General features: G+C 64.3%; 107 protein-coding genes, 2 pseudogenes and 1 riboswitch (1 of these 110 running past the window's edge). Of the genes and pseudogenes, 66 read left to right on the top strand and 43 right to left on the bottom strand.

Annotated features, from left to right (window positions below; genetic code table 11):
- Together ACPFL9_RS20360 and ACPFL9_RS20355 are read left to right on the top strand one after the other, a co-directional pair.
- A protein-coding gene (locus ACPFL9_RS20360; protein ID WP_426004859.1) for a WD40/YVTN/BNR-like repeat-containing protein crosses the window boundary here: on the top strand, positions 1-863 show its 3' portion. The gene continues 382 nt to the left of window position 1, outside the view; only the last 863 of its 1245 coding nucleotides appear in the window; its start codon lies off the left edge, out of view; it ends in the stop codon at positions 861-863.
- A gap of 7 nt (positions 864-870) precedes the next feature.
- Positions 871-1158: a MoaD/ThiS family protein gene (locus tag ACPFL9_RS20355; RefSeq protein ID WP_387439476.1), complete on the top strand. Its 288-nt coding sequence runs from the start codon at positions 871-873 to the stop codon at positions 1156-1158.
- A 41-nt stretch (positions 1159-1199) separates the two neighbouring features.
- Here ACPFL9_RS20355 and ACPFL9_RS20350 read toward each other — a convergent pair whose 3' ends face one another.
- The gene (locus ACPFL9_RS20350) at positions 1200-1436 is read right to left on the bottom strand and encodes a hypothetical protein (protein ID WP_426004858.1); all 237 of its coding nucleotides are present in this window, start codon (positions 1434-1436) and stop codon (positions 1200-1202) included.
- Between the two features lie 251 nt (positions 1437-1687).
- Here ACPFL9_RS20350 and ACPFL9_RS20345 point away from each other — a divergent pair, with 251 nt between their 5' ends.
- Positions 1688-4420 carry an FG-GAP-like repeat-containing protein gene (locus ACPFL9_RS20345; RefSeq protein ID WP_426004857.1) on the top strand — a complete coding sequence of 911 codons (2733 nt, stop codon included), beginning with the start codon at positions 1688-1690 and terminating at the stop codon, positions 4418-4420.
- A 115-nt stretch (positions 4421-4535) separates the two neighbouring features.
- On the opposite strand, the gene ACPFL9_RS20340 is transcribed toward ACPFL9_RS20345, so the two are convergent.
- Positions 4536-5858, bottom strand: a complete 1323-nt coding sequence (locus tag ACPFL9_RS20340; protein ID WP_426004856.1) for an MFS transporter — start codon at positions 5856-5858, stop codon at positions 4536-4538.
- A gap of 201 nt (positions 5859-6059) precedes the next feature.
- On the opposite strand from ACPFL9_RS20340, the gene ACPFL9_RS20335 reads away from it, so the two are divergent.
- The 11 genes from ACPFL9_RS20335 (at position 6060) to ACPFL9_RS20285 (ending at position 16668) form a co-directional block, all read left to right on the top strand.
- Positions 6060-6830 (top strand): IclR family transcriptional regulator, encoded by a 771-nt coding sequence (locus tag ACPFL9_RS20335; protein ID WP_426004854.1) that lies wholly within the window; start codon positions 6060-6062, stop codon positions 6828-6830.
- Positions 6831-7040: 210 nt separating this feature from the next.
- Complete coding sequence (locus ACPFL9_RS20330) at positions 7041-7937, top strand: shikimate dehydrogenase (protein ID WP_426004853.1); 897 nt, start codon at positions 7041-7043, stop codon at positions 7935-7937.
- On the top strand, positions 7937-9808 hold the full coding sequence (locus ACPFL9_RS20325; RefSeq protein WP_426004852.1) for a bifunctional sugar phosphate isomerase/epimerase/4-hydroxyphenylpyruvate dioxygenase family protein: 1872 nt from the start codon (positions 7937-7939) through the stop codon (positions 9806-9808). The genes ACPFL9_RS20330 and ACPFL9_RS20325 overlap by 1 nt, the downstream gene beginning before the upstream one ends.
- A gap of 41 nt (positions 9809-9849) precedes the next feature.
- Positions 9850-10719 (top strand): protocatechuate 3,4-dioxygenase subunit beta, encoded by an 870-nt coding sequence (pcaH, locus tag ACPFL9_RS20320; protein WP_426004851.1) that lies wholly within the window; start codon positions 9850-9852, stop codon positions 10717-10719.
- Positions 10720-10723: 4 nt separating this feature from the next.
- A complete protein-coding gene (pcaG, locus tag ACPFL9_RS20315) occupies positions 10724-11314 on the top strand; it encodes a protocatechuate 3,4-dioxygenase subunit alpha (protein ID WP_426004849.1) in 591 nt (196 codons plus the stop codon).
- Entirely contained in the window at positions 11311-12729 is a 1419-nt protein-coding gene (locus ACPFL9_RS20310) for a lyase family protein (RefSeq protein WP_426004848.1), read from the top strand. The genes pcaG and ACPFL9_RS20310 overlap by 4 nt, the downstream gene beginning before the upstream one ends.
- Positions 12722-13537, top strand: a complete 816-nt coding sequence (locus ACPFL9_RS20305; protein ID WP_426004847.1) for an alpha/beta fold hydrolase — start codon at positions 12722-12724, stop codon at positions 13535-13537. The genes ACPFL9_RS20310 and ACPFL9_RS20305 overlap by 8 nt, the downstream gene beginning before the upstream one ends.
- Positions 13534-14001 carry a 4-carboxymuconolactone decarboxylase gene (pcaC, locus tag ACPFL9_RS20300; protein WP_426004846.1) on the top strand — a complete coding sequence of 156 codons (468 nt, stop codon included), beginning with the start codon at positions 13534-13536 and terminating at the stop codon, positions 13999-14001. The genes ACPFL9_RS20305 and pcaC overlap by 4 nt, the downstream gene beginning before the upstream one ends.
- 80 nt (positions 14002-14081) lie before the next feature.
- A complete protein-coding gene (locus ACPFL9_RS20295; protein ID WP_426004845.1) occupies positions 14082-15299 on the top strand; it encodes a thiolase family protein in 1218 nt (405 codons plus the stop codon).
- Positions 15300-15304: 5 nt separating this feature from the next.
- Positions 15305-15994 carry a 3-oxoacid CoA-transferase subunit A gene (locus tag ACPFL9_RS20290; RefSeq protein WP_426004844.1) on the top strand — a complete coding sequence of 230 codons (690 nt, stop codon included), beginning with the start codon at positions 15305-15307 and terminating at the stop codon, positions 15992-15994.
- Between the two features lie 2 nt (positions 15995-15996).
- A complete protein-coding gene (locus tag ACPFL9_RS20285) occupies positions 15997-16668 on the top strand; it encodes a 3-oxoacid CoA-transferase subunit B (RefSeq protein ID WP_426004843.1) in 672 nt (223 codons plus the stop codon).
- A gap of 58 nt (positions 16669-16726) precedes the next feature.
- Here the strand turns inward: ACPFL9_RS20285 and ACPFL9_RS20280 are convergent, their stop codons facing one another.
- The 7 genes from ACPFL9_RS20280 to ACPFL9_RS20250 form a co-directional block, all read right to left on the bottom strand.
- Positions 16727-17440 (bottom strand): flavin reductase family protein, encoded by a 714-nt coding sequence (locus ACPFL9_RS20280; protein ID WP_426004842.1) that lies wholly within the window; start codon positions 17438-17440, stop codon positions 16727-16729.
- Positions 17441-17560: 120 nt separating this feature from the next.
- On the bottom strand, positions 17561-18157 hold the full coding sequence (locus ACPFL9_RS20275; protein WP_426004841.1) for a CGNR zinc finger domain-containing protein: 597 nt from the start codon (positions 18155-18157) through the stop codon (positions 17561-17563).
- 45 nt (positions 18158-18202) lie between these two features.
- Positions 18203-19123, bottom strand: a complete 921-nt coding sequence (locus ACPFL9_RS20270) for an alpha/beta hydrolase (protein WP_426004839.1) — start codon at positions 19121-19123, stop codon at positions 18203-18205.
- On the bottom strand, positions 19116-19571 hold the full coding sequence (locus ACPFL9_RS20265; RefSeq protein ID WP_426004838.1) for a nuclear transport factor 2 family protein: 456 nt from the start codon (positions 19569-19571) through the stop codon (positions 19116-19118). Before ACPFL9_RS20265 ends, ACPFL9_RS20270 begins: the two co-directional genes overlap by 8 nt.
- Positions 19568-20941, bottom strand: a complete 1374-nt coding sequence (locus ACPFL9_RS20260; protein WP_426004837.1) for an MFS transporter — start codon at positions 20939-20941, stop codon at positions 19568-19570. Before ACPFL9_RS20260 ends, ACPFL9_RS20265 begins: the two co-directional genes overlap by 4 nt.
- A 1-nt stretch (position 20942) precedes the next feature.
- Positions 20943-21698 carry an alpha/beta fold hydrolase gene (locus ACPFL9_RS20255; protein WP_426004835.1) on the bottom strand — a complete coding sequence of 252 codons (756 nt, stop codon included), beginning with the start codon at positions 21696-21698 and terminating at the stop codon, positions 20943-20945.
- Positions 21699-21763: 65 nt separating this feature from the next.
- Positions 21764-22612 (bottom strand): MBL fold metallo-hydrolase, encoded by an 849-nt coding sequence (locus ACPFL9_RS20250; RefSeq protein WP_426004834.1) that lies wholly within the window; start codon positions 22610-22612, stop codon positions 21764-21766.
- A 123-nt stretch (positions 22613-22735) separates the two neighbouring features.
- Between ACPFL9_RS20250 and ACPFL9_RS20245 the strand changes: the two genes are divergently transcribed.
- The 3 genes from ACPFL9_RS20245 (at position 22736) to ACPFL9_RS20235 (ending at position 25265) form a co-directional block, all read left to right on the top strand.
- Positions 22736-23662, top strand: coding sequence for an MDR family oxidoreductase (locus tag ACPFL9_RS20245; protein ID WP_426004833.1), 927 nt, complete (start codon positions 22736-22738; stop codon positions 23660-23662).
- A gap of 77 nt (positions 23663-23739) precedes the next feature.
- The gene (locus tag ACPFL9_RS20240; protein ID WP_426004832.1) at positions 23740-24456 is read left to right on the top strand and encodes an SDR family oxidoreductase; all 717 of its coding nucleotides are present in this window, start codon (positions 23740-23742) and stop codon (positions 24454-24456) included.
- An 11-nt stretch (positions 24457-24467) separates the two neighbouring features.
- Positions 24468-25265: an IclR family transcriptional regulator domain-containing protein gene (locus tag ACPFL9_RS20235; RefSeq protein ID WP_426004831.1), complete on the top strand. Its 798-nt coding sequence runs from the start codon at positions 24468-24470 to the stop codon at positions 25263-25265.
- 77 nt (positions 25266-25342) lie between these two features.
- On the opposite strand, the gene ACPFL9_RS20230 is transcribed toward ACPFL9_RS20235, so the two are convergent.
- On the bottom strand, positions 25343-25687 hold the full coding sequence (locus ACPFL9_RS20230; protein ID WP_426004829.1) for an iron chaperone: 345 nt from the start codon (positions 25685-25687) through the stop codon (positions 25343-25345).
- Between the two features lie 40 nt (positions 25688-25727).
- Complete coding sequence (locus ACPFL9_RS20225) at positions 25728-26126, bottom strand: RidA family protein (RefSeq protein ID WP_216927234.1); 399 nt, start codon at positions 26124-26126, stop codon at positions 25728-25730.
- A gap of 137 nt (positions 26127-26263) precedes the next feature.
- Between ACPFL9_RS20225 and ACPFL9_RS20220 the strand changes: the two genes are divergently transcribed.
- From ACPFL9_RS20220 to ACPFL9_RS20180, 9 genes are all read left to right on the top strand, one after another.
- The gene (locus ACPFL9_RS20220; RefSeq protein ID WP_426004827.1) at positions 26264-27094 is read left to right on the top strand and encodes a fumarylacetoacetate hydrolase family protein; all 831 of its coding nucleotides are present in this window, start codon (positions 26264-26266) and stop codon (positions 27092-27094) included.
- Between the two features lie 29 nt (positions 27095-27123).
- On the top strand, positions 27124-27606 hold the full coding sequence (locus tag ACPFL9_RS20215; protein WP_144660639.1) for a cupin domain-containing protein: 483 nt from the start codon (positions 27124-27126) through the stop codon (positions 27604-27606).
- A 2-nt stretch (positions 27607-27608) separates the two neighbouring features.
- On the top strand, positions 27609-28475 hold the full coding sequence (locus ACPFL9_RS20210; protein WP_426004826.1) for an acyl-CoA thioesterase: 867 nt from the start codon (positions 27609-27611) through the stop codon (positions 28473-28475).
- Between the two features lie 46 nt (positions 28476-28521).
- The gene (locus tag ACPFL9_RS20205; protein ID WP_426004824.1) at positions 28522-30189 is read left to right on the top strand and encodes an AMP-binding protein; all 1668 of its coding nucleotides are present in this window, start codon (positions 28522-28524) and stop codon (positions 30187-30189) included.
- A gap of 23 nt (positions 30190-30212) precedes the next feature.
- Positions 30213-32612, top strand: coding sequence for a bifunctional salicylyl-CoA 5-hydroxylase/oxidoreductase (locus ACPFL9_RS20200; RefSeq protein ID WP_426004823.1), 2400 nt, complete (start codon positions 30213-30215; stop codon positions 32610-32612).
- Between the two features lie 2 nt (positions 32613-32614).
- Complete coding sequence (locus ACPFL9_RS20195; protein WP_426004821.1) at positions 32615-33985, top strand: MFS transporter; 1371 nt, start codon at positions 32615-32617, stop codon at positions 33983-33985.
- 13 nt (positions 33986-33998) lie between these two features.
- Entirely contained in the window at positions 33999-34478 is a 480-nt protein-coding gene (locus ACPFL9_RS20190; protein WP_426004820.1) for an acyl-CoA thioesterase, read from the top strand.
- Positions 34479-34627: 149 nt separating this feature from the next.
- Entirely contained in the window at positions 34628-35935 is a 1308-nt protein-coding gene (locus ACPFL9_RS20185) for an integrase core domain-containing protein (protein ID WP_426004819.1), read from the top strand.
- Between the two features lie 287 nt (positions 35936-36222).
- Positions 36223-37107, top strand: a complete 885-nt coding sequence (locus ACPFL9_RS20180; protein ID WP_426004818.1) for a PaaX family transcriptional regulator C-terminal domain-containing protein — start codon at positions 36223-36225, stop codon at positions 37105-37107.
- Here ACPFL9_RS20180 and ACPFL9_RS20175 read toward each other — a convergent pair.
- The 3 genes from ACPFL9_RS20175 to ACPFL9_RS20165 form a co-directional block, all read right to left on the bottom strand.
- A complete protein-coding gene (locus tag ACPFL9_RS20175; RefSeq protein WP_426004817.1) occupies positions 37104-37883 on the bottom strand; it encodes a VOC family protein in 780 nt (259 codons plus the stop codon). The two genes, ACPFL9_RS20180 and ACPFL9_RS20175, sit on opposite strands and share 4 nt — an antisense overlap.
- A 126-nt stretch (positions 37884-38009) precedes the next feature.
- Complete coding sequence (locus ACPFL9_RS20170) at positions 38010-39584, bottom strand: phytoene desaturase family protein (protein ID WP_426004816.1); 1575 nt, start codon at positions 39582-39584, stop codon at positions 38010-38012.
- A gap of 124 nt (positions 39585-39708) precedes the next feature.
- Complete coding sequence (locus ACPFL9_RS20165) at positions 39709-40350, bottom strand: NADPH-dependent F420 reductase (protein ID WP_426004815.1); 642 nt, start codon at positions 40348-40350, stop codon at positions 39709-39711.
- Positions 40351-40493: 143 nt separating this feature from the next.
- Between ACPFL9_RS20165 and ACPFL9_RS20160 the strand changes: the two genes are divergently transcribed.
- Positions 40494-40760: a hypothetical protein gene (locus ACPFL9_RS20160; RefSeq protein ID WP_426004814.1), complete on the top strand. Its 267-nt coding sequence runs from the start codon at positions 40494-40496 to the stop codon at positions 40758-40760.
- A gap of 2 nt (positions 40761-40762) precedes the next feature.
- The gene (locus tag ACPFL9_RS20155; protein WP_426004813.1) at positions 40763-41464 is read left to right on the top strand and encodes an HAD family hydrolase; all 702 of its coding nucleotides are present in this window, start codon (positions 40763-40765) and stop codon (positions 41462-41464) included.
- Here the strand turns inward: ACPFL9_RS20155 and ACPFL9_RS20150 are convergent.
- From ACPFL9_RS20150 to ACPFL9_RS20140, 3 genes and pseudogenes are all read right to left on the bottom strand, one after another.
- Complete coding sequence (locus tag ACPFL9_RS20150; RefSeq protein WP_426004812.1) at positions 41461-41853, bottom strand: hypothetical protein; 393 nt, start codon at positions 41851-41853, stop codon at positions 41461-41463. The genes ACPFL9_RS20155 and ACPFL9_RS20150 overlap by 4 nt on opposite strands.
- Positions 41854-41967: 114 nt before the next feature.
- Positions 41968-42579 carry an NADPH-dependent FMN reductase gene (locus ACPFL9_RS20145; RefSeq protein ID WP_426004811.1) on the bottom strand — a complete coding sequence of 204 codons (612 nt, stop codon included), beginning with the start codon at positions 42577-42579 and terminating at the stop codon, positions 41968-41970.
- Positions 42580-42767: 188 nt separating this feature from the next.
- Positions 42768-42968 (bottom strand): annotated as a pseudogene (locus tag ACPFL9_RS20140) (NAD(P)-dependent oxidoreductase); the annotation flags it as partial.
- A gap of 182 nt (positions 42969-43150) precedes the next feature.
- Between ACPFL9_RS20140 and ACPFL9_RS20135 the strand changes: the two are divergent.
- From ACPFL9_RS20135 to ACPFL9_RS20125, 3 genes are all read left to right on the top strand, one after another.
- Positions 43151-43774, top strand: coding sequence for a helix-turn-helix domain-containing protein (locus ACPFL9_RS20135; RefSeq protein ID WP_426004809.1), 624 nt, complete (start codon positions 43151-43153; stop codon positions 43772-43774).
- Complete coding sequence (locus ACPFL9_RS20130) at positions 43767-44570, top strand: hypothetical protein (protein ID WP_426004808.1); 804 nt, start codon at positions 43767-43769, stop codon at positions 44568-44570. Before ACPFL9_RS20135 ends, ACPFL9_RS20130 begins: the two co-directional genes overlap by 8 nt.
- Positions 44571-44651: 81 nt before the next feature.
- Entirely contained in the window at positions 44652-45002 is a 351-nt protein-coding gene (locus ACPFL9_RS20125; protein WP_426004807.1) for a hypothetical protein, read from the top strand.
- A gap of 263 nt (positions 45003-45265) precedes the next feature.
- On the opposite strand, the gene ACPFL9_RS20120 is transcribed toward ACPFL9_RS20125, so the two are convergent.
- Positions 45266-45466 carry a hypothetical protein gene (locus ACPFL9_RS20120; protein WP_426004806.1) on the bottom strand — a complete coding sequence of 67 codons (201 nt, stop codon included), beginning with the start codon at positions 45464-45466 and terminating at the stop codon, positions 45266-45268.
- 278 nt (positions 45467-45744) lie between these two features.
- Between ACPFL9_RS20120 and ACPFL9_RS20115 the strand changes: the two genes are divergently transcribed.
- The 4 genes from ACPFL9_RS20115 (at position 45745) to ACPFL9_RS20100 (ending at position 49329) form a co-directional block, all read left to right on the top strand.
- Positions 45745-46926: a Re/Si-specific NAD(P)(+) transhydrogenase subunit alpha gene (locus tag ACPFL9_RS20115; RefSeq protein WP_426007623.1), complete on the top strand. Its 1182-nt coding sequence runs from the start codon at positions 45745-45747 to the stop codon at positions 46924-46926.
- Positions 46926-47267: an NAD(P) transhydrogenase subunit alpha gene (locus tag ACPFL9_RS20110; protein WP_426004805.1), complete on the top strand. Its 342-nt coding sequence runs from the start codon at positions 46926-46928 to the stop codon at positions 47265-47267. Before ACPFL9_RS20115 ends, ACPFL9_RS20110 begins: the two co-directional genes overlap by 1 nt.
- Positions 47264-48637 carry an NAD(P)(+) transhydrogenase (Re/Si-specific) subunit beta gene (locus tag ACPFL9_RS20105; protein WP_426004804.1) on the top strand — a complete coding sequence of 458 codons (1374 nt, stop codon included), beginning with the start codon at positions 47264-47266 and terminating at the stop codon, positions 48635-48637. Before ACPFL9_RS20110 ends, ACPFL9_RS20105 begins: the two co-directional genes overlap by 4 nt.
- A 344-nt stretch (positions 48638-48981) precedes the next feature.
- Positions 48982-49329 carry a hypothetical protein gene (locus ACPFL9_RS20100; protein WP_426004803.1) on the top strand — a complete coding sequence of 116 codons (348 nt, stop codon included), beginning with the start codon at positions 48982-48984 and terminating at the stop codon, positions 49327-49329.
- A gap of 35 nt (positions 49330-49364) precedes the next feature.
- Here the strand turns inward: ACPFL9_RS20100 and mscL are convergent, their stop codons facing one another.
- The 5 genes from mscL to speB all read right to left on the bottom strand — a co-directional run bounded on the left by mscL (position 49365) and on the right by speB (position 55335).
- Entirely contained in the window at positions 49365-49823 is a 459-nt protein-coding gene (gene mscL / locus ACPFL9_RS20095; RefSeq protein WP_426004801.1) for a large conductance mechanosensitive channel protein MscL, read from the bottom strand.
- 197 nt (positions 49824-50020) lie between these two features.
- Complete coding sequence (locus tag ACPFL9_RS20090) at positions 50021-51313, bottom strand: D-arabinono-1,4-lactone oxidase (RefSeq protein WP_426004800.1); 1293 nt, start codon at positions 51311-51313, stop codon at positions 50021-50023.
- 42 nt (positions 51314-51355) lie between these two features.
- Positions 51356-52861 (bottom strand): aldehyde dehydrogenase family protein, encoded by a 1506-nt coding sequence (locus tag ACPFL9_RS20085; protein ID WP_426004798.1) that lies wholly within the window; start codon positions 52859-52861, stop codon positions 51356-51358.
- Positions 52862-52888: 27 nt separating this feature from the next.
- Positions 52889-54340: a purine-cytosine permease family protein gene (locus ACPFL9_RS20080; protein WP_426004797.1), complete on the bottom strand. Its 1452-nt coding sequence runs from the start codon at positions 54338-54340 to the stop codon at positions 52889-52891.
- Positions 54337-55335 carry an agmatinase gene (gene speB / locus ACPFL9_RS20075; RefSeq protein WP_426004795.1) on the bottom strand — a complete coding sequence of 333 codons (999 nt, stop codon included), beginning with the start codon at positions 55333-55335 and terminating at the stop codon, positions 54337-54339. The genes ACPFL9_RS20080 and speB overlap by 4 nt, the downstream gene beginning before the upstream one ends.
- A gap of 165 nt (positions 55336-55500) precedes the next feature.
- Between speB and ACPFL9_RS20070 the strand changes: the two genes are divergently transcribed.
- From ACPFL9_RS20070 to ACPFL9_RS19980, 19 genes are all read left to right on the top strand, one after another.
- A complete protein-coding gene (locus ACPFL9_RS20070) occupies positions 55501-56994 on the top strand; it encodes a PucR family transcriptional regulator (protein WP_426004793.1) in 1494 nt (497 codons plus the stop codon).
- 97 nt (positions 56995-57091) lie between these two features.
- Positions 57092-57191: riboswitch (glycine riboswitch) on the top strand.
- A gap of 158 nt (positions 57192-57349) precedes the next feature.
- Entirely contained in the window at positions 57350-60190 is a 2841-nt protein-coding gene (gcvP, locus tag ACPFL9_RS20065) for an aminomethyl-transferring glycine dehydrogenase (protein ID WP_426004792.1), read from the top strand.
- An 11-nt stretch (positions 60191-60201) separates the two neighbouring features.
- Positions 60202-61323 (top strand): glycine cleavage system aminomethyltransferase GcvT, encoded by a 1122-nt coding sequence (gene gcvT, locus ACPFL9_RS20060; protein WP_426004791.1) that lies wholly within the window; start codon positions 60202-60204, stop codon positions 61321-61323.
- Between the two features lie 20 nt (positions 61324-61343).
- Positions 61344-61727, top strand: coding sequence for a glycine cleavage system protein GcvH (gene gcvH / locus ACPFL9_RS20055; protein ID WP_426004790.1), 384 nt, complete (start codon positions 61344-61346; stop codon positions 61725-61727).
- Complete coding sequence (gene glyA / locus ACPFL9_RS20050; RefSeq protein ID WP_426004789.1) at positions 61724-63043, top strand: serine hydroxymethyltransferase; 1320 nt, start codon at positions 61724-61726, stop codon at positions 63041-63043. Before gcvH ends, glyA begins: the two co-directional genes overlap by 4 nt.
- Positions 63044-63461: 418 nt before the next feature.
- On the top strand, positions 63462-64862 hold the full coding sequence (locus ACPFL9_RS20045; protein WP_426004788.1) for an L-serine ammonia-lyase: 1401 nt from the start codon (positions 63462-63464) through the stop codon (positions 64860-64862).
- Positions 64863-64895: 33 nt separating this feature from the next.
- The gene (lipA, locus tag ACPFL9_RS20040; RefSeq protein ID WP_426004786.1) at positions 64896-65903 is read left to right on the top strand and encodes a lipoyl synthase; all 1008 of its coding nucleotides are present in this window, start codon (positions 64896-64898) and stop codon (positions 65901-65903) included.
- Between the two features lie 625 nt (positions 65904-66528).
- A complete protein-coding gene (locus tag ACPFL9_RS20035; RefSeq protein ID WP_426004785.1) occupies positions 66529-66984 on the top strand; it encodes a hypothetical protein in 456 nt (151 codons plus the stop codon).
- 81 nt (positions 66985-67065) lie between these two features.
- Positions 67066-67905, top strand: coding sequence for a hypothetical protein (locus tag ACPFL9_RS20030; RefSeq protein ID WP_426004784.1), 840 nt, complete (start codon positions 67066-67068; stop codon positions 67903-67905).
- 1 nt (position 67906) lies between these two features.
- Positions 67907-68428, top strand: a complete 522-nt coding sequence (locus ACPFL9_RS20025; RefSeq protein ID WP_426004783.1) for a hypothetical protein — start codon at positions 67907-67909, stop codon at positions 68426-68428.
- A complete protein-coding gene (locus tag ACPFL9_RS20020) occupies positions 68425-69672 on the top strand; it encodes a hypothetical protein (RefSeq protein ID WP_426004782.1) in 1248 nt (415 codons plus the stop codon). Before ACPFL9_RS20025 ends, ACPFL9_RS20020 begins: the two co-directional genes overlap by 4 nt.
- 176 nt (positions 69673-69848) lie before the next feature.
- Complete coding sequence (locus ACPFL9_RS20015; RefSeq protein WP_426007622.1) at positions 69849-70889, top strand: FUSC family protein; 1041 nt, start codon at positions 69849-69851, stop codon at positions 70887-70889.
- Between the two features lie 84 nt (positions 70890-70973).
- Positions 70974-71471: a MarR family winged helix-turn-helix transcriptional regulator gene (locus ACPFL9_RS20010; RefSeq protein WP_426004781.1), complete on the top strand. Its 498-nt coding sequence runs from the start codon at positions 70974-70976 to the stop codon at positions 71469-71471.
- Between the two features lie 84 nt (positions 71472-71555).
- The gene (locus ACPFL9_RS20005) at positions 71556-72230 is read left to right on the top strand and encodes a hypothetical protein (protein WP_426004780.1); all 675 of its coding nucleotides are present in this window, start codon (positions 71556-71558) and stop codon (positions 72228-72230) included.
- Entirely contained in the window at positions 72227-73090 is an 864-nt protein-coding gene (locus ACPFL9_RS20000; RefSeq protein WP_426004779.1) for a serine/threonine-protein kinase, read from the top strand. The genes ACPFL9_RS20005 and ACPFL9_RS20000 overlap by 4 nt, the downstream gene beginning before the upstream one ends.
- Before the next feature lie 101 nt (positions 73091-73191).
- The gene (locus tag ACPFL9_RS19995; protein WP_426004778.1) at positions 73192-74652 is read left to right on the top strand and encodes a hypothetical protein; all 1461 of its coding nucleotides are present in this window, start codon (positions 73192-73194) and stop codon (positions 74650-74652) included.
- A gap of 166 nt (positions 74653-74818) precedes the next feature.
- A complete protein-coding gene (locus ACPFL9_RS19990; protein ID WP_426004777.1) occupies positions 74819-75424 on the top strand; it encodes a TasA family protein in 606 nt (201 codons plus the stop codon).
- A 194-nt stretch (positions 75425-75618) separates the two neighbouring features.
- Complete coding sequence (locus ACPFL9_RS19985; protein WP_426004775.1) at positions 75619-76392, top strand: signal peptidase I; 774 nt, start codon at positions 75619-75621, stop codon at positions 76390-76392.
- Positions 76385-76870 carry an Hpt domain-containing protein gene (locus ACPFL9_RS19980; protein WP_426004774.1) on the top strand — a complete coding sequence of 162 codons (486 nt, stop codon included), beginning with the start codon at positions 76385-76387 and terminating at the stop codon, positions 76868-76870. Before ACPFL9_RS19985 ends, ACPFL9_RS19980 begins: the two co-directional genes overlap by 8 nt.
- Positions 76871-76910: 40 nt before the next feature.
- Here ACPFL9_RS19980 and ACPFL9_RS19975 read toward each other — a convergent pair whose 3' ends face one another.
- Entirely contained in the window at positions 76911-78188 is a 1278-nt protein-coding gene (locus ACPFL9_RS19975; RefSeq protein WP_426004773.1) for an MFS transporter, read from the bottom strand.
- A gap of 211 nt (positions 78189-78399) precedes the next feature.
- Here ACPFL9_RS19975 and ACPFL9_RS19970 point away from each other — a divergent pair, with 211 nt between their 5' ends.
- A complete protein-coding gene (locus tag ACPFL9_RS19970; RefSeq protein ID WP_426004771.1) occupies positions 78400-79140 on the top strand; it encodes an IclR family transcriptional regulator in 741 nt (246 codons plus the stop codon).
- Positions 79141-79247: 107 nt separating this feature from the next.
- Entirely contained in the window at positions 79248-80435 is a 1188-nt protein-coding gene (locus tag ACPFL9_RS19965) for a 4-hydroxybenzoate 3-monooxygenase (RefSeq protein WP_426004769.1), read from the top strand.
- Between the two features lie 315 nt (positions 80436-80750).
- Here the strand turns inward: ACPFL9_RS19965 and ACPFL9_RS19960 are convergent, their stop codons facing one another.
- A complete protein-coding gene (locus ACPFL9_RS19960; protein ID WP_426004768.1) occupies positions 80751-82847 on the bottom strand; it encodes a DUF222 domain-containing protein in 2097 nt (698 codons plus the stop codon).
- A gap of 571 nt (positions 82848-83418) precedes the next feature.
- On the opposite strand from ACPFL9_RS19960, the pseudogene ACPFL9_RS19955 reads away from it, so the two are divergent.
- Both ACPFL9_RS19955 and ACPFL9_RS19950 read left to right on the top strand, forming a co-directional pair.
- Positions 83419-83694, top strand: a pseudogene (locus ACPFL9_RS19955) (YsnF/AvaK domain-containing protein); the annotation flags it as partial.
- A gap of 177 nt (positions 83695-83871) precedes the next feature.
- Complete coding sequence (locus ACPFL9_RS19950) at positions 83872-84036, top strand: hypothetical protein (RefSeq protein ID WP_426004767.1); 165 nt, start codon at positions 83872-83874, stop codon at positions 84034-84036.
- 1 nt (position 84037) lies between these two features.
- Here the strand turns inward: ACPFL9_RS19950 and ACPFL9_RS19945 are convergent, their stop codons facing one another.
- Complete coding sequence (locus ACPFL9_RS19945; protein WP_426004766.1) at positions 84038-85939, bottom strand: glycoside hydrolase family 15 protein; 1902 nt, start codon at positions 85937-85939, stop codon at positions 84038-84040.
- Positions 85940-86143: 204 nt separating this feature from the next.
- Between ACPFL9_RS19945 and ACPFL9_RS19940 the strand changes: the two genes are divergently transcribed.
- Positions 86144-86380: a DUF6458 family protein gene (locus ACPFL9_RS19940; protein WP_426004765.1), complete on the top strand. Its 237-nt coding sequence runs from the start codon at positions 86144-86146 to the stop codon at positions 86378-86380.
- 100 nt (positions 86381-86480) lie between these two features.
- Here ACPFL9_RS19940 and ACPFL9_RS19935 read toward each other — a convergent pair whose 3' ends face one another.
- Positions 86481-87269: a ZIP family metal transporter gene (locus tag ACPFL9_RS19935; RefSeq protein ID WP_426007621.1), complete on the bottom strand. Its 789-nt coding sequence runs from the start codon at positions 87267-87269 to the stop codon at positions 86481-86483.
- A 77-nt stretch (positions 87270-87346) separates the two neighbouring features.
- Between ACPFL9_RS19935 and ACPFL9_RS19930 the strand changes: the two genes are divergently transcribed.
- Positions 87347-87631 carry a hypothetical protein gene (locus ACPFL9_RS19930; RefSeq protein ID WP_426004763.1) on the top strand — a complete coding sequence of 95 codons (285 nt, stop codon included), beginning with the start codon at positions 87347-87349 and terminating at the stop codon, positions 87629-87631.
- Positions 87632-87680: 49 nt separating this feature from the next.
- Here the strand turns inward: ACPFL9_RS19930 and ACPFL9_RS19925 are convergent, their stop codons facing one another.
- Both ACPFL9_RS19925 and ACPFL9_RS19920 read right to left on the bottom strand, forming a co-directional pair.
- A complete protein-coding gene (locus ACPFL9_RS19925; RefSeq protein WP_426004761.1) occupies positions 87681-87998 on the bottom strand; it encodes a hypothetical protein in 318 nt (105 codons plus the stop codon).
- Between the two features lie 402 nt (positions 87999-88400).
- On the bottom strand, positions 88401-88994 hold the full coding sequence (locus tag ACPFL9_RS19920) for a histidine phosphatase family protein (RefSeq protein ID WP_426004760.1): 594 nt from the start codon (positions 88992-88994) through the stop codon (positions 88401-88403).
- A 115-nt stretch (positions 88995-89109) separates the two neighbouring features.
- Between ACPFL9_RS19920 and ACPFL9_RS19915 the strand changes: the two genes are divergently transcribed.
- The 5 genes from ACPFL9_RS19915 to ACPFL9_RS19895 all read left to right on the top strand — a co-directional run bounded on the left by ACPFL9_RS19915 (position 89110) and on the right by ACPFL9_RS19895 (position 93181).
- The gene (locus ACPFL9_RS19915) at positions 89110-89445 is read left to right on the top strand and encodes a hypothetical protein (RefSeq protein ID WP_426004759.1); all 336 of its coding nucleotides are present in this window, start codon (positions 89110-89112) and stop codon (positions 89443-89445) included.
- 122 nt (positions 89446-89567) lie between these two features.
- On the top strand, positions 89568-90290 hold the full coding sequence (locus ACPFL9_RS19910) for a GAF and ANTAR domain-containing protein (RefSeq protein WP_426004757.1): 723 nt from the start codon (positions 89568-89570) through the stop codon (positions 90288-90290).
- Positions 90291-90304: 14 nt separating this feature from the next.
- Complete coding sequence (locus tag ACPFL9_RS19905; RefSeq protein WP_426004756.1) at positions 90305-90598, top strand: hypothetical protein; 294 nt, start codon at positions 90305-90307, stop codon at positions 90596-90598.
- Between the two features lie 54 nt (positions 90599-90652).
- Positions 90653-91396, top strand: coding sequence for a GAF and ANTAR domain-containing protein (locus ACPFL9_RS19900; RefSeq protein ID WP_426004755.1), 744 nt, complete (start codon positions 90653-90655; stop codon positions 91394-91396).
- Between the two features lie 318 nt (positions 91397-91714).
- Positions 91715-93181, top strand: coding sequence for a serine/threonine-protein kinase (locus ACPFL9_RS19895; RefSeq protein ID WP_426004754.1), 1467 nt, complete (start codon positions 91715-91717; stop codon positions 93179-93181).
- Between the two features lie 232 nt (positions 93182-93413).
- Here the strand turns inward: ACPFL9_RS19895 and ACPFL9_RS19890 are convergent, their stop codons facing one another.
- On the bottom strand, positions 93414-94643 hold the full coding sequence (locus tag ACPFL9_RS19890) for a GAF domain-containing sensor histidine kinase (protein ID WP_426004753.1): 1230 nt from the start codon (positions 94641-94643) through the stop codon (positions 93414-93416).
- A gap of 154 nt (positions 94644-94797) precedes the next feature.
- Here ACPFL9_RS19890 and ACPFL9_RS19885 point away from each other — a divergent pair, with 154 nt between their 5' ends.
- Positions 94798-95262, top strand: coding sequence for a phage tail protein (locus ACPFL9_RS19885; protein WP_426004752.1), 465 nt, complete (start codon positions 94798-94800; stop codon positions 95260-95262).
- Positions 95263-95293: 31 nt separating this feature from the next.
- Here the strand turns inward: ACPFL9_RS19885 and ACPFL9_RS19880 are convergent, their stop codons facing one another.
- The 13 genes from ACPFL9_RS19880 to ACPFL9_RS19820 form a co-directional block, all read right to left on the bottom strand.
- The gene (locus tag ACPFL9_RS19880) at positions 95294-96661 is read right to left on the bottom strand and encodes a NosD domain-containing protein (protein ID WP_426007620.1); all 1368 of its coding nucleotides are present in this window, start codon (positions 96659-96661) and stop codon (positions 95294-95296) included.
- A gap of 80 nt (positions 96662-96741) precedes the next feature.
- Complete coding sequence (locus ACPFL9_RS19875) at positions 96742-98325, bottom strand: glycoside hydrolase family 32 protein (RefSeq protein WP_426004750.1); 1584 nt, start codon at positions 98323-98325, stop codon at positions 96742-96744.
- 41 nt (positions 98326-98366) lie between these two features.
- Positions 98367-99407 carry a LacI family DNA-binding transcriptional regulator gene (locus ACPFL9_RS19870; RefSeq protein ID WP_426007619.1) on the bottom strand — a complete coding sequence of 347 codons (1041 nt, stop codon included), beginning with the start codon at positions 99405-99407 and terminating at the stop codon, positions 98367-98369.
- 87 nt (positions 99408-99494) lie between these two features.
- On the bottom strand, positions 99495-100529 hold the full coding sequence (locus tag ACPFL9_RS19865) for a carbohydrate ABC transporter permease (RefSeq protein WP_426004749.1): 1035 nt from the start codon (positions 100527-100529) through the stop codon (positions 99495-99497).
- Positions 100529-101416, bottom strand: a complete 888-nt coding sequence (locus ACPFL9_RS19860; RefSeq protein ID WP_426004747.1) for a carbohydrate ABC transporter permease — start codon at positions 101414-101416, stop codon at positions 100529-100531. The genes ACPFL9_RS19865 and ACPFL9_RS19860 overlap by 1 nt, the downstream gene beginning before the upstream one ends.
- Positions 101417-101515: 99 nt before the next feature.
- The gene (locus ACPFL9_RS19855) at positions 101516-102802 is read right to left on the bottom strand and encodes an ABC transporter substrate-binding protein (protein WP_426004746.1); all 1287 of its coding nucleotides are present in this window, start codon (positions 102800-102802) and stop codon (positions 101516-101518) included.
- 809 nt (positions 102803-103611) lie between these two features.
- Positions 103612-104616: a hydroxyacid dehydrogenase gene (locus tag ACPFL9_RS19850; protein WP_426004745.1), complete on the bottom strand. Its 1005-nt coding sequence runs from the start codon at positions 104614-104616 to the stop codon at positions 103612-103614.
- On the bottom strand, positions 104613-105566 hold the full coding sequence (locus ACPFL9_RS19845) for a carbohydrate ABC transporter permease (protein ID WP_426004743.1): 954 nt from the start codon (positions 105564-105566) through the stop codon (positions 104613-104615). Before ACPFL9_RS19845 ends, ACPFL9_RS19850 begins: the two co-directional genes overlap by 4 nt.
- Complete coding sequence (locus ACPFL9_RS19840) at positions 105563-106483, bottom strand: carbohydrate ABC transporter permease (protein WP_426004742.1); 921 nt, start codon at positions 106481-106483, stop codon at positions 105563-105565. The genes ACPFL9_RS19845 and ACPFL9_RS19840 overlap by 4 nt, the downstream gene beginning before the upstream one ends.
- Positions 106484-106547: 64 nt before the next feature.
- Complete coding sequence (locus ACPFL9_RS19835; protein ID WP_426004740.1) at positions 106548-107855, bottom strand: ABC transporter substrate-binding protein; 1308 nt, start codon at positions 107853-107855, stop codon at positions 106548-106550.
- Between the two features lie 182 nt (positions 107856-108037).
- Positions 108038-109219: a substrate-binding domain-containing protein gene (locus tag ACPFL9_RS19830; RefSeq protein WP_426004739.1), complete on the bottom strand. Its 1182-nt coding sequence runs from the start codon at positions 109217-109219 to the stop codon at positions 108038-108040.
- Positions 109220-109304: 85 nt separating this feature from the next.
- Positions 109305-111806 carry a hypothetical protein gene (locus ACPFL9_RS19825; RefSeq protein ID WP_426004738.1) on the bottom strand — a complete coding sequence of 834 codons (2502 nt, stop codon included), beginning with the start codon at positions 111804-111806 and terminating at the stop codon, positions 109305-109307.
- A gap of 3 nt (positions 111807-111809) precedes the next feature.
- Positions 111810-112499, bottom strand: a complete 690-nt coding sequence (locus ACPFL9_RS19820; protein WP_426004736.1) for a peptidoglycan-binding protein — start codon at positions 112497-112499, stop codon at positions 111810-111812.
- Between the last annotated feature and the right edge of the window lie 126 nt (positions 112500-112625).

Genomic DNA, 112625 nt, shown 5'->3' with positions numbered 1-112625 from the left:
GGAAATCCACCGACGGCGGGGAGCACTTCGAGTTGAACCGCGGTCTGTGGGACCACCCGCACCGGAGCGAGTGGGGCGCCGGCTACGGCGGCGCGGCCGCCCACTCGATCGTGGTGGACCCGTCGGGCGAGAACGTGCATGTCGCCATGAGCACGGGCGGCGTCTACAGATCGCTCGACGGCGGTACCTCCTGGGAGCCCCGCAACAAGGGGATCTCGGCCTACTTCATGCCGGATCCCAACCCCGAGTTCGGCCAGTGCGTCCACAAAATCGCAGCCGACGCCACTGTGGAAGGCCGTTTGTACGCGCAGAACCACCACGGCGTCTACCGCACGGATGACAACGGTGACAATTGGAATTCAATTGCCGAGGGGTTGCCGGCGGACTTTGGCTTCGTCATGCTGACACACCCCCGCCGGGAAGGGACAGCCTGGGTGATCCCGCTGAAGGCAGACGGCGAACGCATCCCGCCGGGCAGCAAACTCAGCGTTCACCGGACCGCTGACGCGGGAAATTCCTGGACGGAACTGCACACGGGCCTGCCGGACCACGAATACAACGCGGTGCTCCGCGACGCCGCCTCCGTGGATACGGCAGAACCCGTGGGTGTGTACTTTGGAACCCGCGGAGGGTCCGTCTATGCCAGCGCCGACGAGGGCGGGACCTTTACTGAAGTGGCCTCGCACCTGCCGGACGTGCTGTGCGTGAGGGCCGCCGTCGTGGTTGGAAACCCAACGGGCACGGACCAGCCGCTGGCAGTCGCGGAAGCGACGGTGCTGGCAGAGGCTGCAGAGGTCGTCGAGACAGCTGCGAAAGCAGCCGGGACGCCCGGGGACACTGCCAGCGCTCCGGTACCCGGTTAGGTCCGTTGTGGCTGACATTACGGTCCTGCTGCCTGGCGTCCTGCAGCCGCTCGTCGGCGGACAGTCCTACCTGACTGCGTCCGCCGACGGTGCTGTGACCGTTGGACAGTTGCTGGACACCGTGACCGGTGAATACCCGGTGCTGGCCCGGCGCCTGCGCGATGAAACCGGTGCGCTCCGCCGTTTCGTGAATATTTACGTGAACGGCGATGAGGTCCGGAGGCTGAAAGGGCTTGATACGGAAGTTGCGGGCGGCCAGGAGGTCTTGATAATCCAGTCCGTGGCCGGCGGCTGAGCTGGTGTTCGGGGTCGGGCCAGGCTCACTGTGACGGTAGTTCAGGCGACGCGCCAAACACTGCATTCGTCGGTGTTGATGGCTTTCCTCATCCCGGAGATGCGGTCCATGATCCAGACAACACCGATTCCCGGCGCTGTTTCCTGGACGAGTCCGCGGCGGACCACCACGTCATCGTAGGCGGGGCCCACGGACAGTCGGGCCTCGATTTCGTCTCCGCGGTGAAGCTGGCTGACGGCTCGGATTCGTGTGGTTCGGGTTGTGGCATCCTTCAACATGGTGTCCTCCTCCTGACTGGAGCTTGTGCCTGCAGTTGCCGGCTATTCCAGTGTGGAGGGGCAATGTTGCCGACGTATTTCGGCGTGGTTAGGGTCCGGTAAGCATTGCGGGCTGGTCGCGTTTCGGGCTGCTGCCAGAAGACGCGCCGAGTGTTGGCCCGGACTTCCGCGGGCTGGTGCGGACCCCGCTGTAACCTGATGTCGGTTCTTGAGACTCACAGGAACCACAGCCTCCGCCCCCGGGAGATTTCATGGGTTTCTTGCGTCGTTCCATTGCGTTGTCCACAGGCTTGGTGGTGTTCGCCACCGGCCTGTTTTTCGTTCAGGCGCCGGCCACCGCCGTGCCGGCACCAACACCGGACAATCCCAACGTCAGGTTCGTCGAGGGAACCCCGCATTCGGAGCATACGTTCGAGGGCCCGGCCGGGGTGGCGACGCAACCAGCCGACGAATCCGCCGATGTCGAATCCCTCCTGCGGGACGGTGCGGCCGCAACCGGCCCGGGCGGCAGTATCCGCGTGAAGCTCGTGACAGCCAAGCTGGCCGACAACACGAATGCCGTCTCCATGGCCGGGGCCGAGCAGGCAGTTGTTGCCACCAGTAATTACTGGAAAGCCATGACGGACAACAAACTCTCCATGTCCGTGGCCAGCAAGGTCGCCGGCTTCCAGTCCAAGGCGAGGTCCACGGACAGCTACAGCACCATCATGTCCACCATCACCAGCGAACTGACATGGGCTCCGAATCCCTACACGGCACTGGTGATCTTCATCCCCACCAGCACCCTGTCCGGCAATGCCCTGGGTGCCGGCTACAGCAGTGGCAGCTACAGCGGCAGGGTCCTGCTGCCGCAGATCAGCAACTTCACCAACAACGTGATCAGCCACGAGTTCGGGCATGTCATCGGCTTGATGCACGCCGATGCGCTGCAGTGCGGCAGCGGAGCCTCGGACGTGGGCGTCAACAGCAACGGCCAGTTCACCGATCCCTCCTGTTACGTCCGCGAATACGGCGATACCACTGACATCATGGGCGCGGCGCAGTTCGCATCACCGGTGGTCAGTTCCACCCTGTGGGACTATGCGGGCTTGGGCCGCGGAGATGAGATCCGCGACGTCGGTGTGGCCACGGGTGTCAAGAGCTATACCCTCAAGCCGTGGGGAGGCACGGAAGCCCAGCGGGCCATCAAGTTCACGGACCCCGTCAGCAAAGAGGTCTACTACCTTGAACTGCGGCAACCGGTCGGCTACGACAGCTACCTTTCCGGCGCAGGCCGGGAAGGAAACCGCGGCGTAAAAATTGTCCAGCGTGGCGGCGCCACCATTGCCTCCTCCCTGATTCTCATGCCGGACACACGGCCATTCAGTGGCTGGTACAGCTCCAACCATGCCTGGCAGGCGGGCTCGACCTTCACCACGTACACGGGCACACAGGTGACCATCAACTCTGTCAGCTCCACGTCCGCCACGGTCACCATCAACGCCGACCCCAAGCTGAAGGCGCGCATGCGCTTCTCGGCCGGGGATTTCGACGGCGACAAACTCGCCGATGTCATCTCCCGCGAAACCGACGGCTCCCTGCTCCTGTACGCGGGCCTGCCCGGGAACCGGCTGGCCAACCCGGTCCAGATTGGCTCCGGCTGGGGGATCTTTAATTCCGTGATCGGCACCTCTGATTTCAACGGTGACGGTTTCCCGGACATTCTGGCCCGGACCAGTGACGGCGCACTCTGGCTCTACCCCGGCAACGGCAAGGGCGGATTCCTGGCCCGGAGCCAGGTGGGTGTTGGATGGCAGGGCTTTACGAGGTTGCTGGCCGTTGGCGACTTCAGTGGAGACGGCCGCGCGGACCTGATGGCCACGACCACCGACGGCCGGCTGTGGCTCTACCCGGGCAACGGCGCAGGAGGCTTTCTGACGCAGCAGCAGGTTGGACAGGGATGGGATGCCTTCACCAGCCTTACCCCTGCAGGCAGCTTCGGCGGCGGGAAGGCCGGGCTCCTCGCCCGCACGGGCGATGGCACCCTCTATGTCTACCCCGGCGATGGCAAGGGGGGCTTCCTGCCGCGTGCCGCCGTCGGGAGCGGTTGGAACCAGGCCGGTGACATTGTTGGCGGGCAGGATCTGACCGGTGATGCAACCGCCGATGTTCTGACCGCCAGCGGCGCGGACATGCGCGTCTACCCCGGCGACGGGTCCGGCTTTGCCGACCGGCTCGCCATCGGTACCGGATGGAGCGCGTTCCGCCAGGTATGGGAAGCCGGGGACTTCGACGGCGACGGCGTGGCCGACATCCTGGCCCGCGGCACTGACGGCGCACTCTGGCTCTACCCGGGCAACGGCTCGGGCGGCTTCCTGCCGCGGGTCCAAGTGGGGAGCGGGTGGAACATGTTCACCGCGGTTCTGTCGGCAGGTGATTTCGACGGCGATCGGCGCCCGGACCTGGTGGGCCGGGCCTCCGATGGAACGCTGTGGCTCTATCCGACCGACGGGTCGGGGCGATTCCTGCCCCGGAAACAGATCGGCACAGGCTGGCAGGGCTTCACGCAGTTGCTGGCTCCCGGCGACTTCACGGGTGATGGCAAGCCGGACATCGTGGGCCAGACCAGCGACGGTGTGTTGTGGGTCTACCCGGGCAATGGCTCGGGCGGGTTCCTGGCGCGGAAACAGATCGGAAGCGGCTGGAACATGTTCAACCTGGTGCTTCAGGCAGGGGACTTCAACGGCGACGGACGTGAAGACCTGCTGGGCCGCGCAGCCGATGGCGGGTTGTGGCTGTACCCGGGCAATGGTTCGGGCGGGTTCCTCCAGCGCTCGTACCTTGGTTCCGGCTGGAACATGTTCTCCGGCATGGCCGCCCTCGGCAACGGGTTCACGGGTACCGGTGATCCTGCCGTTGTGGGTGTTGCCGGAGACGGCACACTGCTCATGTATTCCGGGACCGGGCGCGGGGCCTTCAAACCGGTGGTGCTGAACCCGCGGTAGATGGTTTTTTCTTGTGGGATACGCGGGAATGCCCGGCATGTGGGGGAACATGCCGGGCATTTTCGCGTGTCGTCACCGATGGACGCGCCCTGGAACCGGAAGGGCGCAGCGGGTGTTACTTGTGCAGTCCCAGCTGGGCCGTGGGAACTTTGGCAGATTCACGGGCAGTCAGCGCGGAGACGGCGGCGATCACGCAGATGACACCGCTGAAGATGGAGATCTGGACCCATCCGCCGGGCTTGGTGCCGCCCATCGCAGTGACGATCGCCGGAGCAAAACCTGCCATGAGGAAGCCGAGCTGGGTGCCGATGGCCAGGCCGGAGAAGCGGACCTTGGTGCTGAACATTTCACCGTAGAAGGACGGCCATACGGCGTTGGCTGCTGCGTATCCGAAGGAGAAGAACACCACGGAGACCAGGAACATAAGCGGTACGTTGCCGGATTCCAGCGTCAGGAGGAAGACCGGGGTCATGATGGCACTGGCCAGTGCGCCATAGATGAAGACTGGCTTGCGGCCGATCTTGTCGGCGAGCATGCCGAACAGGGGCTGCGTGCCCAGAGCCACGATGTTGGCCACCACTACCAGCCAGAGGGTGATCGTGCTGCTGACGTGGGCCACATCCTGGGCGTACTTGATGGCCAGGGTGCCGAAGACCGTGCTGACTGCGGCGATGAAGGCGCAGCAGATGACGCGGAGAACGTCCCGCCAGTGCAGTCTCAGGAGGTCGGCCACGGGAAGTTTGGCGATCTGGTTGTTCTTCTTGGCTTCTGCGAAGGCGGGCGGCTCATGCAGTGTGCGGCGGATGAAGTAGGCAACGATGACCACCACGGCGCTCAACCAGAACGGGATGCGCCAGCCGATGCCGTACTTGATGTCGTCGGGCAGTGCCACCACCGGGATGAAGACCAGTGCTGCCAGGATTTGGCCGCCCTGGGTGCCTGTCAGGGTCCAGGAGGTGAAGAAGGAGCGGCGGTTGTCCGGCGCGTGTTCCAGCGTCATGGATGAAGCGCCGGCCTGCTCGCCGGCCGCGGAAAGGCCCTGGCAGAGACGGGCCAGGACCAGCAGGACCGGAGCCCACCAACCGATGGTCTTGAAGTCGGGAAGGCAGCCGATCACGAAGGTGGCCGCACCCATGAGGACCAGGGTAAACATGAGGACTTTTTGCCGGCCGATCCTGTCACCGAAGTGACCCAGGATGATGGCGCCGACCGGACGTGCGACGTAGGCGAAGCCGAAGGTCGCGAAGGACATGATGGCTGCATTGGCGTCAGCGTCAGGGAAGAAGACGTGCGGGAAGATCAACGCTGCGGCGGATCCGAAGATGAAGAAGTCGTAGTACTCAACGGCGCTGCCCAGGAAGCTGGCGAGTGCGGCTTTCTTGGGTGTACCCGTTGTTGATTCAGTGCCGGGCGTCGCTGACGGCATTGTTTGGCTCATGGGAGGTTCCTTCTGTGACAACGATGTCGCGGGTAAAGCAAGGAGGGATCGCGAGCGAGGTGCGGCTGGCTTATCCCGACAGTAACCACATGGTGAGAGCTACTTGTGCAATACAGCAATAGTGGCTGTGAGTGCGGTCACTTGTCAAGAGAAGTAATCACCATCTAGAAATAGCTCTCACTATGTGGGAGCATTTCCCTTATGAGTGTGAAAGAGGACACAAAGACCGACATGGTGGGCAAGGCTCTGAGCCTTTTGGTTTTGCTTGGCGACGAACCGAAGGGCGCCAGCGCCGCGGACCTTGCGCGAAGTGCGGGGTTGCCGTTCAGCACCACTTACCGACTGCTTGGCTCGCTGACACGCGACGGGTTTGTGGACTATGAGGCGGATGGTCGCCGCTATCACCTGGGCCTTCGTGTATTCCAACTTGGGCAGCGGGTTTCCAACCATCACGGTTTTGCCGCTACTGCACTGCCCGTGCTCCAGCGAGTCACCGAGCGAACACATGAGGCCACCATCCTGTCAGTGCGCGACGGCGACCATCATCTGACGGTCAACAAGGTCGATGGCCCCAAGACTTTCCGGGTGACCAGCGATCCGGGCCACCTCGGAGCCCTGCATACGACGTCGGTTGGCAAAGCGATCGTCGCCTTCGAAGAGGACGCGGAACGCAAGCGCCTCCTGGAGGAGCTTCCGCTGGAGGCCTTGACGGAGCACTCCATCACGGACCGCGACAAGTTCCGCGAGGAGATCGAGCAGGTCCGCCGCCAGGGCTACGCGGTGATGGATGAGGAAAACGAGATAGGGATGCGGGCCGTGGCTGTCCCGGTCCTCAATTCCCAGGGCCATGCCTTCGCTTCGATCGCCACCGCTGTTCCCGTGTTCCGCCTGACCATGGAGGAACTCATCGCCCATGTGCCCACCCTGCAGGAAGCCGCTGCCGAACTCGCGGCCCGCCTGCCCCAGCGCTGACCCAACTGGGTCGCATTAGTGCGCGTTTTGACCGCGCTAAACGCGCTTAAGTGCGACCTAGTTGGGGGGAGAGGGGGAGCGCGGGGGAAAAATGTTCGCGATAAGAACAGGCGTGCGGAATATGAACAACTGTAGTAATCTGAATCATACGTTCGGTCCGAACAGCGTTGAGCGCTTCGGGCAGGCCGTGAAAGTAAAAGGAGCTTGAGGATGAGCAACCGAGCCGAATCCGTTCTGGTGGGCCTGATTGGCGAAGGCGTGATGCCCTCGCTGACTCCGCCCATGCATGAACGCGAGGCCGATGTGCAGGGCCTTCGCTTGCTGTACCGCCCCATCGACCTGCTGGAGCTCGCGCTGCCGGCCATCGCCGTCGGGCAGCTCCTCGCAGCCGCCCGGCAGATGGGCTTCAACGGCCTCAACATCACCCACCCCTGCAAGCAGCTGGTCCTGGGGCACCTTGACGAAATTTCCGACGACGCCCGCCGCCTGGGTGCCGTAAATACGGTCCTGATCCAGGACGGCCGGTTCGTCGGCCACAACACGGACTTCTCCGGCTTCGGCGCGGCGCTCAGCAATGGACTCCCGAAGGCCAAGCTCGACCATGTTGTCCAACTGGGCGCCGGAGGTGCCGGCTCCGCCGTCGCCTATGCCCTGCTCAAGGCCGGCGCCAAGCACCTTGACCTCGTGGACATGGACGCAAGCCGTGCCGCCGAACGCGCTGCCGAACTCGGCGAACTCTTCCCGGCCGCAAGCGTCACACCGCGCAGCACCTCTGAGCTGGGCCGCATCATGCCCGAGGCCGACGGCCTGGTGCACTGCACCCCGATCGGCATGGCCGCCCACCCGGGCCTGCCCCTGGACATCGACCTCCTGGAACCGCGGCACTGGGTGGCGGACATCGTCTACCGCCCCATTGAAACTCAACTGGTCCGCGAGGCGCGCGCCAAGGGTTGTGACGTGCTCGACGGCGGTCGCATGGCAGTTGGTCAGGCGGCGGACGCCTTCAAGATCTTCACTGGCAGGGACGCTGACCGCGACCGCATGCGTGAACACTTCCTGGACCTCATCGCCGCCGAAGAATCCGCACTCGTGAAGGCGGCCCACTGATGCGCACGGGAATCGCCACGGTCTGCCTGTCCGGCACGCTGAAGGAGAAGATGCAGGCCTGCGCCATCGCCGGGTTCGACGGCATCGAGATCTTCGAGCAGGACCTCGTCACCTCCTCGCTCAGCCCCGAAGACGTTCGTAAGATGGCGGCGGACCTGGGTCTCGGCCTTGATCTGTACCAGCCGTTCCGCGATTTCGACGGCGTCACACCGGACCTGCTGAAAGCCAACCTCAAGCGCGCGGAAGCCAAGTTCAAGCTGATGGCCCGCCTTGGCATGGACACCATCCTGGTCTGCTCCAACGTGGCCACAGCGACCATTGACGATGACCAATTGCGGGCGGAACAGCTGGCCGAACTTGCCGAACTGGCCGGGGACCACGGCGTCAAGGTCGCCTACGAAGCATTGGCTTGGGGCAAGTATGTCAACGACTACGAACACGCCTACCGCCTGGTGGAGATGGTGGACCACCCCAATCTGGGCACGTGCCTTGACTCGTTCCACATCCTCTCCCGGGATTGGGACACGGCGCCGATCGAGGATATCAACGCGGAGAAGATCTTCTTCGTCCAGGTAGCCGACGCCCCCAAGCTGACCATGGATGTGCTGTCCTGGAGCCGCCACTACAGGGTTTTCCCCGGGGAGGGCCAGTTCGAGCTCGCCAAGTTCATGGGACATGTGGTCCGCGCTGGGTACACGGGCCCGGTTTCCCTGGAGGTCTTCAATGATGTGTTCCGCCAATCGGACGTGGAGCGGACGGCCGTGGATGCCATGCGCTCCCTCATCTGGCTGGAGGAACAGAGCGCCAAGTGGCTGGCAAGCAGCCCGGCGTCCGGCTCGGCAGGAGCCCAAGAGAACTCCCGCCGTCGTTATCCCATGGAACTGGCCACCCTGCCCAAGGTGAACGAGCCCGCCGGGTTCAACTTCGCCGAGGTCAAGGCTGACGACACTGCGCAGCTGGAGAAGCTCCTGGGCCAGCTCGGCTTCGAGTTCGAGGGCCGGCACCGGACCAAGGACGTGCAGTTGTGGACCATGGGCCAGGCAAGGGTGATCATCAACGAACAGGCGGCCTCGCATACGGAACCGGCTATCGCCGCGTTGGGGTTCGACGTCGACTCTCCGGTGATTGCCTCCGCTCGCGCCCAGCAACTCAAGGCGCCAGTGGTCGCCCGGAAGGTGCAGGCGGACGAGGAAGTGTTCCAGGGTATTTCTGCACCGGACTCCACCGAGATCTTCCTGTGCCAAGGCAACCCGGACGGAACGGCCGCGTGGACGCAGGAGTTCGGCGAGGGGCTGGAGCACCCGCGGGCACAGCAAAGTGCCGTGATTGATCACGTGAACCTGGCCCAGCCATGGCAGCACTTCGACGAAGCCGTCCTCTTCTACACCAGCGCCCTCGCCCTGGAACCGCAACCGTTCGCCGAGGTGCCCAGTCCCAGCGGCCTGGTCCGCTCGCAGGTCATGGAGACCAGCAATGGTGCGGTGCGGCTGGTGCTGAACCTCGCCCCTGCGCAGCAGGCCGAAAAGGCACGCAAAACGTATCAGGAACACATCGCCTTCGCCGTCGACGACCTCGTGGCAACAGCCCGGTCGGCGCGGGACCGCGGCCTTGAGTTCCTGCAGATTCCGGCCAACTACTACGAGGACCTGGATGCGCGGTTCGATCTTGAACCCGGATTCCTGGACACGCTCCAGGAACTCAACCTCCTGTATGACCGGGACGCCAACGGCGAATTCCTCCACTTCTACACCGCCACGGTGGGCAGCGTGTTCTTTGAAATGGTGGAGCGCCGCGGCAACTACAACGGCTACGGAGCCCCGAACGCCCCGGTCCGCCACGCCGTCCAATACGACTCACTCCACCGGGCGTAGCTGCCCGGACCCGACAAAGAATCCATAGAAAGGAGCCGGCTGTGCCGCAAGACAACACCGCACAAGCCCTCGAATCGGAGGAACTGGTGCCGCCAGCTGAGCCACACGCCGCGCATGAGTCCAAGAAGGTGGAAACGCAGGCGGACCTCAGTGCCGAGATCAAGGCGATCGGCGAGCGCTATGCCGAGGCCCTGAAGAACGGCAAGGCACCGGAAACCATGCCGCGCCTGGACTACGCGCCCTACCGCAGCTCCATCCTGCGCCACCCCACCAAGAACCTGCACCACGCAGATCCGGAGACCATCGAGCTGTACTCGCCGGCGTTCGGCCACCAGGACGTGCACGCGCTGGAGTCGGACCTGACCATCCAGCACAACGGCGAGCCGCAGGGTGAACGCATCATCGTCTCCGGCCGGGTCCTCGACGGTGACGGCCGCCCGGTTGCCGGGCAGCTCGTGGAAATCTGGCAGGCCAACGCCGCCGGACGCTACATCCACAAGCGCGACCAGCACCCCGCCCCGCTCGACCCGAACTTCACCGGCGTCGGACGTTGCATCACGGGTGCCGACGGCTCCTACTCCTTCACCACCATCAAGCCCGGTGCGTACCCGTGGAAGAACCACCTCAACGCCTGGCGCCCGGCCCACATCCACTTCTCCATGTTCGGTTCGGAGTTCACCCAGCGGATCGTCACCCAGATGTACTTCCCGGGTGACCAGCTCTTCCCGTTGGACCCGATCTACCAGTCGATCGTGGACCAGGACGCCCGTGACCGCCTGGTTGCGCAGTACGACCACGAGCTGACCAGCCCCGAATGGGCCCTCGGCTACAAGTGGGACATCATCCTGACCGGTTCCAAGCGGACCTGGACCGAGAACGAAGCATACGGCGACGCCGGGGACGAGGAGTAAGCACATGAGCAAGCTGACACCCACACCGGGCCAGACCGTCGGACCCTTCTACGGCTACGCCCTTCCCTTTAACAAGGACAACGAACTCCTGGCACCGGGCAGCCCCGGCAGCATCCGGCTCCAGGGCACGGTGTACGACGGTGCGGGCAACACCATCCCCGACGCCATCCTGGAAATTTGGCAGCCGGACTCCGACGGCAACATCGTCCAGCGCACCGGCTCCCTGGTCCGCGATGGCTACACCTTCACCGGTTGGGGCCGCGGTTCCGTCGGCAACTCCGGCGTGTACACCTTCACGACGGTCAACCCGGGGCCGCTTAAACCCGGAGCGGCGCCGTTCATCTCCGTGGCGGTCTTCGCCCGTGGCCTCATGAACCGCCTCTTCACCCGCGTCTACCTGCCGGAAAACGAGGAAGCGCTGGCAAACGATCCACTGTTGAGCTCGCTTGACCCCGAACGCCGCAAGACGCTGATCGCACGCCGCGATCCCGACGGTGGACTCTCCTGGGACATCCGCCTGCAGGGTGGCGACGAGACCGTGTTCCTGGACTTCCAGCAGGACGGTTCGCTGGATCTGGCCTCGGACCAGTCATGACCGACGGCGACTTCGGCCTCCTAAGCCCCGTCACTGCCTCGCCTGCGGTGACGGCGTTGACGGGCGACCGTGCCGTGATTGCGGCGATCCTCGACGTCGAAGCTGCCTGGGCGGCTGTCCTCGAGGAAGCCGGGCTCGCCCCCGAAGGTTCGGCAGCTGTGGTGGCCGAAGCCGCCGACCCCGGGCGCTATGACCTCGCCGTCATCGCCGAACGTGCCCAAGGCGGCGCCAACCCGGTAATCCCGCTGCTCGGTGAACTCCGCGCGAACGTGCGCAGCTTGGACGCCGACGCGGTCGGTGCGGGCAAGGCCGTCCACACCTCGCTCACCAGCCAGGACGTGCTGGACTCGGCTCTCATGCTGCTGGCCAGCCGCACCGTTTCGGCGTTGCTGGTTGAGATTAAGGGCACGACGACGGCGCTCGCCACCCTGGCGGAACAGCATGCGGACACGCTGTGCGTGGGCAGGAGCCTGACGCAGCATGCCCTTCCTTACACGTTCGGGCTTAAGGTGGCGCAGTGGTTCCAAGGGGTGGCTGCGGCTGCGTCGCGGTTGGCTTCGCAGGAGTTGCCGGTGCAGTTTGGCGGTGCCAGTGGAACGTTGGCATCCGGGTCCAAACTGACAGCCGGCTCTTCAGAGACGCCCTTCACGTTGGCCGACTCCTTGGCTTCCAAGCTCGGCCTGGCCGCAGTTCCGGCTCCATGGCACACCAACCGCTTGGCTGTGACTTCCCTGGGCGATTCCCTGGCTTCCCTGCTGGATGCCTTTGGCAAGATCGCTGCGGACCTGGTGTTCCTGAGCCGCCCGGAAGTTGGCGAACTCGGCGAACCCCTGGCTGCCGGGCGTGGGGTGTCGTCCGCCATGCCCCAGAAACAGAACCCTGTGCTGTCCGTGCTGATCCGCAGTGCGGCCCTCCAAGCTCCGGGTCTTGGTTCCCAGCTCCACCTGGCCGCTGCGAGCTTCAACGACGAGCGGCCGGACGGTGCCTGGCACACGGAATGGCCGGCGCTGCGTCGGCTCCTCGCGCTGGCGCTCGGTGCCGCGCTTCAATTGCGCGAGCTCGCGGAAGGTGTCCGGGTGTTCCCCGAGGCCATGCGCAGGAACCTGGAGATCTCGGGGCCGCTGCTCCTCAGCGAAGGTGTGGCGGCCGCCGTCGCACCTCTCCTCGGCGAGGACGGGAAGCAAAAGCTGCAGGCCGTCGTCGACGAAACCCTGGCAGTGCCGGGACCCGAGCAGGCGGACACCTACCGCAAGCTCCTCCGCGAGGCCGTCCCGCCGGACACGCTGTCCGACGAAGAGCGGGACGCCTTGCTGGATCCCGCGAGCTACCTCGGTGAGGCCCGGGAAATCAGCCGCCGCATCCTCGCCGCCTACCCGGACTTCACCGCTTCAACGAACGGAGCCTCTGATGACTAAGCCAACCGTCAAGGCCGTGCTGCTCTCACCGCAGCGCGAGCTCGGCGCCAAACCGCTGCTGGTGGTGGGTCCCTCGCTGGGCACGTCCACGGTTCTCTGGTCCGAAACCGCCGCCTTGCTCGGCGACGAGTACGACGTCATCGGCTGGGACCTCCCCGGCCACGGCATCTCGCCGGCCGCCACGGAAGGTTTCGATGTCCCGGAACTGGCGGACGCCGTCGTCGATCTTGTGGAATCTGTAGTTCCGCCAGGAAAAACAGCAGTGAGGTTCCATTACGCGGGCGTCTCGCTGGGCGGGGCCACGGGCCTGCAGCTTGGCATCAAGCACGGCGACCGCCTCCGCAGCCTGTCCGTGCAGTGCTCCGGCGCCAAGCTCGGCACGCCGGAAGGTTGGCTGGAGCGCGCGGAAACCGTGCGAAAACTAGGCACTCCGGTGATGATCCAGGGCTCGGCAGAGCGGTGGTTCGCCAAGGGGTTCATGGACCGCCAGCCGGACATCAGCAGCCGGCTCCTGCACGCCCTTCGCGACGCGGACCGCTTCGGCTATTCGTTCTGCTGCGAAGCCCTTGCTGCGTTTGATGTCCGCGAGCAGCTCGGCAGCATCACGGTTCCCACCCAAGCGATTGCCGGCGTCGAAGACACAGTGGCGCCGCCGCCGTTCGCCGAGGCGGTGGTGGCCGGCGTGAGCGCCGGTGGCACGTTCGCTGTGGCGGAAGCGCTCGACGGCGTCGCGCACCTCGCGCCTGCTGAGGCGCCGGGCGTCGTGGCTGGATTGATGCGGAACTTCATGAAGGAGAACGGACTGTGAACACTGTTAACCCGGAGCGGAGCGGCGACGCTTCCCGCTATGGCGCCGTCCAGCCCGAGGCTACCGGACGGGACATCTACGACGCCGGCATGGTGGTGCGGCGCGAAGTGCTCGGCGACGCGCATGTGGACCGGGCGAACGCCGGCATCGACTCCTTCACCGAGGACTATCAGGACATGATCACCAGGATCGCCTGGGGTGGGATCTGGACACGGCCGGGGCTGAGCAGGCAGATGCGTTCCGCGGTCACCCTTACCGCGCTGGTGGCGCACGGTCACTGGGAGGAGCTGGCCATGCACGTCCGGGCCGCCCTCAACAACGGCCTGAGCAGGGACGAGATCAAGGAAATCCTGTTGCAGACCGCGATCTATTGCAGCGTGCCGTCGGCCAACTCGGCGTTCAAGACGGCCCAAAAAGTATTCGCAGAAATCGACGCTGCATCCACCCCCAACTCACCCAACTAGGTCGCAGTTAAGCGCGTTTAGACCCCTCAAAACGCGCACAAATGCGACTCAGTTGGGTATCAAGAAACGAAGGAAATCCTATGAACCAGGCTTTTGTGTACGACGCCGTGCGCACGCCCTTTGGCAAGTTCGGGTCCGGTCTTGCTGCCATCCGTCCGGATGACCTCGCGGCCCATGTGGTCCAGGAGTCGGTTAAGCGTGCGCCTGGGCTGGATGTTGAGCGGATCGATGAGGTGGTGTTCGGGAACGCGAATGGTGCCGGCGAAGAGAACCGCAACGTCGCGCGGATGGCGACGCTGCTGGCTGGCCTGCCCGTCTCGATTCCGGGCACCTCGGTGAACCGCCTTTGTGGTTCGTCGTTGGACGCGGCGATCATCGCATCCCGGCAGATCAACGCCGGTGATGCCGATGTGGTGCTGGTTGGCGGGGCCGAGTCGATGTCCCGTGCCCCGTGGGTGCTGCCCAAAACGTCCAAGCCCTACCCGGCCGGGGACATGACCCTGGCGTCGACCACGCTGGGTTGGCGCTTGGTGAACCCGGCCATGAATAAGGACTGGACCATTTCCCTGGGCGAGGCCACCGAGCGCTTGCGCGAGAAGTACGGGATTACCCGTGAGCGGCAGGACGCTTTTGCGGCGGATTCGCACAACCTGGCAGACGCCGCGTGGAACGAAGGCTTCTACGATTCTTTGGTTACGGCGGTTCCGGGGACGGACCTGGTCCGTGATGAGGGCATCCGTGCCGGTTCTTCGGCGGAGAAGCTTGCCGGGTTGAAGACGGTGTTCCGTCCCGAAGGTTCAGGGCCCGACGGCGGCACGGTCACCGCCGGGAATGCCTCGCCGTTGTCCGACGGTGCTTCGGCTGCGTGGATCGGGTCGGAGGCTGCTGCTGGGATTCTGGGGTTGGAGCCGTTGGCCCGCATTGCAGGCCGTGGCGCGCACGGCAACGATCCCCAGTTCTTCGGGTTTGCCCCGGTGGAGGCCGCCAACAAGGCCCTCGCGAAGGCGGGCATCGGCTGGGACCAAGTTGGCGCCGTCGAACTTAATGAAGCGTTCGCCGCGCAGTCGCTGGCATGCATTGATGCGTGGGGAATCGACCCCTCGATCGTGAACCGCCACGGCGGTGCGATCGCGATGGGCCACCCGTTGGGAGCCTCCGGTACCCGGATCCTTGGCACGCTGGCCCGTTCGCTGCAGGCCTCCGGCCAGCGCTGGGGTGTGGCTGCGATCTGCATCGGCGTTGGGCAGGGCCTGGCCGTGGTGCTGGAAAACGTAACCTCTGGCGTTGAAGGAGCGTAAGGGCGATGTTGAATTTCATTGACACTGTTGGCGAGGCCGTTGCCGGGATCAAGGACGGTTCCACGGTGATGATCGGCGGTTTCGGCAATGCCGGGCAGCCGTTCGAGCTGATCGATGCGCTGATGGATTGCGGCGCGAAGGACCTGACCGTGGTGAACAACAACGCCGGCCAGGGTGACCAGGGCCTGGCGTTGCTGATCAAGGAAGGTCGGGTCAGGAAGATGATCTGTTCCTTCCCCCGGCAGTCCGATTCCTGGCACTTCGACGCCAAGTACCACGCGGGGGAGATCGAACTGGAACTGGTCCCGCAGGGGAATCTGGCCGAACGCATCCGCGCTGCCGGGGCCGGTATCGGCGGCTTCTTCACTCCCACGGGCTATGGCACCACGCTGGCCGAGGGCAAGGAAACCCGGTTCCTCGACGGGAAATGGCAGGTGTTCGAGACGCCGATCCACGCCGACGTTGCGCTGATCAAGGCACTCAAGGCCGATGGCAAGGGCAACCTCGTGTACCGCAAGACCGCCCGGAACTTCGGGCCCATCATGGCCGCCGCGGCGAAACACACCATTGTGCAGGTTTCCGAGATCGTGCCCACGGGTTCGCTGGATCCGGAGAACGTGGTGACACCGGGAATTTACGTGAATTCGGTGGTCCGGGTGGACGGCATTGGTTCTTCGAACGGAAAGGTGGCCTGAGCATGGGCACGCAGACAAGCATCCAGACCTCCGAGAAGCCGCTCGGTCGCGATGAACTGGCGCAGTTGGTGGCCCGCGACATCGCCCCGGGCTCGTTCGTGAACCTGGGCATCGGCCAGCCGACGCTGGTTTCGAACTACCTCACCGAGGACCAGAACATCACCCTCCACACGGAAAACGGGATGCTCGGTATGGGGCCGGCAGCTGAAGGGGATGCCGTTGACGGAGACCTGATCAACGCCGGCAAGATCCCCGTCACCGAACTGCCCGGAGCCTCCTACTTCCACCACGCCGACTCGTTCGCGATCATGCGCGGCGGGCACCTGGACATCTGCGTCCTCGGTGCCTTCCAAGTCTCCGCTACCGGTGACCTCGCGAACTGGCACACCGGCGCACCCGACGCGATTCCCGCCGTCGGGGGCGCCATGGACCTGGCCACCGGCGCCAAGGACGTGTTCGTGATGATGACCCTGCTGACCCGTGACGGCGCATCCAAGCTGGTCGAGGCATGCACCTACCCGTTGACCGGCGTCGGCTGCGTTACCCGCGTGTACACCGACAAAGCCGTGTTCCTCACCGGACCCGACGGCGTCACCGTCCGTGAAACGTTCGGCTGCACCTTCGAGGAAATCCAGGAACTCGTCCCGCTGCCGCTGAAGAAGGCAGAGGCCTAACTCTCTCTTAGCGGGGCCCTGAAGTTGGGCCCCGCAAGTGGGGTTGCGCGACTCCGCCTTAATCGGAACGTGTTGAACCCGACGGGGACCAGAGGGGCGTGTCGATGGGCGAAAAGTCGGCTGCTTTACCATCAAGCCTGCGCATCCGTGTCCCCTGTACAGCCGTCAAGGCCTCAGCGCTCAGAGGGGTAGTGAACGTGTTCTCGACGTACGTATATTCCGCGGCAAGCCGGCCGACGGGGGACAGCGCCCCTGTATCTATTCGTCCGCGCTCGAGGTAAAGGTCATCCCGGATGTGAAAGCGGAGAATCTCGCCCCAGACCACGTTCTCGGTCCCGCTCACGGGAATGATCCTGTCCAAGCGGCATTCGTAGGCGATCGGTGCTGAAGCTATCCGCGGTACGGACACGACTTCGCAAGCGGCCTTCCCAATCCCGAGGACGGTGAATTCGTCTTCCTCCGGATCGTATTCATGGGCGGAATCGTGTACTGCGTTCGCATCGGGAACTGTTGCCATGTTCACCACGAATTCGCCAGTATCGCGGATGTTGGTGAAAGTGTCTTTCAGCGATGTCCCGTCGGAGCGCGGTTGCAGGGACAGCGAAATTTTCGGCGGCCGACGGCCCACAGCCGTGAAGAAGGAGATCGGAGCGAGATTGGCAACTCCTTGGCGGGACAGCGTGCTGACCCAGGCAATGGGGCGGGGAAGAATGGAACCGATCAGCAGCTTATAGGCAGCAGATTCGGTAAGGGCTTGGGCATCGATAATCATCTCGGGAGACCTTCCGGGAGGCATAGCCGCATGCGGCTCGGGGGAAGTGCTATCGGGGAGCGGGCCATCCAGCGACCGCGGCCTGGATGGCCCGCGGTCGCTGGATGGGACAGGATGCTGTCAGTTAGCGGAGACGCGCTGTCGGTGGGCTCGGACGTTCGCCCGGTTCCCGCACAGCTTGACGTCGTGCCAGACCCCGCTGTTGTTGTTGGAGCGGTCGTAGAAAACCACATCGCAACCGTGTGCCTTGCAGCTCTTCATTCGGCGGAGGACATCGAGCGTCCCTGCCTCGTGGCATTCGAGCAGCAGCGCTGTTTCGTAATAACGCCAGCCATCTCCGTCTGGCTTGAGTTCCACCCCTTGGGATGTCAGGGTCACCGCGGGGCGGTAGTCGCCGGGTTTAACCGGAGGATCAGGTACCGGCTGGGTTGCCGTTTCCTGGTAAAGGGTGTTGAAGAGGTGAGCACGGAGTGCCAGGAGGCGTAGCCTGTCATCCTCTGTCATCTCGGGAAGTTCTTTCGCCCATCCGAGATCATCGGTCTCGGTCCAATGGGCGATCATGGAGTCTGCCCAATGTTGGGCGGATTCCAGATTTCCCAGGAGGTCGGGCCGGGGGGTTGTTTTCCCGGAACCAATCGTGTTTAGGAAGTCCTGCACCAGACCCAGGTTCCCGGGCGCAACTGCCAACCCGAACCGGGCTGTAGCTGGCCATTCCATTGGTTTTCCTTATCCTTCGCGCCGATCCTGACGACTCCCCACACTTTACCCTTCCTTGCTTAGGTGCTCCTTGAACCAGCGGAGGGCTGCGCTGGAGGTGGTATTGAACTGATCGAGGTACCCATCAAAGTGTCCGCCGGGGAAAAGCACGAGTTCTTTTGGTGGGAGGGCCTCCTGGTAGGCCTTAAGAGCGAGATCCGTAGGTGTCACGGTGTCGTTGTCCGCGACGACCATCATGAGAGGGGTCGGGGACACCCTGGTGATGAAGACCCCGGGCTCGTAGGCACGCGCGGCGCGGGTGGAACGGATGGTGACGTTGTTCTCCCATGCGCCGTCGGGGAGTGGCTGCAGGTAGAAGGCGACCGCATCGGGGTCCGTATAGGCTGCGGGGATTGATCCGTCCGACACCAAGGCAATTCGATGTAGTTCCTCACCTCTCAGTTGGGCGAGCTCATCGGCTGCGAAAGACTCCTCGAGTTTCACGGACGCTCCTGCCGGGACGCGGCGGAGCCCTTGTTGGTAGCCGCTGATCGTGGGCACCTGCGAGACCACTACCTTAACCCTCGGGTCCGTGGCTCCCATGACGATTGCGTGGCCGCCTGAATAGCTTGAGCCCCAAAGGCCAATTCTTTCGGAGTCGACCTCTTCACGCGTCTGAAGATAAGTGACCGCACGGCGCCAGTCGTCGATCTGGCGCCAAGGGTTGATGTCCTGCCGGGGGAGGCCTTCGCTCCGCCCAAATCCGCGATGGTCGTGCAGCAGCACAACAAACCCGGCACTGGCGAAGGCTTCGGCGTACGGAAGTGTGCCGTGTTCCTTCACTCCTCCGTAACCAACTGACATGGTCAATGCCGGAAAAGGCCCCATGCCATGCGAGGGGATGTAGAGGTTGCCGCGAAGCACGACATCTCCCTCCGCGCGAAAGGAAACTTCTTGGACCGTGTAGTCCGTTTCATGCTCAGTCATTGGGCCGAAAATGTCCTTCCTGGATCTTTCCCTTGGTGCGTTGGTACATCTCGGCGGAGAACTCCAGTACCGCAGCCAGGGGACGGTGGCTGATCGAGATATGCCGGATAAGGCCGGCCTCATTTCGCGTCAGGACGGTGACCCCGGAGAAGCGGACGCCGGAGGCTCCTGTCGCTTCCCATTCAATGTACGTACGATCCCCATTTGTGGCTTCGTGGGTGAACGCCAGGGACGTGTAGTAGTTGCTGGCGGCACCCATGGATGTTTGAACGTTCGTGCGTCCATGGAGGGGTTTAAGCAGCGCTGTCGCTTCCAGGACCACATCCTCAGCAAATGCAGAACCGAAGGCATCCTCGGACTTTGCTGCGAAAGCATCGGTCCAGGCCGTCTCCCCGACCTCGGCGGTCCTGATGTCCTGACCTGTGCTTGATGATTGAGACGGGGTCATGATTCCAGTCCTTCGTTGTAACTTGCAGCGTCAACGCGCTGTTTGAGGGCAAGGGCTCCGAAGCCACCTGCGGCGATGAGCAGTGGGACGGCGAAAGCTACGAAAATTGCCCCGATACCCCATCCAGCTGCAATCATGAGGCCGCCGAACAGGCCGGAGAGAATGGCTCCGAGTTTTCCCGCCGAATGCATCCAAGACACGCCCGTCGCCCGGGCATGGGGTGGGAAGGCTTCAGAGGCAAAGGCATTCATTCCACCGTTGGAGCCGCCGTTAAGCAAACCCCAGACCAATCCGAGGGCAAGCAGCGCCGAAAGTGGCCACTGACCGAACGCTACGATCGAGATGGACGCAGCGGTCAAGGCCAGGCCGATGATAAGAACCTTGTATTGGTTGAAGCGGCTCATGGTGTAGCCAATGATGAGTGATCCGATCAGTCCGCCCCATCCGGCCATTCCGATGACCTGCCCTGAGCCCTCCGCGCCCGTCCCCATCTGGGCCATGATCAGGGGCAGGTAGCCGATCAAAACGTAGGTGACGGTGCAGTTGACCAGATATGCGAACCACACAACGACGCTGGTCAGGACAAGCTTCCGCGAAAGAACGGTCCTGATGCCTCCCTCCAGGGGCGGGGTTCCCGCGGCTTGGGGTTCGGCAGTTATCGCAATCGGCCGCTCTTCCTGCAAGGACCGGGCCAACCGTCCCACGATCCGCTCGGCTCGTGACAGGCGGTGGGAGCTGTTCAGCAACATCGTCAAGGATTCAGGAAGGAAGAGCGCGACAAGAGGCAAGAGGGCCAGGCCGGCGACCCCGCCAACGATCAGAAGCGACGGCCATCCAAGCGTCGGCACGATAAAGGCTGCCATGTAGCCAACAACAGCCTGTCCGAGCGGAAAACCGCAGAAAACAACGGTGACGAGAAGTGCCTTCCGTTTCCTGGGGAGGTACTCGGAGACCAACGTAATGGCTGTTGGCATGACGGCCCCAAGACCCGCGCACGCAATGGCGCGGCAGATTCCTATGGTTTCGAAAGAGCTGGTACTGCCTGCTACGAGGAGTGACACGGCGAATAGAGCCACGCTGACCAGAAGTGTGGGCTTCCGGCCAAAGCGGTCTGCGACCGGCCCCGCTACCAGGGCGCCCAAGGCCAGTGCGATGTATCCGGCCGTGGCCACTACAGTCACCTGCTGCACGGTGACACCCCAGTCGGCTATGACGTGCGGGTAAACGAAGCCCCAAACACCAATGTCGATACCATCCAAAAGTACGCACAGAAAGCCGACCAGGATGACTGCCACGCGACGTCTTCCCAACCGGGGGGTATCAAGGAGGTCGCGGACAGTCAGCGGAGCTTGGATTGATGTTTCCGACATCTCACGCCTCCACTCGGGTCAGGGTGCTGACGAAGGTACCCACAATCCGCGCAACGTCAGAAGGCTGTTCCAGATGGGGAATGTGTCCGGCGCGCTCGATGCTCATGGAAGAGATATTCTCGAAGCGGGGAAGAACGCCGCTGCCAAGGACCTCGTCTGTGACAAAGGGATCCTCCGTGCCATTGAGGACCAAGGTGGGCCCGCCAAAGGCAGAGTTCTCCAGCCCGGCGGGGTCGCCGTCGTTCCATGCGTCGAAAACCTGGGCCACCACAGCCGGAGCGGGCTTTGCGCCTGAGGTGAGCAAGAGTTCCAGGGCTTGGGGTGTCAGGGAAGCCGTCACTGCAAGCCGTCCTTGGCGTTGCGCTTCAACGTTTCCTCCGAGGCTGCGGAACGACTCGGCGCTTTCGCCGGAGAGGTGCACTCCCGCCAGCGGGATGGGTGTGAGGAGGACCAAACCGGTGACCTTGGCAGGGCGTGCAACTGCCGCGAGCTCGACCAATTGCGCGCCCATGGAGTGTCCCACCAAAACCACCGGGCCGGTTGCGGCGTCGATTGCCTCAACGACGGCTCCGGACAGGTTCTGCAGGGTGAAGGGGCCGGTATCCCGGATGCGCGTTCCCGCCCCAGGCAGGTCGATGGCCTTTACCTGAAGTGTGTTGTCGAGTCGCTTTGTGACGTAGTCCCAGACCGTCTGGTCATCCAGGAATCCGTGGACAAGAATGATGGTCGGGGCTTGCTCGTCATGTTGGTGTGACATGTTCAGATGACTCCTTTGTCGAGGCGAACATTTATAATTGCCCGTTTGGGCGGCCTGCGGTTGGATCAGCGGGTTGGGTTGAGCAATCCAACGGCCCCGTACCAAGCGGGTCCCGGGTTGATGCGGTGGGGGTAGAGGCGGACTATGGCCTCGTAGTACTCCTCCGGAGTGGAAACTGTTGACAGCAAGCGCTTTGCGTCCTTCAGGTAGCGCCGCGTGTCGTCAATTGAGGCAGGATCGTCCGCCGCTCCAGGCGCTTTGTGGCCAGCCACGACGTGTTTCGGGTTGAGATTCTCGATTTTGTCCAGGGCCGCCAGCCACGAGCTGAAGCCGTCTTCCGAGGCTTCGATCAGATACTGATGGACCCCGTTGTACACGGCATCGCCGGCCACTACGAGGGAGAGATCGGGAACCCACAGTGCCGTCGTGTCGTCGGTGTCGGTGTGGCCCAATTCGACGGGGACCATGAGGTGATTCTCCAACGTAAAGCCTTCGGCCGGAACCTCTTCGGCCAACAGTGGCGATGGCGGAACCAGCCCCGGGAAGACTGCGTCCCATAGGGTTTCCCGTCCTGTGGTGGCCTGCTGCTCCATTCCTGCCAGCGTCCCCGTAGTTGCGTAGACCTTCACGTCAGGGAACCCGGAGAGAAGCTCCCCGGTCCCCAGCCAGTGGTCGCCATGGGCATGGGTGATGTAGATGTACCGCAGGGTCTTTCCCGAGTCGTGTATCCAGTTGCGCACACGCTCCACCTGGCCATAGGTGTAGGGGGCGTCGACCAACACGGCATCGCGCTCGCCGCTGATCAGAGTAATGCTTAGCGGCGACGAAACGATGGACTCCCCCGTGGGAAGCCGCTGGTCGCTAACTCTAGGGGTCCCGTCGAGGACAAGTACTTCGTAGGACAAATTCGTCATGTCTGGCTCCTCCGGTCAACGTTGACCGATTCAGAAGGTGTAATAAGTATCGCATTGATGCTTATTACTACTGGTGCTGTAATAGTCACACAAGTGATACCTATTACACAAGAGGAGAATCTCATGGCATTCAGAGCCCTGCTGGCAACAAAAGCGGGAGCGTCGATCGCCGCTGACGTAGTGACGCTCTCCGAGGACGACCTCATGCCCGGAGACGTCACGGTCAACATCGACTACTCAACGGTCAACTACAAGGACGCATTGGCCCTCACTGGGAGATCCGGGATCATCCGCCAGTTTCCGCTGATAGGGGGCATCGACCTCGCGGGCGTGGTTGAATCTTCTTCCTTTCCGGGCCTCAAGCCCGGTGATCGCGTTGTGGCCAACAGTTGGGGACTCAGCCAAACCCACCACGGGGGTTTCGCGCAGAAGGCGCGACTGAGCGGGGACTGGTTGGTCAAATTGCCGGACGAGTTCACCACGAAAGACGCCATGGCCATCGGTACTGCCGGCTATACGGCCATGCTTTCGGTTCTTGCCCTTGAACGCGGTGGGATCACACCCCGGAGCGGCGACATTCTCGTCACTGGAGCGAACGGTGGGGTGGGCTCCATCGCTATCGCCCTTCTTGCCGATCTCGGCTATCGGGTGATCGCCTCCACGGGACGCACCCAGGAGAGCCAGTATCTCCGGTCCCTGGGGGCGGCTGAGATCATCGACCGTCACACCCTGTCCGAACCCGGGAGTCCACTCGGGGCAGAACGATGGGCCGGTGCAGTGGACTCCGTCGGAGGACAGACCTTGGTTAGCGTCCTTGCCCAGACGAAGTACCGCGGCGTTGTAACGGCGTGCGGACTCGCCCAAGGAACGGATCTTCCAGGGTCGGTGCTGCCGTTCATCATCCGTAATGTCACCCTTGCCGGTATCGACTCTGTCAAGGCCCCCGGGATGTGCGTTTGGAAGCGTGGACGCGACTGTCCCGCGATCTCGACCTTCGGAAGCTTGCACGCACCACAAGCACGGTTGGGCTCTCCGAAGTCCCCGCCATGATTCCCGCATTGCTTCAGGGCAAAGTGCAGGGCCGGGTCGTCGTGGACGTCAACAACTAGAAGAACGGGCTCAAGACAATGACCAAAATAGAAGGCTCGACCGTCCTGGTGACCGGCGCCGGGGGAGGTCTGGGCCGCCAATGGGTCAACCAGTTTCTCTCCCGAGGGGCAGCCAAGGTCTATGCAACCACACGTTCACGTTTGGAGTGGGAAGACGCCAGGGTAGTCCCGCTCCGCCTTGATGTAACCAACGAGGACTCCATTGCTGCGGCAGCTGAATATGCGAGCGATACCAATATCGTGGTCAACAACGCCGGAATCCCGCTCTACGGGCCCATGTCCACGGTAAGCACGAACATGCTTCGCGACGTGTTCGAGGTCAATTTCTTTGGTGCTGTGGCCGTCGCACGCCACTTCGTCCCACATCTGGGAGCCAACGGGGGAGGTGCAATCGTAAATGTCCTGTCAGTGCTGAGCTGGTATGCGCGCAGTGGTGGCTACAGCGCTGCCAAGGCTGCCTTATGGTCCGCAACGAATTCCCTGCGGCTCGAGTTGATCCCGCAGGGAACGCACGTCCTCGCCCTCCACATGGGCTACGTCGACACGCCGATGACCGCAGGGATAGAAGCGCCAAAGTCGAGTGCTGAGGAAATAGTCAGGGTCGCCCTGGATGGTTTGGAGTCGGGCGAAAACGAGGTCCTGGCCGACGCGACGGCCCGGAAGGTTCGTGAATCCCTCAGCGCGCCGCTTAGCGCCCTGTATCCCGAACTCGGAGGGAAAGCCGGGGCACTTTAGGATTGGTAACCATGAGCGAATCCGCAACGACCCCGCAGGCCAGCGACCAGTACGTACAGTCGTTGGCGCGGGGTCTTGCGGTGATCCGGGCGTTCGACGCGAACAACCCGGTCATGACGCTCAGTGAAGTCGCGGCCCGCACGGATCTGACGCGGGCCACGGCACGACGTTTCCTGCACACTCTCGTTGAGCTCGGCTACGTCCGCACCGACGGCAAGACCTTTGCGCTCACGGCAAAGGTGCTGCAGCTGGGGTATTCGTACCTTTCGGCGCTGTCGTTGCCGCAGCTCGCCCAGCCGCACCTGGAGGAACTGAGCCTGAAACTCGGGGAGTCCACCTCCGCTGCTGTTTTGGACGGCCAGGACATCTTCTACGTTGCCCGCGTTGCCACCAAGCGCATCATGAATGTGGGCATCACCGTGGGCACCCGGTTCCCCGCGTACGCCACCTCCATGGGCCGCGTATTGCTCGCTGGCCTGCCGCCGGCCAAGCTGGATGCCTACTTGGAGAGCGCCGAACTCAAGCCCCTCACTCCGCGAACCGTCGCCAGCGCGCCCGAGCTGAGGTCCGCCGTCGAGCGTGTCCGGAAGCAAGGCTGGTGCCTGCTGGACCAGGAGTTGGAACTCGGCCTCATGTCCATCGCGGCGCCGGTTCACAACCGCAACAACGGCGATACCGTGGCGGCGATCAACGTGTCCCTGCAGGCGCAAGCGGTCGCCGCTCAGCCGCAGGACTACCTCGATTCAGTGCGGGAAGCCGTCGTGGCCGCCGCGGACGCGATCTCCCAGGACGTCTCCTCCAAGCACTGACCCAAGTAGGTCGCAGCAGAGCGCGTTTAGACCCGTCAAAACGCGCACAAATGCGACCTAGTTGGGTACCACAACGGCTACTTGCGGATCGCTGCCAGCCGGGTCTCCAGGATCCGGCGCACCAACGAGTCGGGCACCGGATTCTCCGATGAAAACCGCAGCGTCCCCGGCGACCACGAGTACCCGCCCAGCTCCTCGGACATCTCCGGCAGGATCTGTCCGCTGAACGGGTACAACGCCAGATGCTTCTTGGTCTCCTGAACGCTGACGAAGCCCTTGCCGTCAACGAGCAGTGCCGGCATTCCGTAGCTGGTGCCTTCCTCAACATCCGGCGCCAACTCCCGGGCAATCTCCACAATCCGCTCCAAGACAGGACGGTTGGTGGCGCTGACGTTCTCCAGGTATTCCGTCACGGTTCCCATGGGCCAATGCTGCCTCACGCTCCGAGGGAAGGCCAGCAACTCAGCGCTCCGGAATGACCGCAATTCCCTGGATCTCGATCATGGCTTCCTTCTGCCAGAGCCTCGTGACTCCGATGCCCGCCATGGCCGGGTACTGCGAGCCGGCCATCTCGCGCCAGATGCGCCCGATTTCGCGGCCGTTGGCCATGTAGTCGTCCACGTCGGTGAGATAGATGGTCACGTTGACCAGATCCTCGGGTTGGCCGCCGGCTTCGCGCAGCGTGGTGAGGACATTGGAAAACGCCTGCGTGAACTGCTCCACTATCCCGCCGGGCACGATGTTCATGTTTTTATCCAGCGCTGTCTGCCCGCCCAGGAACACGGTGTTTCCGGCGAGCATGCCGTGGGCAAATCCGGACGGCTTGGGCAGCGATTCCGGGTTGATGGTCTTGTGGCTCATGGTGGTCCTCCTCGGTTGTGACAGTTGCGAAAACTTTTGAAAAGCCCCTATGCAGATCATTCCCGCCCTGCTACGTTGAGCATATGTGACGATCGTAAAAAAGTCGACACATCGGATATCTCGAAGGGAACCCAGCGATGAAACTAGCCACCCTGCGCGTTTCGGGCGGACGTACGACGGCGGCACTCGCCACTGGCGAGGGCACTTACCGAACGCTTCCGGCCAGTGATGTGGGCGCACTCCTGGCCCAGGACAATTGGCGGTCCGTGGTGGAAGCAGCCGACGGAGAAACCATCAGCAACCCTGACTTCGCTCCGTTGCTCCCCAATGCCGGCAAGGTGATCTGCTGTGGCCTGAACTACGGTGACCACATTCAGGAGATGGGCCGGGATCTCCCCGAATACCCAACACTGTTCGCCAAGTATGCGGACACCTTGGTCGGCGCGAACGATCCTGTAGAAGTCCGCGGGAGTGGGCGCGTCGACTGGGAAGCCGAGCTGGCCGTCGTCGTGGGTTCCGAGCTGTACCAAGCGGATGAGGACCAGGCGCGCGAGGCAATAGCCGGCTACACCGTTGCCAACGACGTCTCCATGCGCGACTGGCAAAACCGGACGCTGCAGTGGTTCCAGGGCAAGGCCTGGGACGGCACTACTCCTGTAGGCCCGGTGTTGGTCACCGCGGACGCGGCCGGGGAACACTTCCAGGTCAAGGGCTACGTCAACGGCGAGCTCGTCCAGGACGGCAACACCCGCACGCTCGTCTTCGGACCGGCGCAACTGCTGTCTTACATTTCGCAGTTCACCATCCTGCGCCCGGGCGACCTCGTCCTCACGGGGACGCCCGGGGGAGTGGGCATGGGCATGACCCCGCCACGTTTCCTGCAGGACGGCGACACGCTGACTACCGAAATCGACGGGATTGGGCGGCTGGAGAACCGCTTCGCGATCCACGCACCCGTCCACGCCTAAGAACACAGCCCAAACAAGAGGAGAAACCCATGAGCCAGGCCACCACCGAATACCGCCTCGAAGGCGACAACTCCATCTACGCCCAGCCGGACGGCAAGGTAGTCCCTGTCGTCACCCGTGCCGGCGCAGAGGACACCAACACGGCCCAGTCCGGCGACTGCATCCGCGTCTCCGGCGTCAGCATCCAGCACACCCCGGCAACCAAGATTTGGTTCGGCCAGGTCTCAAACACTCCCGGCTACCGCTCGCTGCCGCACCACCACGGCGAAGCGGAAACCGGCGGCTACGTTCTCCGCGGCCACGGCCGGATCTACTTCGGTGAGAACTACTCAGAGTTCATCGACATGAAGGCCGGCGACTGGGTATTCGTGCCGCCGTTCATGCCGCACGTCGAGGCGAACATGTCTGTCACCGAGGAACTTGTCTGGCTGACCGCCCGTACGCCGGAGAACCTCGTGGTCAACCTCGAGGACGTCCCTGACGAGACCCTCGCCGACTACCGCCGGGCATAGCCATGATCACGGGAACCCTGACATCGGAGACCTTCCTCCGCGCTGTTGAGCTGACAAAGACCGAACCCCAGGTCTTCGACGAAGCGTATGAGGCCACTACCCAGTACGTTCCGTGGCCCAAGGCTTACGGTGGAGACATGGTGGCCCAGGCCGCAGCGGCGATGATGCGCTCGGTGGATGCCGACCGGCAGCTCCACTCGATGCACAGTTACTTCATGCGTCCGGTGGATATCGGCTCCACGGTCCGGTACGAGGTTGAGCGCCTGCGCGACGGTCGCGGCTACTCCACCCGCACGGTCCGGGGTTTCCAGAACGGCAAGCCCGTGTATGCCGCGATGGGGTCCTTCCATGTTCCCGAAGACGGGCCGGACTTCCAGCCTGAGGCGCCTGCCGCCGTCGAGCCTGAATCGCTGCGCTCCGCAGCAGAGGCGCTCACCGAAAGCGAAGGCCCGGCCGCTGATTACTGGGCAACCGGCCGTAGTTTCGACATGCGGCATATTCCCGGTCCGGTATATGTCGAGCTGGAGGGTGGAGCCGCCCCCCAGCAGGCCATCTGGGTCAAAGCCTTCGACACCCTGCCTGATGACACCAACCTCCAGCGCACGGCACTGGCCTACGTCTGCGACTACACCATCTTGGAACCACTGCTCCGGGTCAACGGCCTCAACTGGTCCAGCCCCGGCCTCGCCACCGCCAGCCTTGACCACTCCATGTGGTTCCACCGCGACGGCCGGGTGGACGACTGGGTGCTGTATGCCCAGGAAGCCATCTCCGGCCAGAGCAACCGCGGCCTCGCCATGGGCCGCTTCTTCGACCGTCAGGGACGGCTCCTGGCAACCGTCGCCCAAGAGGGCATGATTCGCGCCTGAAACCCCCATCCCCAGCCCCAACGACGCACCACTGAAAGGAACGGCCATGAGCATGTTGCCATCGGCCCACGTGGACACGTTCACCCGAGACCACCTGCCGTCCACCGATACCTGGCCGGCGTTCGAATTCCCCCTCCCCGAACTGAACTACCCGGACCGGCTCAACGCCGCCGCCGTGCTGATCGACGACGCTGTCGCCCGGCACGGCGCCGACCGCCCCGCCCTCCGCACCCCGGACGGCGTTGTCTGGACGTACGGCGAGCTCCAGACCCGCTCCAACCAGGTGGCCCAGGTCCTCACCGAAGACCTTGGCGTCGTCCCCGGTAACCGCGTCCTGCTGCGGGGACCGAACAACCCGTGGATCGTGGCTGCCTGGCTCGGCGTACTGAAAGCCGGCGCCGTGGTGGTGACCACCATGCCCATGCTGCGCTCCACCGAGGTCTCCACGATCATCGAGCTGACAAAGCCCGTTGTGGCGATTTCCGACCACCGCTTCGTGGACGAGCTCGCGGTGGCCGCAGGTGATGACGTCACGGTCCTGACGTACGGAAAGAACGACGACGGCGACCTCACCGCCCGCTGCTCGCGCAAGAGCGGGGTGTTCACGCCAGTGGACACGTCCTCGGACGACGTTGCCCTGCTGGGGCCGACGTCCGGAACTACGGGCGTGCCCAAGGTGACCATGCACTTCCACCGCGACATCCTCGCCAATGCGGACACCTTTGCCCGGTACATTCTGGAGCCCACGGCGGATGACGTCTTCGCGGGATCTCCCCCGCTTGCCTTCACGTTCGGCCTGGGCGGACTGGTGGTCTTCCCACTCAGGTTCGGCGCATCGGCCTTGCTGACCGAGAAGGCCGGACCCGTGGAACTGGCTGAGCGGGCAGCAGAGGCCGGAGCCACGGTGCTCTTCACCGCTCCGACGGCCTACCGGGCCATCCTCAAGGAGAAGCGCGGCGATCTGCTCAGCGGTCTTAGGATCGCCGTCTCCGCGGGCGAACACCTGTCCAAGGAAACGTGGGAGGCCGTCCACGAGGCTACCGGCCTGCGTCTGGTCAACGGCATCGGCGCCACCGAAATGCTGCACGTATTCATCTCAGCCGCGGGGGACGATATCCGTCCCGGCACCACGGGCAAGGCTGTGCCAGGCTACCGGGCCACCATCCTGGACCAGGACGGCAAGGAACTCGGCCCGGGACAGTCCGGCCGCCTCGCCGTCATTGGCCCCACGGGCTGCCGCTACCTCGATGATCCCCGGCAAGCCAACTATGTGGTGAATGGCTGGAACGTCACGGGAGACACCTTCTCCATGGACGAGGACGGCTACTTCACCTACCAGGCACGCTCGGACAACATGATCGTTTCCTCCGGATACAACATCGGCGGACCCGAAGTGGAAGCAGCCATCGACCAGCACCCCGACGTCGTGGAAAACGCGGTCATCGGCATCCCGGATGAGCAACGCGGAAGTATCGTGTGCGCGTTCGTGGTCCTGCGTGAAGGCGTCACAGGAGACGCGGCCAAGCGCAAGGAAATCCAGGACTTCGTGAAGCAGACCATCGCTCCGTACAAGTACCCACGCGATGTCCGCTTCGTCACCGAACTTCCACGCAATCCCAGCGGCAAACTGCAGCACTTCAAGCTGCGTGACCGCGTCCTCGCAGAAGAACCAGAGACACAGGAACTTACCGCCGCCGGCCAAAGCCAGGCGTAGCGGGCCCGAGAAGGAGCAACACCATGAAGATCGCAATCGTCGGAGGCGGCCCGGGGGGCCTGTACTTCGCAGCACTGATGAAGCAGCTCGACCCGTCCCACGACATCACCCTCTGGGAACGCAACGCCGCCAGCGATACCTTCGGGTTCGGCGTCGTGTTTTCCGATGAGACCCTCGGCGGCATCGGCAACGCCGACCCCGTAGTGGCCGACTACATGAGCCGCCGCTTCGCCCGCTGGTCCGACATCGACATCCACTTCCGCGGCGAAATGATCACGGTCGGAGGCCAGGGCTTCGCTGCCATGAGCCGCAAGGAATTGCTGGAACTCCTCCAGCGGCGATGCATCGAACTCGGCGTCGATGTCCGGTTCAGCACCATGGCACCGGCCATCGAGGAGCTGGAGGCCAACTACGATCTTGTCCTCGCAGCAGACGGCGTGAATTCCCAGATCCGCGCCAAGTACGCCGACGCGTTCGGCCCTGACCTGGATCCGCGCACCAACAAGTACATGTGGCTCGGAACGGACCAGGTGTTCGAGGCCTTCAAGTTCTTTGTGAAGGAAACCGAGTGGGGTGTCATGCAGATCCACGGCTACCCGTACTCGGACGAAGGCTCCACGTTCATCGTCGAAATGCATGAGGACGTGTGGCACGCCGCAGGCTTCGACGAGACCGCCAATGAGGTGTTCCCTCCGGGTGTCTCCGACGAGAAAGCCATCGCCAAGATCCGCGACATCTTCGCTGAGGAACTGGCCGGCTACGAGGTCCTCTCCAACAATTCCAAGTGGCTGAACTTCAACACGGTCCGCAACCAGAGCTGGCGCAAGGGCAACGTGGTCCTGGTGGGCGACGCCGCCCACACGGCACACTTCTCCATCGGCTCCGGGACCAAGCTGGCCATGGAAGACTCCCTTGCGTTGGCTGCGTGCCTCCACGAGCACCCCACGGTGGAGGCAGCCCTGGAAGCCTATGAAACCGAACGGCGTCCCGTGGTGGCCTCTACCCAGCGTGCCGCGCAGGCTTCCCTTGAATGGTTCGAGCGCATCGGCCAGTACAAGGATCAGGACCCCACACAGTTCGCGTTCAACCTGCTCACCCGCAGCCGGCGCATCACGCAGGAGAACCTGCGCCTGCGTGATCCTGAATTCGCCGACGCCGTGGACCGGAACTTCGCCGCAGCCCAGGGCCTCACCGAGGTGGCCCCGGCCATGTTCCAGCCCTTCAGCATCGGCGAACTGGAACTCAAGAACCGCATCATCGTCTCGCCCATGGACATGTACTCCGCCACCGACGGCATCCCCGGCGACTTTCACAAAGTCCACCTGGGTTCCAAGGCCCTGGGTGGCGCCGGACTGGTGATGACGGAAATGGTGTGCGTCTCCGAAGCGGGCCGCATCACCCCCGGCTGCAGCGGCCTCTACACGGACGAACAGCGGGACAGCTGGAAGGAAATCGTCGATTTCGTGCACTCCCGTTCCACCGCCAAAATCGGTGCACAGCTGGGTCACTCGGGCCGCAAGGGCTCCACCAAGCTCATGTGGGAAGGAATCGACCAGCCACTCGACTCCGGCAACTGGACCGCCGTCGGACCTTCCGCCCTTCCGTACGGCCCCGGAAACCAGACCCCGCAGGAACTGGACCGCGCCGGCATGGACGCCATCAAGGCCGAGTTCGTCGCAGCAACAAAGCGCGCGGAGCAGGCAGGCTTCGACCTCCTGGAAATCCACGCGGCCCACGGCTACCTGCTCTCCTCCTTCCTCTCGCCGGTTTCCAACCAGCGCACGGACGAATACGGCGGCAGCCTGGAGAACCGGCTGCGGTTCCCGCTGGAAGTCTTCGACGCCGTCCGTGCGGCTTGGCCTGCCAACAAGCCGGTGACGGTGCGCATCTCCGCGACGGACTGGATCGACGGCGGCAACACCTCGGATGACTCGGTCGCCATCGCCAAGGCGTTTGTTGAGCATGGTGCCGCCGGGCTTGATGTCTCTACCGGCCAGGTCGCCAAGGAGGAGAAGCCCGCGTTCGGACGCAGCTACCAGACCCCGTTCGCGGACCGCATCCGCCAGGAAGTTGCCGCTCCGGCAGGCGTGGCAGTGATCGCCGTCGGCGCCATCTCAAGCTACGACGACGTGAACTCGATCCTGCTCGCCGGACGTGCCGACTTGATCGCCCTTGGCCGCACGCACCTGTACGATCCCCAGTGGACCCTGCACGCAGCCGCGGAGCAGGAATACCAAGGCCCCGGCGCCGACTGGATCCCCCAGTTCCGTGCCGGACGCCGCAAGCCGCCAAGCTCCCGCACGGACGCCGTCCGCCCGCGGTTGTCCCTCCTGAAGGAGCCCGATGCCGAACAACTCAACGCCCACCTCCGCTGGACGCCTGCAGCAGCAGCGTCAGCCGCAGCTTCGGTGCTGGTGAAGTAGCCATGGCCGCCGCCTCCGTGAACACCTGGAACGTCCCCAAGCGGACCACCGGTGTGGTGCTGTTCTGCTGCTGGCTTGCCATCCTTGCGGAAGGATACGACGTCGGCGTGCTGGGTGCCGTGCTTCCCGCACTCGCCGAGTACAAGGAGTGGAACCTTTCGCCGCTGGCCCTGGGTGGCCTTGGCTCATATGCCTTGATTGGCATGCTGATTGGTGCCCTGTTCATCGGGACCCTCAGCGACCTCGTGGGCCGGAAGAAAATGCTGCTCGCCTCCATGGCGATCTTCACGCTGACCCAGGCCGGAGCCGCCTGGGCTCCGACGCCGGAAATCTTCGGAATCTTCCGACTCATCGGCGGGCTTGGCATGGGCGGTGTCATCCCGGTGGCCGCTGCCCTGACCATCGAATACTCGGCGCCGAACAAGCGCTCCTACAACTATGGGTTGATGTATTCGGGTTACTCGCTGGGCATTGTGGCCGCGGCGCTGGCGGCACTGTTCGTCCTGCCGCTGGGTGGGTGGCGCGCGGTCATCGCGATCGGCGCCGTCCCTGTCCTGCTGATCCCGGTCATCTGGAAGTTCCTGCCCGAATCCCTGGAATACCTGGAGTCAAAGGGGCGCCGGTCCGAAGCGGAAGCGTTGGCTTCCAAGCTGCGGATCAGCGACTACCGGCCCACTGTTGCTGCAGCTACGCCGGGCTCCCAAGCCGCTCCGGCTGATCCGTGGTGGAAGACCATCACCACCATGTTCTCCCTGAAGTACCTCCGCTCCACCGTGTTCTTCTGGATCTCGCTGTTCTGTGGCCTGGTGCTGGTCTACGGCCTCAACACCTGGTTGCCCAGCATCATGAAGAAGGCCGGCTATGACCTCGGCTCGTCGCTGACCTTCCTCCTGGTCTTCAGCCTCGCCTCGGCCATCGGCGGACTGCTCCTGGGCCGGGCCGCGGACAAGTACGGCAAGAAGCTGATCCTGGTGGTGTTCTACATCCTGGGTGGGCTGGGAATCATGCTCCTGGTCTTCCCGAACACCATGGTGGTCAACCTGCTGTTCGTGGCCTTCGCCGGCGTTGGCTCGATCTCCACGTCGCTGGTGCTCACGGGTTACATCGCCGACTACTACCCGGCGAAGGTCCGCGGCACAGCCACGGGCTGGGCACTCAGCTTCGCCCGGCTCGGTGCCATTTCCGGTCCGTTGATCGGTGGGTGGATTGCGGGGTCCAAGCTCCCGTTCGAGGCGAACTTCGCCATCTTTGCCGGAATCGCCGTGGTGGCCGCGGCCGCCGTCGCGCTCATTCCCAAGCCGCAGCCGGATCAGCCGGTGGCGGCAGCGAGCACCGACCCGGAGGCCGAGGACGCCAACGTCCCGGCCCGGTAAGGAAGGGCAGGTCATGGAGTTTCCGGAAGCAAGCGTCACCCGGACGGTGGAATGGGTGGACACCGACGCCTCGGGCCACCAGCACAACTCGGCCGTCCTGCGGTGGGTGGAAGCCGCCGAAGCCGAGCTCTTCCGGAAACTCCAACTGCCGGATTACTTCCCCCACGCTCCGCGCGTCCAGCAGGTGGTCAACTACAAGTCCAAGCTGTGGTTCGGCCAGCGCGTCACCGCGACGGTCAGGGTCCACCAGCTCGGGCGGACGTCGCTCACGTTGGGGTTCGAGGTGGTGGGCCACCCGCTCGAAACCTCCGCGGACAATAACTACGACGGCGGTACCGACGACGGCGGCACACCGGCAGGCAGCGTAGTGGCCGCTTTCGGGACGGTCACCACGGTCCACGTTCCCAACGGAACCACCGCATCACAGCCCTGGCCGGAACATCTGGTCAGGGCTGTGCAGGGCCCGGTTTCGTCCCCGCGAGATGGCACTTAATGACAGTCCGGGAGCCCGGGATGTTATGTCTCGATACATCGGTGACAGTTCTGCATCAGAACATCGGTGACACAACACGGGGTCTTGGTGGTGACACTTCGCTCTGATTACCCGGGTCTATGGGTTGAACTAGGCTGATGTGAAACCTAATGATCCCGTTGATGCGGCGGCTTCGCTTGGAAATCGCTCAGTGGCCTGACGACGCCCCGCGTGGGGCCGTGACCACGTTCTGCGAAGCCCATGACATCAGCCGCAAGACGTTCTATAAGATCCTCGCTATCGCCCGCGAGGAAGGGCAAGCGGCAGCCTTGGAGCCCCGCTCGCGCCGACCGAAAGCCTCTCCCACCCGGCTGGAGGAGACCGTTAAGGACCAAGCAGTCAAGGTTCGCGCGGCGCTGGAGTCCTCAGGCTTGGACCACGGCCCGATCAGCGTTCACGACAAGATGAAGGCCCTTGGAATGGCTGCTCCGTCCACGGCAGCGTTAGCCCGAATTTTCCGTGAGAGGAACGTGGCCCGTAACGAGCCGAAGAAGAAGCCCCGCGCCGCGTGGCGACGCTTTGTCTATCCGGCACCGAACGCGTGCTGGCAATTGGACGCCACCGAGTACGTGCTCTCCGGCGGACGTCAGTGCGTGATTTTCCAGCTCCAAGATGACCATTCCCGGCTGGCCATCGCCTCGCACGTGGCCTCCGGAGAGACCAGCGAAGCAGCCCTGACGGTGGTTAAGAAGGGCATGGCCACCCACGGTGTCCCTCAACGGTTGCTCACGGACAACGGGACCGCGCTGAATCCCACCCGTCTGGGCGTGCAAGGCCAGCTGGTGACGTTCATGAGCTCTCTGGGTGTTTCGATGATCACCGGCAAACCCTACAAACCCACGACGCAAGGCAAGAACGAAAGATTCCATCGAACCTTGTTCAGGTACCTGGACAAACAGCCCATCGCCAGGTCGTTGAACGAGCTGCAGGACCATGTTGACCGGTTCGATGTCATCTATAACACCCAGCGGCCTCACCAGGGCCTGCCCGGCAGGATCACCCCGCAGCAGGCGTGGGAGGCGACCAGTGTCGCCGAACCACCACGTCCACCCGCCCTGGAGCTGGCTGCGCCCCACGTACCTGTATTTCGAACGCCTGAACCGCTGCTTGCCGCAGAGCAGGTGGAGTACCAGGCGATCGCGCCGGAGCAAACGATGCTCGGCAGCCTCATAACCACCGACCCGACCGGACAACACACCCTGAAGGTCTATTCCAACGGGACCGTCAGCTTCAATAGGGTGATCTACTACCTGACCACACGCATGGCCTACCGCCCAGTTCTCATTGACTGGAACAGCGAAGCAATCACGTTCATCAGCCCCGAAGGGGAAATCATCGCGGAATTCGATTGGCCTCCTGCCGGCACCAAACACGTGGGAATGAAATCAGCCCGGTACGCATTCCAGCAGGCTCCATAACCGGGCTCTGCACCGGTGACCGCCGGGAACTGTCACCGATGTCTTGACACACGGACTGTCACCGATGTCCTGATGCAGAACTGTCACCGATGTCCCGAGACATCACATCCGGGAGCCCGGGATTGTCATTAAGTGCCATCTCGGCGGACGGACGCGCGTGGGACGTCGCTCCGCCACCCCCCAAGGTGCGGGTGCCGCCGTCGTGATCTTCCAGGACCCGGCTTGCCGGCAACTTATGATGAACATGATTGGCGCCTGGACTCCGGCGCGGAAATGAGGAAGTTTCTATGTTCGCCGTCCCGGCACCGCCCGTCCGTCACCAGCAGCTCCTGGTGACGATCTTCGGCCTCTACGGGCGGAATGCGGGTGACGCCCTGCCGGTCTCGGCGCTGATCTCCATGCTGGGGACGCTCGGCTACGACGCCCCCGGAGTGCGGTCCTCGGTGTCCCGGCTCAAGGCGAAAGGTGTGCTGAAGAGCGTCCGTGAAGGCGGCATTGCCAAGTACAAGATTGCTGAGTCGATCAGTGACGTGTTCCGTGAAGGTGACCGGCGGATCTTCGCGCCAGAGCAACCCGCGCCGGTGGACACCTGGGTGCTGGCAGTCTTCTCTGTCCCGGAATCGATGCGGAACAGGCGTCACCAGTTGCGCTCGGCGTTGTCCGGACTTGGCTTCGGCTCCGTGGCTTCCGGGGTGTGGATCGCCCCCGCCCACAAGCTCGAGCAGGCACGGGAACGACTCACGGCCAGCGGACTGATCGAATTCGTGGATTTGTTCCGCAGCGACTACGTGTTTGACGGTCCCATGCGTCCCAAGATCTCCGAATGGTGGGACCTCAAGGAACTCGATGGCCAGTTCACCGCGTTCCTTGAGCTGTACCGCGGAGCCGGGCAGTTGTGGGCCGACCGCGTGGGCGGCGACCCGGATGCTGCCTTGGCGCGCTCCACGGAAGAACTGCGGCGGGACGCTTTCCGGTACTACATTCCCATGCTCACCATGTGGCGCCGGTTCCCTTACCGCGACCCCAACCTTCCTTCGGACTACCTTCCGCCGGACTGGCACGGCCCGGAAGTGCGCAGGACTTTCCAGGCCGTGCACCGCCTCGCCGCCCCGCTTGCTGCGGAGTACGCGCACGAAATCATCGCCGGGGCAATGGATCCGGCAGTGGTTTAGTTTTCGGCCGGGGCGACGGCGATGAGTCCAAAGACTTCCCCTTGCAGGCCCTGCACGATCGCCATGCGGCCGAACGGGCTGTCACTGACGGGCATGAGGAGCTTTGCCCCGAGGTGTTCGGCCAGCGCCGCCGTGGCAGCGACGTCGTCGCTGGCGAACCAGGTCAGCCAGTAGTCCGGTGTTTCCCCGGGGAGGGCGCTGTCCAGCTGGATGCCGGCCACTTCGCGCGCGTCCTTTGGGCGCAGGCACGTGGAGTACACCATGTCATGACCGTCGATGTCGTGGTAGCTGAAGCCGAAGACGTCAGCGTAAAACGAGCGGGCCGCGGAGTAATCGCGGGTGTGGAGCTCATTCCAGCACAGGGAACCGTGCTCATTGACGCGTTCCGCCCCGATATGGTTGCCGGCCTGCCAGATGCCGAAGACCGCGCCGCCGGAGTCGGCCGCGACAGCCATACGGCCGGCATCCATGACATCGAAGGGCGGTACCAGAAGCCGGCCACCGGCTGCCTTGACCTGCGCTGCGGTGGCCCCGGCGTCGTCGGAGGACAGGAAGGTGGTCCACGACGGCGGCAGCGCGGCATCATCCTTGGGCCCCAAACCGGCCACCGCATGCCCGTCGAGGTGAGCCAGCAGGTAGCCTCCGGCGGCGTCGTCGGAGGTGTAGCCCCAGCCGAAGAGTCTGGAATAGAAGTCCCTGGCCGACTCAACGTCATCGATGGACAGATCGACCCACATGGGTGTGCCGGGGGGCCATTTGGAGATTTTGGTGGTCATTCGTGACTCCTCAGGGTAGGAATTCCGGGCGTTACCGCCTCCCCGGGCGCCCTATGCGCCGGACCCCGGGGAAGCAGCCACCCATCCTGTGTGCTTCAGCCCTGATTCGTGTCACGAACCGGGGATTTAGTTCCCCAAATCCTCCAGGACCGCCATGGCCGCGTTGTGGCCTCCCAGTCCACTGACCCCGCCACCCCGGCGTGCCCCCGCCCCGCACAGGAACACCCGCGGGTGGCCGGTACCGACACCCCAGCGCTCGGCCGGCGTTTTCCGGGGTTCGTCGTCTTCAAGGAACGGCCACTGGAGCTTGGCGTGGAAGATGTTGCCGCCGGTCATATTCAGGGCGGCCTCAAGGTCCAGCGTGGTTTTCGCTTCGATGCACGGATTGCCGTCGGCGTCAGTGAGCAGGAGGTCCTCCACCGGTTCGGCCAGGACGGAGTTGAGCGAGGAGAGCACGGCGGCCTGCAGCTCGGCCCGCATCTGCTCGTTGTTCTCCTCGGTGACCAGCCGGCCCGGTGTATGCAGGCCGAAAATGGTGAGGGTCTGTGCGCCGGACGCGGCAAGTTCCTTGGACAGGATGCTTGGGTCGGTCAGTGAATGGCAATAGATCTCGCAGGGCAGCGGTGAAGGAATCCGGCCCTCGGAGGCAGACCGGTAGGCCGCCTCCAACTGGCCATGGCCCTCGTTGATGTGGAAGGTGCCGCCGAAAGCTGCTTCGGGTGACACAGACGTATCCCGCAATCCGGGAAGCCGGCGCAGGAGCAGGTTCACCTTGATTTGCGCACCCTCGGGGCGTTCGCCCTGGATGCCCGAAGCGTCGCCCAGGAGACGGCCGAGCACCCACGGCGACACGTTGGCCAGCACGCGCTCGCCGTGGAACTCCTGAACGACCCCGCCACGCTGGAACCGGACCGTACCGCCGTCGGAAATGTCCGTGACCTCGGCGCCGGCCAAGAGGACGGCCCCGGCTTCCCGGGCCACGCGCTCCAACTCCCTGGACACCGAGCCCATCCCGCCCAGCGGAATGTCCCAGTCTCCCGTTTCATTCCCTATCACGTGGTAGAGGAAGCAGCGGTTGGCGTCCAGGGAGGGATCGTCGAGGGAAGTGAACGTGCCGATCAGGCCGTCGGTTGCCACGAGGCCACGCACCAGGTCGTGCGATAGGCGATTCGTGACCACGGTGCCCAAGGGATTTTCGATGAAGTCAGCCCACAGCTGGTCATCGCCGAGCAGTTCGCGTGCTTCCGAGCGGCTGGGCAGCGGCCGGCATACCGTGGGAAACAAGGCGCGGGCCAGTTTCTCGGTGTCGGCGTAGAAGCCTTGGAGGGCATCGAAGTCCTCGCCGGCGCCCACCCGGGCGAAGGAACTGCGGCTTGCCTGAGCGTCGTCGCCGTCAATCAACAGTCCCGTCTCCACGTTGAGCGGGTTGGGTGTGTAGGAGGAATACCTGCGCCTTGCGAGCTTGATGTCCAGCCCCAGCTCACGGATGATCTGCTCCGGCAGCAGGCTGACCAGGTAGGAGTAGCGGGACAGGCGGGCGTCCACACCCTTGAACGCCCCGGCCGAAACCGCGGCGCCACCGAAGTGGTCGTCGCGTTCAAGCACAGCCACGCTTTTCCCGGCCTTGGCCAGATAGGCAGCCGCCGTGAGTCCGTTATGTCCGCCGCCCACAATGACAGCGTCGAAGTGTGTGTTATCCATGCCGAGAGACTAGCCATGGCGTGATGCTGCTTACGGGAATTGTTCCGTGGCGTAAGCAACCCTTGGTCTCGCGGCACCCGCCCGGCGGGCAAGCGTAAGGTGCCTGCCCGCCGTCGTGGGTTGCTCAGATGGTTCTGGTCGCCTTGGCGAGGTTCTCGCGCAGTTCGACGGCGTTCTGCCGCACCACGTAGGCGGGCCGGTCGCGTTCGACCCGCCAGCTCTCCTCAAGCGGTCCGACGTTGACGGTGTCGAAACCGAACTCGTCGTAGAGCCGGGTCACCAGTTCAACGGCCTCCGGGAAGTCGCTTGCAGTAGCCAGTGCCCGGCGGTTAGCGGTGCCGGCGGGGCTTCCGTCGGTGGTGATGTCCGCGGCGCCGATGTGGTTGAAGCCCTTGGCCACCTTGGAGGTGGGGAGGTGCTTTTGGAGCAGCCCGGACGTGGTGGCCTCACCCTTGTCGAGTTCGGGGATGCGACCGTCGCGCTCCCAGTAGTAGTTATTGGTGTCGATGACGATTTTGCCTTCGAGGGGCTCCACCGGGATGTCCCGGTAGGCCTTGAGGGGTACGGTCACGACGGCGAAATCGCCTGCCGCTGCTGCTTCGGCCGCCGTCGTGGCCCGGGCGCGGGGCCCGAGTTCGGCAACGAGTGCCGCGAGGGTTTCCGGTCCGCGTGAATTGCTGATGACGACGTCGTATCCAAGTTCCACGGCCTTGCGTGCGACCTGGCTGCCAATGTGTCCTGCACCGATGATTCCGATTGTTGTCATATCTACGGCAACAGGAAGTTGCAGACGCGTATTTCCAGCGTTACGCAGTATGTCGGCCCGCCTTGGGTCCCGGACGTCAACCGGGAGTTATATACTAAGTAATCTTACTAAGCAGGCAATCATCACGTACGAGGAGGTTGGGAATGGCTGGTCACTTGGAGTTGGTTGATGCTCCCGATGGGGGCTACCGCGTGCTGATGGTAGACGGCGAGGACTCGCTGGTGGGGTTGTCCAGGCGCTATTCATCAAAGGACGAGGCGGTCCGTGCCGTGGAATCGCTTCGGGAAGTCGCGGGGACGGGGCTGCTGCGGCAAGGTTCGGCGGAGCGGTATGCGTTGCTGGAGTCCGAAGAGTTCATGATGGACCGGGCGCTGGCCGGGGCCGCGCCCTTGCGCGCCGAGGTCCGGTAGCCATGTCCGGGTCTGTGCAAGGAGGCAAGCGGGGCGTTCTCTTCGATGTTGACGGGACGCTCATCGATTCAAGCTACTTTCACGCGTTTGCGTGGTGGCAGGCGTTTCGGCGGGAGGGCCTGGACGTCCAGCTCTCCAACATCCACCGCTCGGTGGGCATGGGCGGTGACCGGCTGATCCAGCATCTGGTTCCTGACTGTACTGAGGAGATGCAGGAGGAACTCAAGAACGCCCATGGTGCAGTTTTCTCCACTTTTTGGCCGTCCTTGAGGCCGTTCGACTCGTCACGGGACCTGCTGGCAGCCTGCTCTGATGCGGGTCTGGCGGTGGGGTTGGCGTCATCGGCCCAGGAGCGCGACCTGGACGTCAGCCGGAGGCTTCTGGATGCCGGGACGTCCATCGATGCATGGACGAGTTCGGCTGACGCCAAGGAGAGCAAGCCGGCTCCCGACATCCTGGTGGCGTGCCTGGAGAAGCTTGGAGTGGATGCGCCCAATGTGGTGTTTGTCGGTGACGCGGTCTGGGATGTGAAGGCGGCTGCGGCGATCGACGTTCCCGCCATCGCGCTGACCTGCGGCGGAATCAGCGAGGCTGAACTGCGCGACGCCGGTGCCGCGGAAGTCTACGACAATCCGCGGCACCTGCTGGAGAACCTTGAGGGCAGTGCGATCGGACGCCTGGCCTCGGGAATTCCGCGGCCTTAGCGGCTGACTTCCTTGTTGCGGCCGCGCCCGCGAACCGCCCAGATGATCAGCGCGATGACGATGATTGCGGCAATTGCCGCAAGGATCCACGGGGTGACGTCAGTGCGCGTCTGTTCCTGGGGTTCCGACTCGCCCGTGCCCGGGTTGGCCGGTCCGCTGCTGGCCGGGTTGGGAGTTTCGGAGGTACCGGCTGAGGGGCCGGGGTTGGTTGGCGTGGCCGTTGACGGCCCGGAGGGATTGCTGGGGCCCTGGGATGGCGTGGGACTGGTTGCGGCAACATGTGCTTGAACAGTTGAGGGCGTGGCGGCAGTGGCGGCCGCGCCCGTGGACAGCAACGCTCCGCCGAAGAGTGTCAGGGCTGCGGTGGTCAGGGCTAATCTGCGAAGCATCGTTTCTCCTGGGGGTAGGCGTGTTCGTGCATCCTCATGGTAGTAAGCATACTGACTAAATCGGTAAAAGTGTGGGTGCCGCGTGCACTGCGCACCCGGCACCCACTGGTGTGGCTAGCGGGTGAGCTTGGCGGAATCCGGTTCCAGGTCGCCGATATGGCCCGGCGCGTTGGCGGCCAGGACGCGCTGGACGAAAGCGCTGTACTCCTCCATGTAGTGGCGCAACAACCCGGCGGTCCCTTCGTCCTTAACGGTGCCGTCGTCGTCGTACGCGTCCGCGACAAAGCGGATGTACGCCTCCGGGGCGTTCAGCTGCGGGGCATCCAGGAAGCTGAGCACGCTCCGCATGGAGGACTGCATCACCGCAGTGCCGATGCCGCCCGGCGAGGCGCCGATGATTCCGGTGGGTTTGCGGGCGAACGAATTGGTGCCCCACGGCCTGGATCCCCAGTCGATGGCGTTCTTGAGGGCGCCCGGGATGGAGCGGTTGTATTCAGGCGAGACGAACAGGATGCCGTCCGACGCGGCGATCGCGTCCTTCAGCGCTTTGCCCGCAGGCGGGAAGTCGGCGTCGTAGTCGGAGCTGTACAGGGGGAGATCCTTGATTTCGATCTCATGGAATTCGAGTTCGGGCGGCGCCACGCTGATGAGCGCCTTGGAGAGGGTCCGATTGATGGAGGTACTGGAGAGGCTACCCACGAAATAACCGATCTTGAATGTATCCATGGCGGCATTCCTTCCCGACGGCACGGCCGTGACCGGCGCGTCGACGTGCGGAGGCTGGTTGCCCCCAGCTCACGTTCGACCCTAGTTGAGAAGCGGGTCCGGCGCAGCCCCCCAAGTCCGCGCCGGCTGAGCAGTGCGTCCTGGTCCACGAGTTCGCCCCGGGAGGTGTGGATGAATGTGGCGCCGTTCCTCAGTTTCGCCACCAGCCCGGCATGGATGAGGTTCTCCGTGGAAGGTAACGACGGCGCGTGGAGGCTCACGACGTCGGAGCTCGCCACGAGCTCGTCCAGGCTGACGCGTTCGACGCCGAGTGCGTCCGCCGCGGCATCGTCCAGATAGGGGTCGGAGACAACGATGTCGAGGTAGTAGGGAGCCAGGAGCCGGATCACGTGGCGGCCGATCTTCGAGGCGCCGATGATCTGACTGCCCCGGGGATGACACTATTGCTCTCTCAAGAAAGTTTTAGTGTATTGACACTAATGCTTTCGCGAGAAAGCATTAGTGGGTGGAGCGAATCAAAGGACTCTCAACGGGAGAAGTCGCGGAACGTCTTGGAATAACCCAGGTGTCGGTGCGACAGCTCGTTGAATCCGGACAGCTCACTGTCATTGGGCGAGTGGGCCGGTCCATCCTTCTCGACACGGCCTCCGTCGAACGACTGTCCGCAATCGGCACGCGCCGAGGCCGGGCGTGGACTGCCAAGACAGCTTGGGCGGCGCTGGCGCTCTTGTCCGGGCAGAACCCCACGTGGATCTCATCATCGGAGAAGTCCCGACTGAAAAGCAGACTGCGGCGACTCGATGCGGCCGCTGTCTGCACCCTCGCCAGGCACAAGGACCATGTTCTCCGGTATAGAGCTACACAGGAGGCTCTGGATCGGCTGAGCTTTCATCTGATCGCCAGCGGGGCCGCCGCCATGCAGGACGAATCCACTGCCGAAACGTTCGGCATGGCCGGCGGAAGCGGCATCGCCGAAGGTTACGTCATGGCCGGAGACGCCAAGGCGCTGGCTGATTCGTTGGGTCTTGTTGAGGACCCGTCCGGCAACGCCATCATCCACGAGGTCGAGCTGGTAGAGCCGTTCGCCGAGGGCAGGGTACCTGTCGCCGCCGTGGCCGTGGACCTGATGGGGTCCCTGGCCACCCGGGAACGCACCGCCGGCAAGCGGGTCATCGAGGAGCTGCTTCATGCCTGAGCCTGCCGCGGCCAATGGCCGGGAAATTTGGGACGTCTCCATACTGCCGGGAGGTGGGGGCCCGCCATGGCCGCAGTGTCTGGAGCTGGCCAGGACGCTGCCCTCCACCCAGTGGACGCTCGTGGGCGGCCTCATGGTCCAGCTGCACTCCGTGGCCGCCGGCCTGTCCGTCTCCCGACCAACCGCCGACGTGGACATCGTGCTTCACATCGAGACCGGAGCGGCCACGACGTCGTCGGTGTCAGCAGCGCTCAGCGGGCTGGGCTACACCCTGCAGAGGTCCATCGACCACGACGCTCCTGCGCACCGGTTCGTCCGCGGCAAGCAGCAGATCGACGTCATGATCGCTGATCACTTGCCGGAGGCTAAGGTTCCCACCCTCGGTGGCCGCAAGCCCTTCCAAGTCTCCGGCGGCACGCAGGCTCTGAAGCGGACCGTCAATTGCCGGCTTGTCGGCGGCGACGGCGAGTCTGTCGTCATCAGCATCCCCAACGCGCTTGGTGCCCTGGTCTTGAAAGGTGCGGCCTACCGGGAGGACTCCCGCGATCGGGACCGGCACCTCGACGACGCCGTGGTCTTGTGCGCCACGATCAAGACGCCACTGACCACTGCCAAAGCGATGGGCGGCAGCGATAGGTCTCGCATCCTCACGCTCCAAAGCGTGCTTGAGAATCCGGACCACCGCTCCTGGCAACTCCTTGACGAAGCTGATCGGACACCCGCGATGGACGCTCTACGCATCCTGGCCAGCAACCCGCAGCAGCTCCCGCGGGTGAACAGGCTTAAAGAGGGGTAGCAGGGGGCGTAGCGCGCAATTGCTGGATTGTCGAACTGAATTGAACTGCTTGCCGATCCCAAGGCGTATAGGCTCAAATCCATGAGCTCAGTCCCGGAGGATGGAGAACCCATGGAACCGTTCCGTGCGGTCATCGGCTTCAGCGATCAGAAACTCTCCGCTACGTGGCCCTTTATCGAGCTCTTGGCAACGCAGGAACGACTGGAGTTCCGTGCCCGCATGGGGTTTGCCCGGCTTTTGGGACCATGGGGCGTCGAACGGTCCCAGGTCACCGAGATCTTCAGGGCTCCGGGTTTGCTGACCCGCGACTGCATTGCCGTCCGGGGCAAGCATTACATGGACTGGACTATTTACGCGTTCAGCCTGGAGCCCATTCTTCTGAGGCTCGAGGAACTCGGCTATCCCGTGGACTCGGTTCATCGGAGACCGTGAATATGGACACCAGGGGAGGGGGCCCGATGAAGCCGAACCGCCGGCTCGGCACAATACTGGGCGCACTCGGAGTCGCGGCACTCTCACTCAATTTCTTTATCAGTCTCAACCATGCCTTTAGGTATCCGGACGGGCTCAAGGTACTTGAATGGCCTTGGTCATCGTGACGATTCCTGCAGTGGCTTGGTTGGCTTGGACGTTCCACAAGGCAAGAACCTTCAAAGAGAGGCAGCAAGCGAGCCAGCCAAGCGGCTGACCCAAAGCTACCGCAACTCGCCCACCCCGGTACGGGCCAGCCGGTGGTGGTCGGCGTGCTCAAGCAGGGACGCTGCTTCCTCGTCTGCGATCACTCCGGTGGTCAGCCCGAGCACGGCATCAGGCTTACCTTCGAGGTGCTCAACAACGAGCGAGGCCGCGATTTCTCCTGCTTCTTCCTGGGCGCGGACAATGGTGACTTCTGCCATAGGATTTCTCCCAACTCCGCCGGCCTGCAGCAGTTGACGGCGGTTCATGGAAACGGACATGGAAGGTCTCCTCGTTGAGTATCCCGTTGGGGGTCCAGGGGCGGCAGCTTCCGAGACGTTCCGGATACGTTCAGGGCACCTGCGATCAGTGTTCCAGCGGTCCGCGTGCCAATTCCAGAATTCGAACATTTTCAAACCTCCCCATCCCTACCGGCGCCCTGCGCACCGCCATAGACTCATGCCATCCACGTTCTGGACGGTTCTGGAGAGGGGTGGCGTTGAGGGCAGGCATAGCGCGGGAGCGGATCGACGGTGAACGCCGCGTTGCCGCGACACCGGAAACCGTCAAGCAACTCGTCGGCCTTGGCCTCGAGGTCCAAATCGAGTCCGGTGCGGGACTTGCCTCCGGCCATGGCGACGCTGACTACCAGAAGGCGGGTGCCGCCGTCGTGCCTTCCTTGAACCTGTCCGAAGTGGACGTCTACTGCCACGTGCGTCCCATGGACCCGACGACGGCGGGAGCCCTCCGCCGGGGCGCGGTCACCGTGGGGCTGGGGTCGCCGTCGTCCGAGTTGCCTACTGTCCACGCGCTCGCCGCAGGCGGCATCACGTCCTTCGCCCTGGAACTGGTTCCTCGCATCTCCAGGGCGCAGTCCATGGATGCCCTGACGTCGCAGGCGCTGGTGGCCGGATACCGGTGCGTGCTCGAAGCCGCCATGCGACTGCCCCGGTTCTTCCCGCTCTACATGACGGCCGCCGGAACCATTCCTCCGGCGCGCGTGCTGGTGCTGGGTGCGGGAGTCGCGGGATTGCAGGCGATCGGCACTGCGAAACGGCTCGGTGCGCGGGTGTCCGCCAACGACATCCGCCCGGCGTCCGCCGATGAGGTTGCGTCCATGGGCGGCACGTTCATCAAGCTGGACCTCGAGACGGCCGAAGCGTCCGGCGGGTACGCCCGCGAGCTCAGCGCCGACCGCGGCACCCTGCAGCGCGCCCTGCTCGCTCCCCACGTGGCGCAGGCTGACGTACTGATCACCACCGCGGCCGTCCCCGGAAGGCGGGCGCCGCTCCTGGTAACCCGCGAGATGGTCCAGGCCATGAAGCCCGGTTCCGTGGTGGTGGACCTGGCGGCGGAATCGGGCGGCAACGTTGAAGGCGTCGTTCCCGGGCAGGATCTCCACGTTCCTGCCGCCGACGGCCAGGGCACCGTCACGCTGGTTGGCCTCAAGGACCCGGCGTCCGCGATGCCCGCCGACGCGTCCCGGCTTTATGCCAAGAACGTCGCCAACCTCATCGCCCTGATGACGCAGGACGGCGTGGTGTCCCCCGACTTTTCGGATGAGGTGGTGGCGGGCACCTGCTTAACCCACGACGGCGTCATCCGCCACGCGCCCACGGCGGAGGCTGTAGCGGGACTCGCCGGGGAGACGTTGGGCAAGCCAGGTGAAGGAGTGCACTGATGGATGGTTTGAGCCTGCTCACGATCACCGTGCTGGCGGTATTCGTGGGTTTTGAAGTGGTTTCCAAGGTATCCAGCACGCTGCACACCCCGCTGATGTCCGGCGCCAACGCCATCCACGGCATCATTCTGGTGGGTGCCATCATCGTTGCCGGGCAGGCCGCGGAGCCGCTTGTCCTGGTGGTTGCACTCCTGGCAGTTGTCCTTGCCACGGCCAACCTCGTCGGTGGCTTCGTGGTGACCGACCGCATGCTGGAGATGTTCCGCGGACGGCAGCGGCCGCCGTCGAACGTTGAACGCGGCGAGCCTGCCGCAAAAGCCGCTGAGGAGCGTGGCCGGTGACGCTCCTGGACCCTCATTGGACCGCGCTTCTCTACTTGGCGGCCGCGGTGTGCTTCATCCTGGCGCTGAAGGGTCTGAGTTCGCCGAAGACGGCCAGGCGAGGCAATGTGATCGGGGCCTTCGGCGCTCTACTGGCGGTGGTCACCGTCTTCGTTTCCGTGCGGTTGGATAACGTGCCATGGATACTGGGGGCGATCGCGGTCGGGTCCGGCGTGGCGGCACCTGTGGCCCGGCGCGTGCAGATGACGCAAATGCCGCAACTGGTGGCGCTGTTCAACGGCGTTGGTGGTGGGGCTGCTGCGCTGGTCGCCCTGCTGGAGTTGGCGCACGCCGGCGACGAGTGGGTGCGGGTGGCAATTGTCTTCACCCTCCTGGTGGGCGCGGTGTCTTTCTCGGGTTCGGCGGTGACATTCGCCAAGCTGCAGGGCCTCATGACCACGCGACCGGTCACCTTCCCCGGCTTGCCCTGGCTGATGGCCGGGGTACTGGTGGCCGCCGTGGCGGCGTCGGTGGTGGTGGTCCTGAACGGCTCACTTCCGCTGGCCCTTGTTCTGCTGGTGTTGGGCCTGGTGGCCGGGGTCCTGTTGGTGCTTCCCGTGGGTGGGGCCGATGTGCCGATCGTCATCTCCCTGCTCAACGCGTTCACCGGCCTGGCGGTGGCGGCGTCCGGCCTGGTGCTGGGCAACGTGCTCCTGGTGGTGGCGGGCACGCTGGTTGGGGCTTCCGGAACAATCCTCACCCGGGCCATGGCCGCGGCCATGGGACGCAGCGTCGCCGGGATCCTTTTTGGTGCCTTCAAGGGAGGTTCGACGGCGGGGTCCACCGCTGTCAGCGAGCGGCCGGTCCGCTCGTCCAGTGCGGAAGACGTGGCGGTTCTCCTTGGCTACGCACAACGGGTGATCATCGTCCCCGGCTACGGACTGGCTGTGGCACAGGGCCAGCACACGGCCGCAGAACTCGCCCAAGCACTGGAATCGAGGGGTATCGAGGTGGACTTCGCCATCCATCCCGTGGCAGGACGCATGCCCGGCCACATGAACGTGTTGCTGGCCGAGGCCAATGTGCCCTACGAGTCGCTGAAGGAAATGGGCGACATCAACTCCGAGTTCAAGACCGCCGATGTCGCCCTGGTGGTGGGCGCGAACGATGTGGTGAACCCGGCAGCAAAGACCACGTCCGGCTCACCGATCTACGGCATGCCCATCCTGGAAGTTGCTGACGCCCGGCAGGTGGTGTTCCTCAAACGCTCCATGCGGCCGGGCTTCGCGGGGATCGAAAATGAGCTCCTGTACGAACCACAGACCACCCTGTTGTTCGGGGATGCCAAGGAATCGTTGACCAAGGTTCTGGGCGCGGTGAAGGGGTTGTAGTCTGCTCCGGTTTCCCGGTCAGTGCATGAAGCCGCTTGAATCCCGTTCGGTTTCATACTTGCCACAGCGCCGGCATCGCCTGTAACGCTCGCCATCCTCGGTGCTTTCGATGTGCCAGTCGTGGCTGAGATTCAGTTTGCAGAGCAGCATCTTGAGCATGGCGGACTCCGTTTCAGACGCGGCGGCCGGGCTCGATACGGCACCTCACCGCACCTCCAATTTTAGGATGCAAACCGCCCCGCGCGCAGGATCCCAGCCTGCTCCGCGCACCCTTCCCGGCCATCCGGCGTCGTTCTAAGCTGTTCCGTACGTGCGTTGCCATCCACCCAACAGGAGGTTGCCAAGTGACCGTGAAGCTCAACAAGAAGGCGTTCGACCACGCCAAACACCTGATCCGGGATGGCAAGGTAGCCAAAGACGAACGGGATGACTGGAGCGAGCACTCGCCTTCAACCAAGGACGAGAACGCGTTCCTGGACAAGCACGGCTTCGCTGACTACGGAAAGTGGTACCTCGGCGTCGACGATGAACACCCCGACGACCAAAAGGGGCACTATAAGTTTCCCATCGGTGATTTCAAGAAGATCCACCGCTGCGGAGTCATCTCAGCCGAAAGCCGGGCCGGACAATACGACTACGACGACATCCGCGACGCCCTCGGGAAGCTGTTGGAACAGATCGACGAGGAGTGAACGGCATGCAACAGGGAATGAATGCCGCGGCTCCCTTAGCGGATGCGGTCAGAGTCCAGGTCGTCGTCCAGGTTGCGGTCGGTGCGCGCGTTGGCAGCGCCTTCCTTGAGCAGGTCGCGGATTTCTGCCAGGAGAGCAGTGTCGGCCGGAAGCGGTTCTTCCTCCGGCTCCTCGGTGGCCAGGCGGTCCTTGACCATTGAATTGATCTTGTTCATGGGCGCCACAAAGATGAAGTAGACCACTGCGGCGGTGATCAGGAACGTCACCAGTGCCGTCAGCACAGCACCCAGGTTGACGAAGGTGGCCGGGTTGTCCTGCCAGATGCGGAAGCCCAGGCCATCCGCATTCACACCACCTGCTGCGGCGATCACGGGGTTGATGATGTTGTTGGTGAATGCGGTGACCAACGCGGTGAAGGCACTGCCGATAACGACGGCGATGGCCAGCTCGATCACGTTGCCGCGGAGTATGAAGTCCTTGAAACCCTTAAACATGTCATGTCCTCTGATTGGTGCGGGGCGTATGGCTCAAGCAGAGATCAAACTACCACTGCGGGGTTTCAAGAAGGTGCAGCGGGGCGAGAGAGCGATCGGAAAATGCGGCCGGGATGTGAGCGAGCATCGGCAGTGATGGATGCCCGCTCACATCCCGGCCCACTTTTGCGGATGCCCGCTCAGATCCTTTGCACGCCCTAACCGAACAGGGCCCGGGTGTGGTCGTTGAGGAAGATGCCGCGGGGGTCGAACTCACGGCGAACCTGGAGGAACGTGTCCAGCTCCGGGTAGAGGCGCTCCAGCCGGCTCCGGGTCATGAAGTGGATCTTGCCCCAGTGTGCCCTTGGTTCGAAGTCCTGGAGCACGGCGTCGGCGTCGCGGAAGAACTGCCAGTACTCCGTCCCGGGCTTGGTGGTGAGCGTAATGACCGTGCTGTCGCGGCCCTGGAACTGTGACATGTAGGCATCGTCGGCCTTCACCCAGCGGACTTCCACGGGGTACTTCTGGTCAGGGTGCTTGGAGCGGATCAGGTCCTGGATGGCTTCCGTGGCCGCCAGCCCGTCCTCGCTGCGGACAAAGTATTCGAGCTCGTGGAACTGCGTGGTGAACCCACCCGGGTAGATCCGGTATGAACGGTCCAGGCGTGCGCCCTCGATGGTGGAGAGGCCCGACTCGTCCGGGACCGAAGCCACGTTGTACCGCTTGGTGTAGCTGCGGTCCGCCATATTGTGATCGGGTGAGCCTGGCAGGTCCAGAAGTTCGCACGAGTCTTCCCCGGGGCACCACAGGAAGGAGTAGTGCCGGTTGGAGTCGATGTCTTCCTGCCAGGTAGCTGCCGTTTCGGACCACGTGGGATAGGTGATTTCCTCCTGCAGGTAGTACTTGTCATCCACCTCGAGTTCGACCTCAAGGAAGATCCCCAAAGTCCCCAAAGCCACCTGGGCCGCACGGAGTTCGCGAAGCTGTCCGTCGCCGATCTCCACTATCTCGCCGTAGCCGTTGATCAGTTTCACCCAGCGCAGCTTTGACGAGAAGCTTCCAAGGTCCTTACCGGATCCGTGGGTGCTGGTGGCCAAGGCCCCGGCGATCTGCTGCTTGTCGATGTCGCCCTGGTTGCTGAGCGCGAGGCCCTGCTCCCAGAGCGGGTCGCCGAAAGCGTTGATGGTGGTTCCGGCCAAGGCCCGGGCACGGTGATTCAAGCGGTCCGTTCCGGTGATCCCGGTGAGCTTGGACATGTCCAGCAGGACGCCACCGGTCTGCACCACGGGAGAGGACGAATGTCCCGAGCCAGCCGCCCGCACCGACAGGCCCTCGCGGATGGCGAACCGTACGGCGTCGAGAGTCTCCTGCTCATTCCTTGGCTGGACGGTGAAGGCGGGAGTCGAGGTTTGGTTGCCGCCCCAGTTGGTCCACGGGACCTCGGTCCGGAAAGGGGCCGACGGCGTGGCTGCAGGCGGTGCCGAGGGAACGATGGGGTTCACAGTGGTCATTTCACAAAGCTCCGTTGCTTCTCTGGTTTCGCGTAGTGGGGCTTACGCGCCGTGGTTAATCATGACGTGCTTGGTCCGGGAGTAGTCATCCAGGGCGTAGAGGGAGAGGTCACGGCCGTAGCCGGAACCCTTGAACCCGCCCCAGGGAACCTCGTTCGCCAGCACCAGGTGGGCGTTGACCCATACCGTGCCGAAGTCCAACTGCTTGGGGACGCGGAGTGAAAGGCTGGAATCCTTGGTCCACACGGAGGCGGAGAGGCCGTAAGGGCTCTCGTTGGCGCGGGTCACGGCTTCCTCGGTGCTGCTGAAGGTCTCAACAGTGACAACCGGACCGAAGATCTCGTGCGTCGCTATGGGCGCTCCCGCCGGAACACCGGTGATGACGGTCGGTTCGATGAAGAAGCCGGTCCCTTCAATGGCGGACCCACCAAGGGCGATGGTCAGTCCCGCGGAACGGGCTTCTGCCAGCGCTTCCTTGACGCGTTCGAAGTGCGGCCGGGAAATCATGGGGCCCATCTCCACCGTGTCCCCGGCATCCGGGGCACCCACCACCAGCGAACCCACCTCTTCAACCAGGTGTTGGGTGAATTCCTCGGCCACCGACTCGTGGACCAGCACACGGCAGGCTGCACCGCAGTCCTGGCCCGCGTTCCAGTACCCGGCGTTCCGGACGCCGGCAGCGGCAGCCCGGAGGTCGGCGTCGGGAAACACCACAACGGGAGCCTTGCCGCCCAGCTCAAGGTGGACGCGCTTGACGGATCGGGCTGCCGTTTCGGCAACTGCCTGGCCGCTGACGACGCTGCCGGTCAGGGCAACCAGGGCGATGTCGGGGTGTTCCGACAACCGCTGGCCCACTGTCCGGCCCTGCCCGGTCACGACATTGAGGATGCCGTCCGGGATGCGTCCGGCCAGGAGTTCGACGAGCTTCAGCGTGGAGAGCGGCGTCTGTTCCGAGGGCTTCATGACGATGCTGTTGCCAGCAGCCAGGATAGGCGCGATCTTCCAGGCGGCCATGAGGAGCGGGTAGTTCCACGGGGTGATGACGCCAACCACGCCCACCGGCTCACGAATGATCACGGAGGTGTGGTCTGTTGCGTAATCCCCGCCGGCCATGGAGGTCAGGGTTCGGGAAGCGCCGGCCATGAAGCGGAAAGTGTCGATGGTGCTGGTCACATCGTCCTCGGCAACCGCCAATGGCTTGCCTGTGTTGGCGGACTCGATGACTTCAAAGGCCTCGCGGTTGGCTTCGATGATGTTCGCTATGAGGTTCAGGACGTCCGCGCGCTCCTTAGGGGTGGTGGCACCCCAGGTTTTCTGGGCTTCGACGGCGGCTGCCACCGCGGCGTCCACATCGGCCGCGGTGCCCGCCTGGACAGAGGTGATGATTTCCTCGGTGGCGGGATTGACGACGTCGATCAGGTTGCCGGAAGCAGCGGCGGGAACGAAGGATCCATTCATGAAGTGCCCGATGGGCGGAAGGACCGCGGAGACATCGGAGGTGCCTTCGGCACGGTGGACGGTGAACGTCTCGGACTGGGTGGTGGTCATGATGCTTCGCTTTCAGATGAGGTCTGGTCAGATGAGGTCAGGGGTGAGGGAGCTGGATGGAAAGGGGGCGGCTTCTGTCTTCTTGCCGAACAGGCGGGCCGCAACGTAGTAAAGCGGTGCGACGACCACCAGGCCGACGATCCAGGAGATGTCCACACCGCCCATGGCCGCAGCCAGCGGCCCGGTGTAGATCGCGGTTGCCGAGAAGGGCACCTGGATCAGGGCGCCTGCTATGTACGAACCGATGGCGACCCAATTGAACCGCCCGTACACGCCGCCGTCGCGTTTGAAGAAGTCCTCTACGCGGTATTCGCCGTGCTGCAGCAGGTAGTAGTCCACCAGGTTGATGGCGGTCCAGGGGACCAGGACGTACATCAGGAAGGACAGGAAGTTGGTGTAGAAGAGGATGAAGTTGTCGCGGGCGAACAGGGCGATGGAGACAGCAAGGATAAAGAGCACGACGGCGGCCACGCTGCGGGTTTTCGCGCGGGGAAGCCAGGTGGGCTTGAAGGTCTGTCCGATGGTCAGTGCGCAGAGGACGCCGCAGTAGAGGTTCATGGCGTTGGAGGCTGCTACGCCCAGGCAGAAGATGCCGACGATGACCAGTGTCCAGGGTTGAAGGAGGGTGCCCAGGCTGCCGACGATCTCTACGTCGCCGGTGCTCATGGACACTGCCAAGGTGCCAACCAAGGCGCCCAGGAGCATGGGGAAGAGCGTACCCAGTACGCAGCCTGAGTAAGAAGCCCAGAAGGCCGGGGCGGACCCCGTGCCTTGCGGCATGTAGCGGGAATAGTCTGAAACGTAGGGCGCGTAAGCCAACTGCCACAGGGCCGAGACGGAGATGGTGCCCATGAAGCCCACCCAGTTGAAGTTGCCTTGCTCCAGGAAGTTGGCTGGAAGACCATGCACAAGGAGTATCCAGCCGAAAGCCAGCAGCAGCGCCAAGCCTGCCGCTACGCTCAAAATACGGGCGTAGGCGTGAATGAGCCGGTAGCCGAAGATCGTGGCGATGACGCTGACCACACCGATGATGATGATGCCCGCGTCAACGCTGATTCCCGGGCTGACGGCGGCCAACGCTTCGCCGCCGAACACCAGGTTGGCGGCGAAGAATCCCACGTACATGACCACCACGATCACCACGATCAACAGGGCGCCGAACGAACCGAACTGGCCGCGGGTCTGGATCATCTGGGCAACCCCGAGCTGGGGTCCTTGAGCAGAGTGCAGGGCCATGAAAATGCCGCCGAGCAGGTTGCCGATGATGATGCCGACGATCGCGGGGATGAAGCTCAAACCGAACACCGTGGTTGCGAGGCCGCCGGTCACGATGGTCATGATCATGATGTTGGAACCAAACCAGATGGTGAACAGGTCCCGGGCCTTGCCGTGGCGTTCGTTGAGGGGAATCGGCTGGATGGTCTTGTCCTCAAGCCGCGGAACCTCTGTTGCCTGTTTCGTGGATGACAGCGTACTCATGATGCGCTCCGGGACACCGATTCGAGTTCACGGATTTCGGAGGCCTTGCTCCGGTTGACCATCAGGGCGAGGAGGTCGAAGACCAGCGTGGCTGCGGCCACCGTGGTGATGTCTGCGTGGTCGTAGGCGGGAGCGACTTCCACCACGTCTGCTCCGACGATGTTGATGCCGTCCAAACCGCGGAGCAGGGCAAGGAGTTCGCGGGAGTGGAGCCCGCCCATCTCCGGGGTGCCGGTGCCGGGAGCGTAGGAAGGGTCCAGGACGTCGATGTCGATCGAGACATAGACAGGCGTGTCGCCAAGGCGTTCCTTGACCCGCTCGATCGCCGCCGGAACACCCATGACGTCCAGGTCCGAGCAGCGGATGATCTGGAAGCCGAACTCGTGGTCCCGGAGGAAGTCGTTGCGGTCATATACCGGTCCGCGGATACCCACATGCATCGACTTGTCCTCCACAAGCAGCCCCTCTTCGAAGGCGCGGCGGAAGATGGTGCCGTGCGTGATTGGCTGATCGAAGTACGTGTCCCACGTGTCCAGGTGGGCGTCGAAATGCAGGAGTGCGACCGGTCCATGGACCTTGTTCAGTGCCCGCAGCATCGGCAGGGCAATGGTGTGGTCGCCGCCGATGGATACCAAGCGCTTCGATTCGCTGATGAGCGGCAGCGCCTGTTCCTCGATCTCGCGGACAGCCCGGGTGATGTCGTAAGGGGTGCAGGCGATGTCGCCTGCATCAACAACCTGGGCTTCGTACACCGGCTCGACGTCGAGCTCCGGATGGTAGCCCGGGCGCAGGAGACGCGATGCCTCGCGAACCGCGGCAGGACCAAAACGGGCGCCGGGCCGGAAGGAGGTTCCGCCGTCGAACGGCACGCCGACAATGGCGATGTCATAGTCCGGAACGCGGTCGATCTGGGGGAGTCGGGCGAAGGTGCCGAGGCCGGCGTAGCGGGGAACCTTGGTTGCGTCTACGGGGCCGATGGGCTGGTGCGTGGTCATGGCTGAATCCTTCGAGTAGCTGGGTGCTCGCCGTTGAGCGGGAAGTGCATAACTCAATTCTTGGTGACCCCGATCACTGCGGATAGCGGTACATTGACTACAAATGGTCGGGGCGTTTAGACAAACGTCTAAACGCCCCGAAACAAGACCCAGGAGTCATCATCCATGGCCATCACCGTCGCCGAACTCGTCGCCGAGCCGCAGCTCGCGCTGACCCTTCTGGCCGGCGCGGACGGAACAGGCAACCGCATCACCTGGGCACACACCTCAGACCTCCCGCGCTTGTGGGAGTGGGTCACCGGCGGGGAGCTCATGATGACCAACGGGCTCTCCATCCCGGCTGATCCGGAGGGGCAGGTGGCGCTCGCAGAGGCCTTGGTGGACGCGGGTGCCAGTGCGTTGGCGATTGGCGAGAAGATGCACGCGCCGCCGCTGACGGAGGAATTCCTGCAGGCCTGCGACCGGCTTCCCCTGCCCCTGATCAACATCCCGTACCCGCTCCCGTTCATCGCCATTGCGCGGTCCGTGGCCGAGTCGTCGCTGCTTGAGGAATCGCGGCGGCTTCGGCAGACGGCCCGGGTGTACGACCTCCTCCGCACGGCCGGCGCCTCGGAGGACCACTGGCAAAGCCTGGTGCTGCGGCTCGCCACGGAGCTGGATTCGGAGCTGTTCGTGGTGGACCGCCGTTGCCTCCATCCATGGCACCCCGAGGGGCAGTCCCTGCCGGAATTCCTTGTGGAGGAATGGTCGCCGCACCCGGGCCAGGTCTCGGTTGCGGGCAAGAACTTCCAGTGGCACCGGATCCGCGGCCGGCACGTCCTCACCATGGACATTCCCACCCATGCCAACGCGCTGCTGGTGGTGCTGCCGGGCAGTGAACTGCACCCTGACGCCGTCGTGCTCCTGCATGCCGCGACCGTGCTGGGACTGCAGTTGGCCCGGATTGTCCTCTCGCTCGAAGGCCGCCACCGGCTGGCCGGTGAGTTCCTTTTGCAGGCGCTTGACGGGCGCCTTGGCACGGCCGAAATGGAACGGCGGCTGGAGGCTTTCGAGGTACCTCCGCAACGCTTCGTGGTCGCCTCGATGTCGGCGGACGACGCCGACAGGCTGGCAAGCGTGCACATCGAACTCTGGCGGCATGGGACATCGGCCGCTTCACTGAGGCGGAACGACCGGCTCCACGTGGTGGTCGCGGCGGACTTGGCGGACGAGTTGCTGATCCACTGTGCGGGCTTGGGAACCACCATCGGTGTGAGCTCCGCATCCGCGGTGGGCGGGCTTCAACAGGCCTTGCAGGAGTCGTTGTGGGCGCTGGGTTCGGCCAAGGCGAACAAACTGGGGCTCGCCCGGTACGCCCAAGGGCCAAGCTGGCTGGGTTTGACCGGATTCGAGGAAGGAAGCGCATTGGTCCAGCGGCTCCTGGGCCCGGTTTTCGAATACGAGCAGCGCCAGGACGGTGACCTCATGGTCACGCTGAAAACCTATCTCAACTCACAACGCTCGTGGCAAAAGACGGCTTCCGCCCTCTTCACGCACCGGCAAACCATCATCTACCGGATCCGGAAAATCGGTGAGCTTACAGGCCTGGATATGGGTGAAACCTCAACGCTGGCGCAGCTCTGGCTGGCCTTGCAAATCCACGAGGCGATGCACGGTTAGGCCCTTATTCAAACCCAGCGGGAAACGTCCGCCTTGCCATTGTCAGCGACCAGCCGCTATGGTGTGAAGCGTGTCACCGAGGTGGCGCACACGCTTTTGATCTGCGGCGGGAGAGTCCTGCCGGGTACATCCAGTCAGGCGCCGTAGGAGCAAATCCTCCCCAGGAATCTCTCAGGCCCATGTACCGCCGCGGCGAGGCAACTCTGGAAAGCAGTCCGGGCAACCGGGCTCACCGACGGTGCAAGTGGACCTTGCCAAGAACACAGTCCACGGAATCTCTCAGGTCCAATACAGAGCGGGGAGGAACCCATATTCACCATGGCGCTCAGCGGGCGCCTGAATCCTGGAGTTCCTCTTGACTGTTAAATCCTCCCCAACCGCTTTCGCGGACCGGCATATCGGCGCCCGTCGCCAGGCCGATGTTGAGACCATGCTCAAGGCCATCGGCTACGACTCCGTCGATGGCTTGGTTGACGTGGCCGTTCCCGATTCCATCCGCCAGTCATCGCCGCTCGCCCTGCAAAAGGCGCTGAGCGAGACCCAGGTCCTGGCCGAACTCCGCAAGCTCGCGGCGAAGAACAAAACCGCCGTCCAGATGATCGGCCAGGGCTACTACGACACCATCACGCCCCCGGTCATCCGCCGCAACATCCTCGAATCCCCGGCCTGGTACACCGCTTACACGCCCTACCAGCCGGAGATTTCCCAGGGCCGCCTCGAAGCGCTCCTGAACTTCCAAACCATGGTCCAGGACCTCACGGGCCTGCCCATCGCCAACGCTTCCCTCCTTGATGAAGCCACCGCAGTGGCCGAGGCCGTGCTGCTCATGCGCCGCGCCAACAAAGCTGTGAAGGACGGCAAGACCGTCCTCGACGCCGACCTCCTCCCGCAGACCATCGCGATCGTGAAAGGCCGCGCCGAGGCACTCGGCTTCGAGGTTGAGGTCGCCGACCTTTCCGCAGGACTGCCCGACGGCGACATCAACGGCATCGTCCTCCAGCAGCCTGGCGTTTCGGGCCGGGTCTTCAACCACGCCCCCGTGATCGCTGCGGCGAAGGAACGCGGTGCCTTGGTCACTGTGGCTGCCGATCTGCTGGCACTCACGCTCATCACGCCCCCGGGCGAACAAGGTGCGGACATCGCCGTCGGAACCGCCCAGCGCTTCGGTGTCCCGCTGTTCTTCGGCGGCCCGCACGCCGCGTACATGGCTGTCCGCACCGGTATGGAGCGCACGCTTCCGGGCCGCATCGTCGGTGTCTCCAAGGACAACGCCGGCGTGCCCGCGTACCGCCTCGCCCTGCAGACCCGCGAGCAGCACATCCGCCGCGAAAAGGCCACGTCCAACATCTGCACGGCACAAGCCCTGCTCGCGATCGTTGCCTCGATGTACGCCGTCTACCACGGCCCCGAGGGCCTCAAGTCGATCGCCGAGACCGTCCACGGCAACGCCTGCGTGCTTGCTACCGCCCTGCAGAAGGCAGGCCGTGAACTCGTCTCCGACTCCTTCTTCGACACCCTCACCGTCAGCGTTCCCGGCAAGGCGGACAAGGTGATCGGCGCGGCCGAGGCACGTGGTATCAACCTCCGCTACATCGACGCTGACACCGTGGGCGTTTCCGTTGATGAAACCACGACGCCGGAAGTCCTCTCCGCAGTCGCCGTCGCCTTCGGTGCCGGTCCGGTAGGGGACGCAGCCGGGTTCGAGTTGCCGTCCGACGTAGTCCGCACTTCCGACTTCCTGCAGCACCCGGTGTTCAACACGCACCGTTCCGAGACCCAGCTGTTGCGCTATATCCGCAAGCTGTCCGACCGGGACCTCGCGCTGGACCGGACCATGATTCCGTTGGGTTCGTGCACCATGAAGCTGAATGCCACGGCTGAGATGGAGGCTATCTCTTGGCCGGAGTTCGCTTCGATCCACCCGTTCGCCCCGGATTCCCAGACCGAGGGCTGGCGTGAGCTGATCTCCGGTCTGGAAGCCGATCTCACCGAAATCACCGGCTACGACCAGGTGTCCATCCAGCCGAACGCCGGTTCCCAGGGTGAGCTTGCAGGCTTGCTCGCGATCCGCGGCTACCACCTGTCGCGCGGGGATGACCAGCGCAACGTCTGCTTGATTCCGGCTTCCGCCCACGGCACCAACGCCGCTTCGGCAGTGCTGGCCGGCATGAAGGTGGTCGTGGTGGCTACCGCTGCCGATGGCACGATTGACCACGCTGACCTGGCTGCGAAGATCGAGGCCAACCGCGACGTTCTCTCGGCCATCATGATCACCTACCCGTCCACCCACGGTGTTTACGACGCTGACGTTCGCGAGGTTTGCGACGCGGTCCACGAGGCCGGCGGACAGGTGTACGTGGATGGTGCCAACCTCAACGCGCTCGTTGGCTTGGCACAGCCGGGCAAGTTCGGCGGGGACGTGTCCCACCTGAACCTGCACAAGACTTTCTGCATCCCGCACGGCGGTGGCGGACCCGGCGTCGGCCCGGTCGCAGCCAAGGCGCACCTCGCTCCGTTCATGCCCGGTGATGCCAACAAGGCTTCCTCCGAGGGTGGTGTGGCCATCTCGGCTTCGCGCTTCGGCTCGGCCGGCGTGCTGCCGATTTCCTGGGCTTACGTGAAGCTCATGGGCGGCGAAGGGCTCACCGAGGCCACCAAGTCGGCACTGCTGGCGGCAAACTACGTTGCTTCCCGCCTGGACGAGCACTTCCCGGTGCTCTACACCGGCGAGGGCGGACTCGTAGCCCACGAGTGCATCCTGGACCTGCGCGAACTGACGGCACGCACCGGTGTCACGGCCGAGGATGTCGCCAAGCGCCTCATCGACTTCGGCTTCCACGCTCCGACGCTGGCCTTCCCGGTTGCGGGCACGCTGATGGTGGAGCCGACGGAGTCCGAGGACCTCGCCGAGATCGACCGCTTCATCGAGGCCATGATCATCATTCGTGCCGAGATCGAGCAGGTTGCGGCCGGTGACTTCTCCGTGGAGGACTCCCCGCTTCGCAACGCGCCGCACACGGCAGCCGCCGTCGTGAATTCTGCTTGGGAGCGTCACTACCCGCGCGAGCAGGCAGTATTCCCCGTGTCGAGCCTCAAGCAGGACAAGTACTTCCCGCCGGTGGGACGGATTGACGGTGCGGCGGGTGACCGCAACCTGGTCTGCTCCTGCCCTCCGATCGAAGACTTTCAGAACTAAGGAACCCGACTATGTTTGAGAACTACACCGCTCTCTACGAGCAGCACAAAAAGGCCGGCGCGTCCTTCACGGATTTCGGCGGCTGGCAGATGCCCCTCAAATACACCTCCGAACTGGCTGAGCACCACGCAGTCCGTAACGCCGCTGGCCTGTTCGACCTTTCCCACATGGGCGAAGTCTGGGTGACCGGTCCGGAAGCAGCCGCGTTCCTGGACTACGCCCTGGTGGGCAAGCTGTCCGCTATTGCCGACGGGAAAGCAAAGTACTCGCTGATCTGCAACGCGGACGGCGGGATCATCGACGACCTGATCACGTACCGCCGTGGTTCGGAGAAGTTCCTGGTGGTGCCGAACGCCGGCAACGCCAAGGTGGTTGCGGCGGCCCTGTCCGAGCGCGCCGCCGGGTTCGACGTTGTTGTTGAGGACGCTTCCGCTGAGACCTCCCTCATTGCTGTGCAGGGCCCGAACGCCGAAGCGATCCTGCTGAAGCTCGTCCCGGCCGGGCAGCATGCCTTGGTCACGGAGCTGAAGTACTACGCCGCCGTCGAGGTTTCGATTGCCGGCGAGGAACTGTTGCTCGCACGTACCGGCTACACGGGCGAGGACGGGTTCGAGATCTACGTCCCGAACGCCGATGCACCTTCCCTGTGGGAGGCGCTGCTCGAAGCCGGCGAAGGCCACGGACTCATCCCCGCCGGCCTGGCAGCCCGCGACTCCCTCCGTCTCGAAGCCGGCATGCCCCTTTACGGCAACGAACTTTCCCGGCACATCAACGCCTACGCGGCCGGGCTCGGCCCCGTGGTGGCGTTGTCCAAGGAGGGCGACTTCGTGGGCAAGGAAGCGCTGGCGGCGATCAAGGCTGCCGGTGTCGGCTCCACGATCGGGCAGAAGCTGGTGGGCCTCAAGGGAGCCGGTCGTCGTGCAGCCCGCGGCCACTATTCGGTCCTCAAGGATGGTTCCCTGATCGGAGAGGTGACCTCCGGCCAGCCGAGTCCCACGCTCGGTTACCCGGTCGCGTTGGCGTATGTCGACGTCGAGCATTCCGCCCCGGGCACCACCGTTGACGTCGACCTCCGCGGCAAGGCCGAACCGTTCGAAGTCGTCGCGCTGCCTTTCTACAAGCGCCAAAAGTAGTCACGAGAGAAGGAATTGATATGAGCAAAGTTGTTGCCGAGCTGAAGTACTCGGCTGAGCATGAATGGATTGCTGCAGATGGCGACGGGCCGGTGGGTATTGGAATCTCCGCCGTGGCCGCCGACGCCCTGGGCGACATCGTGTACGTGGACCTGCCCGAGGTCGGCTCCACGGTGACCGCGGGGGAGACCTGCGGCGAGGTGGAGTCCACCAAGTCCGTCTCCGACCTGTACTCGCCCGTGACCGGTGAAGTGACCGAGATCAACGACGCCGTCGTCGACGATCCCGCCCTCATCAACAACGACCCCTACGGTGCCGGCTGGCTGTTCAAAGTCGCCGCCACTGAAGAAGGCCCGCTGATGACGGCCGAGGAATACGCAGCAGCCAACGGAGGCGAACTGTGAACCCGGTGTCAGTGAGCGAGTTCGAGCAGGTTGTATCGCCGTCGTTGGACGCCGACCTCGCCACGCTGGACCCCGAGATCGCGGCAAAGATCGACGACGAACTCGGTCGCCAGCGCGGTGGCCTGGAAATGATCGCATCCGAGAACCACACCGCCGTTGCCGTGATGCAGGCCCAGGGTTCGGTGCTGACCAACAAGTACGCCGAGGGCTACCCGGGCAAGCGCTACTACGGCGGCTGCGAGCACGTTGATGTGATCGAACAGCTCGCGATCGACCGCATCAAATCGCTGTTCGGCGCCGAGTACGCCAACGTCCAGCCGCACTCCGGCGCGCAGGCCAACGCCTCCGTGATGCACGCCCTCATCAAGCCAGGCGACACCATCATGGGCCTGAACCTCGCCCACGGCGGACACCTCACGCACGGCATGCGGATCAACTTCTCCGGCAAGCTGTACAACGTGGTCCCGTACGGCGTCCGCGAAGACACCCACACCGTGGACATGGCCGAGGTGGAGGCACTGGCGCAGGAGCACAAGCCTGCACTGATCGTGGCCGGCTGGTCCGCATACGCGCGGCAGCTGGACTTCGCCGAGTTCCGCCGGATCGCCGACTCCGTTGGCGCGTACCTCATGGTGGACATGGCGCACTTCGCGGGCCTCGTCGCCGCGGGCCTGCACCCCTCGCCCGTCCCGCACGCCCACGTCGTCACCAGCACCACGCACAAGACCCTCGCCGGTCCGCGCGGTGGCATCATCCTGTCCAATGACGCCGACATCGCCAGGAAGATCAATTCGGCTGTGTTCCCGGGCCAGCAGGGTGGACCGCTGGAGCACGTGATCGCGGGCAAGGCCGTAGCGTTCAAGATCGCCGCGTCCGAGGAATTCCGTGAGCGCCAGTCGCGCGTCCTGGCGGGCGCACGGATCCTCGCCGAGCGGTTGGTCCAGCCCGACGTCGCAGCGGCGGGCATCTCCGTGGTCTCCGGCGGCACCGACGTGCACCTGGTCCTCGTGGACCTGCGCGACTGCGAACTCGACGGCCAGCAAGCCGAAGACCGCCTCGCCGCGATCGACATCACCGTCAACCGCAACGCCGTTCCGTTCGACCCCCGCCCACCGATGGTCACCTCCGGCCTGCGCATCGGCACCCCGGCGCTTGCGACGCGCGGCTTCAGCGAAGCAGCCTTCCGCGAGGTTGCGGACATCATCGCCGAAGCGTTGATCGCCGACGCCGACACGGACCTCTCCGGACTGCGTCACCGCGTCGAGACCCTCGCCGAAGCACACCCGCTTTACCCGGAGGTCGCGAACCTCGGCTAAGCCTCGAGGGGTTCGCCCGGCGGGCCTGACGTCCTCTGCGGGCTCGGTTGCGGCCTGGCGGCCGTTGGGGCCGGCATCCTCCGCGTGCTCGGTCGCGAAGACGCCCGCTGGGCGGACGTGACGCTCCCTTAGACGCACGCTTCCGGATGCCGGCCCCAAAGGGCCAAGGGTTGGATCCTCCGGGTTGGGGACAGGACTCGCGGGCTCGTTTGTTTTGAGAAATGGGACCACCTGCCGGGGGTGGGCTCGTATTGATCTACCCGGGTGGGGTATTTGCTGGGAACGGATGCCCCACATCAATACCGGGTTTGGAGGTTTGGTACTGGACCTCCACGGGGGCTGGGTCGCCTTGGCTCAGGAATTGGCCCAGCCCCCATCTACTTGTTTTGTTTCACTCCTCCCGGAAAGGGACCCAGCTATGGCTGTTGGTGTTTTCGATCTGTTCTCCGTGGGCATCGGCCCGTCGAGCTCGCATACTGTGGGGCCGATGCGTGCCGGGGCGGTGTTCGCCCGGGAGCTCAAAGATTCCGGAGTCCTCGACTCCGTGGCGGGGTTGCGGGTGGACTTGTACGGGTCGTTGGCTGCGACCGGAAAAGGGCATGGCACGTTCACCGCGACCCTGCTGGGCCTTGAGGGCTTCGAGCCTGAGTTGATCCTCCCCGACGAGGTGGAAGAGCGTCTGGCTTCGATCGCTGAGACCGGCAAGCTCAACCTCGCCGGTAGTGTCCAGTTGCCGTATGCGGTGGAGGATATGGTGTTGCATCCGTTGACGGTGTTGCCGCGGCATACGAACGGGATGAAGTTCGCTGTGACTGATGCTGAGGGGGTTGTCCTCAAGGAGGCGACGTTTTTCTCGGTGGGTGGTGGGTTCATTGTCCGCGAGGGCGAGGAAGACGCGGCGCAGCAGGAACTCGAGGAGTCGAAGCAGGAGTTGCCGTTGCCGTTCCGGACGGCGGCGGAGTTGTTGGGCCGGTGTTCTTCGAAGGGTTTGCGGATCAGCGACATCATGTTGATCAATGAGCGGGCGTCCCGGTCGGAGGAGGAGATCCGGGAGGGGCTCTTGCATATCTGGTCTGTGATGGAGGCCTGCGTTGAGACCAGTCTGAAGCGTGAGGGTGTGTTGCCGGGCGGTTTGCGGGTGAAGCGTCGTGCGCCTGATTGGTTGGAGCGGTTGTTGAAGGAGGACAAGGACCGCAATGATCCGAAGTATTGGCAGGAGTGGGTGAACCTGATCGCCCTGGCCGTGAATGAGGAGAACGCTTCCGGTGGACGGGTGGTGACGGCTCCGACCAATGGTGCGGCGGGGATTATCCCGGCGGTGCTGTATTACGCGTTGCATTATGCCCCGGGGATGGATCAGGCGTCCCAGGCTGACCGGGATGATGTGGTGGTGCGGTTCTTGCTTGCTGCTGGTGCGGTGGGGGTGTTGTACAAGGAGCAGGCTTCGATTTCCGGTGCTGAGGTGGGGTGCCAGGGTGAGGTGGGGTCGGCGTCGTCGATGGCTGCTGCGGGGTTGGCTGAGGTGATGGGTGGTTCCCCGGCTCAGGTGGAGAACGCGGCGGAGATCGCGATGGAACATAACCTGGGGCTGACGTGTGATCCGATCGGCGGGTTGGTGCAGATTCCGTGTATTGAGCGGAACGCGATTGCTGCGGCGAAGGCGATCAACGCCGCCAAGATGGCGTTGTGGGGTGATGGCACGCACCGGGTGTCCCTGGACGAGGTCATTGTCACGATGCGCGAGACCGGCAAGGACATGTCCCACAAGTACAAGGAAACCGCGATGGGCGGCCTCGCCGTCAACGTCGTCGAATGCTGAAAACCACATCCGGAATTAAGACGAAGGGAAACCATGACCCTGGCACCTGAAGGCCGCAAGCTGCTGCGCGTCGAAGCCCGCAATGCACAAACCCCTGTTGAGCGTAAGCCGGAGTGGATCAAGGCGAAGGTCCAGATGGGGCCGGAGTTTGTCGGGTTGAAGAACCTGGTGAAGAAGGAAGGCCTGCACACGGTGTGTGAGGAGGCCGGGTGCCCGAACATTTTCGAGTGCTGGGAAGACAAGGAAGCGACGTTCCTGATCGGCGGGTCCGAGTGCACCCGGCGCTGTGATTTCTGCCAGATCGATACCGGCAAGCCCTCCCCGCTGGACCGGTTCGAACCCACCAAGGTGGCCCGGTCCGTGCAGGCCATGCAGCTGCGCTATGCCACCGTGACCGGGGTGGCCCGTGACGACCTCGAGGACGAGGGCGTGTGGCTGTATGCCGAAACGGTCCGCAAGATCCATGAACTGAACCCCGGCACCGGGGTGGAGTTGCTGATCCCGGACTTCTCCGGCAAACCCGAACACATCGCCGCGATCTGCGACTCCAAGCCCGAGGTATTCGCCCACAACGTGGAGACCGTGCCCCGTATCTTCAAGCGCATCCGGCCCGCGTTCCGCTACGAACGCTCTCTGGATGTCATCACGCAGGGCCGGGACCTGGGCATGGTGACCAAGTCCAACCTGATCCTGGGCATGGGCGAAACCCGCGAGGAAATCTCCGAAGCCCTGCGGGACCTGCACGCCGCCGGGTGTGACCTGATCACGATCACCCAGTACCTGCGCCCGTCCGAACGGCACCTGCCCGTGGACCGGTGGGTCAAGCCCCAGGAATTCGTGGACCTCCAGCACGAGGCCGAGGAGATCGGCTTCCTCGGCGTCATGTCCGGTCCGCTGGTCCGCTCCTCCTACCGCGCCGGCCGGCTCTGGGCTACCGCGATGCGCAAAAAGGGCTGGGCCATCCCCGAAGCCCTGGCCCACATCGAGTCCTCCGGAACCACCCGCCAGGAAGCCTCCACCATCCTCGCCGCCCACAGCTAGGCCACGGCCGGCGGCACGGCCGGAACTGTGCAGGCCACCCGGCCCGGAAATGAGGGTGGGGACAAATACTACGACGGCGGTCCGCCCACCTCCCACGGTGGGCGGACCGCCGTCGTCATGGGGAAGAAGCGCGGGCCCGTGAAGCAGCCTCGCCACGTTCGAACACCAGCGCATTTTTGGCTCAAGACGGCCACAATGTTGACGCACGCCCTCCAAGCCCGCCGTCCACATTCCGGACAACAAGCCCAAAAGCCGGAAATGGACGCAGAAAAACTGAGTACCGCTCCAGGAGCCCCCAACGAGGACCGGGGCATCGGTGTCCAGCATCCCCCGATCCCAGTACTGGCGCGGAAATCCACCTTGCGCAGAAGCCGCACCAGGAGTCCCCCCGCTGGCCTTCACCAGCAAGGAACCAAGTAGTCCCCTTCCGGAAAACTGAGTACTTAAAGCGAATCAGGACGTATTCCTGAACGGTCGGTCGGCGCAAAAAATGGCGTACTTCCAAGGGTGGCGAGGGGGTGGCGGCAGCCAGAAATATTGGGGCATCGCTTCATCCGACAAACCCGATCGGATGCTGGGGGTGCGAGTCGGCTCCCCGGGGACGCACAACAACAGAGGAGTCAAAATGCAGAAGCTTTCCAGGAAGAGCCGTATCACCGCCGCCGTCGCAGGTGTGGCATTGGTAGCAGTCGGCGGCGGCGCGGCCTACGCCTACTGGACCACCACGGGTTCGGGCAATGGCACGGCCACCAACTCGTCCGGTGGCGGCACGGTAACCCTGCACGCCGCATTCGACGCCGGGCTTGCCCCGGGCAACCAGGTTCCGGTGGCCTACACGGCCGACAACGCGACCACGTCCGGCACGGTGGTAGGTGAGCTGAGCGCCACCGTCAGCACCAACAACGCCGGCTGCCTCCCGTCCTGGTTCACCGTGACCGCGGTGACCGGCAACAACCACGTTGCGGCCAACACCAGCGGTGTGTCCGTGGGCTCCGGCATCCTGACGTTCAACGACAGCGCCACCGAGAACCAGGATGCCTGCAAGTCCGCTGTCGTGACCGTCAACGTCACCAGCAAGTAAAACTCCGGCAGCCGGGCCCACCCATCTGGGAGGTGGACCCGGCTTCCGCATCCCGCTCACGAGCCCATCAGGAGAGCTTTCATGGATCACCGGTCTCAGCGAAAAACACCCGTCTTCCGCGTCGGGGCACCTGTCCGCGCCCTCCTGCTGGCCTTGGTGGTGGCGTTCATTCCCGTCACGGCGCTGGCTGCGAGCGGTGGCCAGGGCACGCCGTCGAAAGCTCCCAAGGGAATCACGGTGTCATTGACGCCGTCCAGCCGCACCGTGGACCAAGGACAGGCGGCCACGTATACGGTCATTGCGACGTCCACGGGCGGCTTTTCGGGCCCGGTTACGTTCGCAGCCGCGGGCCTTCCGGCGGGCACGACGGCGGCATTGTCGCCGTCGTCGGTATCCTTGCCCGCGGGCGGAACCGCCCAGGTGACCCTGACATTGGGCACCGAACCGACCACTGCCGTTGCCAAAACCAACTTCACCGTCACCGGCTCCAGCGGCACCGTCAAGTCCAATGCGGCTCCGGGGCAGTTGCAGGTGCTGGAAGTGAAGCGGAGCTTCGGGATTTCGGGCTCCGTGGCCGGGGTCCTTGCTCCCGGCACGTCGCGGCCGATCGATCTTCACCTCACCAACACCAGCAACAAGGGCTTCGGAGTCACCAACCTGACGGTAGCCATCAGCCAGGTGGTCCGGACGCAGACAGCAGTGGCAGCGAACCTTCCGTGCACCGTATCGGACTACCAGCTCACGCAGTACTCCGGCACCTACCCGCTGTCCATCCCGGTGGGAACCAGTTCGTTGTCCGGGTTGGGTGTTCCACAGGCCGCATGGCCGCACGTAAAGATGCTGGACACCCTGCAGCTGCAGGACGGATGCAAAGGCGCGACCATCCACTTCACGTACTCCGGCACTGGACAGGCGGACTGACATGACCACGGCAACCAGATCACGGCGGAGCAGCAGCACTGTCCGCAAGGGGCGCGTGGCCCGGACTGCGGCCACCACGGTCGCATTGTGCCTGTTGGGAGGCATGGGGTCGGCCTACGCCTACTGGGCAACGGCAGGCGCCGGAAGCGGCAGCGCCACCAACGGAACCATGCAGGACGTCACGGTGGACGCGCTCGTCCCGGGCGATACCCTGCAGACCTCCTTGGTCCCCGGCGGCACGGCCGACGTCATTGTCCGGGCCGGCAACCCCAACCCGCATCCTGTCACCGTCCATGCCCTGGGCACCAGCGGAGCCGTGACGGCTGACGCCGCCCACCCGGGCTGCTCGCCCACGGACATCACTTTCACCCCACCGGCCGGTTTCCAGGAGCCGGTGGTCATTCCCGCGAACACCTCCATCCTGCTGACCCTCCCCGGAGCGGCCAGCATGGGCGCCTCGTCACCGTCCGCCTGCCAGGGAGCCCGGTTTGCTGTCCCCGTCACATTGGAGGTGCGCAAGTGAGCCGGCATCGTCAGGAAGGCCCGCCGTCCACTGGCCTGGTGCGGCGTTGCGCCGTGATCGTTATGGGCGTTCTCCTTCTTTCATGGGGTGGCCCGGCGGCCAGTGCTTTTTGGAGCTCGGTGGCAAGCAACTTCGGGGCGGCCGCAGCCGACACCGTCGGCCAGGGCGCCACTCCCAGTACCAGCGTTTCGGGCAGCACCGTCAGTGTCGCGTGGGAGGCCGGCACGACGGCGGCAGGCAGGTCCGTGACCGGCTACAGCATCGCCCGCTACAGTGCCGCTAGCGGGGGCACCGCGATTGCTGCCGGAGGAACCTGCAGCGGAACGGTGGCTGGATTGGGTTGCTCCGAGACGGTCCCCTCCGGGACCTGGTACTACACAGTGACGCCGTTGCTGTCGACCTGGAAGGGTGCCGAAAGCAACCGGGGCGCGGCGGCTGCCATCGATTCCACCCCGCCTGCTGCTCCTGCAATTACTGCGCCGACCTACGTCAACCAGGCCAATGTGGGGAATGTGCCCGTGAGCGGAACAGCCGAGGCCGGGTCCACGGTGGTCCTGACCGTCACCGACTCGGGCACACAGTCATCCAGCCAGACCCTCACCGCGAACGCGGCGGGCGCTTGGACGGCAGCGCCGCTGAACCTTACGGCCTTCAACGCCGGAACCATCACGTACTCGGCCCGGGCCACTGATGCGGCCGGAAACACGGGTGCTGCAGGGACAGCAACGTCCACCAAGGACGTCATCACACCGGCGGTGGGCTCGGTCCGGCTGAACAACGGCGGAGCCACGGCCGGCAAGGTGGAGCGGGGCGACTCGGTCACCATCACCTTCTCCGAACCGCTCAACCCGGCCACGATCTGCAGTGCCTGGACCAACGGCCCCGGTATCCAGACGCAGAACGGCAACGGCAACAACCAGGTGGTAGTGAACATCAGCGCCAACGATGTCCTCACGGTCACCGGCGCGGGCTGCCCCACACTCCGGGTTGGTTCCGTGGCCCTGGGTGCGGACTACACCTCGGTGCCGCTCACCTTCATGGGCAACAACACCAACGCATCCAGCCTGCAGTGGAACCACGACCAAAGGACGCTGACCATCACCCTGGGAGCCGGTACGGCGGGAGCGGCCACGATCACGTCCACCACCGTCTCCCCGTCCTACACCCCGGCAGCCGGAGTGACGGACGCAGCCGGAAACGCCTTGCCAACCACGCAGACAGCAGGCCTGGCCTCACGGTTCTGACCTGGAGCCCGAACCCGGAAGTGCCCTTCATCCACCGTGATGAGGGGCACTTTTGGCGCCCGAACCCTGAGTAGCCCAGCGGGCCGGGCGTAACCTTGGAAGCGGACGCCAGTGCCGCCGTCGTACTTTTGATCCTGCGACGGAAGGCGAGCCGCCCCTTGGAGGCTGTCACGGAAATGTTCACGATGGGTCCCGGAAACAAGGACCACCATCCCGCTCTCCGTTGCGCTGTAGGTGTGTTCGTTCCGCTGATAACCCTGACGTTGATGGGGCGGCTGGATCTGGCGGTGTTCGCGTCGTTCGGTGCCTTCACGGGAATCTATGGGCGCAACGAGCCACACAGCGTCCGGTTCAGGAGTCAGCTGCGTGCCGGCGGCTTCATGCTGCTAGTGATTCTGTTGGCTACGGTGACCGCGCGTGTGGCGGGTGCACTGGGCATCGACGGCATGGCCTACTCCTGGCTCCTGACGGCGGCCACCACCCTGGTCGCGGGGCTGTGTTCCGTGGTGGTGGCAGCGTGGCGGCTGAGGCCGGGAGGCTCACTGTTCCACATCTTCGCTTTCGCCGCGATCGCGTCCATCCCCTCGCAGCCCTCGCTATGGGAGGCGATGCTGGTCTCAGTCCTCACTACCGGCTTCTGCCTGCTCGTGGGCATGTCGTCGCGTGTGGTGAAGAGCCATCGCACACCCTGGAAGCGTCCCCCGCCGATCCGGCATACGGCTCCCGAGCGGCGTGCCATGTGGCTGGAGGGCGGCGGCTACCTGGTGGCGGCTGGCCTTGCCGGGACCATTGCAACCCTGGTGGGCGAGCGGCTGGGCTTCGGGCATACGTACTGGGCGATGGTGGCCGCTGTGGTGCCGCTGGTGGGGCATTCCACCCGGCATCGGGTGAGCCGCGGCATCCAGAGAATCGCAGGAACCGTGGTGGGGCTGGTGTTGCTTGCCGGCATCCTGTGGCTCAACCCGGCTCCCTGGGCCATGGTGCTGGTGATTGCGGTGTGCCAGTTCGGAGCCGAGATGTTCATCGCCAGGCAGTACATGGTGGCGCAGATCTTCGTCACGCCCCTTGCTTTGGTGGCCACACTGCTGGCTGCGCCGGTAGACCCGGGGCTTTTGCTTCGGGACCGCATCGTGGAAACGGTCATCGGTGCTTCAGTGGGCGTCGCGGTGGTGGTTGCCCCCGCTGTCTGGCGCAGGGTGCGCGGATCGTCCGCCTAGGGCGGCGGTTTGAGTGCAGGGACCTGTTGCGCCTAAAATCAATTGCTTAGACAGTCAAGATATATGTCTATCAAGGGGTTGGTGATGAGCAACAGAAGCGCGACGCTGGGTTATTGGTACGGCACGGCCGACCGTCCGCAGGCCGATGCTGTCGACGTCCTCAACGAACTCAGGGATTACCGGGCCGCCGAGGCTGCGATGCGCAGACGGACCCGGACTGCCATGGGCATGGGGGAAACGGACCTGATTGCCCTTCGGTATTTGCTGGAGGCCGAAAGGGCCGGCAAGGACATGGGGCCCAAGGAACTCGCTGTCAGGCTGGGCGTCACCTCGGCCTCGATGACCTCCCTGGTGGATCGGCTGGTGAAGTCGGGGTACGTGACCAGGGAGCCTCATCCGACGGACCGTCGCGCCTTGATCCTGCGCTCTACTCCTGGCGCAGACCAGGAGGTGCGGAATACGCTGCGTGACATGCATCAGCGCATGATGGAAGTCGCGGAGTCGCTGTCGGGGGAGGAGGCAGCCTTGGTGACCGCTTTCCTGCGCCGCATGCGGGCCGCCATTGATGAGATCGGCAGCTGAAGAGATCCTCATTGGACATTAATGCTAAGTAAGCATATAACTAGATTGCCAAGCTACTTAGGAATCTAGCCAGTGGGAGTACCGATGACAGCAGTGCTGCGTGAGCCGAATTCCTCACCGGAAGTCCAGGAAGTCCAGAATACCCAAACCGTTCCGTCGACGGATGCCGGGGATGGTCCGGAGGGTGACGTTCCGCTTCTGGACGAATCAACCATCGAAGAAGAAGCCGCGCCCGGAGGCGATCTGGCTGCTGCTGTCGATGAGGCCGTCGAGGGGGTGGCAAGGAGCGAGGAGGTTGCTCTTGGAGATGGTGTTGCGCTTGCTGGCGAGGTTGCCCTTGCAGATGGTGTTGCGCTTGCCGGAAAGATTCTGGAAACCGCCGGGACGGCGTTGGGCACGGTCGACGCCGGGGAGCTGGCCGTCGTCGAAAAGCTCGCCACCGGCCCTGTCCACTGCGGCTCCAACATGGCAGTTTCGGCCGGTCCGGCTTTCGAATCCATGCAGTGGGTCACGGTAGAGCCAGTGTGGCCGGAATGGGCATGCGACTGCGGTTTCCGCATGGACATGGACGCAGTGGACCCTGTCAGCAGCGTATGGCTTGCCGCAGTGCGGCGGCAAAGCCTTCAGCGGGAGCTCACAGTCGCCCAGAACACGCTTGAACTGGCTTTCAGAAAGGCTGTCGACGCCGGCGTCGAGCCTCAGGAACTGGCCAGGCTGGCGGGGATACCGGCCCACGAAGCTGAAACCCTCGTCCGGTGACGCTCGCGGATCCCGGGCTAAGCGAGCCGGCGCACCGTCCGGATCCTGAATCCGGGCACCCGGTACTGAACGGCAGGTACCGCCTCGGCCGGCACCTGGGCGGTGGATCCGAAGCCCATGTGCACGAAGCCCTGGACCTGCGCACCTCGAACCTTGTTGCCGTGAAGGTTTTCCGCGCCAAAGATCCCAGCGACGACGCCCCGTATCGGCGGGAGCTGGAGATCCACAGCCGGCTTAAGCACCGGAACGTCGTCCGGATCCGGGATGGGGGCCGTGCCGTCCTTGATCAAGGGAGCGGTGAGGCGCGCAACTTCCTGGTAATGGAGCTGGTGGACGGTCAAGACCTCAGAAGCATTACCCACGCCGGTCCGGTGTCCTCACTGCGGACAGCCGGATGGATGACGGACATCGCCAGTGCACTGGCCCACGTCCACCGGAGGGGCGTCATCCACAACGACGTGAAGCCCGGCAATATCCTGGTGGACTTCAGCAGGACTCACGACGGCGAGGCCAGACTGACCGACTTCGGCATCGCCCTGAGTTCGCGCCATCAAGCGCCCGGCTCCTCGTCCGGAACTCCGCATTACCTGAGTCCGGAGGAAGTTGCCGGCGAACCGGCGACGGCGGCCAGCGACATCTACTCCTTGGGTCTGGTGGCGCTCGAATGCCTCACCGGGACCAAAGCATTCCCCGGGCCGCCCCTTGAATCGATGGTTGCCCGGACGCTGACTGAACCAAGGATCCCGGGCACTGTTTTACGGCGTTGGTCCATGGTGTTGCACGCTATGACGGATCCAAGCCCGGAAGCGCGGCCGACTGCGCGAGAAGCCACCAGGATGCTCCGCCGGATCAACCGGTAGCCGGTCACAAATCCCCCGTAACTCCCCAAATGGGGGACCCCTCGTCGGCTCGGATACGCTGCATTCGATCTACGCCGCATCCGCATGCTTGGGGGTAACCAATGACGCTCTCCTCGGCCCGGGACACCACCGGCCACCCACAGCCTGGCCGACCGCAGTCTGGCAGGCCGCAGCGTGACCGGCCGCTGTCTGGCAGGCCGCAGCGTGACCGGCCGCTGTCCGGCAGGCCGCAGCCTGGCCGACCGCTGTCTGGCAGGCCGCAGCGTGACCGGCCGCAGGAGCGTGGTGCACTGGGTACCATCCTGGGTGCGTTCAGCGTGGTCGCGCTGGTGGGGGGATTGTCGCTGGCCCTCACCAAGCTGGCGGCCGCTTCGCCCGGTTGGGGTCCCGCTTACGACGGCTGGGCCGCAGCAGCCGCCGGCCAACCCCTCGCCGCCTTGCGTTGGTTCCTTGGCGACATGACCGAGCCGCTCTTCTTCAAATCGGAACTCGCGGCAATCGGCCTGCTGGCCGGGGCCGTCGTGGCATGGTGGTGCGGACGGCGACGCCGCGGACTCCGGAAAGGGCTCGAGGCCGGCAGCGACCACTGGGGCGGATTGAGCTACGGTACCGGCCTCTGGCCTTGGGTGCTGGCTTCGGGGATGCTGAGCCTGCTCTTGTCCAACCTTGCGTTCAGCAAAATGCTCGACGGCGGATGGCAGCCCACGTTTGTGCCCCTGGTTTGTGTGGCCCCCGCCATGGTCCTGATGTACGGACGCGGGTGGTTGACCTGCCTCACCGCGGCGGTCCTTGGGGTATTGACCACCACGCCCTTGGCCCTGCTGTTCATTCCCGCGGTCTCTGTTCCGCTCGGTCTTCCTGCCGTGGTCGCCAACGTCCTGGCCATGGCAGCGGGATCGGTGGTGGCGTTTGCGATCGCCCGCAGGCTGCCTTGGCTTGTCCTGCGGAAGCAGGACCCGGCACCGGAAGCCAGCCCACCGCCGTCGGGCACCAACCAGCTGCGCGCCGGCAACCAGCTGCGCGCCGGCAACCAGCTGCGCTCCGGCACCCAGCTGCCCTCCGGCAACCAAGTGCGCGCCGGCAACCAGTTGCGCGCCGACGCGAGCTGGGCGGCGCAGAGGGTCCTGAAGGACTTCACCGAGACACACTTCTACGCCAACGGAATCGCGGGATTGGGGTTGATCGCCGGGGTCTCGATCGCGTTCGTGCTGAATCCGGCGCTCCCGGCGTACGGCTCGGGACTGCTGCCGCACATCCTGTTCGCCCAGGCCCTCACCTCTGCGCTGGGCATCGTGCTCTGGCGCGGCTGGTACCGGGGCGGCGGGTGGGCGGCGACCTACGCGTCAGTCGTGTCGGTTGCCCCGGCAACAGTCCTCGCCTGCAATGGCTCGTGGCAGGGCATCGTCGGCGGGGCCGTGCTGGGGGCGGTACTCGCGCCACCTATTGCGCGCGTGGTGTCGGCACGCCTTCCTGAGGGATTCCACCCGGTGATCGGGAACACCGCTGCCATGGCCATCACGACGGCGGTCACCGTCCCGCTGCTCGGATTGTTGCCGTCCTGAGAGCCTCCGCACTTCGCCACTGGGTCTTGAGAATTTCCTGAGCAACAGTTGAGGGTTTGCAGGACCGGTTCTTGATGCTGCCCCGGCACAGTAATTCCTGTCAGCCGGACAGGCTGGATGAAACGGCCGGCCCGCAGTGGTGGCCTCTCGGAAGGACAGGATCCACATGGCCATCAGCCTGAAGACCACCAGCGGCAAGATCCTCGCGTCGGTCGCACTCGTAGGCACCGCGGCCGCCGTCGCCGGCATGGGCACCTACGGTGCCTTCACGTCGTCGACGTCGGCAAACCAGGCAGTCACGGCCGGCACCGTCACCATCGCGCTGGGATCCGGCACCTCCAACACGCTCAGCGTTCCGGTGGCCGGGCTGCTCCCCGGAGACAAGGTGGAAAAGCTGGTCACCCTGGGAAACACCGGCAACTCCGACCTCAACGCCATCACACTGACGACGTCGGCCGGCGCCACTGGCTCCCTCCTCACCACCGACGTAACGCACGGACTGCAGCTCACCATTGAAAACTGCAGCGTTCCCTGGACGGGCACCGCCGCACCCTACGCCTGCAACGGCAACAAGACCACCGTGATGGCCTCCGCTCCCGTGATCACCGCCAACAAGGTCCTGAACAACCTGACCTCACTGGCATCCTCCAAGACGGACAACCTGAAGGTCACCACCTCGTTCCCCGCCACTGCCCCCGATACCTTCCAAGGCGCCGCCAGCACCATCGCCTTCAGCTTCACCGGAACCCAGCGCACCGAAACCGTCAAGTAGCTGCACCACCACAGGCTCCGTCGGGCCTGGTCGGGCCTCCCCCCTGCCTGACCAGGTCCGCCGGTGAAACCGTGAATCCACCAATCGCGGATTTCCATCCGACTATCGCAGAACCTAAACACCGCAGAACCCGACCATCGCAGCCCCCGACCATCGCAGAACACCGCCATCACAAGAGGAAGGAACGCAGGACATTGAGCGCATTGACAAGCTTGGACCACCCCGGCCTCCGTGACAGGCGTTCCACCGGGGAATCAACTGGCGCTACCCCCAAGACCGCCGCTGTGAAGCAGTCCGCAGCGGCACCCAAAGCAGCCATGAAGCGGGGCGGTATCCACCGCATTGCAGGTGCAATCTTCAGGATCGTCGCCGCGTGCATGCTGGTAGTGGCGGCGCTGATGTTCGTGTTCCTCGCGATAGGTCCCAGGGTCCTCGGCTATCAGACGTCCACCATGCTGACCGGGTCCATGGCCCCGCTGATCAACCCCGGCGACGTTGTGGTCACCGTCCCCACCAGCATCAGCGATCTCCAGGTGGGAGACGTCATCACCTACCACATTCCCGTGGAGGACCAGCGGGTGGAAACCCATCGGATCACGGACATCACCCCTGCTGCAGACGGACAGGTGGCAGTGCAAACAAAGGGCGACGCGAACAACGGCGTCGACCCGTGGATCGCCACACTGCAGGGCGAAACCGTGGACAAACACGTGGCCACGATTCCCTACGTCGGTTCGGCCATTCGTGCACTGCGCGAGCCCGTCGTCCTGAATGCCCTCATGTACGGAGCGCCCGCTGTCCTGGTGGTCGGGATGCTTGCCTCCATATGGGGCACGAAGCCGGACGGGACGCCCGGGGCCAGCGCGGCGCGCAGGGCCAGCGAGATGCCCGGACCCAGCGGGACGCGCGGGACTACCCGGGACGGGACGCCTGGAACCACCGGTCGGGAGGTGAGCGGCGATGTCTGAATTCCCTTGCGATCATCCGGCCCCCGGCACCATGGGTCCTGCCGACAGCCCCGCCGAAACGCCTGTCTTCGAGGACCGTCGACTTCAACATCTGGCGGACGAGCTCGGTGATGCCCAACCAGTCCTGCGCCTGTGCTCCATGTACCTCTCGATGCTGCCCGGCCGCATCTCGAACATCTGCAGCGGGCTGGACGAAGGTGATGAAGAGGCAACCATGACCGCCGTCCTGAGCCTGAAGGTTTCATCAGCCATGGTGGGCGCGGTGGAAACCGAACATCAGTGCCGTGAGCTTGAGCTGATGATCAGGGCCCATCACCTGGACTTCGTGGCCAAGGCGCTGCCCGCACTCCAGAGCTACAGCGAGCGATGCGTAGCCGCCGGCCCGCAGTTGCTGGGCAGGGCGTGGGAAACCTTGGCACATGGAATTCCGCTGGTTCAGGGCCAAGCAGCAAACCCACGGCCGGCCGGGGGGATCTAGTCCCCCTGGCCGCCGTGGGCTCCAGTCGTCGTGCCGGCGGTTACCGTTCTCCCGCCGGCACGGCATCCATATCTGTCTTGATGTGGTGGGGCACCAACAGCAGTGCAGCCACCGCCAGGACCCCGGCCCCGGCGAAGACGTAGAACCCGGCGGGGTAGGCGATGTTCGCGGCAACCAAGGTGCCGGTCACCGCGGGACCCACAATGGCACCAAGCCTGCCCACGCCGGCGGCGAATCCGAGGGCGGTTCCCCGCAGCCTGGCCGGGAACAGCTGGCTCACCCAGGCGTAGACCAGCACCTGCGAACTGAACACGAAGATGCCCGTGACGAACACGGCGGCGTTGAGCAGCAGTTCATTTTGGATCTTGACGCTGAGGACCGCCAGGAACACCGCTGACAGGCCGAACCACATCAGAACGATCTTCTTGGTACCGTGCCGGTCGGCCAGGATACCGGCGAGGACCAGGCCCGCCACGGCCCCCAGGTTCAGGACAAGCAGCAGGGTCAGGCCCGTGCTGACGGTGTACCCGGCGGCGGCCATCAGCTGCGGCAACCAGGTGTTGAGTCCGTAGACGAGCAGCAGTCCCATGAAGGACGCTATACCGATGCCCACGGCAACCAACGGGTATGGCTTTTGAATCAGGTCGCGGAAGCCGGTCTTCGGCGCCGCTGTGGTGCCGTCTGAATGCCCGACGGCGGCACTCGCCTTGGGCTCCCGACCCGCCGCTGAAGGGGCTGCTTCCGTCAGGGACTCGGGGAGCTTGGCCCACAGGAACGGCAGGAGCACCAGCCCCGCCACGCCACCAATGATGAACATCAGCCGCCAGTTGGGAACGATGACGATGGCCAGGAGGGCGGTAGCGACAGCGCCCACGTGGTAGCCGGTCATGGTCCTGGTGGTGGACTTCCCTGCCGACCCTGCCGGCGCATAGTCGTTCATGTAGGCGAGGGCGGCGGGAAGGCATGCTCCCAGGCCGAGCCCGGCCAACATTCGCAGGACCGAAAAAACTGCGACGTTGGGTGCGAAGGCGATGGCGATCGTGAACAGGGAGAAACCGGCCACACATGCGATCAGCAGTTTGCGGCGGCCGAACTTGTCCGAAAGGGGTGCGATGAACAATGCCCCGAGGCCGACGCCGACCAAGGAGATGGTGGCTGCGAAGGTGGCACCTACAGCATCGAATCCCAGGTCGCCGGTCTTGATGAGCGTAGGGATGACAGTGCCCAGGACCACGAGGTCGAAGCCGTCAAGGACCATGGCCAGCCAGCAGAGCCAGACGGGCCATTGGGAGCGGCGGGAAGATGACATCGTTGGCATAGCGTCCTCGGTAAGTGTGATGAGCGGTTGACCCGCCAGAACGGCCGGTCAGTTATGAGAGTTCTATCACCCGGACTTGTTGCGCAGCACACGTTCTACCATTGAATGGAAGGCGCTCGCCTATCGTGAGTCAAGCGGGGTGCTGATCAAGGCACTGGCCGGACGTGGGTCCGCGTCACGAAGCTCGCGAGCGCGCAGGCAAGGAGGCAACGTGGCCAATTCGATATCGGGGGATTCGGTGGTGGACCGCGTGGTCAGGATACTTCAGGCGTTCCCGGAAGGCGTGACAACGCTGCAGCTGACCGAGCTGGCCGAACGATCCGGGCTGCCGTTGTCGTCTGCCCATAGGTTGGTGCGGCAACTTTCACATCATGGGTTGCTGGATCTGGGGGCAGGAGGCAGCGTCCGGCTGGGGCTCCGGCTATGGGAACTCGTCAACAGGAACTCGCCCACATTGGCCCTTCGCCAGGCGGCCATGCCGTTCATGGAGGACATCCAGCAGGTCCTGAACCAGAACGTGAACCTCGCTGTTCTTGAAGGATGGGAGGCGCTTTTCGTCGAACGCCTTTCCCGCCGCGGTTCGGTTGCGAACAGGGCGAAGATTGCCGGACGGATGCCGGTCCACATATCCTCGGCGGGGCTCGCGTTGATGTCCAACCAGCCCCGTGAACTGCAGGCGGAGTACCTCAAGCAGTTCCAGGATCCGACCGGAAAGGTGAGTGTCGACGTCGTACGTCACTTGCTTGCCGAAGCAGCCCAACAGGGGTACGCGCAGCTTGCGGGCGTGGTGGATCCTGACACTTGGGGGATTGCGGTGCCGGTGATGAACGGCAAGCGGAAAACCGTTGCTGCGCTTGGCGTGGTTGTTCCCTTGGCGGAAGTGCGGCTGCAGGCGCTGGTTCCGGCGCTTCAGACCGCTGCCCGTGGTATCGGACGGTTGCTGGCCGACTGAAGGATTCCGTTGAATGGAATCCCTGTAACGTCGGTCACGGCGTCTGGTCCACACTGATTCCAGACTCAGCCCGCTGCTTCGGCGGGGCGCAAAGAAGCGAGGAACTCATGGCCAGAACAACCATCACCACCCAGGTCGCCATCATGGGCGCAGGTCCGGCAGGCCTCATGCTGTCACACCTGCTGGCCAAACAGGGCATCGAATCCGTGGTCGTGGAAATCCGAAGCCGCCAGCAGATCAGCGAAACGGTGCGCGCAGGCATCCTCGAACACGGAACGGTCAACCTGCTGGTCGATTCCGGGGTGTCCGACCGTGTACTCCGGGAAGGAGACCGGCACGACGGTATCGAGCTTCGCTTCAACGGCGAAAGTCATCGCATCAATTTCAAGGAACTTGTGGGCGAGTCCGTGTGGCTCTACCCGCAGACCGACGTGTTCATGGACCTGGCCGCGCGGCGTGAGGCCGACGGCGGCGACGTCCGGTACAACGTCACGGACACCAGCGTGCATGATCTTGAAGGTAAGCCCAAGCTGTGGTTTACCGACGCAGACGGTCAGGAATTCGAGGTTCAGGCGGACTTCCTGGTCGGCGCCGACGGGTCCCGCAGCCACTGCCGGTTCCAGATCCCCGAAGCGAACCGGAAGTGGTACTTCCACGAGTATCCGTTCGCCTGGTTCGGTATTCTCGCCGAGGCGCCCCGTAGCGCCGACGAGCTTATCTACGCTAATTCCGCCGACGGGTTCGCACTGATCTCCCAGCGCACCGAAACGGTGCAGCGCATGTACTTCCAGTGCGACCCGAAGGAAAACGTCGACGACTGGGATGACGAACGCATCTGGTCGGAATTCCGCAAACGCGTGAACGGCAACGGGTTCGAGCTCAAGGAAGGGCCGGTCATCGAGAAGATGGTACTGCCGTTCCGCAGTTTCGTGCACACCCCGATGCGGCACGGCAACCTCTTCCTCGCCGGCGATGCCGCGCACACCGTGCCGCCTACCGGGGCCAAGGGGCTGAACCTTGCAGTCCACGACGTCAAGGTGCTGTTCGAAGGCCTGGAGTCCTACTATGCCAGCGGGTCCACGTTGCTCCTGGACACCTACAGTGACCGTGCCTTGGACCGCGTCTGGAAGGCCCAGCATTTTTCCTACTGGATGACGTCCATGTTGCACACCGTCCCTGGTGCCGATGATTTCGACCGTGCCCGCCAACTCGGTGAGTTGCACTCGGTGGTCACGTCTGAGCATGGCAAGGCATACCTCGCCGAGGCCTACACGGGCTGGCCGGGCTCTCGGTAGGTTCGGCGGTTGCTGGCCTGATGGTTGGCGACAAGTCCGGCGGCTGGTTTAGTCCCCCCCGGATCGTGTTGAGTCTGGTGGCTGTTCCCGGCCCGATGCTCTTCCTGGCCCGATGCTCTTCGTGTGGTGGCTACGACCGCAATGCTTTAGGCCGACTCGGGTTCGTGTCCTGATTTCGTGGCCCATTTGAGAGGCGCTCGACAGCAGCGGTCACCCTCTGGTGACCGCTGGCTGTCGGGCGCTTCTGTGTTGTCCTGGCGCGTCTGATTCATGCGTCTGTTTCATGCGTCTGTTTCAGAGAGCAGGTCTTAGGAGTCAATCTGGCCTGCCGCGTTCGGGCGGCGGTCCGCTGTTCGTGGTCGGGATCTCCTTCACCGGCACCTGCCGTGTGCGGTTTGTGGGTGTGTGGTTTGTAGGTGAGTCGTGGGTGGCGTGTTTTGTGTGGTGGTGGTTTCGGCGTGGGGTTTGTTGGGGGTCGATGTGTGGCGGTGGGGTAAACCATGGGGTGCCGTTCCGGGTGGTGATTTTCCATTGTTCTTTGTGGATGAGGTGGTGGTGGTGTGAGCAGAGAAGGGTGCCGTTGTTGGTGCTGGTGGGTCCGCCGTGTGACCAGTAGGTGATGTGGTGGGCTTCGCACCAGGGGGCGGGGATGGTGCAGTCGGGGAAGGCGCAGCCTTGATCACGGGCGGTGATGGCTTTGCGGATGTGGGGTGGGAAGATCCGGGTGGTACGGCCGATGTCGAGGATTTGTCCGTCGGTTCCGAGCAGGACGGGCAGGATGTCGGCGTCGCAGGCGATTTTGCGGATGGTGTTGGGGTGTAGTGGTCCGGTGAAGGTCGCGGTTCCGGTGGAGAGGTGTTTTTGGGTGGGCTTGGTGGTGGGGTGGAGCTGGTTGAAGAGTTCATGGGCGTCGATGGTGATGGTGAGTTGGGGTTTGAGGCCGCCGTTGGCTGGTAGACGGGTGGTTTTGAGGGCCAGTGCGCAGGCGGCGACGAGGCCGTCGAGGAGCTTTTGCGCCCGGGAGCGGCGGTCCAGTTCCGGGGCGGGCCCGGGCGTGGGGCTGGTGGGTTGCTTGTGGCTGGTGGGTGTTCGGTGGGGTGGGGTGCCGGGGTGGGCCAAGGATTTGTGCTCGATGACGGCCGCGGTGGCCGGGGCGGGTTTGCTGGCAGCGGGGTAGGTCTTTGCGACTGCTGAGGGGGTCGTGTCGGCGGTGGTGTCGGCGGCTGGATAGGTGCCGGTGCCTTGGGCGTTGAGGCAGGCGGGGCTGGGTGCGTTCGGTGTGGTGGTGCTGTTGTTTGGCGTGGTGCCGGGAGTTTCTGGGGTGGGGCCGGGTGCGTTCGGTGTGGTGGTGCTGTTGTTTGGCGTGGTGGGGGTTAGACGGGGGTTGGTGGCGGCGTTCATGGCTGTTGCGAGGGTTTCGTATTGTTCGGCGGTGGCGAAGATTTCGATGTGGTGTAGTCCGTGGCGGGGTTTGCGGATGAATGCGCCTTGGTGGTGGCGGAGGGCTTCTTCGGTGGGTTCGGGGCCGTCCTGATCGATGCGGTCGCTCCAGCGGCGGGCTATTTTGGCGACGAAGTCGGGGTCGGATTCTGTGGCGGTGGTGGTGAGGGCGTGTTCCATGGCGGCCAAGGTCTGGGGATGGGCGGCGTGCCGGACCTGGTCCAGGGCGGTGGTGATGATTGTTGCTGAGCGGGATGGTATTTGGGCGGTGGCCAGGGCATGGGCGAGCTCTTCGTGTCGGGCGGGGGTTGGCTGGCCGGTGATTGTTGTTCCGGGGAGGGTGTCGTGGGCCAAGGCAAGGCGGCGCCGGGCTTCGCGGATCTCGATCCGCAGCCGGGCGCGAAGGAATTCGGCGGTGTTGCGGTATCCGTCATCGAGTACGGACCTGTTCTGCCAAGCCAGCTCGGCCGAGGTGCTCCCTTCCCCGGCGGTGGTGCGTGCTTCTTTCGGGGCCGGGATGGTTCCGGTTTGGTCGGCAGGGTCCTGGCCTGGGGTGCCTGGGGTGTCGGGGGCGTTGCCGGTGTCGAGGGTGTTGTCGGTTTCGGTCCAACCGGTCCGCCATCCCGGCCCCGCACCCGCCCCCGCACCCGCGCCGGCGGTTTCGGCAGCGAAAGCGGTGGTGGTGTGTGGGGTGTGTTTGGCTGCCTCGCGGGTTCGTTCGACTGCTTGGGCTGCAACTATCTGGAGGTATCCAATGGTCCGGGCGAGGTCTTCGACCCGGCCGGCGAAGTCAGCGGCCTCTTGGACATCGAACAGCCGTGCCGCCGAACCGGCCGCGCTCCGCAGGGCTTCGAGGGCGGCGGCGCCCTCTTCCAACGCCTCCTCCACTTCGCCACCGGCGGGAGCGGGTGTGGGGACAGCAAGGGCGGATGTTCCTGCCCGAAGGGCCGCGACCTGTCCGTTGATTCCCATGAACCAACCCTCCCAACCCGCCGCCGCTATGTAACCACCCAACATCCCGTATGTGGAAAACCACCGCACCGGCGGAACGGACACCGCGAAACCCGGTGAAGGGATGTCCGGGAGGAGCACCGGCGGAACGGACACCGCGAAACCCGGTGAAGGGATGTCCGGGAGGAGCACCGGCGGAACGGACGCCGCGAAACCCGGTGAAGGGATGTCCGGGAGGAACGCCGGTGAACCCGTCGGGATGTGCGAGGGGAACGCCGGTGAACCCGTCGGGATATGTGAGAGGAATGCCGGTGAACCCGTTTGGATGTGCGAGCGGATCGCCGGAAAACCGTCGGGATATGTGAGCGGAACGCCGGTAAACCCGGTGGGACGTGAGAGGGAAACACAAACCCGATTTTTGCCTTCCCTCTTGCCAACTAAACACTAAGCATGCTTACAATATTACCAATCCGTGATGCAGAACGATCGATTCCACGATCCCACTCCGCTCCCGGATACTGAGACCGGTGAAGCAGGCCGCCGGACATGAAAAGCACCACACATCGAATTCCAAGGAGACGCCATGCTCGCCAGCACCACGGTTCCCGTGCAGCGCGAGGAGGTCCGTCTGGAGCGTGAGCCCATTACGGACGCCAACGCCGGTGATGCACGTTCGGGCCCGGACCTGACCGAGAGTGAGCACGAGGTGACCCTCCACGAGGAGCGTCCGGTGGTGGAAAAGGAAACCGTCCCGGTGGAGCGGGTCCGGTTGGAGAAGGACACGGTCACGGAGAACGTCCCCGTCAACGAGGAAGTCCGCAAGGAACGCATCGAAACGGACGGCACCGACGAGACCCGTCGGCTCTAGCCCCCACTAGCCCCCTCCAGGGCTGACGGAGTCCAAAGCCAAGGGGTGTCAGCCCCGGGATTTCCGCCACCGGTGGGGTCAATACCAGTAGGGTCAGCGCCCGACGGCGGGAGGTCGCCGTCGGGCGTTTGGCCCACCACCTGCTGCTACCGCAGCAAGGCCGCAGATCGGATGGCCATGAACAAGGAACAGGACACGGAGCAGGGCTCACCTACCACACAGCAGATGAGCACCGTGGGCCAGCGCCGCCGCGAGGCTGAGCGCAAACTCGACCAGCACCTGGAGGAGGCCCGGCACAAAGCGGAGTCCGCCCATCCTGACGAGCAGACGACCGAGCCGTAGGTCACCGACTGGTTTCCGGCCGCTTCTCCGGGGCCGGATGACTCGTGCCCGGGCCGCTCTGCATGGCGTTCTTGGGCAGTTGGCCGGATCCCCGTTCGGGATGCTTGGGCCGCTGCAATGGAGTGTCGCTGCCGTGGGCTTCGCCGTGGTGGAGTTGCAGTGCGCAGTGGATCAGCGGGAAGTGGCTGAAGGCCTGCGGTGTGTTGCCCAGTTGTCGTTGGGAGGCCGGATCCCATTCCTCGCTGAGCAGGCCGACGTCGTTGCGGAGTGACAGCAGGCGCTCGAACAGTGCGGTGGCTTGGTCCCCTCGGCCCAGTCCCAGCAAAGCATCCACCAGCCAGAACGAGCACGCCAGGAATACGCCTTCATGCCCGGTCAGTCCGTCGTGACCTGACTCTGTCCGGTACCTCAGCACGAGGCCATCTTCCGTGAGCCGCTCCTGGATGGCCTGCACGGTACCCGCAACCCTGGGATGGCGGTGCGGCAGGAAGCCGACGCGGGGAACCAGCAGCAAGCTGGCGTCGAGTTCCTTGCTGCCGTAGGACTGGACGAATGAGTTGAGTTCCTCGTTGAAACCGTTCCTCATCACATCAGCGTGAATCCCGCTCCGCAGTGCTGCCCAACGGTCGTCCGGTCCGGGCAAGCCAGAGGTCCTGACCGCCTTGACCATGCGGTCTGCCGCAACCCAGGCCATGACCTTGGAGTGCGTGAAGTGGCGGCGCGGTCCGCGCATTTCCCATAGTCCGTTATCGGGCTTGTCCCAGGCGCCTTCGAGGTACTCCATCAACGCGACCTGGATGTCCCACGAGGTATCCACGGTGCCCGGCGGTGACGCAGCCCGGGTCAGTGACAGCCCGTCCAGGACTTCACCCCACACGTCCAGCTGGAGTTGGGGTGCAGCGGCGTTGCCGGTGCGGACCGGCCGGGAGTTTTCGTAGCCGGACAGCCAGGGGATGTCCGCTTCCGGAAGCCGGCGGGAGCCGTCCAGGCCGTAGACGATCTGCAGCTCGGAGGGGTCGCCGGCGATGGCGCGGAGCAACCATTCGCGCCAAGCTGCGGCTTCTTCCGTGTATCCGGCCGCAAGGAGCGATTGCAGCGTCAGCGTGGCGTCACGGAGCCAGCAGAAGCGGTAATCCCAGTTCCGGGACCCGCCAAGTTGTTCGGGCAGGGAGGTTGTTGCCGCAGCCACGATCCCGCCGGTGGGAGCGTACGTCAGCGCCTTTAGCGTGATCAGCGACCGCTCCACGGGGTCCTTGTACTTGCCCTCCATCTCGCTCCTGGCGATCCATTCGCGCCAGAACGAATCGGTGGCGTCGAACGCCTTGAAGGGGTCGATGCGCCGCGGCTCGGGTTCGTGGCTCGGAGCCCAGCGAAGCACGAAGGGGATGCGGTCTCCCGCTCGCACGGTGAACTCGCTGACGGTGTGTTTGTTTTCTCCCCGCAAGGGGGCCGGTGTGGTGAGGTAGGCGGAGTCGGGTCCCGCCACTGCGCTGATGCCGTGTTTGCTGTGGCGGACCCAGGGCACCACCCGGCCGTAGTCGAAGCGAAGCACCACCTCGCCGCGCATGGCCACCTCGCCGGAGAGCCCTTCCACGATCCTCACAAGGTCCACGGCGTCGTCGCGGACGGGCATGAAGTCGGTGACGCGTACTGCGCCGCCGTCAACTTCCCATTCGGTTTCCAGGATGAGCGTGTCCGGCCGGTACCGGCGTCTGGTGCAGTTGCCCGGGGCACCGGCGGGTGCAATCAGCCAGCGGCCGGCTTCGCTTGTGTCCAGCAGTGCGGCGAAACATGCGGGGGAATCGAAACGCGGAAGGCACATCCAGTCGATGGACCCGTTACGGCCCACCAAAGCCGCGGTGTTCAGGTCCCCGATGATCGCGTAGTCCTCAATCCTGGGCAAGGCATCAGATCCTTCCGTCGGCGTCCTGGCTACGCCCGACGCTACTCCTTACGGGCACGGCCTGAAAGAACCGGCCCGACGTAAGGCGGACAATGCAAGGCACAAAGCTCTGGTGCCCCCACATTCTCCGTCAGTATGCTTACCATATCGGCAGTGTCCGGGTTCTTCCGTTCTCCGGACGCCGACCACGAGAGGAGCACGACCATGAGGATAGGTTCTTCCATAGCCCTGATCGCGATCGGTGCGATCCTGGCCTTCGCTCTTGCCCCGGGACTCATTCCCTTTGTTGATCAAGTTCTTATTGGCTACATCCTGATAGTGGCCGGAGTCATCGGCCTCATCGTTTCCATCATCCTGAGCACCCGGACCCGGCGTACGGACACGGTCGTGGAGCGCCGCGGCGCGCCGGACACGATCGTCGAACGCCGCACCGATATCTAACAGAAAATCAGCCAGGCACCCTGGCGACAAAGCGCACGACGGCGGGAGGTCGCCGTCGTGCGCTTTCTTGCGTTAAGCCGGGGTGCTGCGCGGCTGCCACTCAGGCAAGCGACAGCGAGAACGACAGGACGAATCCCGCTGCCGTGCTCAACGCCACCGCCGGGCCGCCGTGTTCGTAGGCTTCCGGCATCAGCGTGTCGGCCAGGGAGGCAATGACGGCGCCGGCGGCGAAAGCGAGCGGCAGGGAGATGGTCTGCGGATCCGCGGAAGACAATGGTCCTGCGCCCAGCATCACCGCGGCCACAAGGAGGACGGCGCAGACGGTCCACAGCAGCATGGTGGCGCCGGCGGTCTTGCCTTGGCTGCGCATGGAGGACGCGCCCACCAGGGCTTCGGGCAGGTTGGATACGAAGATCGCGGCCAGGAGGGCAAGGCCGCCGGAGCCTTCCTGCAGGGAGATGCCCAGGGCCACATTTTCCGGGACGCCGTCCAAGGTTACTGCCGCCAGCAGGGCCATGCCGGCGGCGCCGCGCGTCGAGGCGGAGGTAGCGCGCTTGTCGGAGGCGGCGGCGTCGGTGTCGAGCTTGGGGCTGCCTTGGATTTCGTCGGCAGGTTTGGTCTTGTTGCCCGCCTGCGCCCAGCGGTCCAGCAGCGCACTCAGGACGGTGAAAACCACGGCTCCGGCGGCGAGACCCAGCGCCGCCCTGAGGATGCCGCCCTGTTCGTAGGCATCTTCAAAGAGTTCAAAGGCAAGGGCCGTGATCAGGGAGCCGGCAGCGAAGGACAAGAGGATGGCGAGAAGCCGCTTGGGCAGTTCGAACCGCACGCCGACCAGGGCGCCGATCACCAGGGCGCTGGAGGCAATCAATCCAAACCACAATGCTGCCATCACACGGCCAGTATAGAAGTAAGGAGCCTGATCTTTACATGTCCCTGGGACGCGGGTTCCCGGCGTAGGCTGCTGCCATGGAGAAGTCGTTCGACATTGAACTTGTCAACCAGGATGAATACGTGGTCCGCTGGGCGTCGGAGGGGCAGACCGGGGAATCGGTCTTCCGGGTCACCTCTGATTTCCTGGGGGAGTCCGGGCTGGAGGGCCATGACGGGCAACGGATCGTCGAGGAAACGTCCCACTACCTGGCTGAGCGGCAGCCCGTCATCGACTTTCCCCAAACGGTGGACCTTGAAGAGATCGCGGCGGCGTACCCGGACTTCGTGCAGGCACTGAAGACAGCGTTGGAAAAGCGCTAGGCCCGTTACTGCGGCTGATCGAGCCCGGCGTTGGTCAGTACCGGGTTGGTCAGTACTGCAGGTGGACCTCGAACTCCCCGGGGTCCCTGCCGGTCAGCTGCGACAACGCGTTGACGACGGCCGTTTCAGCATCTTCCAGGCGTGCCGCGTGCACCACCAGGCCAGGGTATTGGGCTACTTGGAGTTCGAACCAGCAGTCGGCCGCCAGTGACACCACCGCTGTCACCGTGGTGACAGCGCCCGTGGGTGGCTCCTTGTCCCCGGCGGAATCGGCCCCGGCGGAATCGGCCTCTGGGGATCCGGCCTCGCGGGATCCAGCTCCAGGGGATCCAGACCCGGGGGATCCAGCTCCCGGGGATCCGGCCAAGCTGGATCCAGACCTGGGGGATCCGGCCAAGCTGGATCCAGACCTGGGGGATCCGGCCAAGCTGGATCCGGTCAAGCGGGATTGGCGGGCGGCGGCGAGAGGCATGCTGACCTCCAAGGCATGGAGCGTTGGGGCCAACTTCTTGACTGCGTCGAGCATACGCAAAGTGGCATGGCCCATGTCAATAACCTGGGTGCTGTGGCGAGCCTGGGCCACCCGCGGCGGCCTGCCGCACAGGGTTACCCGCTGCGTCCAGGCTGGGCCACCCGCCCGGCGAGCCTGGGCCACCCGCCCGGCGAGCCTGGGCCACCCGCCCGGCGAGCCTGGCCCACCCGCGGCGGCCAGCCGCCCAGGGTTACCCGCCGCGGCCAGCCACCTTCGCTGGCCTGTCCGTTGAGGAAGTCAGGCGTCCACAGGGGACGTCAGAAGCTCGCCGTTGAAGTATTCCAGGCGCCATCCATCGTCCACATGGTGGTGCGCCAGATTCAGCACGGCATTCTGCACACTGTCCAAGGTCCGTCCGATCGCTTTGCTGAGGGCCAGCCTGATCAGGGTCCCGTGTGCCACCACCAGCACACGCTGTCCGGGGAACTCCCTGGCCAGTTCGTGGAGTGCTGCGATGCCGCGGTTGGCAGCGTCTTCGTCGCTCTCGCCGCCGCGGAATCCGCCGTCGATACGGAGGGCTTCCAGTTCCGGCCCTGCCTGCAGCCCCTCTGCTTCCCCGAAGCTCCGTTCGGTCAACGCGGGTACCCGCCGCGCTACCTTCAGCCCAAGGCCTTCGGCGATGAGGTCGGCTGTCTCTGCGGCCCGGCTCAACGGCGAGGAAACGATCGTGTCCCATTCATAGCCGGAAAGGATGCCCACGGCATCCCGGGCCTGTCCGCGGCCAATCTCGTTGAGCGGAATGTCCGTGGCGCCCTGCAGCCGTCGCTCTGCGTTCCAGTCAGTCTGGCCGTGGCGGACGAGGGCGAAGGTGGTAAGGGTCATGATGTCCATTCTGCCCTGACTGCCGGCAACAACCTGAACCCATGGCTTGTGTGACCCGGGAAGCCTATAGTGAAAGAGTCAGAGCTGATGCAGTCCGGCAACGATTACTAATCCCGAGGTTGCCATGATTCGCCACGATCTGCCCCAATTCATCCATGAGTCCCTGGTGTATGAGGAAGACACCACTGAAGGCCTGGATTTCGACACCCTGTACGGCCTCTACATCAGTTGGTGCCACCTGCAAGGAAGCACTCCCGTGTCCGAGCGTGCCCTTGGCGCCGCGCTCAGGAAGCAGCGGTTCCACCGTGTCCGCCACTCCAGGAACCAGTCCTACGCCGGTCTGCACATGGTAGGCCCGGCTGCGCGCGACTACGTTATGCACTGCGACACGTGCTGGTCCGCCGAGTCACTGGATGACCTGCAGGACGTCACGGAGGACCGCGGGCTCCTGCTCCGATAATCCCTCCACGGAAGAATGCAACTTGTCCTGCGCAGAAGTGGAGCATCGGTGCTTTGTGTGCTGGGATGAAGCACGGGGAACTTCTTTCCTGCGCAGGCCAACAATCACGGAGTGGAGCAGTCATGGATACTGAACTGCCGCTGCCTGGCGAACTGGCTGCGGTTTTTGCCTGGGCGAACGGCATGCTCCTCAGCGAGGAAACAGTCGACGCCGCACTGAACCTCATCACCGAAGCCGCCGTACTGGCTGCTGACGATGCCTCCGGCGCGGGTGTTTCCCTGATCGAGCCGGACGGCTACCGCAGCAGCACTGCTTCCACCAACGATCTCGTGGCGCAAGCCGACGCCCTGCAGTATGAGATGGGCCAGGGTCCATGCCTGACGGCGTGGGCCGCCGGACGGCCCGTCATTGTGGAGGATGTCCGGCTGGACAGCCGATGGCCCGAACGGGGTGCTGCCGCTTTCGACCTTGGCCTGCGCTCCTGCATCAGTGTTCCGCTGGTCTCCGGCGGCCTGGCCTTCGGTGCCATCAAGATCTACTGGGAGAACCCCCAACTCGCGTCGCCGCGTCTGGTCCGCCTCCTGGAGACCCTGGCTGCACAGGCGGCCATCTTCCTGGTCAACATCCAGACCCGGGACAGGGTTTCCTCGATGAGCGAGCAGCTTAAAGCAGCCTTGCTGCAGCGCAATGTGGTCGGTACTGCCAAGGGAATCATCATGGCCAGCCATGGCCTCGATGAAGGTGAAGCCATCTTGCATCTCATTACAAGGTCCACCAGGGAGGGCCGGACGTTGCGGGACATCGCACAGGAAGTCATTGATGGCCTGTCTGGACATGACTCCTGACCGGGGGTGAATCGATGGCCGTCCCTGGAGACGAGGACGAACAGCGCGGAACGTTCAGGGCTGCCTTCGAGGCGGCAGGAATCAAGATCGACCATGTGTGGATGCAGTATTTCAGCATCGGCGGGATGTCGCGCCTGGTTGAAGTCCAGGCCTATGTCTACGGCGCCCTCACCCTTCCGCCGCTGGAGCGTGATCTGCTGGCGCACGCGTTGAACGAGTCGCTGGACGCCCTGGGGGTGGACGGCCGGAGGGCCAGTTACAGCCGTGAAGTCTTTAAGGACAGCGGCGACGATCCGCACCTGGAGTGACTCTCTCCGCCACGGAAATCGGACCCCTGTCGGGCCGATACGTGTCCTACTAGCATGGGTTCCGTGGAAACGGGTGAGCAGAACGAGGACTTCCAAAGACTCCACCAGCTCGTGTCGGGGACCGATGACATTAAGGGCTTTCTGGACGGCACTACCCGCTATGCGGCTGTCACCTTGAGCCGTGCCACGGGCTCGCGGATCGAATGCGCCGTGACGCTTCATCGCCGCAAGCGCGCCATCACCATCGCGGGCAGCAGCGATGACGCGATACTCCTGGACGGGATTGAGCAGGCCATCGGGGAGGGCCCCTGTTTGGAGGCACTTCGAATTAACTCAGCTGTGCTTCTGAACGATATCGAGGATGACAGCCGCTGGCCGCGTTACGTCAAGAACCTGCGCGCTGCCGGAGCGCGGAGCGTCCTGGGCATTCCCCTCCAGTTGGGGGAGGACGCCTCTGCCGCCCTGAACTTCTTTGCCTTGGGACCCGGCCTCTTCACGGATAAGGCCGTGGAGGAAGCCAGGGTCTTTGGTGACATGGCAGGACAGGCGCTGCGCCTTGCCCTCCGCATCGCGGCAGCGGATTTGCTGGCCCAGGACCTCAGGGCAGCCATGGAGCGCCGTACGGCCATCGACCTGGCGTGCGGCATCATCATGTCCCAGAACTCGTGCACGCAGGAGGCCGCCTTCGGCTACCTGCTGAAAGCCTCGCAGCACCGGAACCAAAAGCTCCACGACATCGCCGCGGAAATCATCACCGGGCGGATCGACGGCTCGGTAGCCACCAACTTTGAGGACTGAACGTACGACGGCGGCAGGTCGCCGTCGTACGTTTTCCTGCGGTGGGTGCCGCCCGCGGCGGAGTTGACGGGCCAAGGTGACCACCCAGTAACATTCAGCAGCCCCACATTGCCTTCCCCGGCGAGTAGTAAGTATCCTGATGACTTATCTGGTGATCCGGATGATGCTGTTTTGACGCAGGGATGCTCAAGTCGCAGCGGTTGGCCCCCAATCCAGCCGCGCGGCAACGTGAAAGTTTGATCGACGGCGTTACCTGGAAGCAAAGAACAGTGGTTGGGTTCAGGAGCACCCGGGTAAGCCTGAAGGGCGTGACAATTCGTGGGCGACAATCAACAGACCGTGGACCTCAACGGCCCCGGCTGCAGTGACGGCGACACCATCGGTGACCGTTACCGGCTGGGACCCGTCCTGGGGCGGGGAGCGATGTCCACCGTTTACCGGGCGCAGGATCTGCTGCTCGGCAGGGACGTGGCCATCAAGCTCTTCTTGTCTGGTTCCGGCGACGAATCCTTCCGAACGCGGCAGGAAACGGAAATGCGGCTCCTGGCCGCTTTCGACCACCCGGGGCTCGTAGCGGCTTTCGACGCAGGCGTCGATACCCGCAACGATGAAGAGCGGGCCTACCTGGTGATGGAGTTGGCCGAGGGTCGTGACCTCCGGGCCGTGTTGTCCGAAGGGCCACTGACAGTGCCCGAAACCACCCGCATCGGCGTGAAGCTTGCCGGCGCGTTGGCGCAGGTCCATGGGCATGGGGTGATCCACCGAGACATCAAACCCGCCAACATCCTGGTCTCGGAGGAATCCGGTGAGGCCCAGTCCGTGAAGCTGGCGGACTTCGGCGTGGCCCTGGTGATGGACGACAACCGCCTTACAGCCACGGGCTTCACTGTGGGCACGGCCCAATACCTCAGTCCGGAGCAGGCCCAAGGGCTGCACCTGACTCCGGCCAGCGACATCTACTCCCTGGGCCTGGTGCTCCTGGAATGCATCACCGGCAGGGCTGAATACCCGGGCACTCCGGTTGAAACCGCGTCGGCCCGGCTGCACAGGGCACCCGAGGTTCCTGAGGGCCTGCCCGGTGGACTCACGGCCCTGCTCCGCGCCATGACGGATATGGACCCTGGCCTGCGCCCCGCCGCGGGGGACGTCGAAGAGATGCTGGCCAATGGCGGCAGTTACGCAACCTCCGGCACCGCGATCCTTCCTGCCTTCGAGGCGGTGCCGGGTGGCTCGGCTGTCGCCTTCGAGACGCTGCCTGGTGGTTCGGCGGGGCGGGTGCATGCCGAACCCGTCCACGCTTCGCATCCTCCGCAGACCCGCAGGGCACGCCGGCGCAGGCCTGACAGGCAGACCGGAACCCTGGCCGTCCTTGGTGCGGTGGGAAAGCGCCACCCCAGGGTGGTGGGCGGAGTTGCCGCTGCGGCTGTGACCATCCCGGTGGCACTGGCCCTCCTGAGCCAGGGAGTCGTCGCTTCCGGAACGCCCGACCAGTCCACGGAGCCCGCCGGATCCGACGTCTCGATCGCCGAGCCCCTCCATAACGTCCCCGCGGCCCCCGACCCTGTGCCGTCCGCCGAGGTTGTTCCTGCTGCGGAGGTTGCCAGCATCCCGGAACCCGCGTCGGTTCCCGTCCAGGTCCCGGCGCAGCAGGTTCAGGTGCCTGTCCAGGAGGCCGTGCCGGGCGGCACCGGAGGAAAACCCGCAGCCGTGAAGAGTGGAGGCAAGAGCGAGACGAAGCCCGGTGGCGGAAAACCTGAAGGCGCCAAGGGCGGCGGCCGCGACTGACCTGCGAGGTATAGTCGCAGGATCTGCAGGGGAAAATCCTAAGGAGCCTGATCTTGAGGCAATCTTGAGGTTTTTTTCCGGAATTCTTGAGCCGCGGCTGACACCTTAAAGGTGTCTCGCATCAGCCGAAGGCATGCTGGGTGGTCTGTTTGGCAGTAGGCAGGCCACCCACACTTTTGTCTCCTGCCCGGGATAGCCGCCCCGCGGGTGGCGTTCAGAAGACCCGCAGAAGCTAGCTCCCGGCCGGGAAACTGATTGCCACAGTGGTTCCACCGCCCGGGGTTTCCCGGAGCATCAGTTCGCCGCCGTGTGCTTTCGCGATGCTGCTGCACGTGGCCAGTCCCAAGCCGCTGCCCGGCCCGTCTCCCGGACGGCGCAGGCGTACCAGGGGCTCCAGGACCTTGGCACGATCCTCCGGGTCGATCCCCTTCCCGTTGTCGGCCACGTAGATCGTTGCTCCGTGATAGTTCGAGACACCACTGACCCGGATCCGCAGGTCCCGCTCCGGACTGCGGTAATTCATGGCATTGGTCAGCAGGTTCTGGAGGAGGGTCCGCAATTGGCCGCGGTCTGCATGGAGGAACACATCATCCACTTCGACGAGCCCGTCCTCCTCGATGCCCAGGTCACGGATGACGTCGTCCGTTGCTTCCTTGAGCGACACCCGCACCGGGTGGATACCCCCGCCCACCCGCGAGTAGCTGAGGACATCTTCCAACATGGCCAGCATGCGGCGTCCTGAAGCCCCAATGCGTTCCAGGTACTTGGCAGGCGTACTCCCCGGTTGGATATCGGGATCGTCCTCCACCATTTCCACATAGCCAAGGATGGTGGTCAGCGGGATGCGGAGATCATGGCTGACCCGGCCGGCGAATCCCGCGAGCTTGGCATTGCTGTCCTTGAGCTCGGCATAGGTCCGGTCCAGCTGGACCGTGCGGTGCTGCAGTTCCAGGAGCTCAACAACCTGCTTGGCCAGGATCTCAAGCATGCTGACCTGCTGGGGCAACAGCTCCTGCGGCTTGTCAGAGAAAACGCACAGGGTGCCGGGGACGAATCCCGAGTCGGTCTGCAGCGGCACTGAGGCGTAGAAGCGCACCTTGCCGATGTCGCCCGTCACAAAGGGGTTGTCGGCAAAGCGCGGGTCCTGGGAGGCATCGGGAACCACCGTCTTTTCACGGGACAGGAAAACCTTGGCGCACATGGAGTCGTCGCGTGAGCACACCCCGGGATCAACTCCCCAGGCGCCGATCTGGTGCTGGTACTCCGCGCTGATGATGTTGACGACGCCAAAAGGCGCGCCACAGAGTTCGGTGGCCAGCCGTACCAGGTTTTGGAGGGCACTGAGGACGGCGGAATTGGGAAGAAGGTTGGATTCAAGCGACGGGTCCAGCCCGTATTCGCGCAGTTCCAGGTCGCGGCTGACATCGTCCGCGAAAGTTAGTTGCCCTCTTGCACCCGACATGTGAGTAAAGTCCCCCCCAGCTTCATAAGGATTCCCTGCCGATGATACCCGCCGGCAGCCGATGTCTCTGGTTAGGTGAGCAGGATCCGAGAAGCGCCGCAGGACGGCTGGTCCTAGGCTGAAGACCACATCGGATTCCCACCAAAGGAGCACCATGCCATACACCGTCAATTTCCAGGAGGTCTCCACCGTTGGCCTGGAGTCTTCGCCAGTGGCCGGGGCCTTGGCCGGACTGCGGGCCAACGAGGCCCGCTACTTCAAGAACAAGTACGACCACGAGTTCACGGTGGTACCTGCAGAGGAGGCTCCGGAGATCGTCGACTACGTGAACAGGGTGCTCAAGGAGCGGGACCTTGTCATGGAATCCCGCCCCCTGGAAGTTACGTCCTTCGACGTGGAGGGCACCCGTTGGACCTACGTGTTCTACGAATCCGGCTTGTCGATCAATGTCCTGTACGGACTCGAGCCCGGCAGCAAGCGTGCCGTGGGGTTCAAGCTCTCCCAGGGCATGGAGGTCCCGGCAGAACTGGCCGGAACCTTCAAGTTTGCCCGTCAAAAGTCCAAGCTGGCCGGGGAAATCCGCGGCTCATTCTTCGTGATCAAAGGTGAGTACAACTAGTCCGCTCTTGGCAGCAGGCAGGGGCTGCCCGTCACTGCTGCCGTTGGGGGTTGTCCGCACCGCGTGCAAAGCCGGGCGTGGTCCGGAGCGCATTGACTGCCCTGTCCGCGATGATCTGCGCATCGGTGCCGGAATCCAGGATTGTGTTCCTTACCGATCCGGGATCAACGAGGACTGTTGTCACGTCCAGGCCATCGGTGGTCCGGGTGGTCAACAGGGCGTCCACCTGCGCTTCGAAGCAGGACTCACTCGATGTGGCATGGACATCTTTCGCCACCACGTGGTTGGTGGAGACCATGTTGCCGGCTCCGTCCGTGAGCCTGATGATGACGGGAGTCGCCCCCGGCGGCCGGGTGCTGTCCGCGTCGATGACCAACGAGAAGTGGTTGGCGAGGACTGAGTTGTCGCTGCCGTGGACGGTGAGCAACCCGTGGGTGTCGTCCAGGCCGTTGTCGATGCCGAAGAAGGGTGTCCACGGCTCGTGGTCCCGCAGGAAATGGTTGGTGGCCACGAGGTTTTCGGAGCTGTTGGCCGCCAGGACCACCATCCCGGGGTAGAACGAGTGCAGGCGGTTGTTGGTCACGCTGGACCGGGTGACGCCGGAAAGATGGACGCTGTCGGCACCCCGGGGAAAGACGTTGTTGGCAGTGACCAGGAGCCCGCCGTGGTTCTCCGCGTAGATGGAGTGGCCCTTGAAACCTGCTCCGATCAGGTTGTCGGTGATCTTGGAGGCCTGCCCCCAGCTGCGCAGTTCGATGCAGTTTCCACATTCGGCAATGAAGTTGTCGTGGATGGAGAGCGCATCGGCTTTGTGGATGGTCAGCGCGTGTTCCAGGTAGATGAATCCCATGCCGTTGATGCGGAAGGAATCGTTGGCACTGGCAACATGGATACCGGTTTTGCCGTTGACATAGGTGTTCTCCGGCGGCAAGGAAGAGCCGTCTGCGCTGAAGTGCAGGCCGTCGATGCAGAAATTGGTGAATTCGACGGAGCTGATCCGCGGGCTGCCGCTCCGTTCGACGTAAAAGGCGGCTCCCTGGGCTTCCGCCGCTCCGTCGCCGGCGGGAAGGTCCACCAGGATCCTGCTGCCCCCGGGCCACAGCTCGTGCAGATCAGGCCATTCCTCGCCCGGGACGTTGAACCGGATGCTCGATGACGTGAAACCATGGCCCGCGCCTTGGATGGTGAGGAAGCTGATGTCAATCAGCACCTGTGTCTTCAGGCGATAGTCGCCGGGCGGAAGATGGATCACCGCCCCCGGCTTGCCGCCGTCGTTGACGTCCGTAGCGTTTTGCCGTTGCTTGATGTCGGCGATGATGCTGTTGATGACGTGGCCAACGTCCTCGAAGGGGTTGCCCACGGGCCACGTGGTGACGTCGTAGTAGTTGCTGCCGGACATGGTGTGGATTCCCTCTGGGTAACGGGCCTGGAAAGCGGGGCTCAGGCTGTGGGCTTGGTGTGTCATGGTAGTCCCCTCCTTTAAGTAAGCGTCCAAACGGTGAGTTTGAGCAGCGTTGCCGGGCCTCCACCGACCGTGAGCCAGTTCTCCACGCTGTGGGCGTCCGGGAAAACAAGGTCGGTCAGGACCACCCTGCCGTCCTGGGCAAAGACTTCCACTGAGCACTGGTCTGCAACGATCAGCAGCTTGAGCACACCACGGTCCAGTGCGACGGGCGCTGACTCAACGGACGGGAACTTGGGGTGGAAACCGGTGTTGCCCGACTGCCGGCGGTCCAGGGTGAGCCTCGATGTCGCTGTGTCATAGCGCAGGACCGTGCCCTGCGTCTGATCGGTGCTGCCGAAGAGCAGGAATTCGGCGCCTTCAGCTCCGGCGAGGTGCATGGATGCCTCGATCGCGTAGGCACTGCCCGGTTCGACGTCCGGCAACCTGAGTGATGAGTCCCGCAGCTCAAAGGGGCCCGGGTCCATGAGCTGCCCCGCGCCGGACTGTGCGGGAAGGACAGGCTGCTGGACCAACCGCGCCGAGCCATCGACGGTGATAAGCCGAAGTTCCCGGGGCAACGTCATGGACGAACGCCACGGCGATGTGGGCAGCTCGTTCGCGTAGTCCCAGTTGTTCATCCAGCCCATGATGATCCGCCGGGTGTCCGGGACATTGCTGAAGGAGACCGAGGCGTAGCAGTCCCGCCCCCAGTCCAGCCACAAGCTCCGCTGCAGCGCGTCCGCCCGTGCGGCAGGGTCGGCAATGGCTGAAACTCCGGAAGGCGCCGCAAGGGAAGCTGCGTCCGGAACGAAGCTGGCGCCGTCGAAATGGCCCACGAAGTACTGGCCGCCGGATCCACCCGCCACTGCGCCGGGGTTCACGTTGACGATCAGCACCCACGTGATGCGGTCCGGATTACCGTCCACGGGAAGGGGAAACAGGTCAGGGCACTCCCACTCACCGGCGTCCGCATTGGCGGGGCCAAAGTCGCTGAGGAAATCCCAGGTTTTAAGGTCGTCTGAACGGTAGAGGACCACCTTCTGCTGCTGGGCCTCGACGGCGACCATCACCCAGTACGCACCAAGCCCACCCTGGTACCGGAACACCTTGGGATCGCGGAAATGCGCTGAATTCCGGGCCAAAACGGGATTCCCTGGGTATTTTTCCCACGTCATGCCGCCGTCGGTGCTGTAGGCCAGGGACTGGGCCTGCGTTCCGTGGTGCGCCGACGCCTCCTTAAAAGCGCTCGTGTACACGGCAACCAGCGGAGGCGTCTCCGAAGAGCCAAAGCCGGACGTATTGCCGTGGTCCACCACCACGCTGCCGGAGAAAATGTCCTCGGTGTCGTCACCGGCGATCGCCACAGGGTGTTCCGTCCAATGCAGCAGGTCGCGGGACGTGGCGTGCCCCCAGGACATGTTGCCCCAAACGCTGCCGTAGGGGTTGTTCTGGAAGAAGAGGTGGTACTCACCATCGTGGAAAACCAGGCCGTTGGGGTCATTCAGCCATGTGTCCCTTGCCGTGAAGTGGATGGCGGGCCGGAATCTGGCGGTGGCCTCCGGGGTGGTTTCCGTGCCCGGGACTGTTTCCGGGCGTGCGGCATCAAGGCTGCTGGACATGGGGGCGTTCCTTTGGGGACGTTGAGGTTGGTAATGGGGCGTTAGCGAGGTGCTGCAACGGAATCGCGGCGGACCAGGGGACAGCCCAGGATGGTCGGGTGGAGCGTCAGGAGGGACAGGTCTGTCTTTCCCTCGATGGCGTCAATCAGGTGCTCGGTGGCCCAGGCACCCATCTCGTAGTGGGGGAGGGCCACAGTGGTGAGGCCCGGGAAGAGGTTGGCGGCGATCAGTTCCTGGTCATCGAAGCCGACCACCGACAGATCCGCCGGAATGGACAGTCCCAGTTCTGCGGCGGCACGGTAGGCGCCCATCGCCATGCGGTCGTTGTAGCAGAACAATGCCGTAGGCCGGTCCTCGCGGGACAGGATCCGGCGGGCTGCTTCATAGCCGCCCTGCACCTCGGAGACCTCCGACTCCACAGGTGCGCCGCCGCCGTCGAGCCCTGCTTCGGTGAGCATGGCCCGGAAAGCCTGGAGGCGCTCGCGGGTGGCCGGAACGTCGTCGGTGTTGTTGATGAAGCCCACCTTGGTGTGGCCCGCCTCCAGCAAAGCGCCCACGGCGGCACGCGCACCTCCCGCCTCATCGGGGATCACGGCCGTGATGTTCCCTCCCGTGGCCACCGAGTCCACCAGGACGGACGGTACGCTGCCAAGGTTCGATGGCAGGTCCACATTCCGGTGATACATGGTGGCGTAGAGGATGCCGTCCACCCGCCGCTCCAGTAACGCCTGCACATCAGCTTGCCGGGATTCGAGGCTGGCCGAGCCCGGCGTGTTGATGATCATGAGGTTGTAACCCCGGGCCTTGGCAGCCTCGTCCGCGCCGAGAATGATCCGGCCTGCGTGGGGCGTGGTGGCGATTTCTTCGCTGACCAGCCCCAGCATGCCGGTCCTTTGGGTTCGCAGTGCCTGAGCAAGGCGGTTGGGTCCGTAGCCGAGCTGCTCGGCCGCGGACCGGACCTTGTCCCTGGTTTCGGGGCTGACCCGGGCATAGGAGACCTCGTTGAGGACGTGCGAGACAGTCGTGACGGAGACACCGGCGGCGACGGCCACGTCCTTGATACCGATGTTCTTGTTGCTCATCTTCTCTGCCACGTCCTTATGGTTTGTGATGCCCGGGTGGGGCTATCAGTAGGCTACTTCGTTGTCGGTGTGCTGGCCGTGCAGGAGTCAGCCCTTGACCGCGCCAAGCGTCATGCCCGCCACGATCTTCCGTTGCAGCAGCAGGGTCAACAGGATGACCGGGATCGAGTACACGGCCGCGAGGGCCGTCATGGAACCCCAGTCGAGCCCGAACTGCGTTTGGAAGTTGGCGATCACCACGGGCGTGGTCTGCGAACGGATGGCGGTCATGAGCAGTGCGAACAGGAACTCGTTCCATGACGCCAGGAAGGCGAAGATCGCCGTCACCGCAATGCCGCCCGAGACCACCGGGATCACCACCCGCCAGAGGGCGCCCAACCGGCTGCAGCCATCCACGGTGGCCGCTTCTTCCAGGTCCCGCGGGACGGCTTCGAAGAAGCTGGACATCAGCCAGATGGACAGGGGCAGCGAGATGGTGGTGTGCGCGATCGACAAGGCAATGGGCGTGTCGGCCAAGCCCACCGACGCCATCATGGACGCCAGCGGGATACCAATCGCCACCGGCGGAACCATACGGGTCACCAAGGCGGCCATGATGAACACCCGGCCACTCGGTGTCTTGTAGCGGGTGATGCCGTAGGCCGCAGGTATGGCCAGGACCAAGGACAGCAACGTGCTGATCACGGCCGTCTGGATGCTGTTGATGAACGACGCCACCACCCCGCCCCGGCCCAGCGCGTTCACGTAGTTCTCCAGCGTCCATTCCTTGGGCAGGATGGTCGGAGGGACGGCGATGGTGTCGATCGGCGTCTTGAACGAGGTAAACAGCAGGTACAGGAACGGGAAGCCGTACAGCACCATGGCCGCGGCCAACAGGATCCACAGGATGGTCCGGGTGCTGCGGCGGCCTGCTTCCAGGCCTTCCCGGTTGACCCCGCGCCGCCTGCGCGGCGGTTGCGCATTGGAGACGTTCGACGCCGGCAGCCCGGGCCCGGTGTTTACGGCGGTTTCGCGGGGGTGCTTCGCCGCGGCGACCCGTGTGGCGATTCCGTTGCCGCGCTGCGGTGGGACAGAAGCAGGACCCCGCCTGCCGCCGTCGTACGTGGACTCTGCGGTGCTCATCAGCTGTCCTTTCCTGGCCGCCAAATGGTGGCCACCGCGAAGAAGGCGACGGCGAGCATCGCGAGGAGGTAGATGGTGCCCATGGCGCTCGCGAGGCCCGGATCGCCGAAGCGGATCATGGTGCGGTAGATCAGCAGGCTCATGGTCTCGGAGGCCGACTGCGGGCCGCCGTTGGTCTGGATGAGGATGGTGTCGAACGCCCTGGCGGCGTCGATTCCGCGGACCACCAGTGCCACGGCGATCACAGGCCGCAGGAGCGGGATGATGATCCGGAACAGGAGTGCCGGGGCTCGGGCACCGTCAAGGCGGGCTGCCTCGATCAGGTCGCCGGGGATGTTCTGGAGGCCCGCGAAGAGCACCAGGCACATGAAGGACGTAGTGAGCCAGATATCCGGGATGGCCACCGAGAACAGCACGATGCTTGGGTCGGACAGCCAGCCGATCTGGTTCGGGTCCGAGAGGATCCCCGCCTGGTGGAGGAGGGTTCCGATGAGTCCGAAGTTGTCGATCATCAGGAACTTCCAGAGCAGGCCGGCCACGATCGGGGCGATCATCAGCGGGTACAGGAAGACGGTCCGCCAGATCTGGGACTTCTTGCCCAAAGCGGTGAAAAGCAACGCCATGCCGAGCCCGAGCGCGAACTCGAGGGTCACTACCACCACCGTGTAGGCGAGGGTCCGCCAGCCCGCGCTGGTGAAGGCTTCGGACGTGAAAGCCGTGACGTAGTTCTGGAAGCCCACGAAGTCGCGGGGACCGCCGGCGATGGGCGAGATCTTGAAGAAGCTGTCAGCCACCAGGCGGAACAGCGGGTAGGCGACGAAAACGGCCAGGAACAGGGCCGCAGGCGTCATCAGGAAGAGGGCAAAGCGGCGATCGGAGATACGCACGGTTTTCTTTTCTGCTGGGTTGTTTTCTGCTGGGTGTTTCTCTGTGTGGTGCCGCGGCCGGCACTGCTTTGGGGTTCCGGCGGTGCCGGCCGCGGAGTCTTACTTCAGGAGGTCCTGGATCTGCTTCTTGGCATCTGCCAGGAGGGCCGAGGTGTCTCCGCCGGCCACTGCCTTCTGCAGCAGCGGGACCAGGACGGTGTCAACGATTTGCTGCCATTTGGCTGTCGCCGGACGGGTTGCCGTGGCAGGGGCGTTCAGGGTCTCGATCAGCGGCTTGAAGCTCTCGTAGCCGGGCTGGTCCTGGTACTTCTCGAAGGCACTGATCCTGGACGCCAGACCGAGCTTGGAGTCGATGCCCATGCTGTTGTGGTCGTAGGCGCACTTCACGAACTTCTTGGCAGCCTCGGTGTTCTTGGTCGCCTTGGGAACTGACAGGTACCACGGTCCCGGAACACCCGCGACGCCGGCGCTGCCGCCAACCATCGCTGCGGCACCCACTTTTCCTGCAACCGGGGAATCGGCGGGGATCTGGCGGTAGGCGTGGGCCCAGAAGCGCGTCATGGCTGTCTTGCCCTGGTTGAACAGGTTCTGCGCTGCTGCCCAGTCGACCTGTGCTGCACCGCTCGGGGCGGACTTAGTGAGGCTTACGTAGAAGTCCAGGGCTTCCTTGTGGGCGGCATTGTCGATGACTACGTTGTTGTCCTTGTCCAACACCATGGGGGACCCGGCCTGGAGCACGTGGGCCAGCCATTCGGTTTCCACGGCACCCTTGACGTCCGTGCCGAACATGCCGTCCTTGGTGAAGAATTCGGAGATGTCCTGGTACTGCTTCCAGGTCTTGGGTGCTGCGAGCGCGTAGCCGTACTTGGCCTGGAAGTCGGACTTGTTCTTGGCGTCTTCGAAGAGGTCCTTGCGGTACAAGATGATCTCGGCATTGGTCCAGGCCGGCATGCCGATGAAGTGGCCGTCCACGTTTGCTTCCTTGACGAGCGCGGGGAAGATGTCCTTCTTGGCCTCATCAGTGAAGAGCTCGTCGATGGGTTGGACGGCGTCCTTGAAGCTCGGAAGCCAGACGGAGTCCAGGGCGGCCACGTCGAAGGAGACGTTGCCGGAGCTGAATTCGCTGGAGAGGCGGTTGAACATGCCGTCGTAGGGGAGCTCGACGAAGTTGACGTCGACTCCGGCATCCTTCTTGCACTGCTCGGCGACACCCGTGAGTTCGGCATGGCCGCCGGCTTCCACCAGGACGTTGATCGAACTTGAGCCGCCGGATCCACTGGAGGATGGTGCGGGGCCGCCGGCGCCACAACCGGTGGCAACGAGTGCGACGGCGGTGCACAGCCCGCCAAGGGTGACGAGCTTGGAGATGGTCTTTCGAGTGGACATCGCTGTCGACTCACTTTCTCTTGAACGGAAATTGCAGAGAGATGGTGGGATTGCTTTTGGCTTTGAAAAATCGTTTTGCCAAAACGACTTGGCATTGACAGTAGGGCTGGCTGGGCGGATGTGTCAACGGTGTTCGCAGAAAATTTTCGACCTCTTGACGGCGGGGATTTTCTGGTTCTAGAGTGATCGGCGCTGAACAGCAAATCGTTTTGGCACAGATTGGCTGATTTGGCATTTGTTTGGCACGTGGCTCGGTGGACTGTCCGTGTGCGTCGATCGCACCCTACCCCCGGGTGCCTACGTCGGCCGCACCCGTGTACGCCGATCGCACCCGTAATCCTGGGTGCTTGGGGCGGCAAAGGGTGCGCTGCACTCCAGGAAGGGGTGCGCCTGGCGGAAGCGGGTGCGCCTGCAACTTTGGCTGCGCGTCCGTTTGCACCGATCGCACCCGTACCCCGGGATGACCGACGTGGGCCGCACCCGTGTGCGCCGATCGCACCGTACCCCGAGATGACCTACGTGGGCCGCACCCGTTTGCGCCGATCGCACCGTACCCCGGGATGACCCACGTGGGCCGCACCCGTTTGCGCCGATCGCACCCATAATCCTGGGTGCATGGGGCGGCAAAGGGTGCGGTGCATTCCACGAGGGGTGCGTGGGGCGGGAATGGGTGCGCTGCGTTCCGCAAAGGGGTGCGCCAACACCACGTAACCTGACCCGGCGAACAGGAAGAACGTCAAGGAGGACAAGACGCACACCGCGGGTTTCCGCCCTGGTGACAGCCGCCGTCGTGCGTTCCGCCCGGACCGTCAGGCAGTAAAGGCGAGGTCCTCCGCCCGCACCGGGAACCGCAGAGGTTCGCCGCGTGCCAGGCGGAGTGCTTCGGCCACGGCACTCGACGCCATTCTCTCCAGTTCATTGCCCAACGACCCTGCTACGTGCGGTGTCAGCAGGACATTGGGGTGGGTGTAGAACGCCGATTCCGAGGGGAGCACCCATGGTGTGGTGACATCCAGGATTGCGTACAGGTCTCCGCGTTGAATCCGGGCCAGCAGTGCATCCTGGTCCACCAACTCGCCGCGGGCTGTGTTGATGAAAGTGGCCCCGGAACGCAACCGCCGGATCAGCTCCGCATCGATCAGGTTCCTGGTGGACGGCAACGACGGCGCGTGGAGGCTCACGATGTCGGACGTCGCCACGAGCTGGTCCAGGCTCACGCGTTCGACGCCGAGAGCACCGGCCTCAGCCTCGGTGAGGTACGGATCCGCCACCACGATGTCCAGCTCGTAGTCGCGCAGGAGTCGGATGACATGCCGGCCAATCCTGGAGGCACCGATGATCCCAACGCGCTTGCGGTAGTTGCCCATGTCCGGGAAAAGCTGTTCCGGGAGGACCTCCGCGTGGGTGGTGTGCAGCACGCGGGCAATCTGGAGGACGCGCTTGTTGGCCAGGACGATCATGGCCACTGTGTACTCGGCAACGGGGATGGCGTTGGCATCCGCGGCCGAGCTGACCTGGATGCCGCGCTCCCAGCACGCGGCACCGATGTGGTGTTTCACGCTTCCGGCGGCGTGAAGGACGTATTTAAGCTGTGGCGCGTGATCCAGGACGTCATCATCGATCATCGGGCAGCCCCAGCCGGTGAGGAGGATGTCGGTTTCCCGCAGGACAGCTTGCGCCCGCTGGGTGCGGAAATCCTGGAGGGGGTCCCGGCTCAGGAGGGTGAGCGAGGGCTCCAGCGGATCCAGGCTGCGGGCCGGGAAGACGGCGCGTGCCGTTTGGGCCGGCATGGCCAGGGCCACTTTCAGTGTCACTTGACGCTCCCTGCGGTGAGGCCGGATTTCCAGAAGCGTTGCAGCATGATGAAAGCTACCAACAGCGGAATGACCGAGAGCAGCGAGCCGGTGATCACCATGGGCGTGAACTCCGGTTGCGGGACGGAGTACCCCTGCCAGATGGAGATGCCGACGCTGACAGGAAGCAGTTGCTGGTCCTGCAACATGACGAGCGGGAGCATGAAGTTGTTCCAGACGCCGACGAACTGGAAGAGCGCGATGGTGATGTAGCCGGGCATCATCATCGGCAGTCCCAGGGAGAAGAAGGAGCGGATCGGCCCGGCGCCATCCACCCTGGCTGCTTCCAGGGTTTCCGCCGGAACGTACGCCGCCGAGTAGACCCTTGCCAGGTACACGCCGAACGGGTTGCACAGGACCGGGATCAGGATGGCCCAGATGGTGTTGGTGATCCCGAAGACCGAGGCCAGGAGGTACATCGGCAGCACGGTTGCTGTGTTGGGGATCAGGACGCCCACCAGGACCACCCCAAAGAATGAGTCCTTGCCGCGGAACTGGAATTTGTCGAACGCATACCCGGCCATGACCGAGATCAGCCCGCCGAAAACAGCCCCGAACGCTGCATAGAACATCGAGTTGGCCATCCAGCGGAGGAACATGCCGCCGTCCTGGGTGATGACAGCGCTGACGTTGTCGAAGAACGCTGGCTGCCCGAAGGCGTAGGCAGCCGTCGCGTAGAGGTCGGAGGCGTTCTTGGTGGAGGCAAAGAACAACCACAGAACAGGGAGGACCATGTAAGCGCACCCGAGGAGCAGGAGCGCGTTGACGGTAAAGGCACTGGCGAACGCGCCCGGACGGACCTTGTGGGTCCGGAGCCGGCCGGTCCTGCCGCTGCGGTGCGGTCCGCGCGGACCAACTGTGCTTCCGGAGACGGGTATGCCCGTGGGGCGGGTAGGAGTGGAGGTGCTCATGCCTTGTTCATCCTTGAGCTGAAGCGGGTCACGGCCCAGGACAGCACGGCGGCCATGAGCGCGATGATGATGGAGGCTGCTGCGGCCTGGTTCAGGTTGTGCCGGTTGAACGCGGCATCATAGGCCCACATATTGGGCACCCAGGTGCTGGTGACGGAGGCCGTGGCCTTGGAGATGATGGACGGCTCGGTGAACAGCTGCAGGGTTCCGATGATGGTGAACAGCATGATCACGCTCAGCGCCGGCAGGATTAGTGGCAGCTTGATGGACAAGGCAGCCCGGATTTCCCCGGCCCCGTCCACCCGGGCGGCTTCCAGGATTTCGCGGGGCACGGCCTGGAGTGCGGTGAAAAGGATGATCACGTTGTATCCCGTCCACTCCCATACGGCGATATTCACAATGGACGGCAGGATCATGTGGTTGTCCAGGAAATTCAAGGAGATACCGCCGCCCTCCAGGACCGAGACGATCGGGCTGACGCCGGGGGTGTAGAGGTAGGCCCAGATGAGGGCCGCAATGACTCCCGGCACGGCGTGGGGGAGGAACACCAGGAGCTGGAACAGCTTCCTGGCCCGCGCGACGGCGGAATCCAGCAGGAGCGCGAAGGCCAGGGCGCCGCCCACCATGCACGGGATGTACAGCAGGCAGTACAGCGCGAGCCTGCCGATGCCGCCCACGAAACTCTCGGACTGAAGGACCTGAAGGTAGTTCTCCAGGCCAACGAACGTGGTCTTTGCCTCGCCGAAGCCCAGGCCCGACTTCTGCTGGGCGTAAAAGCTGAGGACGATCGAGTAGACCACCGGTGCCACCATGGCCAGGGTGAACACGCTGAAGAAGGGAACCAGGAACAGGGCTGCGGTCCGGCCGCCCGTTCCGGCCATGGCCCGCGATGCAGGGGGCGCTTTGGTGTGTGCCATTGTTTATCTCCTCGCCGGCGGGGCGGCTTCCCCGGAAGTGGGGAAGCCACCTTGCCGCGCGGGCCTACTCCTTGACGGAGAGGCCGTTCTGCTTGAGTCCGGCCACCGTGGCGGTTTGCGCGGTTTGCACGGCGTTGACGACTTTTCCGCCGGTGGTCAGCTTGGCGTAGGCGTCCTTGAGGGCGGTGTTGGTGATGTCCCAGTTGGGACCCCACTGCCACCCCGGAACGATCGTGGAATAGGCCTTGTCGAAGACCTCGTAAATATCGTTTCCGAAGAAGCCGGCGTCGAATGCTTCCTGCGCCACGGGCGTGAGTCCGGGGAAGGCCAGGTACGCCGACCCGGTGTTACCCCTGGCCTTGATCGCATCAGGGCTGGTGGCCAGGTACTCGATGAACTTCGCGGCAGCGGCGGGGTTCTTGCTGCTCTTGGTGATATTGAAGCTGGATCCACCGTAGAAGGCGTCTGCCGGGGTGCCCCAGTGGGGAACTTCCGCTGCGATCCACTGGCCTTTCTGGCCGCTGGCTTCGGTCCGCTTTTGGATGCCGGTGGCGCTCCAATTGGCTCCCAGGACACCCACGACGGCGCCACTTGCCAAATCTGCCGACCATTCGTCACTGAAGGACTGCTGGACCTTGACGATCTTCTGGTCGATCAGCTTCTGCCAATACGCGCCGACCTTCCGGGTGGCTTCGTCGTTGATGCCAACCTTCCAGCTGTCGCCCTCGGTACCGAACCACTTGGCGCCGGCCTGCCAGGACAAAGCGGCCGTGAGGGTTGCCTCGTTGGGGTTGAAGCTGGCCAAATGGGCTTCCGGCGCGACGGCCTTGATCTTGCGGCCCGCCTCCTCGAACTCCTCCCAGGTGGAGGGAACTCCGACGCCGGCCTTGTCCAGCATGTCTTTCCGGTACCACATGATCATGGGGGCCGCGTCGTAGGGGAGTGCGTAGGTCTGGTCGCCCAGCTGCACCAGGGACCTTGTTCCATCGGTCAGCTTGTCCACGGTCGCAGACTTGTCGATCAGGCCATCCAGCGGCTGGAGTTGGCCGTTGCTGACAAATTGCGGAAGCTGGGCGTACTCGATCGTGGCGACGTCCGGGCCGTTGCCGGCTGTGATGGCGGTTGACAGCTTGGCATAGCCGCCTGCCGCCCCGTTCGGCACTGTTTCGAATGTGACCTTGATCTTGTCCTGGCTGGCGTTGAAGGCCTCGGCGACCTTGTCCATCCCGGCCAACGAGGACCAGAACGTGATGTTTCCGGACGGGTCCTGTGTTGGGGTGGGTGCGGCGGCCGGGGTGCTGCCGCATCCGGTTACCAAGGCGGCACTGGCCATCAGGCTGGCCGCCCCAAGCAGAAGCTGGCGACGCTTCATTCTGTTCTCCTTTGAAGTTCACGATGCGAAGTCGTGGTGTGCTCTAGGCACGTTGTGACTGAGCACCATGCAATACCCAAAAGTGAACATGAGCAATGAAGTAAACAGAAGTGAACAACCCGGCGCGGCTCGCTGAGCTGACGCTCGATGGCAACCTGGAGCACAAACAGCCAGCTCGCGGGCTAGGGTTCCGTCGAGTCCCTGACCACAAGTGCGGGTGACAGGTTGACGCGCTGGAGGGCGCTGGTGCTGCCGCGGCGGACCCCCAACCTGTTGAGGCACATCACCAAAGCCTGGTGGCCGACGTCGTACTTTGGTGGTGCCACCGCTGTGAGGGGAACGGCCCCCAAAGCCGCAATTTCGTCGTCGTAGGCCACAATGGCGAGCTTGCCAGGAACGGGAAGGTCCCGCTCCTGGCACACGCTGGCGAACTGGAGGGCGTCTTCATCCGTATGGACCAGCGCCGCGGTGACACCGGAGGCGGCGCACCAGTCGAGGATGCCGCCCACCATCAACCGATGGGCCTGCGGATCGTTTTGGGCGCGCGTCATGGTGCGCACTATGGAATCGTCGCGCGGCTTGCCTGCCCGCTCCAAGGCGAGGTGGAAACCTTCGATCAGCGGCGGGGCCGTGGGGCTGTTTTCCCGCAGGCACAAGGCGATCCGCTGGTGGCCGAGCCCGAGGAGGTGGTTGACCGCGATCTCGGCGCCGCGGACGTGGTCGCTCCGGACTGCTTCCAAGCGGCCATGGTCCAGCGCGTTGTCGATGGACCGCTCCACCACCACCACGGGAACCTCCGCCTGGGCCAGCAGTTCCAGCGTCTCCGTGCCGGCCAGGGACGTTGCACTGGGCGTGATGAGGATGCCGTCCACGCCGTGGTCGTACAAGCGTCGCAACTGCCGCTGCTCCTCTGCCTCCGAATAGTTGGAGACGCCCAGGACCAGGCGGACGCCCGCCTCCTGCGCTGCGGCCTCGGCACCGCGGATCACCCCGGGGAAGTAGTACGACGCCGATGGCACGATCATCCCGATCGTCGCCAACGGCCTCCTTCCGCCGGGCCGCCACGAGGTTTTGCGGACGGCCCCGGCGCCGGGGGAGGGCGCCCAGTTGGAAAGCGCGGCGCTGGAGGGCGCCCCGGCGGGAAGCGCGCCGCTGGAGGGTGCCCCGCTGGAGATGGCCCGGCCACCCGGGGGAACTGCTCCGCCATGGACCCGCTCCAGCAGCCCCTGTTCGGCCAGCAGGGCCAGGTCCCGCCGCACTGTCATGCCGGACGTCCCCAGCTTGGCGGCGAATTCGGCGGCATTGACGGACCCGTACAGGGCCAGTTCCCGCAGGATGAGCTGTTGGCGGTCCTCGGACAACATTGGTGGCCTCCGCAGCGATCGTTCACTTGTGTTCAGTTGTTCATTATTGCCTACAACCGGACGGAGTGCTGGGGAGGCGCCGCGCCTAGCCGTCCGTGCCCGGGGCCGGCGTCGTTGGTCCTGCTCCGGCCGGAGCCTGGGAAGGAGACGGGGCGGGAGTGATGGCTGGCGGGGCACTCACTGAAGGGGCTGGCTGGGGTTGTGCCGGTGACGGCACGGCCGTGGATGCGGGGACAGCAGGCGCGGGCGAGGCCGACGCCGCAGGCGAGGCCGGCGCAGCAGACGAGGGTTGGGGCGGAAGTGCTGTACCGGTTCCCGGTCCCTGTGAAGGGGCCTGTGATGGCGTCGTGTGCGGATTGGTTGGCGAGGCAGTGCCGTCGGATGCAGGTGTTCCGCCAGCGCCGGGGTCGGACCGGATGAGCTGCGCGATCCGGTCCTTGTAAGCGGAGAGGCGGGACTGCAGCTCGGACAAGGGAACGTTGCGGAGGTTCCGTCCGAATTCGGCGATCTCCTGCCACAGGGCCTCCAGCGTGGACATGCCTTCCGGGCTGAGCGGGCCGTCCAGGGTCAGCACCAGTTGACTGGCCAGCGCGTACGTGACGCAGGAAAGGCAGCCGTAGTTGGCCGCGGCGGACAGGTTCCGGGGCACCACCACATCGGCCTGCCCCAGGACCAGCACCACTTGGAAGCCCACCGCAATGGCAGCACATCCGGCGCAGGACGCGAAGGCATACGCTTCGTTGGTTGTGTCCACAGCTTTTGTGCCGTCCGCCCAGACCAGGGCGAAGGCCACGTCGTAGACAACAGAGCCGTCCGTGGTATTGACGGCCAGTGCCTGGTTGCCGTCCGCTTCTGGCGCCTGCGGTTTGTCGAAAGGGAAAACCCACGACGGCGGCACGCGGCTTTCGGCGCCGGCACCCGGGCCGGGGGACACGCTGCCGGTCTGTGCCGTGCCGGTCCGGGGTACCAGGACCAGGCTGAGCTGGGGGTTGTCGCGTGTAGGCAACGACAGCCCCTCCGGCCACAGGGTCACTGTCTGGCCGGGCCTGCCCTCTGACAACCCGGCCGGGCCGGCAGCAGACGAGATGGCGGGAGCGGCGTCCAGGAGTGTTCCGCGCTCATAGGGCCTCACTGGCGTATAGGTGCCTGGAGCCGGCCACCATGCCCAGGCAAGTCCGGCAGCTACTGCTGCGACAGCCACCAGTGCCACGGCGCGTTGGCCTGCCTTCCCCCGGGTTTTGCGCCACAAGCCTCGAAGGAACTGGCGCAGCAGGCGCACCAGCATGTAGCTGATTCCCGCAATGGGCAGGGCGATGGCCAAGAGCGCGAGCACCTGCGCACCAGCACCGGCGAGGTCGCCGTTGGCCGCGGGTTCGGCCAGTGAAGCATAGTGGCCCGTGGCGCTTGCCCACGCAGTTCCTAGCAGCCGGGGCAGGGCAACAACCAGCAGCAGGAGGCTGATGACCAGGAGGGGCACTGTCACCAGCACCCACACGCTGACCACGGCCCGGGCCCACGGCTTCAGCGCTTGTGCCTCCGGGTTTTTCCTGTGCCTGGGAAGCAATGCCAGGAGCGTGGGCTTGATGCGGTGGAAGAGGTCCGGAACCCCGGTGGCATCAGCCAAAATGTGGTAACCGTCGAACCTGAGCAGCGGCAGGAGCTGACGCACCATCTGCAGTACCTGGGTGACAATCACCAGCAACCACGCGTCGTCGTGGGTCAGGAACCACACTGCCATGATGCCCACGGCGGTGATGGCATTGAAATAAAGGCCGCCCAGGTCCGTCCGCAGGCGGCCGCCGCGGCCCAGCCGGTAGGAATCGGTCACGTCCGTAAAGAAGGCGGGCCACACCAGGTACAACCCGGCCCCCATCCTCCCTGGAGCGGCCCCGCCACGGGCGGCGGCGGCAGCGTGGCCGAACTCGTGGAACCCGGCGGAGAGGATGGTTACGCAGAACACCAGCAGCAGGAGTCCCGGATTGTCAAAGGCGTTGTGTGTTGCCGAGGCGAGTCCCTTGACCATCAGAACCCACCAGCATGCGGCCAGGAAGGCTGCCGTGACGGCGAAGACGATGAAGGGATGGAACAGGATGGCGAAGGGTGCGGTCAACCGCCGCGTCATGGACGGGTCGGTCACGGTGAAGCGGAACCGCATGCCCAGCAGGGGGTCGGCCCGCTTCAACCCGGGCTGGGAGCCGTCGGCCAACTGGAGCAGCCCCAGGGGCAGAAGGTGGGAGGCCATCAGGGCGGCAACATTTCCTGCGGTGACGTGTTTGCCGAACCGGGGCGTCACCTCCGCGGCGATCTCATCCAGCGTCCGGGTGCCGTTGGAAGCCTCGAGCACCATGAACAGCAAACTGGTCAGTTGCAGGACCTGGCCGTCAGCGCGCCGGACCAGCGACGGCGGTTCGCGGTAGCCCGAACCCTTCGTCTCACCCAGCAACTGCACACCATCGGCCAGGACGGGCAGCTCCGGCACATTCGCCAGGTCAGGCTGTTGTTTTTCGGGCAGCGCATTTTCTCCGGGCAGCGCGGAGGTGTGCGGCGGGCCGCCCGTGGTGGACGGCCCGCCGTCGGCGATCCTCATGGGCTACTGCTGCAGGTCGGACTGCTGGTTGGCGTTGGCTGTCGCTTCGCCTTCGATGTTTTGGTTGATGATGGCGTCCTGCTGCGACACGGCAGTGGCGCTGCTGTCGATGGAGCCGATGTTGGCCGCCACGGCTGCGTCGATCGGCGCTGCCACGTTCGCGTTTGCGGCGACAGCACCGTTGATCGGCGCGGCGATATCCGCATCGGCGTCCAGGTCCACGTTGACGTTCAGCAGGTCGCCGTCCAGGGCTGCTGTTGGGTCGGTGGGGAGGGCGCCGAGGTCAGTGGCCCCGTCGGTGTCGCCAGCCGGGGCAGCGGCGTCGTCACCGGTTGGCGCGGCGGTGGTCCCGCCGTCGATCGTGTCATTGCCTTGGTCGATCGCGCTGTCCTGGGCTGATTCCGCTGCGGCGTCGGCGGCGATGTTCTGGTCAATAAGGACACCCTGATCGGACAGCGCCTGGGCCTCGGAACCGAAGGAAAGGATGTTTGCTGCGGCAGCGGCATCGATGGGTGCCGCGACGTTGGCGTTGGCCGCTACAGCGAGGTCGATCGGCGCGGCGGCGTCGATGGCGAGGTCGAGATCCGCGTTCAGGTCCAACACGGACGCTACCTCCTTGTCAGGGAGGGCGGTGCTTTGCTGCTGCAGCAATTCGTCGTCGGTCAGCGGGGGCAGATCCTGTTCGTTACTCACGTTCAGCTCCTCTCCGGCACCGGCCGGCCCTCCCCCTCGGGCGGACTCCACGCCGGTGCGCCTCATGCGACTGAATAGTAAGCATATTGATCATTTATTGGAAAGCGACGTTACGGCGTGACCGTT

The organism is Paenarthrobacter sp. NyZ202 (assembly GCF_049860755.1).
In the GTDB taxonomy this organism is placed as follows: domain Bacteria; phylum Actinomycetota; class Actinomycetes; order Actinomycetales; family Micrococcaceae; genus Arthrobacter.
Note: the sequence above shows the minus strand (reverse complement) of the source record. Positions and strands in the feature narration are given on the sequence as shown.

Excerpts from the sequence above, each read along its gene's own strand:
- gcvT (WP_426004791.1), top strand. The coding sequence starts at position 60,202 with ATGTTTGAGAACTACACCGCTCTCTACGAGCAGCACAAAAAGGCCGGC.
- ACPFL9_RS20310 (WP_426004848.1), top strand. The coding sequence starts at position 11,311 with ATGACCGACGGCGACTTCGGCCTCCTAAGCCCCGTCACTGCCTCGCCT.
- mscL (WP_426004801.1), bottom strand. The coding sequence starts at position 49,823 with ATGTTTAAGGGTTTCAAGGACTTCATACTCCGCGGCAACGTGATCGAG.
- ACPFL9_RS20030 (WP_426004784.1), top strand. The coding sequence starts at position 67,066 with ATGGATCACCGGTCTCAGCGAAAAACACCCGTCTTCCGCGTCGGGGCA.
- ACPFL9_RS19855 (WP_426004746.1), bottom strand. The coding sequence starts at position 102,802 with ATGTCCACTCGAAAGACCATCTCCAAGCTCGTCACCCTTGGCGGGCTG.
- pcaG (WP_426004849.1), top strand. The coding sequence starts at position 10,724 with ATGAGCAAGCTGACACCCACACCGGGCCAGACCGTCGGACCCTTCTAC.
- ACPFL9_RS19825 (WP_426004738.1), bottom strand. The coding sequence starts at position 111,806 with ATGAGGATCGCCGACGGCGGGCCGTCCACCACGGGCGGCCCGCCGCAC.
- ACPFL9_RS20180 (WP_426004818.1), top strand. The coding sequence starts at position 36,223 with ATGTTCGCCGTCCCGGCACCGCCCGTCCGTCACCAGCAGCTCCTGGTG.
- ACPFL9_RS20290 (WP_426004844.1), top strand. The coding sequence starts at position 15,305 with ATGTTGAATTTCATTGACACTGTTGGCGAGGCCGTTGCCGGGATCAAG.
- ACPFL9_RS20125 (WP_426004807.1), top strand. The coding sequence starts at position 44,652 with ATGAGCTCAGTCCCGGAGGATGGAGAACCCATGGAACCGTTCCGTGCG.
- ACPFL9_RS19935 (WP_426007621.1), bottom strand. The coding sequence starts at position 87,269 with ATGGCAGCATTGTGGTTTGGATTGATTGCCTCCAGCGCCCTGGTGATC.
- ACPFL9_RS19990 (WP_426004777.1), top strand. The coding sequence starts at position 74,819 with ATGGCCATCAGCCTGAAGACCACCAGCGGCAAGATCCTCGCGTCGGTC.
- ACPFL9_RS20285 (WP_426004843.1), top strand. The coding sequence starts at position 15,997 with ATGGGCACGCAGACAAGCATCCAGACCTCCGAGAAGCCGCTCGGTCGC.
- ACPFL9_RS20120 (WP_426004806.1), bottom strand. The coding sequence starts at position 45,466 with ATGGCAGAAGTCACCATTGTCCGCGCCCAGGAAGAAGCAGGAGAAATC.
- ACPFL9_RS20165 (WP_426004815.1), bottom strand. The coding sequence starts at position 40,350 with ATGACAACAATCGGAATCATCGGTGCAGGACACATTGGCAGCCAGGTC.
- ACPFL9_RS20025 (WP_426004783.1), top strand. The coding sequence starts at position 67,907 with ATGACCACGGCAACCAGATCACGGCGGAGCAGCAGCACTGTCCGCAAG.
- ACPFL9_RS19915 (WP_426004759.1), top strand. The coding sequence starts at position 89,110 with ATGATTCGCCACGATCTGCCCCAATTCATCCATGAGTCCCTGGTGTAT.
- ACPFL9_RS20240 (WP_426004832.1), top strand. The coding sequence starts at position 23,740 with ATGACCAAAATAGAAGGCTCGACCGTCCTGGTGACCGGCGCCGGGGGA.
- ACPFL9_RS20335 (WP_426004854.1), top strand. The coding sequence starts at position 6,060 with ATGAGTGTGAAAGAGGACACAAAGACCGACATGGTGGGCAAGGCTCTG.
- ACPFL9_RS19905 (WP_426004756.1), top strand. The coding sequence starts at position 90,305 with ATGGCCGTCCCTGGAGACGAGGACGAACAGCGCGGAACGTTCAGGGCT.
- ACPFL9_RS20015 (WP_426007622.1), top strand. The coding sequence starts at position 69,849 with ATGTTCACGATGGGTCCCGGAAACAAGGACCACCATCCCGCTCTCCGT.
- ACPFL9_RS19910 (WP_426004757.1), top strand. The coding sequence starts at position 89,568 with ATGGATACTGAACTGCCGCTGCCTGGCGAACTGGCTGCGGTTTTTGCC.
- ACPFL9_RS20005 (WP_426004780.1), top strand. The coding sequence starts at position 71,556 with ATGACAGCAGTGCTGCGTGAGCCGAATTCCTCACCGGAAGTCCAGGAA.
- ACPFL9_RS19890 (WP_426004753.1), bottom strand. The coding sequence starts at position 94,643 with ATGTCGGGTGCAAGAGGGCAACTAACTTTCGCGGACGATGTCAGCCGC.
- ACPFL9_RS20260 (WP_426004837.1), bottom strand. The coding sequence starts at position 20,941 with ATGTCGGAAACATCAATCCAAGCTCCGCTGACTGTCCGCGACCTCCTT.
- ACPFL9_RS20045 (WP_426004788.1), top strand. The coding sequence starts at position 63,462 with ATGGCTGTTGGTGTTTTCGATCTGTTCTCCGTGGGCATCGGCCCGTCG.
- lipA (WP_426004786.1), top strand. The coding sequence starts at position 64,896 with ATGACCCTGGCACCTGAAGGCCGCAAGCTGCTGCGCGTCGAAGCCCGC.
- ACPFL9_RS20145 (WP_426004811.1), bottom strand. The coding sequence starts at position 42,579 with ATGGATACATTCAAGATCGGTTATTTCGTGGGTAGCCTCTCCAGTACC.
- ACPFL9_RS20155 (WP_426004813.1), top strand. The coding sequence starts at position 40,763 with ATGTCCGGGTCTGTGCAAGGAGGCAAGCGGGGCGTTCTCTTCGATGTT.
- ACPFL9_RS20090 (WP_426004800.1), bottom strand. The coding sequence starts at position 51,313 with ATGACCACTGTGAACCCCATCGTTCCCTCGGCACCGCCTGCAGCCACG.
- ACPFL9_RS20325 (WP_426004852.1), top strand. The coding sequence starts at position 7,937 with ATGCGCACGGGAATCGCCACGGTCTGCCTGTCCGGCACGCTGAAGGAG.
- ACPFL9_RS19835 (WP_426004740.1), bottom strand. The coding sequence starts at position 107,855 with ATGAAGCGTCGCCAGCTTCTGCTTGGGGCGGCCAGCCTGATGGCCAGT.
- ACPFL9_RS20305 (WP_426004847.1), top strand. The coding sequence starts at position 12,722 with ATGACTAAGCCAACCGTCAAGGCCGTGCTGCTCTCACCGCAGCGCGAG.
- ACPFL9_RS20225 (WP_216927234.1), bottom strand. The coding sequence starts at position 26,126 with ATGAGCCACAAGACCATCAACCCGGAATCGCTGCCCAAGCCGTCCGGA.
- ACPFL9_RS20255 (WP_426004835.1), bottom strand. The coding sequence starts at position 21,698 with ATGTCACACCAACATGACGAGCAAGCCCCGACCATCATTCTTGTCCAC.
- ACPFL9_RS20205 (WP_426004824.1), top strand. The coding sequence starts at position 28,522 with ATGAGCATGTTGCCATCGGCCCACGTGGACACGTTCACCCGAGACCAC.
- gcvH (WP_426004790.1), top strand. The coding sequence starts at position 61,344 with ATGAGCAAAGTTGTTGCCGAGCTGAAGTACTCGGCTGAGCATGAATGG.
- ACPFL9_RS20035 (WP_426004785.1), top strand. The coding sequence starts at position 66,529 with ATGCAGAAGCTTTCCAGGAAGAGCCGTATCACCGCCGCCGTCGCAGGT.
- ACPFL9_RS20170 (WP_426004816.1), bottom strand. The coding sequence starts at position 39,584 with ATGGATAACACACACTTCGACGCTGTCATTGTGGGCGGCGGACATAAC.
- ACPFL9_RS20185 (WP_426004819.1), top strand. The coding sequence starts at position 34,628 with ATGATCCCGTTGATGCGGCGGCTTCGCTTGGAAATCGCTCAGTGGCCT.
- ACPFL9_RS19900 (WP_426004755.1), top strand. The coding sequence starts at position 90,653 with ATGGGTTCCGTGGAAACGGGTGAGCAGAACGAGGACTTCCAAAGACTC.
- ACPFL9_RS20215 (WP_144660639.1), top strand. The coding sequence starts at position 27,124 with ATGAGCCAGGCCACCACCGAATACCGCCTCGAAGGCGACAACTCCATC.
- ACPFL9_RS20230 (WP_426004829.1), bottom strand. The coding sequence starts at position 25,687 with ATGGGAACCGTGACGGAATACCTGGAGAACGTCAGCGCCACCAACCGT.
- ACPFL9_RS19920 (WP_426004760.1), bottom strand. The coding sequence starts at position 88,994 with ATGGACATCATGACCCTTACCACCTTCGCCCTCGTCCGCCACGGCCAG.
- ACPFL9_RS19865 (WP_426004749.1), bottom strand. The coding sequence starts at position 100,529 with ATGAGCACCGCAGAGTCCACGTACGACGGCGGCAGGCGGGGTCCTGCT.
- ACPFL9_RS20070 (WP_426004793.1), top strand. The coding sequence starts at position 55,501 with ATGGCCATCACCGTCGCCGAACTCGTCGCCGAGCCGCAGCTCGCGCTG.
- ACPFL9_RS20190 (WP_426004820.1), top strand. The coding sequence starts at position 33,999 with ATGGAGTTTCCGGAAGCAAGCGTCACCCGGACGGTGGAATGGGTGGAC.
- ACPFL9_RS19940 (WP_426004765.1), top strand. The coding sequence starts at position 86,144 with ATGAGGATAGGTTCTTCCATAGCCCTGATCGCGATCGGTGCGATCCTG.
- ACPFL9_RS19885 (WP_426004752.1), top strand. The coding sequence starts at position 94,798 with ATGCCATACACCGTCAATTTCCAGGAGGTCTCCACCGTTGGCCTGGAG.
- ACPFL9_RS19840 (WP_426004742.1), bottom strand. The coding sequence starts at position 106,483 with ATGGCACACACCAAAGCGCCCCCTGCATCGCGGGCCATGGCCGGAACG.
- ACPFL9_RS19930 (WP_426004763.1), top strand. The coding sequence starts at position 87,347 with ATGGAGAAGTCGTTCGACATTGAACTTGTCAACCAGGATGAATACGTG.
- ACPFL9_RS20085 (WP_426004798.1), bottom strand. The coding sequence starts at position 52,861 with ATGACCACCACCCAGTCCGAGACGTTCACCGTCCACCGTGCCGAAGGC.
- ACPFL9_RS20210 (WP_426004826.1), top strand. The coding sequence starts at position 27,609 with ATGATCACGGGAACCCTGACATCGGAGACCTTCCTCCGCGCTGTTGAG.
- ACPFL9_RS20245 (WP_426004833.1), top strand. The coding sequence starts at position 22,736 with ATGGCATTCAGAGCCCTGCTGGCAACAAAAGCGGGAGCGTCGATCGCC.
- ACPFL9_RS20110 (WP_426004805.1), top strand. The coding sequence starts at position 46,926 with ATGGATGGTTTGAGCCTGCTCACGATCACCGTGCTGGCGGTATTCGTG.
- ACPFL9_RS20160 (WP_426004814.1), top strand. The coding sequence starts at position 40,494 with ATGGCTGGTCACTTGGAGTTGGTTGATGCTCCCGATGGGGGCTACCGC.
- ACPFL9_RS20265 (WP_426004838.1), bottom strand. The coding sequence starts at position 19,571 with ATGACCCCGTCTCAATCATCAAGCACAGGTCAGGACATCAGGACCGCC.
- ACPFL9_RS19950 (WP_426004767.1), top strand. The coding sequence starts at position 83,872 with ATGAACAAGGAACAGGACACGGAGCAGGGCTCACCTACCACACAGCAG.
- ACPFL9_RS20080 (WP_426004797.1), bottom strand. The coding sequence starts at position 54,340 with ATGAGTACGCTGTCATCCACGAAACAGGCAACAGAGGTTCCGCGGCTT.
- ACPFL9_RS19845 (WP_426004743.1), bottom strand. The coding sequence starts at position 105,566 with ATGAGCACCTCCACTCCTACCCGCCCCACGGGCATACCCGTCTCCGGA.
- ACPFL9_RS19830 (WP_426004739.1), bottom strand. The coding sequence starts at position 109,219 with ATGTTGTCCGAGGACCGCCAACAGCTCATCCTGCGGGAACTGGCCCTG.
- ACPFL9_RS19965 (WP_426004769.1), top strand. The coding sequence starts at position 79,248 with ATGGCCAGAACAACCATCACCACCCAGGTCGCCATCATGGGCGCAGGT.
- ACPFL9_RS20350 (WP_426004858.1), bottom strand. The coding sequence starts at position 1,436 with ATGTTGAAGGATGCCACAACCCGAACCACACGAATCCGAGCCGTCAGC.
- ACPFL9_RS19880 (WP_426007620.1), bottom strand. The coding sequence starts at position 96,661 with ATGTCCGGCAGCAACTACTACGACGTCACCACGTGGCCCGTGGGCAAC.
- ACPFL9_RS20330 (WP_426004853.1), top strand. The coding sequence starts at position 7,041 with ATGAGCAACCGAGCCGAATCCGTTCTGGTGGGCCTGATTGGCGAAGGC.
- ACPFL9_RS20295 (WP_426004845.1), top strand. The coding sequence starts at position 14,082 with ATGAACCAGGCTTTTGTGTACGACGCCGTGCGCACGCCCTTTGGCAAG.
- ACPFL9_RS19870 (WP_426007619.1), bottom strand. The coding sequence starts at position 99,407 with ATGAGCAACAAGAACATCGGTATCAAGGACGTGGCCGTCGCCGCCGGT.
- ACPFL9_RS20280 (WP_426004842.1), bottom strand. The coding sequence starts at position 17,440 with ATGATTATCGATGCCCAAGCCCTTACCGAATCTGCTGCCTATAAGCTG.
- ACPFL9_RS20010 (WP_426004781.1), top strand. The coding sequence starts at position 70,974 with ATGAGCAACAGAAGCGCGACGCTGGGTTATTGGTACGGCACGGCCGAC.
- ACPFL9_RS20250 (WP_426004834.1), bottom strand. The coding sequence starts at position 22,612 with ATGACGAATTTGTCCTACGAAGTACTTGTCCTCGACGGGACCCCTAGA.
- ACPFL9_RS20200 (WP_426004823.1), top strand. The coding sequence starts at position 30,213 with ATGAAGATCGCAATCGTCGGAGGCGGCCCGGGGGGCCTGTACTTCGCA.
- speB (WP_426004795.1), bottom strand. The coding sequence starts at position 55,335 with ATGACCACGCACCAGCCCATCGGCCCCGTAGACGCAACCAAGGTTCCC.
- ACPFL9_RS19960 (WP_426004768.1), bottom strand. The coding sequence starts at position 82,847 with ATGGGAATCAACGGACAGGTCGCGGCCCTTCGGGCAGGAACATCCGCC.
- ACPFL9_RS20130 (WP_426004808.1), top strand. The coding sequence starts at position 43,767 with ATGCCTGAGCCTGCCGCGGCCAATGGCCGGGAAATTTGGGACGTCTCC.
- ACPFL9_RS20175 (WP_426004817.1), bottom strand. The coding sequence starts at position 37,883 with ATGACCACCAAAATCTCCAAATGGCCCCCCGGCACACCCATGTGGGTC.
- ACPFL9_RS19875 (WP_426004750.1), bottom strand. The coding sequence starts at position 98,325 with ATGTCCAGCAGCCTTGATGCCGCACGCCCGGAAACAGTCCCGGGCACG.
- ACPFL9_RS19995 (WP_426004778.1), top strand. The coding sequence starts at position 73,192 with ATGACGCTCTCCTCGGCCCGGGACACCACCGGCCACCCACAGCCTGGC.
- ACPFL9_RS20195 (WP_426004821.1), top strand. The coding sequence starts at position 32,615 with ATGGCCGCCGCCTCCGTGAACACCTGGAACGTCCCCAAGCGGACCACC.
- ACPFL9_RS20270 (WP_426004839.1), bottom strand. The coding sequence starts at position 19,123 with ATGACTGAGCATGAAACGGACTACACGGTCCAAGAAGTTTCCTTTCGC.
- ACPFL9_RS19975 (WP_426004773.1), bottom strand. The coding sequence starts at position 78,188 with ATGCCAACGATGTCATCTTCCCGCCGCTCCCAATGGCCCGTCTGGCTC.
- ACPFL9_RS20275 (WP_426004841.1), bottom strand. The coding sequence starts at position 18,157 with ATGGAATGGCCAGCTACAGCCCGGTTCGGGTTGGCAGTTGCGCCCGGG.
- ACPFL9_RS20150 (WP_426004812.1), bottom strand. The coding sequence starts at position 41,853 with ATGCTTCGCAGATTAGCCCTGACCACCGCAGCCCTGACACTCTTCGGC.
- ACPFL9_RS20235 (WP_426004831.1), top strand. The coding sequence starts at position 24,468 with ATGAGCGAATCCGCAACGACCCCGCAGGCCAGCGACCAGTACGTACAG.
- ACPFL9_RS19980 (WP_426004774.1), top strand. The coding sequence starts at position 76,385 with ATGTCTGAATTCCCTTGCGATCATCCGGCCCCCGGCACCATGGGTCCT.
- ACPFL9_RS20340 (WP_426004856.1), bottom strand. The coding sequence starts at position 5,858 with ATGAGCCAAACAATGCCGTCAGCGACGCCCGGCACTGAATCAACAACG.
- ACPFL9_RS20220 (WP_426004827.1), top strand. The coding sequence starts at position 26,264 with ATGAAACTAGCCACCCTGCGCGTTTCGGGCGGACGTACGACGGCGGCA.
- ACPFL9_RS20345 (WP_426004857.1), top strand. The coding sequence starts at position 1,688 with ATGGGTTTCTTGCGTCGTTCCATTGCGTTGTCCACAGGCTTGGTGGTG.